The 115343-nt window shown below is 66.2% G+C and carries 105 protein-coding genes and 1 pseudogene (1 of these 106 running past the window's edge); 67 read left to right on the plus strand and 39 right to left on the minus strand.

The features are described 5' to 3' along the window. Window positions 1-271 (plus strand): annotated as a pseudogene (locus LDO54_RS28415) (xanthine dehydrogenase family protein molybdopterin-binding subunit); the annotation flags it as partial. Window positions 272-383: 112 nt separating this feature from the next. Further along, window positions 384-971, plus strand: coding sequence for a nucleotidyltransferase family protein (locus LDO54_RS28420; protein ID WP_224014293.1), 588 nt, complete (start codon window positions 384-386; stop codon window positions 969-971). A gap of 31 nt (window positions 972-1002) precedes the next feature. On the opposite strand, the gene LDO54_RS28425 is transcribed toward LDO54_RS28420, so the two are convergent. After that, window positions 1003-1398: a hypothetical protein gene (locus LDO54_RS28425; RefSeq protein ID WP_224014295.1), complete on the minus strand. Its 396-nt coding sequence runs from the start codon at window positions 1396-1398 to the stop codon at window positions 1003-1005. 241 nt (window positions 1399-1639) lie between these two features. On the opposite strand from LDO54_RS28425, the gene LDO54_RS28430 reads away from it, so the two are divergent. Both LDO54_RS28430 and LDO54_RS28435 read left to right on the plus strand, forming a co-directional pair. Continuing rightward, on the plus strand, window positions 1640-1789 hold the full coding sequence (locus LDO54_RS28430) for a hypothetical protein (protein ID WP_224014297.1): 150 nt from the start codon (window positions 1640-1642) through the stop codon (window positions 1787-1789). Between the two features lie 267 nt (window positions 1790-2056). Next, on the plus strand, window positions 2057-3277 hold the full coding sequence (locus tag LDO54_RS28435; protein ID WP_224014299.1) for a PepSY-associated TM helix domain-containing protein: 1221 nt from the start codon (window positions 2057-2059) through the stop codon (window positions 3275-3277). 110 nt (window positions 3278-3387) lie between these two features. Here the strand turns inward: LDO54_RS28435 and LDO54_RS28440 are convergent, their stop codons facing one another. The 3 genes from LDO54_RS28440 to aepX are packed head-to-tail and all read right to left on the minus strand — an operon-like array spanning window position 3388 to window position 7365. Then, on the minus strand, window positions 3388-4455 hold the full coding sequence (locus LDO54_RS28440; RefSeq protein WP_224014301.1) for a 2-aminoethylphosphonate aminotransferase: 1068 nt from the start codon (window positions 4453-4455) through the stop codon (window positions 3388-3390). Window positions 4456-4465: 10 nt separating this feature from the next. After that, a complete protein-coding gene (gene aepY, locus LDO54_RS28445) occupies window positions 4466-5674 on the minus strand; it encodes a phosphonopyruvate decarboxylase (protein WP_224014303.1) in 1209 nt (402 codons plus the stop codon). After that, window positions 5671-7365, minus strand: a complete 1695-nt coding sequence (gene aepX, locus LDO54_RS28450; RefSeq protein ID WP_224014305.1) for a phosphoenolpyruvate mutase — start codon at window positions 7363-7365, stop codon at window positions 5671-5673. Before aepX ends, aepY begins: the two co-directional genes overlap by 4 nt. Before the next feature lie 727 nt (window positions 7366-8092). On the opposite strand from aepX, the gene LDO54_RS28455 reads away from it, so the two are divergent. After that, the gene (locus LDO54_RS28455) at window positions 8093-9640 is read left to right on the plus strand and encodes a methyl-accepting chemotaxis protein (protein WP_224014307.1); all 1548 of its coding nucleotides are present in this window, start codon (window positions 8093-8095) and stop codon (window positions 9638-9640) included. A 206-nt stretch (window positions 9641-9846) separates the two neighbouring features. Here LDO54_RS28455 and LDO54_RS28460 read toward each other — a convergent pair whose 3' ends face one another. Then, a complete protein-coding gene (locus tag LDO54_RS28460) occupies window positions 9847-9990 on the minus strand; it encodes a hypothetical protein (RefSeq protein WP_224014309.1) in 144 nt (47 codons plus the stop codon). Between LDO54_RS28460 and LDO54_RS28465 the strand changes: the two genes are divergently transcribed. Next, window positions 9983-11635 carry a peptidoglycan D,D-transpeptidase FtsI family protein gene (locus LDO54_RS28465; RefSeq protein ID WP_224014310.1) on the plus strand — a complete coding sequence of 551 codons (1653 nt, stop codon included), beginning with the start codon at window positions 9983-9985 and terminating at the stop codon, window positions 11633-11635. The genes LDO54_RS28460 and LDO54_RS28465 overlap by 8 nt on opposite strands. Window positions 11636-11699: 64 nt before the next feature. On the opposite strand, the gene LDO54_RS28470 is transcribed toward LDO54_RS28465, so the two are convergent. Together LDO54_RS28470 and LDO54_RS28475 are read right to left on the minus strand one after the other, a co-directional pair. Continuing rightward, entirely contained in the window at window positions 11700-12086 is a 387-nt protein-coding gene (locus LDO54_RS28470) for a DUF4148 domain-containing protein (protein ID WP_224014312.1), read from the minus strand. Between the two features lie 147 nt (window positions 12087-12233). After that, window positions 12234-13010 (minus strand): Crp/Fnr family transcriptional regulator, encoded by a 777-nt coding sequence (locus LDO54_RS28475; RefSeq protein ID WP_436975706.1) that lies wholly within the window; start codon window positions 13008-13010, stop codon window positions 12234-12236. Window positions 13011-13186: 176 nt separating this feature from the next. Between LDO54_RS28475 and LDO54_RS28480 the strand changes: the two genes are divergently transcribed. The 4 genes from LDO54_RS28480 to LDO54_RS28495 all read left to right on the plus strand — a co-directional run bounded on the left by LDO54_RS28480 (window position 13187) and on the right by LDO54_RS28495 (window position 18253). Continuing rightward, window positions 13187-14848 (plus strand): acyl-CoA synthetase, encoded by a 1662-nt coding sequence (locus LDO54_RS28480; protein WP_224014316.1) that lies wholly within the window; start codon window positions 13187-13189, stop codon window positions 14846-14848. A 314-nt stretch (window positions 14849-15162) separates the two neighbouring features. Continuing rightward, the gene (locus tag LDO54_RS28485) at window positions 15163-15474 is read left to right on the plus strand and encodes a hypothetical protein (RefSeq protein ID WP_224014317.1); all 312 of its coding nucleotides are present in this window, start codon (window positions 15163-15165) and stop codon (window positions 15472-15474) included. Between the two features lie 703 nt (window positions 15475-16177). Beyond that, on the plus strand, window positions 16178-17098 hold the full coding sequence (locus LDO54_RS28490; RefSeq protein ID WP_224014319.1) for an ATP-dependent Clp protease proteolytic subunit: 921 nt from the start codon (window positions 16178-16180) through the stop codon (window positions 17096-17098). A gap of 561 nt (window positions 17099-17659) precedes the next feature. After that, window positions 17660-18253, plus strand: coding sequence for an IMPACT family protein (locus tag LDO54_RS28495; RefSeq protein WP_224014321.1), 594 nt, complete (start codon window positions 17660-17662; stop codon window positions 18251-18253). A 48-nt stretch (window positions 18254-18301) separates the two neighbouring features. On the opposite strand, the gene LDO54_RS28500 is transcribed toward LDO54_RS28495, so the two are convergent. Beyond that, a complete protein-coding gene (locus LDO54_RS28500; protein ID WP_224014323.1) occupies window positions 18302-19339 on the minus strand; it encodes a zinc-dependent alcohol dehydrogenase family protein in 1038 nt (345 codons plus the stop codon). Window positions 19340-19856: 517 nt separating this feature from the next. Here LDO54_RS28500 and LDO54_RS28505 point away from each other — a divergent pair. Continuing rightward, window positions 19857-20096, plus strand: a complete 240-nt coding sequence (locus LDO54_RS28505) for a DUF2964 family protein (protein WP_224014325.1) — start codon at window positions 19857-19859, stop codon at window positions 20094-20096. A gap of 56 nt (window positions 20097-20152) precedes the next feature. Here LDO54_RS28505 and LDO54_RS28510 read toward each other — a convergent pair whose 3' ends face one another. Then, complete coding sequence (locus LDO54_RS28510; protein WP_224014327.1) at window positions 20153-20551, minus strand: hypothetical protein; 399 nt, start codon at window positions 20549-20551, stop codon at window positions 20153-20155. Between the two features lie 626 nt (window positions 20552-21177). Between LDO54_RS28510 and LDO54_RS28515 the strand changes: the two genes are divergently transcribed. After that, complete coding sequence (locus LDO54_RS28515; protein ID WP_224014328.1) at window positions 21178-21582, plus strand: helix-turn-helix domain-containing protein; 405 nt, start codon at window positions 21178-21180, stop codon at window positions 21580-21582. A 156-nt stretch (window positions 21583-21738) separates the two neighbouring features. Here LDO54_RS28515 and LDO54_RS28520 read toward each other — a convergent pair whose 3' ends face one another. Continuing rightward, window positions 21739-23397, minus strand: coding sequence for a sensor domain-containing diguanylate cyclase (locus LDO54_RS28520; RefSeq protein ID WP_224014330.1), 1659 nt, complete (start codon window positions 23395-23397; stop codon window positions 21739-21741). A 208-nt stretch (window positions 23398-23605) separates the two neighbouring features. On the opposite strand from LDO54_RS28520, the gene LDO54_RS28525 reads away from it, so the two are divergent. Then, a complete protein-coding gene (locus tag LDO54_RS28525; protein WP_224014332.1) occupies window positions 23606-25204 on the plus strand; it encodes an inorganic phosphate transporter in 1599 nt (532 codons plus the stop codon). A 138-nt stretch (window positions 25205-25342) separates the two neighbouring features. Here LDO54_RS28525 and ppk2 read toward each other — a convergent pair whose 3' ends face one another. From ppk2 to LDO54_RS28540, 3 genes are all read right to left on the minus strand, one after another. Continuing rightward, a complete protein-coding gene (gene ppk2, locus LDO54_RS28530; protein WP_224014334.1) occupies window positions 25343-26281 on the minus strand; it encodes a polyphosphate kinase 2 in 939 nt (312 codons plus the stop codon). Window positions 26282-26467: 186 nt separating this feature from the next. Then, window positions 26468-26917 (minus strand): VOC family protein, encoded by a 450-nt coding sequence (locus LDO54_RS28535; protein WP_224014336.1) that lies wholly within the window; start codon window positions 26915-26917, stop codon window positions 26468-26470. Between the two features lie 104 nt (window positions 26918-27021). Further along, window positions 27022-27849: a FadR/GntR family transcriptional regulator gene (locus LDO54_RS28540; protein WP_224014338.1), complete on the minus strand. Its 828-nt coding sequence runs from the start codon at window positions 27847-27849 to the stop codon at window positions 27022-27024. Window positions 27850-28015: 166 nt separating this feature from the next. Here LDO54_RS28540 and LDO54_RS28545 point away from each other — a divergent pair, with 166 nt between their 5' ends. From LDO54_RS28545 to LDO54_RS28620, 16 genes are all read left to right on the plus strand, one after another. Beyond that, window positions 28016-28816, plus strand: coding sequence for a (Fe-S)-binding protein (locus LDO54_RS28545; RefSeq protein WP_224014340.1), 801 nt, complete (start codon window positions 28016-28018; stop codon window positions 28814-28816). After that, a complete protein-coding gene (locus LDO54_RS28550; RefSeq protein ID WP_224014342.1) occupies window positions 28813-29559 on the plus strand; it encodes a LutC/YkgG family protein in 747 nt (248 codons plus the stop codon). Before LDO54_RS28545 ends, LDO54_RS28550 begins: the two co-directional genes overlap by 4 nt. Then, window positions 29556-31016, plus strand: coding sequence for a LutB/LldF family L-lactate oxidation iron-sulfur protein (locus LDO54_RS28555; RefSeq protein ID WP_224014344.1), 1461 nt, complete (start codon window positions 29556-29558; stop codon window positions 31014-31016). The genes LDO54_RS28550 and LDO54_RS28555 overlap by 4 nt, the downstream gene beginning before the upstream one ends. A 108-nt stretch (window positions 31017-31124) precedes the next feature. Next, complete coding sequence (locus tag LDO54_RS28560; protein WP_224014346.1) at window positions 31125-32846, plus strand: lactate permease LctP family transporter; 1722 nt, start codon at window positions 31125-31127, stop codon at window positions 32844-32846. 180 nt (window positions 32847-33026) lie between these two features. Next, window positions 33027-33524 carry a carboxypeptidase regulatory-like domain-containing protein gene (locus LDO54_RS28565; RefSeq protein WP_224014348.1) on the plus strand — a complete coding sequence of 166 codons (498 nt, stop codon included), beginning with the start codon at window positions 33027-33029 and terminating at the stop codon, window positions 33522-33524. An 831-nt stretch (window positions 33525-34355) separates the two neighbouring features. Beyond that, window positions 34356-35897: an efflux transporter outer membrane subunit gene (locus LDO54_RS28570; RefSeq protein ID WP_253074431.1), complete on the plus strand. Its 1542-nt coding sequence runs from the start codon at window positions 34356-34358 to the stop codon at window positions 35895-35897. 16 nt (window positions 35898-35913) lie between these two features. Then, window positions 35914-36981, plus strand: a complete 1068-nt coding sequence (locus LDO54_RS28575) for an HlyD family secretion protein (protein WP_224014351.1) — start codon at window positions 35914-35916, stop codon at window positions 36979-36981. Beyond that, the gene (gene rbbA, locus LDO54_RS28580; protein ID WP_224014353.1) at window positions 36981-39716 is read left to right on the plus strand and encodes a ribosome-associated ATPase/putative transporter RbbA; all 2736 of its coding nucleotides are present in this window, start codon (window positions 36981-36983) and stop codon (window positions 39714-39716) included. Before LDO54_RS28575 ends, rbbA begins: the two co-directional genes overlap by 1 nt. 1 nt (window position 39717) lies before the next feature. Then, on the plus strand, window positions 39718-40845 hold the full coding sequence (locus LDO54_RS28585; protein WP_224014354.1) for an ABC transporter permease: 1128 nt from the start codon (window positions 39718-39720) through the stop codon (window positions 40843-40845). Between the two features lie 215 nt (window positions 40846-41060). Then, window positions 41061-43862: a monovalent cation/H+ antiporter subunit A gene (locus LDO54_RS28590; protein WP_224014356.1), complete on the plus strand. Its 2802-nt coding sequence runs from the start codon at window positions 41061-41063 to the stop codon at window positions 43860-43862. Then, window positions 43862-44218, plus strand: coding sequence for a Na+/H+ antiporter subunit C (locus tag LDO54_RS28595; RefSeq protein ID WP_224014358.1), 357 nt, complete (start codon window positions 43862-43864; stop codon window positions 44216-44218). The genes LDO54_RS28590 and LDO54_RS28595 overlap by 1 nt, the downstream gene beginning before the upstream one ends. Further along, on the plus strand, window positions 44215-46005 hold the full coding sequence (locus LDO54_RS28600) for a monovalent cation/H+ antiporter subunit D (protein WP_224014360.1): 1791 nt from the start codon (window positions 44215-44217) through the stop codon (window positions 46003-46005). The genes LDO54_RS28595 and LDO54_RS28600 overlap by 4 nt, the downstream gene beginning before the upstream one ends. Window positions 46006-46007: 2 nt before the next feature. Further along, window positions 46008-46502, plus strand: coding sequence for a Na+/H+ antiporter subunit E (locus tag LDO54_RS28605; RefSeq protein WP_224014362.1), 495 nt, complete (start codon window positions 46008-46010; stop codon window positions 46500-46502). Beyond that, window positions 46496-46771 carry a K+/H+ antiporter subunit F gene (locus tag LDO54_RS28610; RefSeq protein WP_065063380.1) on the plus strand — a complete coding sequence of 92 codons (276 nt, stop codon included), beginning with the start codon at window positions 46496-46498 and terminating at the stop codon, window positions 46769-46771. Before LDO54_RS28605 ends, LDO54_RS28610 begins: the two co-directional genes overlap by 7 nt. Before the next feature lie 25 nt (window positions 46772-46796). Then, entirely contained in the window at window positions 46797-47276 is a 480-nt protein-coding gene (locus LDO54_RS28615) for a Na+/H+ antiporter subunit G (RefSeq protein ID WP_436975707.1), read from the plus strand. 401 nt (window positions 47277-47677) lie between these two features. After that, a complete protein-coding gene (locus tag LDO54_RS28620) occupies window positions 47678-48463 on the plus strand; it encodes a DUF4397 domain-containing protein (protein WP_224014364.1) in 786 nt (261 codons plus the stop codon). A 50-nt stretch (window positions 48464-48513) separates the two neighbouring features. On the opposite strand, the gene LDO54_RS28625 is transcribed toward LDO54_RS28620, so the two are convergent. After that, window positions 48514-49422 (minus strand): LysR family transcriptional regulator, encoded by a 909-nt coding sequence (locus LDO54_RS28625; protein ID WP_224014366.1) that lies wholly within the window; start codon window positions 49420-49422, stop codon window positions 48514-48516. Between the two features lie 173 nt (window positions 49423-49595). Here LDO54_RS28625 and LDO54_RS28630 point away from each other — a divergent pair, with 173 nt between their 5' ends. The 9 genes from LDO54_RS28630 to LDO54_RS28670 all read left to right on the plus strand — a co-directional run bounded on the left by LDO54_RS28630 (window position 49596) and on the right by LDO54_RS28670 (window position 61865). Next, window positions 49596-51722, plus strand: a complete 2127-nt coding sequence (locus tag LDO54_RS28630) for a 3-hydroxyacyl-CoA dehydrogenase NAD-binding domain-containing protein (RefSeq protein ID WP_224014368.1) — start codon at window positions 49596-49598, stop codon at window positions 51720-51722. 140 nt (window positions 51723-51862) lie between these two features. Then, the gene (locus LDO54_RS28635) at window positions 51863-53071 is read left to right on the plus strand and encodes an acyl-CoA dehydrogenase family protein (protein ID WP_224014370.1); all 1209 of its coding nucleotides are present in this window, start codon (window positions 51863-51865) and stop codon (window positions 53069-53071) included. 11 nt (window positions 53072-53082) lie between these two features. Further along, window positions 53083-54219 (plus strand): acyl-CoA dehydrogenase family protein, encoded by a 1137-nt coding sequence (locus LDO54_RS28640; RefSeq protein WP_224014372.1) that lies wholly within the window; start codon window positions 53083-53085, stop codon window positions 54217-54219. A 103-nt stretch (window positions 54220-54322) separates the two neighbouring features. After that, entirely contained in the window at window positions 54323-55534 is a 1212-nt protein-coding gene (locus tag LDO54_RS28645; RefSeq protein ID WP_224014374.1) for a CaiB/BaiF CoA transferase family protein, read from the plus strand. A gap of 38 nt (window positions 55535-55572) precedes the next feature. Beyond that, on the plus strand, window positions 55573-56322 hold the full coding sequence (locus tag LDO54_RS28650; protein WP_224014376.1) for an electron transfer flavoprotein subunit beta/FixA family protein: 750 nt from the start codon (window positions 55573-55575) through the stop codon (window positions 56320-56322). A 14-nt stretch (window positions 56323-56336) separates the two neighbouring features. Continuing rightward, window positions 56337-57272 (plus strand): electron transfer flavoprotein subunit alpha/FixB family protein, encoded by a 936-nt coding sequence (locus LDO54_RS28655; protein ID WP_224014378.1) that lies wholly within the window; start codon window positions 56337-56339, stop codon window positions 57270-57272. A gap of 197 nt (window positions 57273-57469) precedes the next feature. Further along, window positions 57470-57793, plus strand: coding sequence for a DUF485 domain-containing protein (locus tag LDO54_RS28660; RefSeq protein ID WP_224014380.1), 324 nt, complete (start codon window positions 57470-57472; stop codon window positions 57791-57793). After that, window positions 57790-59505: a cation acetate symporter gene (locus LDO54_RS28665; RefSeq protein WP_224014381.1), complete on the plus strand. Its 1716-nt coding sequence runs from the start codon at window positions 57790-57792 to the stop codon at window positions 59503-59505. Before LDO54_RS28660 ends, LDO54_RS28665 begins: the two co-directional genes overlap by 4 nt. Window positions 59506-59813: 308 nt before the next feature. Continuing rightward, a complete protein-coding gene (locus LDO54_RS28670) occupies window positions 59814-61865 on the plus strand; it encodes a VTT domain-containing protein (RefSeq protein WP_224014383.1) in 2052 nt (683 codons plus the stop codon). Window positions 61866-61914: 49 nt separating this feature from the next. Here LDO54_RS28670 and LDO54_RS28675 read toward each other — a convergent pair whose 3' ends face one another. Continuing rightward, window positions 61915-62187 (minus strand): hypothetical protein, encoded by a 273-nt coding sequence (locus tag LDO54_RS28675; protein WP_224014385.1) that lies wholly within the window; start codon window positions 62185-62187, stop codon window positions 61915-61917. A 223-nt stretch (window positions 62188-62410) separates the two neighbouring features. Between LDO54_RS28675 and LDO54_RS28680 the strand changes: the two genes are divergently transcribed. The 3 genes from LDO54_RS28680 to LDO54_RS28690 all read left to right on the plus strand — a co-directional run bounded on the left by LDO54_RS28680 (window position 62411) and on the right by LDO54_RS28690 (window position 65526). Continuing rightward, a complete protein-coding gene (locus tag LDO54_RS28680) occupies window positions 62411-63502 on the plus strand; it encodes a Dyp-type peroxidase (RefSeq protein ID WP_224014387.1) in 1092 nt (363 codons plus the stop codon). Further along, window positions 63495-64295, plus strand: coding sequence for a family 1 encapsulin nanocompartment shell protein (locus tag LDO54_RS28685; RefSeq protein ID WP_224014389.1), 801 nt, complete (start codon window positions 63495-63497; stop codon window positions 64293-64295). The genes LDO54_RS28680 and LDO54_RS28685 overlap by 8 nt, the downstream gene beginning before the upstream one ends. Before the next feature lie 187 nt (window positions 64296-64482). Further along, window positions 64483-65526 (plus strand): STAS-like domain-containing protein, encoded by a 1044-nt coding sequence (locus LDO54_RS28690; RefSeq protein ID WP_224014390.1) that lies wholly within the window; start codon window positions 64483-64485, stop codon window positions 65524-65526. Between the two features lie 107 nt (window positions 65527-65633). Here LDO54_RS28690 and LDO54_RS28695 read toward each other — a convergent pair whose 3' ends face one another. Further along, complete coding sequence (locus LDO54_RS28695) at window positions 65634-67880, minus strand: TonB-dependent receptor (RefSeq protein WP_436975708.1); 2247 nt, start codon at window positions 67878-67880, stop codon at window positions 65634-65636. A gap of 370 nt (window positions 67881-68250) precedes the next feature. On the opposite strand from LDO54_RS28695, the gene LDO54_RS28700 reads away from it, so the two are divergent. After that, window positions 68251-68571: a pyrimidine/purine nucleoside phosphorylase gene (locus LDO54_RS28700; RefSeq protein WP_224014394.1), complete on the plus strand. Its 321-nt coding sequence runs from the start codon at window positions 68251-68253 to the stop codon at window positions 68569-68571. 95 nt (window positions 68572-68666) lie between these two features. Here LDO54_RS28700 and LDO54_RS28705 read toward each other — a convergent pair whose 3' ends face one another. The 4 genes from LDO54_RS28705 to LDO54_RS28720 form a co-directional block, all read right to left on the minus strand. Next, complete coding sequence (locus tag LDO54_RS28705) at window positions 68667-69845, minus strand: enoyl-CoA hydratase/isomerase family protein (RefSeq protein WP_224014396.1); 1179 nt, start codon at window positions 69843-69845, stop codon at window positions 68667-68669. Between the two features lie 3 nt (window positions 69846-69848). Beyond that, on the minus strand, window positions 69849-70634 hold the full coding sequence (locus tag LDO54_RS28710) for an enoyl-CoA hydratase (protein ID WP_224014398.1): 786 nt from the start codon (window positions 70632-70634) through the stop codon (window positions 69849-69851). A gap of 25 nt (window positions 70635-70659) precedes the next feature. Further along, window positions 70660-72384, minus strand: a complete 1725-nt coding sequence (locus tag LDO54_RS28715; protein WP_224014400.1) for an AMP-binding protein — start codon at window positions 72382-72384, stop codon at window positions 70660-70662. Window positions 72385-72446: 62 nt separating this feature from the next. Continuing rightward, on the minus strand, window positions 72447-73580 hold the full coding sequence (locus LDO54_RS28720; RefSeq protein WP_224014402.1) for an acyl-CoA dehydrogenase: 1134 nt from the start codon (window positions 73578-73580) through the stop codon (window positions 72447-72449). 258 nt (window positions 73581-73838) lie between these two features. Between LDO54_RS28720 and LDO54_RS28725 the strand changes: the two genes are divergently transcribed. From LDO54_RS28725 to LDO54_RS28740, 4 genes are all read left to right on the plus strand, one after another. Further along, window positions 73839-74840, plus strand: coding sequence for an AraC family transcriptional regulator (locus LDO54_RS28725; protein WP_224014516.1), 1002 nt, complete (start codon window positions 73839-73841; stop codon window positions 74838-74840). A 100-nt stretch (window positions 74841-74940) separates the two neighbouring features. Further along, window positions 74941-75204, plus strand: coding sequence for a DUF4148 domain-containing protein (locus LDO54_RS28730; RefSeq protein ID WP_224014404.1), 264 nt, complete (start codon window positions 74941-74943; stop codon window positions 75202-75204). A gap of 427 nt (window positions 75205-75631) precedes the next feature. Then, window positions 75632-76933: an NCS2 family permease gene (locus LDO54_RS28735; protein WP_224014406.1), complete on the plus strand. Its 1302-nt coding sequence runs from the start codon at window positions 75632-75634 to the stop codon at window positions 76931-76933. 216 nt (window positions 76934-77149) lie between these two features. Beyond that, on the plus strand, window positions 77150-77683 hold the full coding sequence (locus tag LDO54_RS28740) for a cytochrome b (RefSeq protein WP_224014408.1): 534 nt from the start codon (window positions 77150-77152) through the stop codon (window positions 77681-77683). 146 nt (window positions 77684-77829) lie between these two features. Here LDO54_RS28740 and LDO54_RS28745 read toward each other — a convergent pair whose 3' ends face one another. Further along, a complete protein-coding gene (locus LDO54_RS28745) occupies window positions 77830-78123 on the minus strand; it encodes a DUF1488 domain-containing protein (protein ID WP_224014410.1) in 294 nt (97 codons plus the stop codon). A gap of 421 nt (window positions 78124-78544) precedes the next feature. Then, a complete protein-coding gene (locus LDO54_RS39320; protein WP_436975709.1) occupies window positions 78545-79069 on the minus strand; it encodes a DUF2964 family protein in 525 nt (174 codons plus the stop codon). Window positions 79070-79087: 18 nt separating this feature from the next. On the opposite strand from LDO54_RS39320, the gene LDO54_RS28755 reads away from it, so the two are divergent. The 3 genes from LDO54_RS28755 (at window position 79088) to LDO54_RS28765 (ending at window position 82748) form a co-directional block, all read left to right on the plus strand. Further along, the gene (locus tag LDO54_RS28755; RefSeq protein WP_224014412.1) at window positions 79088-81118 is read left to right on the plus strand and encodes a sigma-54-dependent Fis family transcriptional regulator; all 2031 of its coding nucleotides are present in this window, start codon (window positions 79088-79090) and stop codon (window positions 81116-81118) included. Between the two features lie 95 nt (window positions 81119-81213). Next, on the plus strand, window positions 81214-82374 hold the full coding sequence (locus tag LDO54_RS28760) for a VIT1/CCC1 transporter family protein (RefSeq protein ID WP_224014414.1): 1161 nt from the start codon (window positions 81214-81216) through the stop codon (window positions 82372-82374). Between the two features lie 98 nt (window positions 82375-82472). Continuing rightward, the gene (locus tag LDO54_RS28765) at window positions 82473-82748 is read left to right on the plus strand and encodes a 2Fe-2S iron-sulfur cluster-binding protein (RefSeq protein WP_224014520.1); all 276 of its coding nucleotides are present in this window, start codon (window positions 82473-82475) and stop codon (window positions 82746-82748) included. Window positions 82749-82848: 100 nt separating this feature from the next. Here LDO54_RS28765 and LDO54_RS28770 read toward each other — a convergent pair whose 3' ends face one another. Next, window positions 82849-83136 (minus strand): DUF4148 domain-containing protein, encoded by a 288-nt coding sequence (locus tag LDO54_RS28770; RefSeq protein ID WP_224014416.1) that lies wholly within the window; start codon window positions 83134-83136, stop codon window positions 82849-82851. A gap of 351 nt (window positions 83137-83487) precedes the next feature. Here LDO54_RS28770 and LDO54_RS28775 point away from each other — a divergent pair, with 351 nt between their 5' ends. Continuing rightward, a complete protein-coding gene (locus LDO54_RS28775) occupies window positions 83488-83745 on the plus strand; it encodes a DUF4148 domain-containing protein (protein WP_224014418.1) in 258 nt (85 codons plus the stop codon). A 210-nt stretch (window positions 83746-83955) separates the two neighbouring features. Here the strand turns inward: LDO54_RS28775 and LDO54_RS28780 are convergent, their stop codons facing one another. From LDO54_RS28780 to LDO54_RS28790, 3 genes are all read right to left on the minus strand, one after another. After that, window positions 83956-84363: a hypothetical protein gene (locus tag LDO54_RS28780; RefSeq protein ID WP_224014420.1), complete on the minus strand. Its 408-nt coding sequence runs from the start codon at window positions 84361-84363 to the stop codon at window positions 83956-83958. A 150-nt stretch (window positions 84364-84513) separates the two neighbouring features. Next, window positions 84514-84708 carry a YqaE/Pmp3 family membrane protein gene (locus LDO54_RS28785; protein WP_065057694.1) on the minus strand — a complete coding sequence of 65 codons (195 nt, stop codon included), beginning with the start codon at window positions 84706-84708 and terminating at the stop codon, window positions 84514-84516. Window positions 84709-84767: 59 nt separating this feature from the next. Then, window positions 84768-84962, minus strand: coding sequence for a DUF1653 domain-containing protein (locus tag LDO54_RS28790; protein WP_373681580.1), 195 nt, complete (start codon window positions 84960-84962; stop codon window positions 84768-84770). A gap of 187 nt (window positions 84963-85149) precedes the next feature. Here LDO54_RS28790 and LDO54_RS28795 point away from each other — a divergent pair, with 187 nt between their 5' ends. Together LDO54_RS28795 and LDO54_RS28800 are read left to right on the plus strand one after the other, a co-directional pair. Then, window positions 85150-85794: a glutathione binding-like protein gene (locus LDO54_RS28795; protein ID WP_224014421.1), complete on the plus strand. Its 645-nt coding sequence runs from the start codon at window positions 85150-85152 to the stop codon at window positions 85792-85794. A gap of 140 nt (window positions 85795-85934) precedes the next feature. Further along, the gene (locus LDO54_RS28800; RefSeq protein WP_065057692.1) at window positions 85935-86150 is read left to right on the plus strand and encodes a hypothetical protein; all 216 of its coding nucleotides are present in this window, start codon (window positions 85935-85937) and stop codon (window positions 86148-86150) included. Window positions 86151-86175: 25 nt separating this feature from the next. On the opposite strand, the gene LDO54_RS28805 is transcribed toward LDO54_RS28800, so the two are convergent. Further along, window positions 86176-86910: a GntR family transcriptional regulator gene (locus LDO54_RS28805; protein WP_224014423.1), complete on the minus strand. Its 735-nt coding sequence runs from the start codon at window positions 86908-86910 to the stop codon at window positions 86176-86178. A 177-nt stretch (window positions 86911-87087) separates the two neighbouring features. Here LDO54_RS28805 and LDO54_RS28810 point away from each other — a divergent pair, with 177 nt between their 5' ends. The 10 genes from LDO54_RS28810 to LDO54_RS28855 all read left to right on the plus strand — a co-directional run bounded on the left by LDO54_RS28810 (window position 87088) and on the right by LDO54_RS28855 (window position 97372). Continuing rightward, entirely contained in the window at window positions 87088-88359 is a 1272-nt protein-coding gene (locus LDO54_RS28810; RefSeq protein WP_224014425.1) for a cyanate transporter, read from the plus strand. A 346-nt stretch (window positions 88360-88705) separates the two neighbouring features. Continuing rightward, window positions 88706-89179 carry a hypothetical protein gene (locus LDO54_RS28815; protein ID WP_224014426.1) on the plus strand — a complete coding sequence of 158 codons (474 nt, stop codon included), beginning with the start codon at window positions 88706-88708 and terminating at the stop codon, window positions 89177-89179. Window positions 89180-89604: 425 nt separating this feature from the next. Next, window positions 89605-90309 (plus strand): NADPH-dependent FMN reductase, encoded by a 705-nt coding sequence (locus tag LDO54_RS28820; protein WP_224014428.1) that lies wholly within the window; start codon window positions 89605-89607, stop codon window positions 90307-90309. Window positions 90310-90715: 406 nt separating this feature from the next. Next, window positions 90716-90943 (plus strand): transcriptional regulator, encoded by a 228-nt coding sequence (locus tag LDO54_RS28825; protein WP_205994927.1) that lies wholly within the window; start codon window positions 90716-90718, stop codon window positions 90941-90943. A gap of 136 nt (window positions 90944-91079) precedes the next feature. Next, window positions 91080-92000 (plus strand): ferritin-like domain-containing protein, encoded by a 921-nt coding sequence (locus tag LDO54_RS28830; RefSeq protein WP_224014431.1) that lies wholly within the window; start codon window positions 91080-91082, stop codon window positions 91998-92000. Between the two features lie 161 nt (window positions 92001-92161). Further along, window positions 92162-93625 (plus strand): indoleacetamide hydrolase, encoded by a 1464-nt coding sequence (gene iaaH / locus LDO54_RS28835; RefSeq protein ID WP_224014433.1) that lies wholly within the window; start codon window positions 92162-92164, stop codon window positions 93623-93625. A 268-nt stretch (window positions 93626-93893) separates the two neighbouring features. Then, complete coding sequence (locus LDO54_RS28840) at window positions 93894-94169, plus strand: FeoA family protein (RefSeq protein WP_224014435.1); 276 nt, start codon at window positions 93894-93896, stop codon at window positions 94167-94169. After that, window positions 94166-96031: a ferrous iron transporter B gene (gene feoB / locus LDO54_RS28845; RefSeq protein ID WP_224014437.1), complete on the plus strand. Its 1866-nt coding sequence runs from the start codon at window positions 94166-94168 to the stop codon at window positions 96029-96031. The genes LDO54_RS28840 and feoB overlap by 4 nt, the downstream gene beginning before the upstream one ends. Further along, complete coding sequence (locus tag LDO54_RS28850; RefSeq protein ID WP_224014439.1) at window positions 96028-96318, plus strand: DUF6587 family protein; 291 nt, start codon at window positions 96028-96030, stop codon at window positions 96316-96318. The genes feoB and LDO54_RS28850 overlap by 4 nt, the downstream gene beginning before the upstream one ends. Window positions 96319-96589: 271 nt before the next feature. Beyond that, window positions 96590-97372, plus strand: a complete 783-nt coding sequence (locus tag LDO54_RS28855) for a CDP-diacylglycerol diphosphatase (RefSeq protein WP_224014441.1) — start codon at window positions 96590-96592, stop codon at window positions 97370-97372. Between the two features lie 40 nt (window positions 97373-97412). Here LDO54_RS28855 and LDO54_RS28860 read toward each other — a convergent pair whose 3' ends face one another. Then, window positions 97413-97925: a MarR family winged helix-turn-helix transcriptional regulator gene (locus tag LDO54_RS28860; protein ID WP_224014443.1), complete on the minus strand. Its 513-nt coding sequence runs from the start codon at window positions 97923-97925 to the stop codon at window positions 97413-97415. A gap of 66 nt (window positions 97926-97991) precedes the next feature. Here LDO54_RS28860 and LDO54_RS28865 point away from each other — a divergent pair, with 66 nt between their 5' ends. Continuing rightward, the gene (locus LDO54_RS28865; protein WP_224014445.1) at window positions 97992-98477 is read left to right on the plus strand and encodes a carboxymuconolactone decarboxylase family protein; all 486 of its coding nucleotides are present in this window, start codon (window positions 97992-97994) and stop codon (window positions 98475-98477) included. Window positions 98478-98589: 112 nt separating this feature from the next. On the opposite strand, the gene LDO54_RS28870 is transcribed toward LDO54_RS28865, so the two are convergent. The 4 genes from LDO54_RS28870 to LDO54_RS28885 are packed head-to-tail and all read right to left on the minus strand — an operon-like array spanning window position 98590 to window position 104292. After that, window positions 98590-100599 carry an acetyl/propionyl/methylcrotonyl-CoA carboxylase subunit alpha gene (locus LDO54_RS28870; protein WP_224014447.1) on the minus strand — a complete coding sequence of 670 codons (2010 nt, stop codon included), beginning with the start codon at window positions 100597-100599 and terminating at the stop codon, window positions 98590-98592. A 34-nt stretch (window positions 100600-100633) separates the two neighbouring features. Further along, window positions 100634-101419: an enoyl-CoA hydratase/isomerase family protein gene (locus LDO54_RS28875; protein WP_224014522.1), complete on the minus strand. Its 786-nt coding sequence runs from the start codon at window positions 101417-101419 to the stop codon at window positions 100634-100636. A 43-nt stretch (window positions 101420-101462) separates the two neighbouring features. Further along, entirely contained in the window at window positions 101463-103070 is a 1608-nt protein-coding gene (locus LDO54_RS28880; RefSeq protein WP_224014449.1) for a carboxyl transferase domain-containing protein, read from the minus strand. Window positions 103071-103110: 40 nt separating this feature from the next. Beyond that, a complete protein-coding gene (locus tag LDO54_RS28885; protein ID WP_224014450.1) occupies window positions 103111-104292 on the minus strand; it encodes an isovaleryl-CoA dehydrogenase in 1182 nt (393 codons plus the stop codon). 223 nt (window positions 104293-104515) lie between these two features. Here LDO54_RS28885 and LDO54_RS28890 point away from each other — a divergent pair, with 223 nt between their 5' ends. Further along, complete coding sequence (locus tag LDO54_RS28890; RefSeq protein WP_224014452.1) at window positions 104516-105235, plus strand: TetR/AcrR family transcriptional regulator; 720 nt, start codon at window positions 104516-104518, stop codon at window positions 105233-105235. A 61-nt stretch (window positions 105236-105296) separates the two neighbouring features. Continuing rightward, entirely contained in the window at window positions 105297-106304 is a 1008-nt protein-coding gene (locus LDO54_RS28895; protein ID WP_224014523.1) for a DUF2891 domain-containing protein, read from the plus strand. A gap of 2 nt (window positions 106305-106306) precedes the next feature. Here the strand turns inward: LDO54_RS28895 and LDO54_RS28900 are convergent, their stop codons facing one another. The 6 genes from LDO54_RS28900 to LDO54_RS28925 form a co-directional block, all read right to left on the minus strand. Then, the gene (locus tag LDO54_RS28900; protein ID WP_224014453.1) at window positions 106307-107809 is read right to left on the minus strand and encodes a chemotaxis protein CheW; all 1503 of its coding nucleotides are present in this window, start codon (window positions 107807-107809) and stop codon (window positions 106307-106309) included. Window positions 107810-107862: 53 nt separating this feature from the next. Then, entirely contained in the window at window positions 107863-108360 is a 498-nt protein-coding gene (locus LDO54_RS28905) for a chemotaxis protein CheD (protein ID WP_224014455.1), read from the minus strand. After that, a complete protein-coding gene (locus tag LDO54_RS28910; RefSeq protein WP_224014457.1) occupies window positions 108347-109198 on the minus strand; it encodes a CheR family methyltransferase in 852 nt (283 codons plus the stop codon). The genes LDO54_RS28905 and LDO54_RS28910 overlap by 14 nt, the downstream gene beginning before the upstream one ends. 16 nt (window positions 109199-109214) lie before the next feature. Beyond that, window positions 109215-110912 carry a methyl-accepting chemotaxis protein gene (locus LDO54_RS28915; RefSeq protein WP_224014459.1) on the minus strand — a complete coding sequence of 566 codons (1698 nt, stop codon included), beginning with the start codon at window positions 110910-110912 and terminating at the stop codon, window positions 109215-109217. Window positions 110913-111325: 413 nt separating this feature from the next. Next, window positions 111326-112891 carry a DUF3443 family protein gene (locus tag LDO54_RS28920; RefSeq protein WP_224014462.1) on the minus strand — a complete coding sequence of 522 codons (1566 nt, stop codon included), beginning with the start codon at window positions 112889-112891 and terminating at the stop codon, window positions 111326-111328. 14 nt (window positions 112892-112905) lie between these two features. Further along, the gene (locus LDO54_RS28925; protein ID WP_224014464.1) at window positions 112906-113370 is read right to left on the minus strand and encodes a DUF2844 domain-containing protein; all 465 of its coding nucleotides are present in this window, start codon (window positions 113368-113370) and stop codon (window positions 112906-112908) included. A gap of 644 nt (window positions 113371-114014) precedes the next feature. On the opposite strand from LDO54_RS28925, the gene LDO54_RS28930 reads away from it, so the two are divergent. Continuing rightward, window positions 114015-114404, plus strand: coding sequence for a hypothetical protein (locus LDO54_RS28930; RefSeq protein ID WP_224014466.1), 390 nt, complete (start codon window positions 114015-114017; stop codon window positions 114402-114404). A 19-nt stretch (window positions 114405-114423) separates the two neighbouring features. Further along, on the plus strand, window positions 114424-114954 hold the full coding sequence (locus LDO54_RS28935) for a glycine zipper family protein (RefSeq protein ID WP_224014467.1): 531 nt from the start codon (window positions 114424-114426) through the stop codon (window positions 114952-114954). Between the two features lie 100 nt (window positions 114955-115054). Here LDO54_RS28935 and LDO54_RS28940 read toward each other — a convergent pair whose 3' ends face one another. Next, window positions 115055-115343: the 3' end of a transglycosylase domain-containing protein gene (locus tag LDO54_RS28940; RefSeq protein WP_224014469.1), read on the minus strand. It continues 2954 nt past the right edge of the window; 289 of the gene's 3243 nt are visible here — the last part of the coding sequence; its start codon lies beyond the right edge, outside the window; its stop codon occupies window positions 115055-115057.

A 115343-nucleotide genomic window follows, 5' to 3' on the forward strand; every position in this document is an offset into this window, starting at 1 on the left:
GCTCGACACGCGCACGGGCCGCTTCGCGAACGCGAATTTCGCGCAGTACCACGTGCCGGTGAACGCCGATATCGGCGCACTGGACGTGATGTTCGTGGGGCAGCCGGATTGGCGTTTCAATCCGGTCGGCGTGCGCGGCATCGGCGAAATCGGCATTACGGGCGTGCCCGCGGCGATCGCGAACGCCGTCTATCACGCGACGGGCGTGCGCGTGCGCGATTTGCCGATCACGCTCGACAAGCTGATGCTGCCGCAGCACGCATTCGCTTGATGCGCCGCCAGCGAGCGAACAAACGGAAACCGGCGCGTGGAGCAAGCCGCACTTGCCCCGCGCGCCATTGCGCCGCACAATCGGCCCATTCCCTTCTCGCGCGGTACACCCCATGGCCTATGCATCGCTCGCCACCGGCGTACTGCTCGCCGCCGGCACGGGATCGCGTTTCGATCCCAACGGTCTGCGCAACAAGCTGCTCGCGCCGCTGCCCGGCGGCGTCTGCGTCGCGCACGAAGCGGCGCACCGTCTGCTGCTCGTCCTGCCCAAAGTGATCGCCGTCGTGCGTCCCGGCGCGGAAACGCTCGCGCACACGCTCAACGAAGCGGGCTGCGACGTGGTGTTCGCGCCCGACGCCGTGCGCGGCATGGGCGCGAGTCTCGCGGCGGCCATCGAAGCCGATACGGAAGGCGAAAGCTGGATCGTGGCGCTCGCGGACATGCCGCGTATCGCGGTGCCGACCATCGAGGCCGTCGCGCGCGAACTGGACGCGGGCGCGTCGCTCGTCGCGCCGTTTCACGACGGCCAGCGCGGGCATCCGGTGGGATTCGGCCTCGAACATCGCGCGGCGCTGCTCGCGCTCGACGGCGATTCGGGTGCGCGCGCGCTGCTGGGCACGCATCCGCTCAAGCGGCTCGACGTCGACGATCCGGGGATTCTGCGCGACGTCGATACGCCCGCCGATCTGGACGGGCTCTAGACCGCGCGGCGCAAGAACGCCTCAAGCACGTTTAAGGACGGCTCGCGTCCGTCAATGTCTCGGCAGGATTCGCGGCCGGATTCGTGGCCGGATTCGCGGCCGAACTCACAGTCGAACTCGCTGCGGAATCGAGCGCCACGCTGCGAACGGCAGCCGTGTCCGAGGCGGCGCCGGGCGGCGTCTGCACCGCGGCGACCTGCTGCCCGGCTTTGGCGTGCGATGCATGCCCAAACAACGTCGGCACGCCGAGCAAACCCAGAACGAACACCACCGCCACTACCGCCGCACCCATGACATCACCTTGCCGAAACAGATGGAGCGCGCGTGCGCTCCCTTTTTGAGAAAGGCTGAAGTTTACGGCCCGGTAAGATTTTGTGAAATGCCGAAGACATATAAACAGTGTTGATGCGGTGACAATAATCGGCATCGAAAATGGCCTGCGCCACGCGCAATAGACGCGGTTTGATGAACAATCGCCGACCGATGTCCAGCTCGCCGCGCTCGTGCGTGCCAATCGGCTAGCGGAGACGCATGCGCGCATCCTGCGAAAGTCCGCCGTCATTCCGTCCGAATCTCCACGGCACGCATCGCCGCCATCGCCTACGCTATAAGCACGCGCCCCGCTTTCCGCCCTCCGCCTGGCCGCTCCCGCGCACGAGGTAGCCGCGATGATCTGCTCGCACACGAACCCGCTTCCCGAACCGCTCGCCGATCCGACGCGCGATCCCGAACGCGATCCGCTCACGCCCCCGCCGCCGGGCCATCACGGCGAGGAACCGCAACGCCCCGACGGGCCGCCGAACAAAGATCCTGTCTGAGCGGCGGCGCTCGCCGCGCCACCCGCCGCGCGCGATCAATCCGATCCGCGCGCGCCTCTTGATACCTCCCCCGTTATTTCCTTTCACAAAGCTTGCACCGTTGCGCGGCAGTCCCTAGAATGCAAACGATTCGTATTTGCAGTCAAATAGCGGATACTATTGAGTTTTCCGCTCCTCCCGCCGTTTAACCGAACCGCCCGACGCCATCGTGACCGCCTTCCTGACCGCGCCCGTTCCCGCCATCCGCCGGGCCAGCCGCGCCGCCGCATGAGACCGCTGCTGGTACGCCTGCACCGCTGGTTCGGCCTCGGCACGGCGGCATTCCTGTTCATCGCCGGACTGACCGGCGCGGTGATCGCGTGGGACCACGAACTGGACTCCGCGCTCAACCCGTCCTTCTATCACGCCGACACGCCGGGCACGCCGCTGCCGCCGCTCGAACTCGCGAAGCGCTTCGAGGCCGCCGAGCCGCACGCCGAAGTCACCTACATGCCGCTCTCGATCGAGCCCGGCAGCACCTTCATGGCGCGCGTGAGTCCGCGCAACGATCCGAAGACCGGCGCACCGTATCCGCTCGACTACAACCAGATCGCGCTCGATCCCGTCACTGGCGCGGAACAGGGCCGCCGCATGTGGGGCGCGCCGTCGCTCGCGCGCCAGAACCTGATTCCGTTCCTCTACCAGCTCCACTACACGCTGTTCATGCCGACGAAAATGGGCATCGACTTCGGCGTCTGGACGATGGGCGTGGTGGGCATGGTGTGGCTGCTAGACGGTTTCATCGCCATCGTGCTCGCGTTTCCGAATCTCAAGAGCTGGCGCAAGTCGCTCGCGTTCCGCCTCAAGCGCGGCGGCTACGCGCTCACGTTCGACCTGCACCGCTCGGGCGGCGTGTGGCTCTGGGGCCTGCTGATCCTGATGGCCGTCACGTCGATCTCGATGAATCTCGGCGCGCAGGTCGTGCGCCCCGTGGTCTCGGTCTTCTCGACGCTCGCGCCGGACCCGTTCAGCACGCCCTCGCCCGCCGGCGCGCTCACGCCCGCCCAGGCCGACGCCGCGCGCACGCGCATCGTCGCGGACGCTGGCGCGATCGGCCGACGCGAAGGCATTACCGCGCCGCCCGGCGGCCTGTTCGCGATGCCCGCTTTCGGCGCCTATGGCGTGGGCTACTTCGCCGCGGGCAACGATCACGGCGATGCGGGCCTCGGCAATCCGTGGCTCGTGATCGACGGCCACAACGACACGGTTCTGGGCCGCCAGATTCCCGGACGCGGCAGCGCGGGCGACATCTTCATCCAGGCGCAGTTTCCGCTGCACTCGGGCCGCATCGCCGGTTTGCCGGGACGCATCGCGATCAGCTTCACGGGCATCGTCGTGGCGATGCTCAGCGTGACCGGCGTGCTGATCTGGCTGAAGAAAGCGCGCGCGCGCCGCAAGTCGTCGAAGCAGAACGTGCCCGTGCGCACGCGCGAACGCACCGTGAGTTAGTCGTTACGTCGATTACGGCTCGCGCCAAAACAAAAAGGCCTTGCAGCGCTTTCACGCTGCAAGGCCTTTTTTTACGGGCTAAAACGAAGCGAATCGCGAAACGTAAAGCGTTATTGCGCGATCGCGTCGAACGACGCCAGCAGTCGCTCGACGTCGGCGGCATGAATGTCGCCCATCGTCGAGATGCGGAACAGTTCCTTCGACAGACCGCCCTGCCCCGCGTAGATCACGAAGCCGCGCGCCTTGAGCGCGTCGTGCAGCTTCGGATAGTCGATGCCCGCGGGCAGACGGAACGCGCGCAGCACCACCGACGATTCGTCCTTCGGCAGCACGCAGTCCATGCCGCGCGCGGCGAGACCCGCACGCACCTGCTCCGAGAGCGCCGCATAGCGCGCGTGACGCGCCTTCCAGCCGCCTTCGTCGGCCAGCTCGCGCAGCGCCTCGACCAGCGCGTAATACGCGTGCACCGACGGCGTGAACGGCGTGTTGCGCTGATCCTGCAGCGTCGCGAGACGCTTGAGGTCGAGGTAGTACGTGCGGCTCGCGGCCGTGCCGAGCGCCGCGCGGCGCACGATCACGAAGGCCGCGCCGGGCACGCCGTGCAGGCACTTGTTCGCGGTCGCGGCCACGGCGGCGATGCTCGTGTCGTCGAAGTCGATCGCTTCGGAACCGAAGCTGCTGACGCCGTCGACGAGCATCTGCACGCCGCGCGCGCGGCACGCCTCGCCCAGCGCGCGCAGATCGTTCAGACGGCCCGTGGTGGTCTCGTGATGAATGATCGCCACGTGCGTGAACGACTTGTCGGCGTCGAGCGCGGCGGTGATGCGCGCGAGATCGGGCGCCTGCATCCACTCGTGCTTCACGACTTCGTGCGCGATGCCGTACTGCGTGGCGATCGCGGTGATGCGCTCGCCGTACACGCCGTTTTCGACGATCAGCAGCTTGCCGTTCGCGGGCACGAGCGAAGCGATCATGCTCTCGACCGCGGCCGTGCCGGAACCGGTCATGAGCACCGCCTGCCACTGCGCGGGATCGAGATCGTAGACGCCGACGAGACGCGTGCGCGCCTCTTCCTGCACGTCGAAGAACTCGCTTTCGCGATGGCACAGATCTTCCTGCAGCAGGCTGCGGCGCACGCGCTCCGTGAGCGTGACCGGGCCGGGATTGAGCAACAGCATCGGCGATTCCTTATTGAGCGGCGTTGACGACAGCGGCAGCCTCGGCGCCGATATGGCGCATGAGACGCGACTTGACGTCGGGCGGCGTGATGGTCGGGCGCGGCAGGCCGTCGGGCGTGCCGCGCTTGATCGTCAGGCGTACGAAGCGTGCGCCGGCGACGCCGTTCGCACCCGTCGCACGTTCGCGCGCGGCTTGCAGCACGGCGTCGAGCGTGGCGAGATCGTCGCCTTCCACGGCGTCGGCATAACCGCACGCCGCCGCCACGTTCGCGAACGAAACCTGCTGCGCGACGGTGGCCTGGCCGCCCGTCGAGTCGTGCGCGCCGTTGTCGAGCAGCACGTGCGTGAGGTTCGACGGACCGTAGGCGCCGAGCGTCGCGAAGTTGCCCATGCGCATGAGCGCGGCGCCGTCACCGTCGAGCGCGACCACGTTCAGGTCGGGGCGCGCGAGCGCGAGACCGAGCGCGAACGAGCTGATGCAGCCCATCGAGCCGACCATGTACAACTGGTTCGAGCGGTCGTCGATGGCGTAGAGTTCGCGGCCGCAGAAGCCCGTCGAGGCGACCACCACCGTCGATTCGGCGGGCGTCGCCGCGATCACGCGTTCGAGCGCCTGCTGGCGCGTCGGCAGATCGTCGTAGCCCACGCCCGTGAACTTCGACTGCGCCACCGGCAATGCGTGCTTCGCGGGCATCGAGCCGCCGCCCTGCAATTCGAACGGCGCGACGCTGCCCTTTTGCATCACGAGCGCATACGGGCGGCCCGTTTCGTCCATGTGCTTGATGGCGCGTTCGAGCGCGGGCGCGATCTGGTCGGCTTCCGTGGGGAACAGCTCCCAGGGCACGTCCATCGTGTCGAGCATCTGCGGCGTGACCGGTCCCATCAGCGCGTGCTGCGGTTCGTCGGAGACGCCCGGCTGGCCGCGCCACGTCACGATCAGCAGTTGCGGCAGACGGAAGGTCCACGTGAGCGAGGTGAGCGGGCTCACCGCGTTGCCAAGACCCGAGTTCTGCATCATCGCGATGCCGCGCTTGCCCGCGAGCGCGACGCCCGCGATCAGCGCCACGGCGTCGCCCTCGTTGGCCGAGCTGACGTAATGCAGCGACTCGTCCTGCAGCACGTAATTGATGAACGGCGTGAGGAACGAGCACGGCACGCCCGCATACCATTCGAAGCCGCGCGCGCGCGCCGCTTCGACGAACTGTGCCGCTTCGATCATGCGTTCGCCTCCGGCTTCGAACCCGCGTCGCTGCCGATCGGCGTTTGCGCGTGCGCGAAGTCGCCGGCACGGCGGAAATCTTCGAGGTCGTTCACGCCGCGCCAGTGGCCGCGCACGTATTGCACTTCGATCTTCTCGCCGTCGGCGATCAGCGCGTTGAGCAGCGCCGGCATGTCGAGCGTGTCGAAGTCGGCTTGCGTCTGCAGTTGCGCGAGCTTGTTCTTGAGCTTTTCACGGCCTTCGCCGCGCACGTTCATCAGACCGATCCAGCGGCCCGACGGCGCGACGCCTTGCGAAGCCTGATCCGACGACACGCGCTGGAGATAGATCTTGTTGCCGAACAGGCCACGGTCGTCGCCCGACGAGCACCACGCGAAATCGCGCACGCTCGCGTTTTCCGATTCCGGCGACGAGTCGATCACCACGCTGAACTCCGCGTCGCTTTCCACGAGGTCGCGCAGGATGTAGCTGCGGAACAGCAGATCGCCGTAGGAGATCACGGTGTCGTTCTTGAGCGCGTCGACGGCGCACGCGAGCGAGGCCAGTTCGTTGGTCTGCGCGTAACGCTCGTTGCGCGCGAGCTTGATGCCCGCCGTGTCGATCGCCTCGGCCTTGTAGCCGCCCACGACCGTGATGTCGTTGACCGCTTCCTTCTTGAACGCGTCGACGAGCCAGCGCAGCAGCGGCTTGCCCGCGACCGGCAGCATGACCTTCGGCTTGTCTTCGGTGACGGCGTCGAGGCCCGATCCGCGGCTTGCCGCCAGCACGATCGCCGAACCGGCCGAGCGCGTGGTCGAGAGATAGCGGTTCTCGGCGTCCGAATATTCGTCGGCGTCCTGCAGACGGAAGATTTCGTTGACGGTCGCGATGCGGTCTTCCACGTCGACGAGCGTCTGCGTTTCGTAGATCGTCTTCGTGACGGCCTGCATCGCCGAGACGGCCGCGCGGACCTGATGGTTCGCCCAGATCACCGTGCTGATGCCCGCCTTGCGGAACACGTCGGTCGGCGTGCTGTAGTACTTGGTCGGCACGATCACCAGCGGACCGCGACCGGCCCATTCGCGCGCGAACGTGAGGATCTCGTCAGGTTTCGAGAGCTTGCTGTGGATGAGGATCGCGTCCGCGCCCGCGAGGCGATACGCTTCGGCGCGCTTGAGCGCTTCGTCCATGCCCCAGCCTGCGATCAGCGCCTCGACGCGCGCCACGATCGAGAAGTTCTCGTCGGTCTGCGAGTCCTTGCCAGCCTTGATCTTGCCGCAGAATTCGTCGATGTCGGCGAGCGGTTGCGCTTCGCCGCCGATGAAGCTGTTGGTCTTCGGGAACACCTTGTCTTCGATACAGACGCCGGCGATGCCGCGCTGTTCGAGCTTGCGCACGAGGCGGCGCACGTTGTTGAAGTTGCCGTAGCCGGTGTCGCCGTCCAGCAGGATCGGCAGATCGCTCGCGTCGGCCATGAACTCGAGGTTGTCGACCACCTGGGTCCAGCTCGCTTCGTTGTTGTCGCGCACGCCGAACTGCGCGGAGATCGAGAGGCCCGAGCCCCAGATCGCCTTGAAGCCTGCTTCGCGCGCGATGCGTGCCGACAGGCCGTTGTGCGCTTCCATCAGGAATTCAAGTTCGTTGCTGACCAGCATCTGACGCAGCCGTGCGCTGCGCGATGCCGGAACCAGTGCGGGTTCGCGTGCGTTCATCGTGTAACTCCAGTGGACGTCGCGTGGGCGCAATGTTTTGCCTGCGCCGCGCGCGTCGCATCGTTGGGAAATGACTTTTCTGGCCTGGGCGCCGCTTGCTGCGTTGCTTGTTGCGTTGCTTCTCGCGTTGCCTGGTGCGTGGCCCGTTGTCGTACTCAATCGCTTGCGGGCGACTTGCTTCTCGCTTGCGAAACACCGACGTGTTGCTTGCGAATTGCCCGCTATTTCAGAAGCGAAGCGCGAATAAGAATCGATCCTGCATTAACGAATCCGAAGCTGCATTCGAACCGCAACCGGCGCGGTAACAGATTCGGGACACGCACAGGAACGCACTCGTTCGCAGCCCCTACAACAACGGCGCGACGCCCGCATGACAAGGGCAGCCTTGAGCCGAAGCCGCGACTATAGCGGAAATGATTATTGCTTGTCGTCGAATCCCGCCAGAAGTGGCAAATCATGGAGTTGCTGTGAAATTTGTGGCTTTTAAGCGCGAAATACGGCGTTTTTTGTACTCATGTGGATGATGCGCGCGGTTCCTGTGCATATGCACGTGGCCGTGCACGCAACCGCTCGCGTCAACGCCTTGTTTTGTATGAGGAAACGGCTTGACCGAGGGTTCGTCCTGACTCGCCCGCACGCTCGCAAACGCCGTTAACACGCACAGGCGCAGCGCTCGCGGTGCCTGACTCGACGCCCTCATGCCAGCCTTCGAACCATCCGATACACGATGACGCTCAACACCAAACTCCGCTCGATGATCACGATCCTCTGGATCGGCCTGCTGCTGATCGTGGCCTTCGGCGCATGGCAAAGCCGCGACTCCATGATCCGCGAACGGCGCGCGCAACTGACCACGCTCGTCGACGAAGCCAGCAGCATCGCCAACTATTACTACAGCCTCTCGCAACGCAACGCGCTGCCCGAAGCCGAGGCGCAGAAACAGGCGCTCGCCGTGATCGGTTCGATCCGTTACGGCGGCGACGGCTATCTGAGCATCAACAATTCGCAGTCGGTCATGCTGATGCATCCGATCAAGCCCGAACTCGACGGCAAGATGCTCGCCGGTTTCACCGATCCGGCCGGCAAGCATGTGTTCACCGCGCTGTCCGAGGCCGCGAATCAGCCAGGCGGCGGTTTCGTCGATTACCTCTGGGCCAAGCCCGGCCATAGCGAGCCCGTGCCGAAGCTGAGCTTCGGCAACCGCTTCGCGCCGTGGGACTGGGTGATCGTGACCGGCATGTATATGGACGACGTGAGCGCCGCGTTCTACGGCAGCCTCGTGCGCTGGCTGCTCGTGACCTTCGTGCTCGGCGGCATCGCGACCGTGGTGATGGTGTTCGTCGTGCGCAGCGTGCGCGGCAGCATCGGCGGCGAACTCGAAGTGGCCGTCGACACGGCCAACCGCATCGCGCAGGGCGACCTGACTTCGCGCGTCGATGCGCAGGGCACCCACCCGCAGAGCCTGATGCGCGCGCTTGCGACCATGCAGGGCGCGCTCGTGCAGACCGTGGCGCGCGTGCGCAGCGGCGCGGAAAACATCAATGTGGGCGCGAACGAGATCGCCGCGGGCAACACCGATCTCTCGCAGCGCACCGAGCAACAGGCGGCCGCGCTCGTGCAGACCGCATCGAGCATGGACGAGATGACGTCCAACGTCCGCCAGAACGCCGACAGCGCGCAGCACGCCGCCACGCTTGCGAGCGAGGCCGCCGAAATCGCGACGCGCGGCAGCAGCGTCGTCGACGACGTGGTGCGCACGATGGGCGCCATCACGACGAGTTCGCAGCAGATCGGCGACATCATCGGCGTGATCGACGGCATCGCGTTCCAGACCAATATCCTCGCGCTGAACGCCGCCGTGGAAGCGGCGCGCGCGGGCGAACAGGGCCGCGGCTTCGCGGTGGTCGCGGCGGAAGTGCGTAGCCTCGCGCAGCGCTCGGCGGCGGCGGCCAAGGAGATCAAGGCGCTGATCGAGCAGTCGACGGGCACGGTCGCCGAAGGCCAGCAACTCGTGACCAACGCGGGCACGACGATGGGCGAGATCGTGCAATCGGTGCGGCGCGTGCACGAGATTCTCGAAGAGATCAGCCACGCGTCGCGCGAGCAGAGCGCGGGCATCGAGCAGGTCAACCGCGCGGTGGGCGAAATGGATCAGGTGACGCAGCAGAACGCCGCGCTGGTCGAGGAAGCCGCCGCCGCCGCGCATTCGCTCAAGGATCAGGTGACGGGGCTGCGCGAGGCGATTGCGAGTTTCCAGTTGCCGGTGGCGGCTTGAGCATCGGCGTTTTGAGCATCGCGGTCCGAATCGACTGATCGCCGATGTCCGGGCGCGCCACGCGCCACCCGGACATCGGCGCGGGCGCACCACCGCGCCCGCCGTGCGTCTCTCCACCCGTCACGCCCCCTGCACTTTCCCTGCGCCGCATCACATCACGTGCTGCCCCGCCCCGCCACGTAAATTTCAATTAAATTACACACAGTTTACAATGCCATTCGATTGACACCGCCCTCGCCCACGATGATCCGTTCGAGAAAACCGCCGCGCGACCCGCACGCCACCGCGACCCGCCATCCGCTGCTGGCGTCGAAGCTGCCCGCCTGGCGCTCGAAGCTGATCGTGTTCATCACGTTCTCCGCGTTCGCGGCGCTCGCGGGCCGCGCGCTCTGGGTGCAGGTCGTCAATCACGACTTCTACGTCAAGCAAGGGCAAAAACGCTATCAGCGCACGCTCGAACTCGACGCCATGCGCGGGCGCATCGTCGACCGCAACGGCGCGATCCTCGCGGTGAGTCTCGAAACCTTCGAGATCTGGGCGAATCCGAAAATCCTCGACGAAGCCGCATGGTCGCCGCTCGCGAAGCTGCTCGACATGCCGATCGCCGAACTGCGCCGCCGCCTCGCCGGCGACCGCTCGTTCGTGCTGCTCAAGCGTCAGGTCGACGCCGACACCGCCGCGCACATCGACGAAATGGCGACCGGCGGCATCACGCTGATCGCCGACTCGAAGCGCTATTACCCCGAAGGCGAATCGGCCGCGCACGTCGTGGGCTTCACCGACGTCGAAGACGCGGGCCAGGAAGGTGTGGAGCTCGCCGCCGAAGCGCGTCTGCGCGGCACGCCGGGCCAGCGCGAAGTGATCCGCGACCGCCTCGGGCGCGTGATCTCCGAGCCGAGCGAGCGCGTGCAGCCGAAGAACGGCGAGACCGTGCAGCTCACCGTGGACCGCCGCGTGCAGCAGCTCGCCTATACGCAGCTCAAGGCGGCCGTCGAGAAGAATCACGCGGAAGCGGGCAGCGTCGTGGTGCTCGACGCGCAGAACGGCGACATTCTCGCGCTCGCGAACTGGCCGTCGTTCGATCCGAACAACCGCGCGCGCCTGACCGGCAAGCAGTTGCGCAATCGCGCGGTGATCGACACCTTCGAGCCCGGTTCGACGATCAAGCCGGTGGTCGCCGCGCTCTCGATGGATCTGCGCAAGGTCAACGCGAACAGCATCATCGACACCTCGCCGGGCACTTACCGCATCGGGCCTGCGGTGATCCACGACACCTCGAATCACGGCCGCATGACGGTGGCCGAGGCGATCCAGAAGTCGAGCAATATCGCGCTCGCGAAGATCGCGCTGAACCTGCCCGCGCAGACCATCTGGAACAAGTATCAGGATTACGGGCTCGGCATGCGGCCCGAGGTGACGTTTCCCGGCGCGGCGGCCGGACGCGTGCGGCCGTGGGCGCGCTGGCGTCCGATCGAGCAGGCGACGATGGCGTATGGCTATGGGCTCTCGGCGTCGCTGCTGCAGATCGCGCAGGTCTACACGGCCTACGCGGGCGACGGCACGATGTATCCGGCCAGGCTGCTGCACGGCGCGCCCGTCACCACCGCCACCGCGCCGCGCGCGGTCACCACGCCGGCCACGGCGGCGGCGCTGCGCAAGATGCTCGAAATGGCGACGACGGAAGGCGGCACGGGCCGCGCCGCGAACGTCGAGGGCTATCGCGTGGGCGGCAAGACCGGCACCGCGCGCAAGCAGATCGGCGCGGGCTACGCGAAGAACCGCTATCGCGCGCTGTTCGTCGGCATGGCGCCGATGAGCGCACCGCGCGTGATCGTCGCCGTGATGATCGACGATCCGGCGGGCCGCTCGTACTACGGCGGCACCGTCGCGGGGCCGGTGTTCGCGGGTGTCACGCAGGGCACGCTGCAACTGATGGGCGTGCCGCCGGATTTGCAGACGCCGCCAGCGCGCCAGGCGCTCGCCGCCGCTCAGTGATTGCGCGGGCCGGTTGGGCCGCGTTTCGCTTTTACGGCGGTTTTACTGCGGCTTCAGCGCGGTTTTAGTGCTGCGCTTCAGCAGCGGGCTGCGCGACGCGCGTGCCTGTCTGTCCCGATTGCGCCGGTTCCGTGCCGTAGCCCGATTGCACCGCTTCAGCCGCTTGATTCGATTGCGCGACATCCTGCGCGCGCGGCTGCGCCTGTGCTTGCGCGAGCCGAGCCTCATCGGCGCGCTTCGCTTCGAGACGACGCATCGCCTCTTCGATATCGTTCGGATAATTCGCGTTGCTGGCCTGCGACGGGTTATAGCCCACCGATTCCAGATCCTTCAGCTCCTGCAGCACTTGCGCGCGCGTCACCGGACCGTTGTGGATGGACTGCGCAAACGCGATCGCCGGCGCGATCGCCATCATCGAAACCAGCGCCGTGCGTAGCATTGCGTTTTTCACCTTGCTCTCCTGTGTCAGTCGATGCGACAAGTCTACGCAGCGAGCGAGCGCGTAAAAACGCACCGCACAGGGGAGGACTGTTCCAGTCCGCGGAAGATTGCGGGGGATTGTTGGCGTGGGCGCGCGCAAACCGCCGCACGCGCGCGCTCAAATCTGATCGCGTCCGAACGCGCGCAAGGCGTCGAGATTCACCACGTCCACGCGGTTGTACGCGAGCGTGACGAGGCCTTCGCGTTCCAGCGTCTGCAAGGCCTGATTGACGCGCTGACGCGACGCGCCCGCCAGCATGCCGATCTCTTCCTGCGAGATTTCGAGCGCGCGGCCCGTCTCCGGGTAGAGATCGGGATTGAACATCTGCGCGAGCGCCTGAGCGATGCGCGCATCGACGTCGAGCAAACGGCTGTTCTGGATCAGCCCGATGAATTCGCCCATGCGGTTGTTCAACTGATGGATCACGAAGCGGTTGAACGGCAAGCTGCTATCCATCAGGCGATGAAACGTGTCGGCGGGCACCGCCATCACGAGCGAAGGCTGCAGCGCGATCACGTCGTATTTGCGCGGCTCGCGCTTGATCACGCTGCCCTCGCCGAACCAGCCGCCGTGCGGCACGCCCGAGAACGTGCAGCCGCGTCCCGACGCGTTGAAGATGGCGAGCTTCACGAGCCCGCTGCTCACGCCCAGCCAGTACGCGGACGGCGCCTCGCGCGCGGCCACCGTCGCGCCCGCCGCCCAGCTCTGCGCGTGCGATGTTTCGAGCACCCACGCGCGGTGTTCGGCGTCGAGCGAACGGAACCACGCGAAGCGCTCGAACAGCGCCGCGAGCCGCGCCGCATCGCGCGCATCGATGCGGCCCGCGAGCGCGGCGGAGGCGTTGTCCGGGGGCATAATGGGCTGCGTCATGGCGCTCACCTTGAAATAGATCATTCGGCACGGCCGCTCTGTCGCGCCAGCGACAGACTCGGGCGCGCGGTCCTGCTACGGTAGCGCGAATCATACCGATAAACCGTCAATCCGCACGGGCCGTCCGGCCGCCGCATCGCATGCACTTTCGCATCGCACGGCACGCCGCGACATCCCGCGCGCAGACAGGAGACAGCGCCATGTTGCACCCCTACGAAGACGGCCTCGCGCCGCGCGAAGCCAATTACGTGCCGCTCACGCCGATCGATTTCATCGCGCGCGCCGCCGAAGTCTATGGCGACCGACTCGCAATGGTTCACGGCAGCGTGCGGCGCAACTGGCGCGACACCTACGCGCGCACCCGCCGCCTCGCGAGCGCGCTCGAACGCGCGGGCATCGGCCGCGGCGACACCGTCGCCGTGCTGCTGCCCAATATTCCGGCGATGGTCGAAGCCCACTTCGGCGTGCCGATGATGGGCGCGGTGCTCAACACGCTGAACACGCGGCTCGATGTCGCGACGATGCTGTTCATGCTGCGTCACGGCGAAGCGAAGGCGCTCATCGTCGATACGGAATACGCCGCGCTCGCGCAACGCGCGGCGCTCGCGTTTCCCGAGCTGAAGATCATCACGGTCGCCGACGTCGCGCCCGCCGATCCCGAGCATTTTCCGCGCTCGACCGACTACGAAGCCTTCCTCGAACAGGGCGACCCCGAGTACGCATGGCAGTTGCCCGCCAACGAATGGGACGCCATCGCGCTCAACTACACCTCGGGCACGACCGGCGATCCGAAGGGCGTGGTCTATCACCATCGCGGCGCGTATCTGAACGCGGTCAGCAACATCCTCGAATGGGATCTGCCGAAGCACGCCGTCTATCTGTGGACGCTGCCGCTCTTTCACTGCAACGGCTGGTGCTTCGCGTGGACCGTCGCGGCGCGCGCGGGCGTGAATGTGTGTCTGCGCAAGTTCGACGCGAAGCTCGTCTTCGACCTCATTCGCACTGAAGGCGTCACGCATTACTGCGGCGCGCCCATCGTGCAGGGCGCGCTCGCGGATGCCCCCGCCGAATATCGCGAAGGCATCGCGCACACGGTCCGCACGATGGTCGCGGGCGCGCCGCCCGCGCCGGCCGTGATCGCGAAGATGAAGCAGATCGGCATCGAACTCACGCACGTGTACGGGCTCACGGAGGTCTATGGACCCGCTTCGGTGTGCGCCGTGCAGGAGGCGTGGCAGTCGCTGCCCGACGACGAACAGGCGCGCCTCGCCGCGCGTCAGGGCGTGCGCTATCACCTGCAGGCGGGCGTGAGCGTGCGCAACGCCACGACGATGGAACCCGTGCCCAACGACGGCGAAACGCTCGGCGAGATCATGTTCCGCGGCAACATCTGCATGAAGGGCTATCTGAAGAACGAGCGCGCCACCGAAGAAGCGTTTCGCGGCGGCTGGTTCCACACCGGCGACCTCGGCGTGATGACGCCCGACGGTTACGTGCGCATCACCGACCGCAGCAAGGACATCATCATTTCGGGCGGCGAGAACATTTCGAGCATCGAGGTCGAGGACACGCTGTATCGCCATCCGGCGGTCGCGCTTGCGGCCGTCGTCGCGATGCCCGATCCGAAGTGGGGCGAAGTGCCGTGCGCGTTCGTCGAGCTGCGTCCGGGCGCGAGCGCGAGCGCCGAAGAGATCGTCGCGCATTGCCGGCTGTTTCTCGCGCACTACAAGGTGCCGCGCGTGGTGAAGTTCGGCGAACTGCCGCGCACCGCGACCGGCAAGATTCAGAAGTACGAGTTGCGCGCGCAAGTGGGGTCGCAAAGCGCGATCGATCTCGGCAAAGCCGAAAAGCCCGCTAAATGAAGGGCTTTTGAAAGACTGGAAGGCGGCGGCCCGCGTCGAAGCGGCTTCAGCGCGACGATACGGGCGGGCGAATGTAACGCCTCTTGACAACCCGGCCCTTTAATCCGCGTCGGCAATCTTCAGAAAGATCCGGTAATCCGTTCTGCATCAAGGATCGATTGTTAAAACGGCGTTTTTCTTATGAAGATTTGAGTGAAACGAAAGCTTACAAGTGGTCACGTTTTCCCTGCCCGCCTCTCGCTAAGCTTGGTTCCGTGGTCGAACGCAACGCAACCGATGCGCGGCGTCGATGAACCCGAAGAGGAGGAAAGAACATGAACACCAAGAGCTGGAAGACCCCCGCACGCGCCCTCGCGGCTGCACTGCTGGCTGGCGGCGCGCTGATGGGCGCCTCGAGCGCCTTCGCTCAATCCGAGCCGTTCGGGCTGCATGCGAACTCGGCACCCGAATACGGTCAGCCGCACATGATGCCGGTGGGCGTGCAAGTGTCGATCGGCTGGCACGACAACCGCTACTGGGACGGCCATCGTTACTGGGAACACGACGAGTGGATGCACCATCACCCGCATGATCCGGGTCCGCGCGGCCACGACGACCATCGTCCGCCGCCCCCGCCGCGTTACTAATACCTGATGTGTCGTGACTGCGCGCATGTCGCGCCAGTCACGCACTAGCAGGTCGACCGAGGCCGGTCTCTCCGCAAAGAGAGACCGGCCTCGGCGCATTTCTGAGCGCCGTTTTTGCGGCCCGTTTTTGCGGCCCGTTTTCGAGTCACTTTCGAGCCACGTTCGCAATCGTTGACTTCGCGCCTCGCGCCCTTCGCTGGGGCGCATTCGCGCCATTTCCGGGCAGCGCGGTGCGGCGCGCATTTCACTCCCTTACCTGAATCCTGCCAACTGCGACTATCGCCGGCGCGTGCTTGATTTGGGCTCCGAATCACAATTCGCGTGAACGTAGCCAGAAACGCGCTCTGTACGCAGCCGCGCCGCGCGACGGCCATGTGCGCAAGCGCACAGAAGGTAATGGCGCGTAATGCGCGTGCGTTGATCCCGGTGCGGCAGGCGGTTAAGGTGGTCGGGCGTTTCGTTCCCCGGAGCGCACGGTGTATTCTCATTGCCCCGGCCTTCCACGGTTGGGGCTTTTTTTTTGCCTGTTCGCAGATGCTGCGGAAAGGCTCTGTTCACCCCTCACAGCCCCTCCTTCAATCCCTGGTAACCTGTACGACGGCTTTCGAAGTCGAACGGTCATTTCACACCGGGGCATGACGCGTCATTACGCTCCCCAAGACAGACTCAAGACTATGCTTCTGATATTCCGGGGGAGAAGCGTATGCGCAGCATCAAGCACCCAACAGCCAAAGACGCGGCGGCGCAAAGCTTGATCCAACGATTGCTTTCGTGGCTGTGTTTCACTGTGCTGATGATTCCCGGTACAGCGCCCGCGATGGACTTCAAGATCTATTACCAGCCACAACTCAAGCTGAAAATGGTGATCGGCGAGGGGCGGATTCAGGAAGGCGATGCGGAGAAGTTTCTGGCGTTCGCCAGAATGGCCGACCGCGATGACGAAGGACTCGTTATTCTTGTTTTAAATAGTCCAGGCGGGAATGTCGAAGCGGCTTTTCGAGTGGTCGACGCCATGGATAAAGTGCGCGTCTATACCACCGTTCCAGATAGCGCGAAGTGCGCGTCCGCCTGCGCTTCCATTCTGTTCGCATCAGGGGAACGCCGAAGCGTCATGGGTACCGGGCTGCTCGGTTTTCACAGCTGCTACCGGCGCGATGGTCGCACCTATTCCGAGGACTCGCTTTGCAACGAAATCATCGCGGCAAACGCCATGCAAAGAGGCGTCACGCATGCAGACATCAATCGTTTCGTTAAGCAATATGGCGCGACCGACATGGCATGGGTCGGGCACAAAGTCGCCTGCAATTCGCTGCAAGGACTATGCAAACCAGGGCTATTGGAGACGCGGGGCGGGACGAAGGTTGCGCTGATACACAGTCTTGAGTGCAGCAAGCTGATCTCTGTTCAGGCGCAGCTGATTTGCGGGGATGCGGAACTCACAACTATCGATAAAGCATTGGCGGAAATCTATGCCCAAAGAATGAAAGAATCGGCGAACAAGGCGCGATTGCGAGCCGATCAACGCGCATGGCTTCGTAATTCCCGTAACGCGTGTAGCGATAAAGCCTGTCTACTGCAAAGCTATCGTCTCCGAATCGACGAACTGAAGCGGATGCGGTCGTAGCGCGCGCGACATCGCAACTGCGGGCAATTGCGAGCAATCGCGCAACCGCCCACGATCTGCGACATTTTTTTGCGTTGCTGCGGATTTTTGATGGGCGTAAGGTGGAATCGCCTCTTGAGAACAGGCGAGCCTTATGCCCCCCCGGTCATCGGAGCCCATCCTGACCGGGGATTTTTTCTGCGTGCGTTCCGCACGAGGGGAAGCGTCGGGATATCGCGGCGCAAGACCTGCGGCGCCACGACGAAATCGGAATATGACGGATCACCGAATGAGGAGTTCGGATTCGCTCCAGCCAGAGCTAGACCCGCCATGGAACGCATTATCGGGCCTCGCGCCGAAAGCGTCATTAGCACAACGCGCAAGAATCCATTACGGAAATTGTCAAGATGCGATGACGCGGCCTGGCGTCGCAGTTATCGCGACGACGACGGAGCCAAAAACGCCGACGGCCGCGCCCGCAGCACGCCCGCCCCGCCGCGCTCGCCGGCACATCCGCTAACATGACGGTTTGCCTACGCCGCTTCGGCCTTCTTGTGAGCGGCCTCGCCGGCCCCGTCCGCTTTGCCCACCTATACCCTTGCCAACACCGTCGGCGCGGAACTCGAAATCCGCAAGAGCCGCTTCATCGCCCTCGCGATTCCGGTCGCCGACCGCGAAGCCGCCATGGCCGAACTGCGCCGTCTGCGCGACGAACACCCCACGGCCACGCACGTCTGCTGGGCGCTGCTGGCGGGTGGCCAGTCGGGCATGTCCGACGACGGCGAACCGTCGGGCACGGCGGGCCGCCCGATCCTCGAAGTGCTGCGCCATCACGATCTCGACGGCGTGCTGGCGGCCGTGGTGCGCTACTACGGCGGCGTGAAGCTCGGCGCGGGCGGCCTCGTGCGCGCCTATACCGATGCCATCGCGCACGCGCTCAAGGACGCGCCGCGCGTCGAGCGCATCGCGCAGGCGCGCTTCACGGTGGAAGTGGGCTATCCCGACGAAACGCGCGTGCGCCACTGGATCGAGCAGGGCCAGCACACGCTGGTGGACAGCCAGTACACGATGACCGTGCGCCTGACGATCCAGCTTCCGGCCACCGAAGTCGATGCCGCGCGCGACACGCTGCGCGATCTCACGCAGGGCCGCGCGGGCTTTCCTGAACACGTTTGAACGCGACTGAAGCCGCGCGTCTCAACGCCTCGAATCACCACCACGCGCTCAAGCCGCAATGATCACCTTGAGCGCCTGCGTGCGCGCCGCCTCGCCGAAGGTCGCGTACGCCTCCATGATCTGATCGAGCGTGAAGCGGTGCGTGACGAGCTTGCCCGGTTCGAGCCGCTTCGACTCGACGGTGGCGAGCAGCATCGGCGTGGTATAGGTATCCACCAGCCCGGTCGTGAGCGTGATGTTGTGCGCCCAGAGCTTCTCCAGATGCAGATCGACCTTGGTGCCGTGCACGCCCACGTTCGCAATCGTGCCGCCCGCGCCGACGATCGACTCGCAGATCGCGAACGTCGCCGGAATGCCCACCGCCTCGATCGCCACATCCACGCCGCGCCCGTGCGTGAGCGCCATCACGCGCTCGACGGCGTCGCCGCCCTGGCTGTTCACGACGTCGGTCGCGCCGAAGCGCTTCGCGACTTCGAGCCGGTTGTCGTCGAGATCGATCATGACGATGCGGCCCGGCGCGTAGAACTGCGCTGTCATGAGCGCGGCGAGCCCGACCGGCCCCGCGCCGACGATCGCCACCGTCTGCCCCGGCTTCACCTTGCCGTTGAGCACGCCGCATTCGAAACCGGTGGGCAGGATGTCGCTGAGCATCACGAGCGCCTCTTCGTCGGCGTCCTTCGGCAAGTGATAGAGACTCGTGTCGGCGTGCGGAATGCGCACCTTCTCCGCCTGCGTGCCGTCGATCAGATGACCGAGAATCCAGCCGCCCGTCGTGCAGTGCGAATACATCTGGCGGCGGCAATATTCGCACTTGCCGCAGGAACTGATGCAGGAGATCAGCACCGCGTCGCCGACCTTGAAATTCGAGACGCCCTCGCCCACCGCTTCCACCACGCCCACGCCTTCGTGGCCGAGCGTCGTGCCGGGCTTCACCTCGGGCACGTCGCCCTTGAGGATGTGCAGATCGGTGCCGCAGATGGTCGTCTTCGTGATGCGCACGATCGCATCGGACGGCTTCTCGAGTTTCGGCTCGGGTTTGTCTTCCAGCGCTTTCTGGCCAGGCCCCTTGAATACGAGTGCTTTCATCTCGCTCCTCCATTTCGGCGATACGAGGAAAAGAAAAGAAACCCTGCGTCGTCCGATGTCATGACCGACCCGGACTCAATCGAGCTTAGCACCTGAATAGTGCGCATCCCTGTGCAATAAGGCCGCCATAAAGAGCGCCAGCCGCGGGCGAATCGTCGCAGGTCGCGCATGAATGCAAACCGCGAACGCAAAGCGAAGAAACGGCGGAAACAGCGACAAAAGAAAACGGACAAAAAAAAGCCGCCGATGAAATCGGCGGCTAAACAGGGGACGTGAAGAACAACCGCGAATCGACTATCGAATCGACCCGACGCACCCATCATGGCGATGCAAAATTAAGGCAAACTTAAACCTGCGGGAAAGTCCGCGAAAATGTTCATGACCGCGGTTTTGTGACAGCGCATTGCAGCCGTTCAGAAAGCAGCGAATCGCACGATCGATTACTCTCGTTGCCGGGCTGCACACGCGCCGCCACGTCCGACCGGCAGGCCGCGCATCATCACGTGAAAGGGCCGATATGATCTTCGATCGTTTAAGGGCAGGCGCTGGTCCCGAGCGGCGCCATCGCGTCTGGAGCAAGCTGCGCATCTTCGTGGCCGCCATCGGCACGCTCGGCTCGGCCACGGGCATCGCCATCGCCGTGCTCGGGCTCGTGCAGTTCAATAACCAGAAGGTGATGGTCGGCGTGGCCGTCATCATCGTCTCGACGGCGGTGTACGTCACGATTCTGGCCCGCGACCGTAATCGCGTCGATTAGGTCAGTGGTCGATCGGTCGTCGCGCGCCGTGGACCCGCCACGGCCGCGCGGCGCTTTCACGCGCCCTGCCCAACCGGCAGGCAAGGCACCGCGCTGCGGTAGTGATCGTAGACACGCTCGCGCTCCTCGCTCGCGAGTCTGCGTTTTTCCGTGAGCTTGAGCATGCGATGGCGGTCCGCGCCGAGCGTCGCGTAGTAGCGCTCCGAATGCAGGCGCCGAAAGCGCGTGAAGAAGTCCGGCCCGGGCAGTCCCGAATCGGTCGCGAGCAGCGACGCATAATCGGCAACCTGCGGCTCGCACAGCGCCGCCGCCGACGCTTCGAGCTGTTCGTAACGCTCGCGCAGCGGCACCGTCTGCGCGAACAGCGCATGAAACGCTCCATACGGCACGAGACCACGCCGGCTGGCTGCGCGCCGCAGCAGGCGTCCTACCTTTTCGTCGAGTTCTCTGTTCATTGCTGTAGCCCGTAAAAGTATTCAAGGCGAGGGATGCAATGCGGATTCGCGCCGCGTCGCGCAACAGCGTGAAACCGGCCAGCCCTTTCCATCCGATCGACTCAATTCAAATCGCATTCGTCGATTCAAACGCGTCAATTCAGGCACATCGAATTTCGTAAAGCGATTCAATGCAAATCGGAAATGCATTCTGCCCAAAATTACCGGATCGCTCTCGCAATCTGCCCCCGGCAATGGCGGGAAAAAAAGATTGCAAACATTGTCGGTGACCGCTGTGCGGTCCATCATGACGCAAACGCGCAATGGCTCGACCCATTGTTCAGCGAATTGGATACGTACATTTTTTCCGATAGACCAGGAAAATCTGTAAGTCAAGCAGACTATTTTTCCGCTAGCTATACACATTCCCTACAAAAACAATTATTAATATCCGCTGCGGACTGCCCGAGCGGTCCGCACGCGTCTCAGATGAGACGTCACGTTTCGCCGTCCGCAAGAGGCCGCGCGTCATGCCGTGAATGGCGCAAGGCCGCAGCAAACGACAAGACCCGCATGCAGGAATTGGGTTGAAGGAGCGGCGCATCCGCAAGCCGCATGACCGGAATCTTTCGTCGACGAGTGATCACATGCTGACCAGAACCGAAAATTTACCGAGCGTCGCGCGCCGGATGGCCGCCGGACAGATGCTCGTGGAAGGCGCCACGGTGCATGCCGTGGCTGATTCCCTGCACCTCTCCGCCCAGACGGTGCGCCGCTACAAATCGATCGTGGAGGACGGCGGTCTCGCCGCGCTCCAGCAGATGAGCGTAGGCGGGCGTCCCTCCGTGCTCGACCAGGCCGCGCTAGGCTGGATCGCCAATGCGCTGCACGGCTCGGCGCGAGAGCACGGCTTTGCAAGCGACGCGTGGACCAACAGCCGCGTGCGCGAACTGATCGGCCGCCAGTTCGGGGTCCATTATTCGCGCGTCTACACGTGGCAGATCGTGTCGAACCTCGGCCTCGGCCATCGCCTGTCGAAATCGGCACGCTGAGTCGAGGGGGTTCACGCGAGCAGGTCCGGCGATTTCAGCAAACGTTGCACTCAGCCTGAACCCGATCGCGGGCGGCGTCGTCACGCTGCCCGCGACAGTCGTTGCGTGCCGCGCGCGTGTGCGTTGATCCGAGCGACGCCCACGCATCCAACCCCGTCAATCCGTCACGTCCGGCGCAGCCGATGCGCCGCGCGTGGCGTTTTCCTCGCCGCTCCACGCCTTCGCGCGCACCTGGTTGCGCCCTGCGTCCTTGGCTTCGTAGAGTTGCGCGTCGGCGGCCGCCAGCAGCTTCGCGGCACTGCCGCCCACGGGCGGATCGCAACTGGCGCAGCCCACGCTGACCGTCACGCAGCCGTAGCGCGAGCCCGTGAACGCGAGATTCGCCGACTCGATGCGCCGCCGGATTTTCTGCGCGATCTTCTCCGCGCCCGCGAGCGTCACGCCCGGCAGCACCACGGCGAACTCCTCGCCGCCATAGCGCGCGGCCATATCGGAGGCGCGCCGCGTGCCCGAGGCGATGCGTTCGGCGACGACCGCGAGCACCTCGTCGCCCGCGGCGTGGCCGTAGGTGTCGTTGAAGATCTTGAAGTGATCGATGTCGAGAAACAGCACGCCCAGCGGCGTGCGCTCGCGCACCGCACGCTCCCATTCGGCGTCCAGACGCTGGTCGAGCGCGCGGCGGTTCGACAGACCCGTGAGCGGATCGGTGACCGCGAGGCGCAGCAGCTCCTCTTCGGCGATCAGCTTGTCGCGCAGCGCGAACGCGAGAATCCACGAAACCGCGACCCATGCGCCGCCGAACACCGTCGTCATCACGAGCGCGATCGTGCTGCGGCGGCGCCAGCCCGCGAGAATATCGCTGACGGCGGGCGCGATGCCAATGATGATCGGCGTCGCGCCCACGCGGCTATAGGTGTAGAGGCGCTCGACGCCGTCGACTTGCGCGTGCGCCGCGAAGGTGCCCGAATCGTGGCTCATCATGATCCTGAAGTTGCGCCACTGCGCGAAATTGGCGCCGATGCCGTTCGTCAGTTGCGGCCGGCTCGCGAGCAGCGTGCCGTCGCCCATCATGATGATGACCGCGCCGCGCGGCCCCATGTCGAGGCGATCCAGCAATTGCTGAAAATATTCGAGCCGCACGACGAGCAGCGCGACGCCCGCGAACGCGCCGTCGTCCGCGTTGATGCGGCGCGAGAGCCCGACCGACAGCACGCCGTTGCGCAGCCGCGATGCGTAGGGCTTCGAAATAAACAGGCCGCGCTGCGGATCGTCCTGTTGCGCGACGAAGTAATCGCGGTCCGCCACGGAACTCGCGGGCGGAATCGTGTCGCTCTGCGAGGCCTTCACGTAGCCTTGCGCGTCGAGCACGTAAGCGCCGCCGAGATACGAGGCCGCCGTCGCGCGGTCGAACAGCACGCGCTGGCGCAGCGCGTCGGGCAGCGTCCACGTCGAGCGCTGCTGCGCGCCCGTCACCACGGCGCGCAACGAGAGATCGTAAAGCTCGACGTTGCGCGCGATGTCGCTGCTCAGGAGCCGCACGATGTTCTCTGAATTCTCGACCGCGTGCCGCAACTCCTCGGCGCGGCTTTCGTAGAACGCGGCGTAGGTGACGGCCGCCATCACCGTGGCGACGAGCGTGCCGGACAGCGCCGCGAAAAACGGATGATTGCCGATCGCGCGCGTGGCGAGCCGGCCTTGCGCGAACAGCCAGCGGCGCAGACGCTGCCCCGGCGAGAACACGCGGCGCGGCGGCACGCCCGGCGCGGCAGGCTCTCGCTCATGCTCCCGCTCAGGCTCTCGAACACGGTCGACCACGCGCTCATTCCTCCGACGATTGAGACACGAAATTCACGCCATACCCGCGCAAACCCACGCGAAGCCCCCGCCAAACGCGCGCATCCTGCCGCCTTCGCACGGCGTGCCCATGAAAATGTCATCAATCCGACACGCTGGCTCTGGATGATCGGAAACGCGACTTTCGCCGCATTTTCATCGCCCTTCCAGCTACAGGAGCCAGCACGTCATGCCGGACCTTTCCCTGTCACCGCAGCCGGGCGCCACGCCTGCACGCGGCCGCAGCGCGAGCCTGCTCGCCTTCCTGCTCGTGATCGCAGCGGGTGCCGTCTACGTCGGCATGCATCTCGCCGACGATCTGTCTCCCGTGCGCGAAAGCTCCGCGCTGCCGTGGCTGCTGCTCGGCATCGCGCTGCTGATCGCGCTGGGCTTCGAATTCGTGAACGGCTTCCACGATACCGCGAATGCCGTCGCAACCGTCATCTACACGCACTCGCTTTCGCCGAACCTCGCCGTGATCTGGTCGGGCGCGTGGAATTTCCTCGGCGTGCTCACGTCCTCGGGCGCGGTGGCGTTCGGCATCCTGCAACTGCTGCCCGTCGAGCTGATCCTGCAAGTCGGCAGCAGCGCCGGTTTCGCGATGGTGTTCGCACTCCTGATCGCCGCGATCATCTGGAATCTGGGCACGTGGTACTTCGGCCTGCCGTCGTCGAGTTCGCACACGCTGATCGGATCGATCATCGGCGTGGGCCTGATGAACCAGATGATGCACGGTTCGGGCGGCACGAGCGGCGTGGACTGGAGCCAGGCGCTCGGCGTCGGCAAGTCGCTGCTGTTCTCGCCGATCGTCGGCTTCCTGTGCGCCGCGCTGCTGCTGCTCGTGCTCAAGGCGCTCGTGCGCGTGCCCGCGCTCTACGCCGAGCCGAAGGGCAAGGAGCCGCCGCCGTTCTGGATCCGCGCGCTGCTGATCCTCACCTGCACGGGCGTGTCGTTCGCGCACGGCTCGAACGACGGCCAGAAGGGCATGGGCCTCATCATGCTGATCCTGATCGGCACGGTGCCGACCGCCTACGCGCTCAACAAGGCCGTGACGGCCGGCGAATCGCAGACCTTCGTCGCGGTCGCCGAACAAGCCTCGCGCACCTTCGACAAGTATGCGAACGGCGTGCCCGCGCCGGCCGATGCCGCCGCCGTGCGCAGCGAAATCGAACGCTACATCAGTTCGCGCACGCTCGCGCCGCAGACGATTCCGGCGCTCTCCGCGCTGTCTTCGGAAGTGGGCAAGCAGGTGGCGGGCTACGGCTCGATGGCGAACGTGCCGCAATCGGTCGTCGATAACGTGCGCAACAACATGTATGTGATTTCCGAGGCGATCCGCCTGATCGACAAGGCGAAGCAACCCGCCTTCGCCGCCGACGACGCCAAGGCGATCCTCAACTTCCGCAGCCAGATCGACCACGCGACCAAGTTCATCCCGACGTGGGTGAAAGTGGCGGTGGCGATCGCGCTGGGACTCGGCACGATGGTGGGCTGGAAGCGCATCGTGGTGACGGTGGGCGAGCGCATCGGCAAGCAGCACCTGACCTACGGCCAGGGCGCGAGCGCCGAACTCGTGGCGATGGCGACCATCGGCGCCGCCGACGCCTACGGCCTGCCGGTCTCGACCACGCACGTGCTGTCCTCGGGCGTGGCGGGCACGATGGCCGCCAACGGCTCGGGCCTGCAATGGAACACGGTGCGCAGCCTCGTGCTCGCGTGGGTGCTCACGCTGCCCGTGTCGATCGTGCTCGCGGGCGGGCTGTACTGGGTGTTCCGCCACCTGTTCTGAGCGCCGCGTCCGGTTCGGATTTTCGCTATCGGCAAGGACCGCAAGCCAGCAACACCGATGCAAAAAAAACCGCGCCCTGTGAGGGGCGCGGCTTTTTCCTTGCGCCGCCGAAGCCGCGCAGCCGACGAAACCCGACGCTCAATACACGTCGGGCACGATCATGGTTTCGGGCACCGGCTGGCGGATGTAATCGGGATGATGCACGCGCGCGGGCAGCGTCACCTGCGGATGCTCGACCTCGTGATACGGCACCTGGCTCAGCAGATGGTGAATGCAGTTCAGACGCGCGCGCTTCTTGTCCACGCCCTGCACGACCCACCACGGCGCTTCGGGAATATGCGAGCGCTGCAGCATCACTTCCTTCACGTGCGTGTACGCTTCCCAGCGGCGGCGGCTTTCGAGGTCCATCGGCGAAAGCTTCCATTGCTTGAGCGGATCGTCGATACGGCTCTGGAAGCGCACTTCCTGTTCGTCGTCGGTGATCGAGAACCAGTACTTGACGATCTGCACGCCGCTGCGCACGAGCATCTTCTCGAACTCGGGCACCGAGCGGAAGAACTCTTCGTATTCGTCGTCGGTGCAGAAGTTCATCACGCGCTCGACGCCCGCGCGGTTGTACCAGCTACGGTCGAACAGCACCATTTCGCCGCCCGCCGGCAGATGCTGCACATAACGCTGGAAATACCACTGCGTGCGCTCGCGGTTGTTCGGCGCGGGCAGCGCGGCCACGCGGCACATGCGCGGATTCAGGCGCTGCGTGATGCGCTTGATGACGCCGCCCTTGCCCGCCGCGTCGCGGCCCTCGAAGATCACGACGAGGCGATGGCCGGTGCTCACGATCCAGTCCTGCATCTTCACGAGTTCGCCTTGAAGGCGGATCAGCTCGCGGAAATAGACGCGGCGCAGCGCGCGCGCTTCGTCGCTGATCTGCAGACCGCTTTCCTGCAGGCGGTCGTCGACTTCCATTTCGAGTTCTTCGTCGTAGGCGTCGATCAGTTCTTCGTCGAGACGGCGGCGGCGATGGCGCTCCGCTTCCTCGTCTTGCTCGATGGCCGCTTCGCGGTCCAGTTCGTTCATGGCGACTCTCCTTTTTCGATCAATGGCACCCCGCGCCGGATGCGCCCCGCGCGAGCGAAGCGCCGATGGACACGGCCACACGCCACTATCGGCGCGGTGGGTGTCACGCGTATTTCATATGCATCGCGCGATGTGCCAATTCGCCAATTCGCCGATTTGCCGATTTGCCGATTTCGCCGCGCGCACTCAGGGCCGCGGCAACGGCTGCGCAAAACTGAGTTCGTGGCCGTCCGGGTCGCGCAGATGGAAATAGCGCTCGCCCCACGGCGCATCCTGCGGCGCGAACTCGGGCGAAAAGCCGGCGGCCACGGCCTGGTGGTAGAAAGCGTCGACGTCGGCGACGTAGAGAATCACGCGCCCCCAGCCCGCGACGGCGTCATGCGGCCCTTCGAGGAGGTTCAGGTAGGACTCGCCGCCGTGCGCACCACCAGCGCCGCCGCCGATAACGAACGACGCGAAACCCGCAATGCGCGGCCCCGCCTTGTGCGCAAAGCCGAGCGGCTCGTAAAAACGCAGCGAGCGCGCGAGGTCGCTCACGGTCAGGGTCACGGCGCTCAGTGACTGGATGCGGGATTCGGTGGGCGCGGCGGTGGGCACCTCGGTGGGCTTTTCGCTGGGCGCGGCGGGCGGCGTCATGGCCAGGCCTCCTTGTGTTGGGCTTCGCGGGCTGCGCACGCAGTCTGGCTGCGCGCGCACGGCCCCTATCTGCCGACTTTAGCAGCCTTTCGCCGCCGTTGGCATCACGTGCGCCCGCGCCTTGACCTGCCCTGGCCCTTCGGCGCGGTGGACTTCCGGCCTGAATCGGTGCTCGATTCGCGACCAGGCGCCTCGCCACTGGTCGGACCAGTTTCGAGCAATCCGCTCTCCTCGCCCACCCGCGCGCGCACGAAGTCGATATGCGTCTGCATGGCCGTGCGCGCCTCTTCGGGACGCCGCGCCAGAATCGCGTCGCAGAGCGTGCGGTGCTGCAACAGCAGCAGCCCGGAGGCGTCGGCGGTTTGCTCGCGCAAGCCCGTTCCGTTGATCGTGATGTGCTCGCGCAGCACGCCCAGCACGCTCGTGTGCAGATGCAGGAACATCGCGTTGTGCGAGGCCTGCGCGATCACTTCGTGCAGCTTCGCGTCGGCGTCGGCCTCGGCGGTCTTGTCGTCGGCTTCGCGCGTGCGCTCCAGCGTGGCCATCTGCGCACGGATGCGCGCGAGATCGTCGTCGCTCGCGCGCAAAGCCGCGAAATACGCGGTCGCGCCTTCCAGCACGCGGCGGAATTCGAGGATGTCGTCGCGCAAGGCCGGATGGTCGGCCACCAGTTGCCCCCAAGGCGACGCAAAACCCGTGCGCAACTGATCGGTCACGAACACGCCCGCGCCCGCGCGGCTCGCCACGAGACCGCGCGCGGCCAGCCGCTGGGTCGCCTCGCGCACCGTGTTGCGCGCCACGCCGTACTCCTGCGCGAGGTCGCGCTCGGACGGCAGCTTCGCGCCCGCGCCCCACGTGCCGTCGAGCAGCGACGTTTCCATGCGCCGCATCACCGTTTCCACGCGTCCGCGCGTGCCCGCCCTGTCCTTCATAGATCGTCCCCGAATCGCTGTCTGGCTTGTCTCTGGGCAACACGCCGATACTCACTGGTCCAACCAGTTTGTGTGCGCCGCCCGAAGCGGGAATTATGCGCCACAAACCTGCCGTTGCCGCGCACCGCCGCGCCGGACGACGCGCCACCTCATATCAAAGCGAGACATGAAGCCACGGCTCTACCCCACCGGCGCGCGTCCCACCGACGTCTATCTGTTCGCCACCTGCCTCGTCGACCTGTTCGTGCCGCAGGCCGGACTCGACGCCGTCAAACTGCTCGAACGCGAAGGCCTTACGGTCCACTTTCCGCGCGGCCAGAGCTGCTGCGGCCAGCCCGCGTACAGCAGCGGCAACCCGCGCCAGGCGCGCGAGGTGGCGCGCGCGCAGCTCGGCCTGTTCGCCGAACCGTGGCCCGTGATCGTGCCCTCGGGATCGTGCGCGGGCATGATGCGGCACCACTGGCCCGCCCTCTTCGCCGACGACGCCGATGACGAAGCCCGCGCGCTCGACCTCTCGTCGCGCGTCTACGAACTGACCGAATTCCTCGTGCGCGTGCTCGACGTCGATCTGGGCCCGGCGGGCGCCTACGCCGAGGCCGCGCGCACCCAGCCCGACGAGCGCGTGGTGCTGCACACCTCCTGCGGCGCGCGCCGCGAGATGGGCACGCGCGTGCACGGCGTCGACGCCGTCGATGCGCTGCCCGGCGTCACGCGCATCGAGCACGAACGCGAATCGGAATGCTGCGGCTTCGGCGGCACGTTCTCGCTCAAGCACCCCGACATTTCCGGCGCGATGGTCGCCGACAAGATCGCCTCGGCCTGCGCGACCGGCTGCAACCGGCTCGTGTCCGCCGACTGCGGCTGCCTGCTGAACATCGGCCACGCGGCGGAGCGCAAGGGCGCGCCGCTCGAAGTCGAACACCTCGCCAGCTTCCTGTGGCGGCGCATGGGCGGAGAAGCGGCATGACGAACGCAGTCGATACCCCGGATTCGCCCGGCGCCCGCGCGCGCATGCTCGGACGACTGCGCGCGAACGCGCCCGCGTCGGCCACGCAGATCGACGCACTCGACGCCCGCATCGACGCGCATTTCGACGCGCGCCGCGCTCACGCCAACAGCACGCCAACCGAGCGCCTCGCGCAATTCCAGCGCATGCTCGAAGCCGCGCACGCCGACGTGACGATCACGACCGCGCGCGCCTGGCCCGCCGAACTCGCGCGCCGCCTCGCGCAAGCGGGCGTGAAGCGCCTGCTGCTCGATCCGTCGAGCGCGGAAGGCGCGGCGCTCGCCGCCGCATTGCCCTCGGAGATCGCGACGAAACATTACGAAGCGCCGATCGAAACCTGGAAGTCCGAACTGTTCGACACGATCGACGCGGGCTTCACCGTCGCGCGCTCCGGCCTCGCGGCCACCGGCACGCTGATCGTCGTGCCCGACGCGAACGCGCCGCGCACGGTCTCGCTGGTGCCGCCGCTGCACGTCGCGCTGATTCACGCGAACACCTTGCACGCCGATCTGCACGCCGCCGCCAAAGCGGAACGCTGGCGCGACGGCATGCCCACCAATCTCGTGATGATCTCCGGTCCTTCGAAGACCTCGGACATCCAGCAGACCACCGCATACGGCGCGCACGGACCGCGCGCGCTGTGGGTGATCGTCGTCACCGACGAAGCCACGGGCGACACCGCCCCGCAAGGAGACGCGCAATGAGCACGGCCAGCACCGCTGAAAACACGCTGCAATTCGTGCCCACCGCCGAGTTCCGCGCCCGCGCGCGCACCGCGCTCGACGACCCGCAACTACGCAAGAGCTTTCGCGGCGCGATGGACTTTCTGCAAGGCAAACGCGCCGCGCAGTTTCCCGAAGCCGACGAACTCGAACAATTGCGCGACCTCGGCGAAGCCGTGCGCCAGCACGCACTCGCGCGTCTGCCCGATCTGCTCGAACAACTCGAAGCGAAGCTGCGCGAGAACGGCGTGCACGTGCACTGGGCCGAAACCGCCGACGACGCCAACCGCATCGTCCACGACATCGCGCAACGTCACGCCGCGACGCGCGTCATCAAAGGCAAGTCGATGGCGAGTGAGGAAATCGAGCTCAACCATTACCTCGGCGCGCGCGGCATCGACTGCATCGAGTCGGATATGGGCGAGTACATCGTCCAGCTCGCGGGCGAAAAGCCCTCGCATATCGTCATGCCCGCGATCCACAAAACGAAGGGCGACATCGGGCATCTGTTCGAGGAGCACATTCCCGATACGCCCTACACCGAAGACGTCGATACGCTGATTCAAACGGGCCGCCGCGCGCTGCGCCGCGCGTTCGTCGATGCGCAGATCGGGCTCTCAGGCGTGAACTTCGCCGCCGCCGATACCGGCACGCTCTGGCTCGTCGAAAACGAAGGCAACGGCCGTCTTTCGACCACGGTGCCCGACGTGCATATTGCGATCATGGGCATGGAAAAAGTGGTCGCGAAGCTCGAACACATCGTGCCGCTCTCCAGCCTGCTCACGCGCTCGGCGACCGGCCAGCCGATCACCACGTACTTCAATCTGATCAGCAGCCCGCGCCGCGCCGGCGAGAAAGACGGCCCGCGCGAAGTGCATCTCGTGCTGCTCGACAACGGCCGCAGCCAGGCCTACGCCGACGACCAGTTGCGCGCCACGCTGCAATGCATCCGCTGCGGCGCGTGCATGAATCATTGCCCGGTGTACACGCGCATCGGCGGCCACGCGTATGGCACGACCTATCCGGGCCCGATCGGCAAGATCATCTCGCCGCATCTGCTCGGTCTCGACGCCACCGCCGATCTGCCCACCGCGTCGAGCCTGTGCGGCGCGTGCGGCGAAGTCTGCCCCGTACGCATTCCGATTCCGCAATTGCTCGTGCGTCTGCGCACCGAAGCGAACCGCGCGCCCGACGAAACGGTGGCGCATCCGCTGCGCGGCCAAGGCGCGAATCACAGCAAGAGCGAGCAATTCGTCTGGCGCTTCTGGAGCGGCGCGTTCGCGCATCCGCGTGCGTATCGCGCGCTGCGCTGGGCCGCGACGCGTCTGCGCGCGCTCGCGCCTTCGCAGCAGATGGGCTGGACGCAGCACCGCACGCCGCTCAAGCCCGCGCCGCGCAGCCTGCACGATCTGCTCAACGATCGCGACCAGCCGAAATAGCCTTTATCACGCTGCGAACCCAAACTCGTCAGGCATCCAAACTACATTGCATAACCGCCTGACGAGCCCGCATCGCCATTTTTATCCGCATCATCGGAGGAGACCGTAGTGCAACCCTGGCATCAGATTTACACCCCGCTCGGCAGTCTGTGGCTGTCCGCGCTCGTGGCCGCCGTGCCCATCCTGTTCTTCTTCGTCGCGCTCGCGGGCCTGCGCCTGAAGGGCCACGTAGCCGCCGCGATCACGCTCGTGCTCGCGCTTGGCGTGGCGATCTTCGAATACGGCATGCCGGTCAAACAGGCGCTGGTGTCGGCGGGCTTCGGCTTCGCCTACGGCATCTGGCCGATCGCGTGGATCATCGTGACGGCCGTGTTCCTCTACAAGATCGTCGTGAAGACGGGACAGTTCGAAGTCATTCGCGCCTCCGTGCTCTCGATCACCGACGACCAGCGCCTGCAACTGCTGCTGATCGGTTTTTCGTTCGGTGCGTTCCTCGAAGGCGCGGCGGGCTTCGGCGCGCCGGTGGCAATCACCTCGGCGCTGCTCGTGGGCCTCGGCTTCGAGCCGCTCTACGCGGCGGGCCTGTGCCTGATCGCCAACACCGCGCCCGTGGCGTTCGGCGCGATGGGCATTCCGATCATCGTGGCGGGCCAGGTGACGGGCATCGATCCGTTCCTGATCGGCGCGATGGCGGGCCGTCAATTGCCGCTGCTTTCGCTGTTCGTGCCGTTCTGGCTCGTCTTCATCATGGACGGCAAGCGCGGCCTCAAGGAAACGTGGCCCGCCGCGCTGGTCGCGGGCGGCAGCTTCGCGATTACGCAGTACTTCACGTCGAATCACATCGGCCCCGAACTGCCGGACATCACCTCGGCGCTCGTGAGCCTCGTCGCGCTCGCCGCCTTCCTCAAGGTCTGGCAGCCGCGCCGCGCGATGCAATCGGCTGGCGCGAACGTGCGCGTGAGCGGCGGCGCAGCCACGCTCGGCGGCTTCGGCGGCGGACATTTCGGCGGCAACGACGGCATGAAGGCGTCGAGCCGCCAGGCGTCGCCGTATTCGATCGCGCAAACCGTGCGCGCATGGTCGCCGTTCATTCTGCTGACGGCCATCGTCACGGTCTGGAGCGTGAAGCCGTTCAAGGCGCTGTTCGCCGCGAAGGGCGCGCTCGCGGGCACGGTGCTGAGCTTCCACGTGCCCGGCCTCGACCAGCTCGTCGTACGCACCGCGCCCATCGTCGCCTCGCCCAAGCCCTACGACGCCGTGTTCAAGCTCGACTGGCTCTCGGCCGTCGGCACGGCGATCATGATCACGGCCATCATCTCCGTGATCGTGCTGAACATGAAGCCGCGCGCCGCCGTGGCCGCGTTCTTCGAAACGCTCGGCGAACTGCGCCGCCCGGTGCTCTCGATCGGCCTCGTGCTCGCCTTCGCGTTCGTGGCGAACTACTCGGGCATGTCGTCGACGCTGGCGCTCGCGCTCGCCGGCACGGGCGCGGCCTTCCCGTTCTTCTCGCCGTTCCTCGGCTGGCTCGGCGTGTTCCTGACCGGTTCGGACACCTCGTCAAACGCGCTGTTCTGCTCGCTCCAGCACACCACCGCGCACCAGATCGGTGTGTCGGACACGCTGCTCGTGGCGGCCAACACCTCGGGCGGCGTGAGCGGCAAGATGATCTCGCCGCAATCGATCGCGGTCGCGTGCGCGGCCACCGGCCTCGTCGGCAAGGAAGCGTCGCTGTTCCGCTTCACGTTGCGCCATAGCCTATTTTTCGCGGCCATCGTCGGCATCGTCACGCTGATTCAGGCGTATGTGCTCACGGGCATGATTCCGCAGTAAGCTGGCTGTTCGACACCACCGAAGCCGCCGTCCGCCTCGCGCGCACGGCGGCTTCGTTTTTTTCAAACGGCTTGCATTGCAATGCAGACACGGAAAACGCAAATTGTCCCTGTTTTAAGGGACTTTTAAGTACGGCGGCCTACGCTCGATACACCTCGAACCCATCGATGGAGGTCGATCATGAAGGCACGCACTTTTCCGCGGATGGCGCTGTCAACGGCCGCGTCGCTCGCGCTCACTTTCGGTGCATTCGGCGCACCGGGCGCGTATGCGGCGGCGCTCGCGAACCACGCCAACGCCACGACAGCCGCTGAAACAAGCCCCCTCGCCGCGCTACCGCCGACGCAACACGCGGGCGATATCGCGTATCGCTCGGGCGGCATCGGCAGCGACCAGTCGGCGGCGTTCAAGGCCGCGATGGCGCGCTATCCGCTCTCGCTCGAATTCGCACGGCAAAGCGCGGACGGCAACGAATATCTCGCCAACGTGCCGGTGCAGATCGCCGACGCGCACGGCCAGACACTGCTCGCCACGCGCGCGAACGGTCCGTTCATGCTCGTCACGCTGCCCGACGGCCATTACATCGTGACCGCGAGCCACGACGGCAAGACCGTGCGCCGCGCCGTCGATATCGGCAAGACCGCGCACGCGCACGAGGCCTTCGTCTGGCCGATGTAAACGCGGGAAAGGCCGCGTAAGCGGCATCGCACGCGCGAATCACGCGAATCACACGGTTCGCGCGGTCGCGCGCGCCGCCGTTCGATTGGCGCGCGCAGCGTCGGAACGGACAACGTGATCGCACCACCGCTCGCCGCTGCACACCTGGCCGTCACGGCTTTTTTCTTTGTGTCACGATCGTTCGCGAATCGGGACGCACGTGAACCGCGCGCGCCCCGAACGCGATGCGCACCGCATCCCGCGAGTCGCCATCGTCCGCCACACGCGCACCCAGATGATGACCACGCAACCATCGAATCGCCTCGACCCGAGGCGAAAGCCGGCGCTCGCGCTTCGCGCGCCACGCACGGCGGCTCACGGCGCACGCCGCAGCGGCACTGCGCCGCACCGCGCGGCTCTTGTTACGCGGCGCGCCGTCACCCATATCCAAAAGCCGGACGCCGGATTTCCTCGGCCTTTGCCCCACGGCTCGCCCTGATGCGCGCCGCACCGCTTTGCCCCTCAAACGACGCCCGCAGTCAGCCCGACGCAGGCCGCGCGTATCTCGCGCGCGCGGCGGCGTCGTTTGTGAACCGCAGTGAGCCGCAGCGCACGCGCCCGCACGCGCTTCGACGCGGCTAACCGCAGCACGCGCGAGAGGAGAAGTCACCGATGATCCGCCGCCCCACCGCTTTCGGCTCAGCTTTCGGCCGGTCTGGACGAGCCAACGCTCCATCCGGCACGCCGCGCCCCTCGCGTCCCTCGCGCCCCTCGCGCGCATTCAGCCAGCCGGCGCGGCGCTGGCCGCACGCACTCGCGTTCGCCGTCGTCACGGCGGCGCTGTCCGGCTGCATGTCGCTCGCGCCCGAGTACCAGCAGCCGCCCTTGCCGGTTCCGCCAACCTTCCCCGAAAGCGGCGCGCAGCAGAACGGCGATGCGAGCAGCGCCGCCGCGCTGCGCGCCGTAGAAGTGGGCTGGAAGGATTACTTCACCGACCCCGTGCTGCAAGGCCTGATCGCCGACGCGCTCGACCACAACAAGGATCTGCAACTCGCGATCCAGCGTGTCGAAGAAGCGCGCGCGATGTACGGCATTCGCCGCGCGGACCAGTTTCCGACCCTCGGCGTCGAAGCCGATCTCGCCCGCGCCCGCGTGCCCGCGCAACTATCGGGCTACGGTGTGCCGATGACCGCGACGCAGTATCAGGTCGGCATCGGCATGGCGAGCTGGGAACTCGACTTCTGGGGCCGCGTGGCGAATCTCAAGGAAGCGGCGCTGCAAAACTATCTCGCCACCGACGCCGCGCGCCAGGCCGTCACGCTCGCCGTCGTCGAGCAGGTCGCCAACAGCTATCTGAGCCTGCGCGAACTCGACGAGCGCCTCATGCTCACGCAGCAGACCATCGCGAGCCGCAAGGAGTCGTATCGCATTTTCAAGCGGCGTCACGAAGTGGGCTCGATTTCGCGGCTCGATCTCAAGCAGGTCGAAACACTCTGGCGTCAGGCCGAAGCGCTCGGCGCGCAGCTTCAGCAGGAGCGCGCGACGCGTCTGAACGCGCTGCAACTGCTCGTCGGCAAGCCCATCGACCTGCCGCACGAAGACGTCAAGCTCGACGACAACGCCGTGATGCGCGGCCTGCCCGCGGGCCTGCCGTCCGATCTGCTGACGAACCGTCCCGACATCGTCGCCGCCGAATATCAGTTGCGCGGCGCGAACGCGAACATCGGCGCCGCGCGCGCCGAATTCTTCCCGAAGATCACGCTCACCGGCGCGTTCGGCACCGCGAGCACGCAGCTTTCCGATCTGTTCACCGGCCCGAGCCGCGCGTGGAATTTCGGCCCGAGCGTGTCGTTGCCGATCTTCGATGCGGGCCGCCGCGAGGCGAATCTCGACATCGCGAAGTCGCAGCGCGATCAGGCCGTGACCTCGTACGAACGCGCGGTGCAGTCGGCATTCCGCGATGTGGCCGATGCGCTCGCCGCGCGCGAATGGCTCGCCGAGCAGGTCACGGCGCTGCGCGCGACCGAGGCGGCGCAGGCCGAACGCGCGCGTCTCGCGCAACTGCGTTACGACCACGGCGCCTCGCCCTTCCTCGAAGTGCTCGATGCCCAGCGCGATCTGCTCACCATGCAGCAGCAGCTCGTGCAGACGCGCCGCGCGTATCTGTCGAGTCTCGTCTCGCTCTATGCAGCGCTCGGCGGCGGCGCGCTCGCCACCAGCGTGCCCGGCGCAATTAGTTCGGATGCCGATCTATCCGGCAAGGCCGAGGCCACCGCCGCATCGAACGCGATCTCGCCCGAAATCGCCGCGCCCGGCACCGGCACGCCGAGCGCGATGCCCGTGCCGAATGCCCAACGCGCGCCGCACGCGCCCGCCGCGCCCCACACTCCCTGATTCAGAGGTTCCCGTCATGCCAATATCAGCCCGCAAATGGATTCCCGCCGTCGTCGTGATCGTGGTCGCGGCGGGCGGTTATTTCGGCTGGCGCCATTACGCGGATCGCGGTCTGGGCGCCGATTTCGTGAACGGCAACGGCCGCATCGAGGCCACCGAGATCGACGTCGCCACCAAGCTCGCGGGCCGCGTGCAGGACGTGCTGGTCAAGGAAGGCGACTTCGTCGAGGCGGGCCAGACGCTCGCACACATGCAGGTCGACACGCTTCAGGCGCAGCGCAGCGAAGCGGTCGCGCAGCATCAGCAGGCCGTCAACAAGGATGCAAGCGCGAAAGCGCAAGTCGCCTTGCGCGAGAGCGATCAGCGCGCCGCCGAGGCCACCGTGACGCAGCGCGAAAGCGAACTCGACGCGGCGCGCCGCCGTCTCGCGCGCTCGGAAAAGCTCTCGAAGGAAGGCGCCTCGTCGATGCAGGAACTCGACGACGACCGCGCGCGCGTACGCAGTTCGCAAGCCGCCGTGGCCGCCGCCAAGGCCCAGGTCACCGCCGCCGCCGCGGCCGTCGCGGCGGCGAAGGCGCAGCAGACCGGCGCGGAATCGGCGATTGCGGCGGCGCAGGCGACCATCGACCGCGTGCAGGCCGACATTCAGGACAGCGATCTGAAAGCGCCGCGCGCGGGCCGCGTGCAGTACCGCGTCGCGCAGCCCGGCGAAGTGCTCGGCTCGGGCGGCAAGGTGCTCAACATGATCGACCTCGCCGACGTCTACATGACCTTCTTCCTGCCGACCAATGCGGCGGGCCGCGTCTCGCTCGGCCAGGACGTGCGCATCATTCTCGACGCCGCGCCGCAGTGGGTGATTCCCGCCAAGGTCACGTTCGTTTCCTCGACCGCGCAGTTCACGCCGAAGACCGTGGAAACGCAAAGCGAGCGCGAAAAGCTGATGTTCCGCGTGAAGGCGCAGATCGATCCCGTGCTGCTCCAGGCGCATCTCAAGTACGTGAAAACCGGCCTGCCCGGCGTCGCGTGGGTCAAGCTGGACCCCAACGAAGACTGGCCCGGCAAACTTGAGGTCAAGGTGCCCTGATGAGTGAACCCGCCGTTCGCCTCGAGCATGTCGGCCTGCACTATGGCAAGACCGTCGCGCTGCGCGACGTCACGCAGGACATTCCGGCCGGACTGATGGTCGGCATGATCGGCCCGGACGGCGTGGGCAAGTCGAGCCTGCTCTCGCTGATCGCGGGCGCGCGCAAGGTGCAGGAAGGTCTCGTGTGGGTGCTCGGCGGCGACATGTCGAGCAAGAAGCATCGCGACGACGTCTGCCCGCGCATCGCCTACATGCCGCAAGGGCTCGGCAAGAATCTCTATCCCACGCTCTCGGTCGAGGAGAATCTGCAATTCTTCGGCCGCCTGTTCGGCCACGACGCCGGCGAGCGCCGCCGCCGCATCGACGCGCTCACGCGCAGCACCGGCCTCGATCCGTTTCTCGCGCGGCCCGCGGGCAAGCTCTCGGGCGGCATGAAGCAGAAAGTCGGCCTCTGTTGCGCGCTGATCCACGACCCCGATCTGCTGATTCTCGACGAACCCACCACGGGCGTCGATCCGCTCGCGCGCGCGCAGTTCTGGGACCTCATCAACGGCATCCGCAAGGAGCGCCCGTCGATGAGCGTGATCGTCGCGACCGCATACATGGACGAGGCGCAGCGCTTCGACTGGCTGATCGCGATGGACGACGGCGCGGTGCTCGCGACCGGCACGCCCGCCGAACTGCTCGCACGCACGCACACGGCCTCGCTCGAAGATGCGTTTATCGCGCTGCTGCCCGAGGCGAAAAAGCGCGGCCACGAGCCGGTCGAAATCGTGCCGCTGAACGTGGACGAGCACACTGAAATCGCCATCGAAGCGAAAGACCTGACGATGCGTTTCGGCGACTTCGTGGCCGTCGATCACGTGAGCTTTCGCATTCAGCGCGGCGAGATCTTCGGCTTTCTCGGCTCGAACGGCTGCGGCAAATCGACGACGATGAAGATGCTCACGGGCCTCTTGCCTGCGAGCGAAGGCAAGGCGTGGTTGTTCGGCCATGAAGTCGATCCGCGCGATCTCGACACGCGCCGACGCGTCGGCTACATGTCGCAGGCGTTCTCGCTCTACGGCGAACTCACGGTGCGCCAGAATCTCGTGCTGCATGCGCGTCTCTTTCACGTGCCCGAAGCCGAGATTCCCGCGCGCGTCGACGAAATGGTCGAACGCTTCGCGCTCGCCGAGGCGCTCGACACGCTGCCCGAGAGCCTGCCGCTCGGCGTGCGCCAGCGGCTCTCGCTCGCGGTGGCGATGGTGCACAAGCCCGAGTTGCTGATCCTCGACGAACCGACCTCGGGCGTCGATCCGGTCGCGCGCGACAACTTCTGGCGCCTGCTGATCGCGCTCGCGCGCGAGGATCAGGTGACGATCTTCATCTCCACGCACTTCATGAACGAGGCCGGGCGCTGCGACCGCATTTCGCTGATGCACGCGGGCCGCGTGCTCGTGAGCGACACGCCCACGAACATCACACGCGATCGCGGCGCGGCCACGCTCGAAGAAGCCTTCATCGCGTATCTGGTGGACGCGGGCGCGGGCACCGAGGAAAGCACCACCGACGAACTCTCCGCGCTCGCCGAAAACCCCGATGCCGCCGCGCATCCCGAACAGCATCGCGGCTTCAGCCTGCAACGCGCCTGGAGCTATATGTGGCGCGAGGCGCTCGAACTGCGCCGCGATCCCGTGCGCGCGACGCTCGCGCTCGCGGGCTCGCTGCTGCTCCTGTTCGTGATGGGCTTCGGCATCAGCATGGACGTGGAGGACTTGCGCTTCGCCGTGCTCGATCACGACCAGACCGCGCTCTCGCACAACTACGAGCTGAATATTGCGGGCTCGCGCTACTTCGTCGAGCGCCCGCCCATCGCGAGTTACGCGGAAATGGACAAGCGCATGCGCAGCGGCGAACTCGCGCTCGCGATCGAGATTCCGCCCGGTTTCGCGCGCGACGTGGGGCGCGGCAAGGCCGTGCAGATCGGCGTCTGGGTAGACGGCGCGATGCCGCAGCGTGCGGAAACCGTGCGCGGCTACGTGCTCGGCATGCACCAGGGCTGGCTGCTCGAACAGGCGAAGCTGCGCCTGGGCGTCACCGCGCATTCGGCGGTCTCCGTCGAAACGCGCTTTCGCTACAACCCAGACGTGCGCAGCCTGCCCGCGATGGTGCCCGCCGTGATCCCCGTGCTGCTGCTGATGATGCCCGCAATGCTCACCGCGCTCGCCGTGGTGCGTGAGAAGGAACTGGGCTCGATCATCAATCTCTACGTCACGCCGGTCACGCGGCTCGAATTCCTGCTGGGCAAGCAGGCGCCTTACGTGCTGCTCGCGATGCTCAATTTCCTGCTGATGGTGCTGCTCGCCATTACATTATTCGGGGTGCCAATCAAAGGCAGTTTCTCCACGCTGTTCTGCGCGGCCATTCTCTACTGCCTTTGCGCGACCGCGATCGGCCTGCTCGCCTCGACGTTCACGAAAAGCCAGATCGCCGCGCTGTTCTTCACGATGATCGGCACGATGGTGCCTTCGGTTCAGTTCGCGGGCCTCATCACGCCGGTGTCGTCGCTCGAAGGTACGGGCCGCCTGATCGGGCAGATCTATCCGGCGAGCCATATGCTCACGATCAGCCGCGGCGTCTTCAACAAGGCGCTCAATTTCGGCGACCTCTGGCATTCGTTCTGGCCGCTCGCGATCGCCACGCCCATCGTGCTCGGCCTGACCGTCGCGCTGCTCAAGAAGCAGGAGAGCTGAGATGCGCCGCCACCTCGCCAACATCTACCGTCTCGGCGTGAAGGAACTCTGGAGCCTCGCGCGCGACCCCATGCTGCTGATCCTCATCGTGTTCTCGTTCACGGCGATGATCTATTCGTCGGCGACCTCGCGACCCGAGTCGCTGCACATGGCGCCCATCGCCGTGATCGACAACGATGTTTCGCCGCTCTCGCAGCGTCTCATTCAGGCGTTCTTTCCGCCGCATTTTCTCGCGCCGGTCATGGTCACGCCCGCTCAGGCCGACCGTGGCATGGACGCGGGCAACTACACCTTCGTGCTGAACATTCCGCCGAACCTGCAACGCGACGTGCTCGCGGGACGCGCGGCGCAAGTGCAGCTCAACGTGGACGCCACGCGCATGAGCCAGGCGTTCACGGGCAGCAGCTACATCCAGCAGATGATCAACGACGAAGCCACGGAATTCGTGAACCGCTACCGCGCGCCCACCGAACTGCCCGTCGATCTCGCCGTGCGCGCGCGCTTCAATCCGAATCTCACGCAGGCGTGGTTCGGCTCGCTGATGGAAATCATCAACAACGTGACGATGCTGTCGATCATCCTCACGGGCGCGGCGCTGATACGCGAGCGCGAGCACGGCACCATCGAGCACTTGCTGGTGATGCCCGTCACGCCCACCGAAATCATGCTCGCGAAAGTCTGGTCGATGGGGCTCGTGGTGCTCGTGGCCGCCGCGCTTTCGCTCACGTTCATCGTGCGCGGCGCGCTGCACGTGCCGATCGAAGGCTCGGTCGCGCTGTTTCTCACGGGCGCGGCGCTGCATCTGTTCGCGACCACGTCGATGGGCATTTTCATGGCGACGCTCGCGCGCAGCATGCCGCAGTTCGGCATGCTGCTCGTGCTCGTGCTGCTGCCGCTGCAAATGCTCTCGGGCGGCAGCACGCCGCGCGAAAGCATGCCGGAATTCGTGCAGCACATCATGCTCGCCGCGCCCACCACGCACTTCGTCGAACTGGGGCAGGCGATCCTGTTCCGCGGCGCGGGCATCTCGGTCGTCTGGCAGCCGTTTCTCTGGCTCGCCGTGATCGGCACCGTGCTGTTCGTGTTCTCGCTCGCGCGTTTTCGCAAGACGCTCAGCCAGATGGCCTGAGCATGGCGCAGCGCGCGCGGATCGCCGCCACGCAAGCGCCGCGCAAGCACCGCGCAGACGCGAGCGCCGCGTCAATGCGCCCTCAATGCAGCCCCAAGGCAGCCCCAATGCCAATCGCATGAACTCCGACCCCGTTTGCGGCTATGATCGTAGCTGCGGCCCGGCGGGCCCGCACCGTTCAAACCGCGTGCAGCGGGATTCCCGGAGAGCATCGAATGGTATTGGGGTGGCTCGTCGTACTTCCGTTCGTGGCTGCGGCGCTGGTGGCGCTCACGGCGCGGCGCGCCAGCGCGCTCTCCACCTGGATCGCCTTCGCGGCGGCGCTGTTCGGCCTCGGCCTGCTGCTCAGCGAACGCGTGGGCATGTCGAGCCACGGCGTGCTGCAATGGCGCCGCGAGTGGGTGCCCGACATCGGCCTCGCGCTGTCGCTGCGTCTCGACGGCCTGTCGTTCATGTTCGCGCTGCTGGTGCTCGCGATCGGCCTGCTGGTGTTCATCTACGCGCGCTACTACCTCGCGGGCAGCGAGGCGCTGCCGCGTCTCTATCTGCTGCTCCTGCTGTTCATGGGCGCGATGCTCGGCGTCGTGCTCGCGAACAATCTGCTGCTGCTCGTGATCTTCTGGGAGCTGACGAGCCTCGTCTCCTTCCTGCTGATCGGCTTCTGGCCGTCGCGGCCCGACGCGCGGCGCGGCGCGCGCATGGCGCTCACCATCACGGGCGCGGGCGGACTCGCGCTGCTCGCCGCCGTGCTGCTGCTCGGCCACGTCTGCGGCAGCTATGAACTCAACGACGTGCTCGCGCAAGTCGACAAGATCCAGCACGATCCGCTCTATCCGGCCATTCTGCTGCTCGCGCTGTTCGCGGCGTTCACGAAGTCGGCGCAGTTCCCGTTCCAGTTCTGGCTGCCGCACGCGATGTCGGCGCCCACGCCGGTGTCCGCGTACCTGCATTCGGCGACGATGGTGAAGGCCGGCGTGTTCCTGCTCGCGCGTCTCTACCCCGTGTTCGAAGGCACGCACTGGTGGGCCTATACGGCGACGCTCGCGGGCCTCGTCACGCTCGTGGGCGGCGCGTCGATGGCGCTGTTCCAGCGCGATCTCAAGGGCCTGCTCGCCTACTCCACGATCAGCCATCTCGGCCTGATCGTGCTGCTGTTCGGTCTCGACACGCAGCTCTCCACCGTCGCCGCGCTTTTTCACACCGTCAACCACGCGGTGTTCAAGGCCTCGCTGTTCATGGCGGCGGGCATCATCGATCACGAAAGCGGCACGCGCGATCTCGGCCGTCTGCGCGGCCTGCGCAAGTTCATGCCGCACACGGCCGTGCTGGCGAGCGTGGCGTCGCTCGCGATGGCGGGCGTGCCGCTGCTCAACGGCTTTCTCTCGAAGGAAATGTTCTTCGGCGAGACGCTCGCGCAAGGCATGTTCGGCCCGCTGAACTGGGCGATTCCGGTCGTCGCCATCGTGGCCGCCGCGCTCTCGGTGGCGTACTCGCTGCGCTTCGTCTGGGGCGTGTTCTTCGACGGCGAAACGCCGCGCGACCTGCCTCACTATCCGCCGCACGAACCGCCGCGCTTCATGAAGCTGCCGGTGGAAATCCTCGTGGTGATCTGTCTGCTGATCGGCCTCTTTCCGCAGCAGTCGATCGGCCGTCTGCTCGAATCGGCGGCATGGTTCACACTCGGCGGCAAGCTGCCCGAATACAGCCTGAGCCTGTGGCACGGCATCAACACGCCGCTCGTCATGAGCGTGGTGTCGTTCGTGGCGGGCGGCGTGCTGTTCTTCGCGCGCCGCGACGCGTTCCGCCATCATCGCTCGCTGCTCACGGAGATGAACGCGAGCGAGGACTTCGACCGCCTCGTGCAGCGCCTCGAAAAAGGCGCGGGCGCGATCGTGCGCGTGTTCGAAACGCGCTCGCTGCCGCACTATCTTTCGTGGATGATCGCCGCGATGCTGATCGTGCCGGGCGCCTCGTTCGTCGCGCTGGGCGCGTTCGGCGGCACGTATGCGAGCATGCCGCTCGATCCCGTCACGCTCTGCGGCCTCGGGCTGATGGCGCTGTTCGCGCTCGGCGTGGTGCTCGCACGCGCACACACGCTCTACGCGCTCGTCATGCTGAGCACCTGCGGGCTGCTCGTGACGCTCGCGTTCGCGCGCTTCTCCGCGCCTGATCTCGCGCTCACGCAGATCTCCGTCGAAGTCGTCACGATCCTGCTGCTGGTGCTGGCGATCTATTTCCTGCCGCAACTGCAAACCGCCGCCGAGCCGATTCCCACGCGCCTGCGCAACGGCCTGCTCGCGCTCGCGGGCGGCGGCCTGCTCGGCAGCGTGGCCTACGAAGTGATGACGCGCACGCCCGAGCACGGCATCGCGCCATACTTCCTCGCCAACGCGCTGCCCGGCAGCGGCGGTCACAACGTCGTGAACGTGATCCTCGTCGACTTTCGCGGCTTCGACACGATGGTCGAAATCAGCGTGCTCGTGGTGGCCGGTCTCGCGGTCAAGGCGCTCTTGCGCGGCCTGCGCCTGAAAGCGCCCGACACGGGTCCGGGCGGGCTGCCGTGGTCGTCGCAATCGCATCCGCTGCTGCTCGCGATCCTCGCGCGGCTGATGCTGCCGCTCACCGTGCTGGTGGCCGTGTTCGTGTTCCTGCGCGGCCACAATCTGCCGGGCGGCGGCTTCATCGCCGCGCTGATCGTCTCCGTCGCGCTGCTGCTGCAATACGTGGCGAGCGGCGTGCTCTGGACCGAGTCGCGCATCCGCCTCAACTATCGCGCGCTCGCGGGGCTCGGGCTGCTCGTCGCGGCGGCCACGGGGCTGGGCAGTCTCGCCTTCGGCCATCCGTTCCTGACGAGCGCGTTCGGGCACTTCCATCTGCCGCTGATCGGCGAGATCGAACTGAGCACGGCGATGCTGTTCGATCTCGGCGTGGTGGGTGCCGTGGTGGGCACGACGCTGACGATCGTCTCGCACCTCGGCGTGCGCGACAAGGACATGCAATCCGTGGAGAAAAGCTGATGGAAGCCGCCTTCGCCGCCGCAATCGGCGTGCTCTGCACCTGCGGCATCTACCTGCTGCTGTGCGCGCGCGTGCTGCCCGTGATTCTCGGCATCACGCTGTTCTCGTATGCGATCAACCTGTTCCTGCTCGGCATGGGCCGGCTCTCGACCGGCAAGCCGCCCGTGATCGCGGCGGGCGCCGAATACGCCGACCCCGTGCCTCAAGCGCTCGTACTCACGGCCATCGTGATCGGCTTCGCGATGACGGCCTTCACAGTCGTGCTCGCGCTGCGCTCGCTCGCGATCACGGGCAACGATCACGTCGACGGCCTCGCCGACGACCGCATCTCCAGCGAGGCGGCGCGCGACGAATGAATCACGCCCTTCTGCTCCCCATCCTGATTCCGCTGTTCGCGGCGGCGGCCATCGTCGCGCTGCCGCCGCGCGCGAAGCGCCTGCAACGCGCGCTCAACGCGCTCGCCATCGTCGCGCTGCTGCCGGTCGCCGCCCTGCTGATGGCGCACGCGGCGCAAGGCGATATCGCCACTTACGCGCTCGGCGCCTGGCCCGCGCCGTTCGGCATCGTGCTGCAACTCGACCGGCTCGGCGCGCTGATGCTGCTGCTGACCGCCGTGCTCGCGGTGTGCTGCCTGATCGGCACTTCGAGCGCCGACGCGCGGCGCGGACGCTATTTCCGCGCGCTGTTCCAGTTCGAGCTGATGGGCCTGAACGGCGCGTTCCTCGCGGGCGACCTGTTCAACCTGTTCGTATTCTTCGAACTCCTGCTGATCGCTTCGTATGCGCTGCTGCTGCACGGCGGCGGCGCGCGGCGCGTGCGCAACGGGCTGCATTATCTGCTGATGAACCTCGTCGGTTCGTCGTTCTTCCTGATCGCGCTGGGCGTGCTGTACGGCATCACCGGCACGCTCAACATGGCCGACATGGGCGAGCGTCTCGCGCTGCTGCCCACGGGCACGCTGCCGCTCGCGCAGTTCGCGGGCATCACGCTGATGCTCGTGTTCGGCCTGAAGGCCGCCGTGTTCCCGATGTCGATGTGGCTGCCGCAGGCGTACCGCAGCGCCATCGGCCCGGTCGCGGCGCTGTTCGCGATCATGACCAAGGTCGGCATCTACGCGATGCTGCGTTGCGATGCGCTCGTGTTCGGCGCGGCGGGCGGCGTGCTCGATGCGTTCATGCATCACTGGGCGTGGTGGCTCGCGATCGCGACCATCGTGTTCGGCGCGCTGGGCGCGCTCGCGGTGTCGAGCCTCAAGACCACGACGGGCTATCTCGTGCTCGTCTCGGTCGGCCTGCTGATCGCGGCGGCCACGCAGCAGACGCCGCTCGCGTGGAGCGCGCTGCTCTACTACCTGATCAGCACGACGTTGTGCACGGGCGCGCTGTTCCTGCTCGCCGACACGCTCGAACCCGAAGCCGCCGCGGCCCCGCACGCCGCCGATACCGAGCACATCGAACCCGGTTCGCTCGAAGCGCTCGACGACGCCAACGTGGCCGCCATCTCGCCTGAATCCGATGCGGCGGCGGTTGCGAGGCTCGCGCGCCAGCGCGCCGCGCAGGCGGTGGCATCGGTGGCATCGGTGCAAGCAGAGCAAACGGTGCAAGCGGCTGACACCGCGCAGCCCGCCCCCACCGCGCGCGCCTACGCCCCGTGGCCCTCGAACGTCGCCGGGCTGCTCTATCTGATCGCGGCGGTGGGCGCAGCGGGCCTGCCGCCGCTCTCGGGCTTCCTCGGCAAGGCGATGGTGCTCTCCGCCACGCCAATCGGCGCCGCCGCCGTGCTGTGGCCCGCCGTGCTGCTGTCGAGCCTGTTGTCGATCGTCGCGCTGAGCCGCACCGGCACGCGCCTGCTGTGGGCCGAACCCGCCGCGCGCGCGCAGGCCCATGCCACGACGTCCGCGCCGCGCGGCAGCAACGCGAAGCTCGCGGCCTGTGCGCTGCTGCTGGGCTGCGTGGCGGCGATCACGCTGGACGCGGGCGCGCTGCGTCACTATCTCAACGCCACGGCCACGCAACTGCTCGACCGCGAAGCCTACGTGCACGCGATCCTGCCCGCACCGTCGGCCGTGCCCGGACCTGCGCCTGAGCTTGCGCCGCCATCCGCGCCGTCATCCGCACCCGCATCCGCGGCCCAAGGGAGCTGACCATGTTCAAACGGCTCTTTCCGCACCCGTGGCTCACATTCGTGCTGCTCGTCTGCTGGGTGCTGCTGATGAACGACATCTCGCCCGGCAATCTGCTACTCGGCGCGGTGCTCGGCTGCGTGATTTCGTTCTGCGTCGGCGAAGGCCTGTGGCTACAGCCAGTGCGCTTCGGCAAGCCGTGGCGGCTCGCGCTTCTCGCGCTGCACGTGCTGATCGACATCGTCGTGGCGAATGTGGAAGTGGCGCTGCTCGTGCTCGGCCCGACGAAGCGCCTGCGGCCCGCGTTCATCGAAGTGCCGCTCGACAGCACGCACGAGATCGCGCTCACGGCGCTCATCAGCATCGTCTCGCTGAGCCCCGGCACGCTCTGCGCCGAACTCAGCGACGACCGCACGCGCCTCGTCGTGCACGTGCTCGACCTCGCGGACGAAGCCGCGCTCGTCGCGCTCATCAAGTCCCGTTACGAAGCCCCGTTGATGGAGATCTTCACATGCTAGCCATCGCCATTCCGGTTTCGCTCGCGATCCTCGGCCTCGCCTTTCTGCTCACGCTCGTGCGGCTCGTGCGCGGCCCGTCGCTGCCCGACCGCATCGTCGCGCTCGACACGCTCAACATCAACGCCATCGCGCTGATCGTGGTGTACGGCATCAGCCTGCGCTCGACCGTCTTCTTCGAAGTCGCGCTGCTGATCGCGGTGATGGGCTTCGTGGGCACCGTCGCGCTGACGAAGTATCTGCAGCGCGGCGACATCATCGAACTCAACTGAATGCTCAACTAAACGAGGCCCGCCGATGCAAACCGTCGTCGAAGCGATCGTCTGCGTGCTGCTGCTGATCGGCAGCCTGTTTACGCTGATCGGCGCCATCGGGCTCGCGCGTCTGCCCGATTTTTTCATGCGCCTGCACGGCCCCACCAAATCGACCACGCTCGGCGTGGGCGGCATCGTGCTCGCCTCGGTGATCTATTTCAGCGCTCACAGCAACTACGCGAGTCTGCATGAATTGCTGATTCCCGCGTTCCTGTTTCTGACCGCGCCGATCAGCGCGCATATGCTCGCGAAGGCCGGCATTCAACAGCGCGTGCCGCTCGCGGCGGCCACGCGCGGACGTCCGCCCGCCACTGGCGCGTGCGCCGATCACGGCGATACGCGCGACGCACACGATCGCGACAATGCGCATGATCCGCTCGACGCCGACAAGGGCCGATCGAGGGACGCACATTCGAAGGCGCAAAACACGGACCCGGAAGGCAAGCCCGCTCAGGATGCCTGAGTACCGGTTCGCACGTAAAAGCTTCACCGTGTCGCTGTTTTCGTTGTAAAGGCAACGCAAGGCGCGCCTCGCGCGCGTGCCTGCGTGCCTCGCTGCCGCCGCGCTCATCACGCCCCTCATTGCGCTTCTTATCGCGCTTCTTATCGCGCTTCTCCTCATCCTCGCACCGGGTTTCGCCCCACGCAGCGTTTCCGCGTGTGCGCTTACGCCTTGTTACGACTTCCCGCCCCACGCGCCACTCGCACGGCACAGCGATTGCTGACCATGCTCGCCCACCCGCGCACGACGAAACACCGCGCGCGGACGGGCCATAACGGAAGCCATAACGGAAACCATAACAACAGCGCACACATACACCGTGCCTTCTACAGCCTGTAACGAAACCCGATGAGGTGGATGAGATGAAGACGATTCGCACCCTGGCCGTGCTCGCGAGCGCGGCAGCCCTGCTGAGCGCATGCGGCGGCGGCGGCAACGACGTAGGCAAGGAACTCGGCCTGCAAAACCCCGAGGTCCATTTCGTGCACGCACTGCCCGGCGGCGGCAACGTGGACTTCCTCGTGAACGGCTCGCCATTGCAGACCAACATCGCGTACAAGCAGGTCACCAACTTCGCGAACATCAACACGGGCAACACGACGGTGGCTTACGCCAACACCGGCACGACCACGGCGATCGCCAGCGGCAACTTCCCCGACGTCACCAAGGGCCACGAATACACGGTGCTCGCGCTGCCCGCGCTTACGGGCGGCGACATCGGCCTGATCGACGATCCGTTCGACAAGGGCCTGCTCTCCAGCAGCGCACGCGTGCGCGCGTTCAACGCAACGGTCAACGCGCAGAACCTCGACGTCTATATCGTCGCGCCCGGCACCGATATCAGCACCGTCTCGCCGACCATGGCGGGCGTGGCGTACAAGAACGCCGTGCCCGCGAGCGGCCAGGATTCGAACTATCTGAACGGCGGCACCTATATCGCCGTCGCGACGGTCGCCGGATCGAAGACGCCGATCTTCCAGTCGGCCAGCTTCCAGCTTGGCAATAACGCCGACTGGCTGATCACCTCGGTGCCGATCTCGGGCACGCTCTCGCAACTCGCGGTCGGCCAGATCCATCTGCTGATCGCGCAAGGCGGCAACACCTCGCAGCCCGCCGTCGAGCTGACGAACCAGCTTACCGGTGAATAAACGCCCTCACGCGGCACCCAAACCCGCGCCCAAGCCGCCGCGAAGCAGACTCACGCGGCGGCGCCGCGCCCCGTCTTGTGCGCTTCTTCGAGCACGAAGTCGATGAAGGTGGCGGCGGCGCGCGTGTGGTGGCGGTTCGGCATGTAGAGCATGTACATGTGCGTCCCGAAGATGCTCAGACGCCACGCGTCGAGCGAGGTCACGACGGAGCCGTTGCGGATGTCGTCATGCACCACATAGTCGGGCACGATGCCCACGCCGAGCCCGGACAGAATCGACTGGCGCAGAAATAGAAAGTTCTCCGAAATGATCGCCGGCTCCAGCAGCACCTCGTGCCGTTCGTCGTCGAGATAGCCCGCGAGACGCAGTTGCCGCCCCACCACCGTGGCGGTGATCACGGGCGCGCTCGCGAGATCCTCCAGCGTCTGCGGCATGCCATGCTCGGCCGCCCATTGCGACGACGCGCAGATGATGTACTTGACCGCGCCCATGTCGCGCGCGACGAGATTCTGCGGCGGTTCGTGCATCACGCGCACGGCGATATCGACTTCGTCGCGCAGCAGATCTTCCACGCGGTTTTCGAACATCACGTCGAGCACGATGCCGGGATAGAGCCGCTTGAAGCGGATCAGCCAGTCCGACATCACGAGTTGCCCATAGCCGCTGGGCACCGAGAGCCGCACGCGCCCCTGCAGGCTCTGGCCGAGCGTGGACACCGACTCGCGCGCGGCCAGCAGCGCATTCTGGATCGAGCGGCCGTGCTCGTAGAGCTTCAGCCCGATCTCGGTCGGCTCGACGCGCCGCGTGGTGCGCCGCACGAGTTGCAGGCCGACCGACTTTTCGAGGTGATTGAGGTGGTAACTCACGTTCGCGCGGCTCATCTTGAGCCGGCGCGCGGCCTCGCTCAGATTGCCTGCGTCGAGAATTTCGACCAGCATGGTCAGCGCATTGACATCCACGTTTTGGTCCCGGCGATTTCCTGATGACTGACGATTGTCAAAGGATCCTTGACAGTCTGTCAACGAACCATGGGATTGTCAATTAACCTTGGCGTACACACAATAAAACGAATATCAGAGAACCGCCTTCCGGGCCCGCAGCCTGTCAGGCCCTCAATTCGGAGACACCCTTCATGGCAATCGATACGGCCGTTCCCGCTTCCCCCGTCACCCACGAACTGCGCGGCAAGGTGCTGCTCGTCACCGTCGACAACCCGCCCGTGAACGCGCTCGGCGTGGACGTGCGGCGCGGCCTCGCGGCCGCCATCGAGCACGCCGAATCGAACGACGCCGTGCAGGCCGTGCTGATCGTCGGCGCGGGCCGCAACTTCATCGCGGGCGCCGACATCCGCGAATTCGGCAAGCCGCCGCAGCCGCCCGCGCTGCCTGACGTCTGCGCGCGCATGGAGTCCTGCCACAAGCTGGTGATCGCGGCCATTCACGGCGCGGCGCTCGGCGGCGGTCTCGAAGTGGCGCTCGCCGCACACTATCGCCTCGCCGTCGCGGGCGCGAAGCTCGGCCTGCCCGAAGTCAATCTCGGCCTGCTGCCCGGTGCGGGCGGCACGCAGCGCACGCCGCGTCTGATCGGCGCCGAAGCCGCGCTCTCGCTGATGCTCAGCGGCCGCCACGCGAGCGCGCAGGAAGCGCTCAAGATCGGTCTCGTCGACCGCGTGGGTGCGAGCGAAGACATTCTTGCGGAAGGTCTCGCCTACGCGCAGGAACTGCTCGCCGCGCACGCGCAGCCGCGCCGCACGCGCGAAGCGCACGCGCTCGCCGACCGCGCCGCCTCGCAAGCCGCCATCGACGCCGCGCGCGCCGAAACCAGCAAAAAATCGCGCGGTCTGTTTTCGCCGCTGAAGATCGTCGACTGCGTGCAGGCCGCGCTCGACCAGCCGTTCGAAGAAGGCATGCGCACCGAGCGCAAGCTGTTCCTCGAATGCCTCGAAAGCCCGCAGCGCGCGGGCCTCGTCCACGCGTTCTTCGCCGAGCGCGAAGTGCAGAAGTCGCCCGAAACGAAAAGCGCGAAGCCGCGCGCGATCGAGAGCGTCGGCGTGGTGGGCGGCGGCACGATGGGCGCGGGCATCGCCGTAGCCGTGCTCGATTCGGGCCTGCCCGTGACGATGATCGAGCGCGACGACGCCTCGCTCGCACGCGGCCGCGCGCACGTCGAAAAGGTCTACGACGGCCTGATCGCGAAAGGCCGCATGAAGCCCGAAGCGAAAGCGCAGGTGCTCGCGCGCTTCAGCGGCAGCACCTCGTACGACGCGCTCGCGAACGTCGACCTCGTGATCGAGGCCGTGTTCGAGGAAATGGGCGTCAAGCAGGCCGTGTTCGCGGAACTCGACCGCGTCTGCAAGCCGGGCGCGGTGCTCGCCACCAACACCTCGTATCTCGACATCGACGCCATCGCGGCCAGCGTGAAGCGCCCGCAGGACGTGATCGGCCTGCACTTCTTCTCGCCCGCGAACATCATGAAACTGCTCGAAGTCGTGGTGCCGAAGGCCGTGAGCGCCGACGTCGTCGCCACCGCATTCGAGCTCGCGAAGAAGCTGCGCAAGGTGCCGGTGCGCGCGGGCGTCTGCGACGGCTTTATCGGCAACCGCATTCTCGCCGTGTATCGCACGGCGGCCGATCATCTGATGGAAGACGGCGCGTCGCCGTATCAGATCGACAAGGCCGTGCGCGAATTCGGCTTCCCGATGGGCCCGTATCAGGTGGTCGATCTCGCGGGCGGCGACATCGGCTGGGCCACGCGCAAGCGCCGCGCGGCCACGCGCGATCCGAAAGCGCGTTACGTGCAGATCGCCGACCGCCTCTGCGAGCGCGGCTGGTTTGGCCAGAAGACGGGCCGCGGCTTCTACCTCTATCCCGAAGGCGCGCGCGTGGGCACGCCCGACCCGGAAGTGGAGTCGATCATCCGCACCGAGCGCGAACGCGCGGGCATCTCACCGCGCAGCTTCAGCGACGAAGCGATCCTGCGCCGCTACATGGCCGCGATGGTCAACGAAGGCGCGAACGTCGTGCATGAAAAGATCGCGCTGCGCCCGCTCGACGTGGATGTGACGCTGATCTACGGTTACGGTTTCCCGCGCTATCGCGGCGGCCCGATGCAGTATGCCGATACGGTCGGCCTCGCGAACGTGCTCGCCGATATCCGCGAATACGCGAAGGAAGATCCGCTGTTCTGGAAGCCCTCGCCGCTGCTGGTCGACCTCGTGGAACGCGGCGCGAACTTCGCGAGCCTGAATCAGATCGCCTGATTTCAGCGAGTTAATCCGGCGATTTAATTCCGCGATTTAACGCAATAGCCGAATGCAGCGGCTAAAAAACTGCATCGCCTGATCATCCGCCCGCGCCCGGCACCCTTTGCCGCGCGCGGGCCGCAAGGAGCAACACCACCATGGACCTGAAATTCACCGCCGAGGAAGAAGCCTTCCGCAGCGAAGTGCTCGGCTTTCTGCGCGAGCATCTGCCGCAGCGTCTCGCCGATATCGTGCGCACCGGCCGCCATCTCACGCGCGACGACATGGCGCAATGGCACGCGATCCTCAACGAAAAAGGCTGGCTCGCGAATCACTGGCCGCAGGAATACGGCGGCCCCGGCTGGACGCCGGTGCAGAAGTTCATCTTCGAAAACGAATGCGCGATTGCGGGCGCGCCGCGCATCGTGCCGTTCGGCGTGAACATGCTCGGCCCCGTGCTCATCAAGTACGGCAACGAAGCGCAAAAGCGCTACTGGCTGCCGCGCATCCTGAACGGCGCGGACTGGTGGTGCCAGGGGTATTCGGAACCGGGCGCGGGCTCCGACCTCGCCGCGGTGCGCACGAGCGCCGTGCGCAAGTCCGACGCGAACGGCGATTACTACCTCGTGAACGGCCAGAAGACGTGGACCACGCTCGGCCATTACGCGAACATGATCTTCTGCCTCGTGCGCACCGCCACCGACGTGCGCAAGCAGGAAGGCATCAGCTTTCTGCTGATCGACATGAACACGCCGGGCATTGAGGTTCGCCCCATCGTCACGCTCGACGGCGAGCACGAAGTGAACGAAGTGTTCTTCACCGATGTGCGCGTGCCGGTCGAGAATCTCGTCGGCGAAGAGAACAAGGGCTGGACCTACGCGAAATATCTGCTGACCTACGAGCGCACCAATATCGCGGGCGTGGGCTTTTCGGTGGCCGCGCTCGCGCGCCTGAAGCACGCCGCGCAGCAGGTCAAGCGCAATGGCAAGCCGCTCGCCGACGATCCGCAATTCGCCGCGCGTCTCGCGAAAGTCGAGATCGATCTGGAGAACATGAAGACCACCAATCTGCGCGTGATCGCAGCGGTGGCCGGCGGCGGCGTGCCGGGCGCGGAAAGCTCGATGCTCAAGATTCGCGGCACCGAAATCCGTCAGGAGATTTCCTCGCTGCTGCGCCGCGCGATGGGTCCGTACGCGGCGCCCTTTGTCGAAGAAGCGCTGCACGAAGGCTACGAAGGCGCGCCGATCGGCCCCGACGAAGCCGCCGGCGCCGCGTCGCAGTATTTCAACAATCGCAAGCTGTCGATCTTCGGCGGCTCCAACGAAATCCAGAAGAACATCATCTCCAAGATGATTCTCGGTCTTTAAGAGGTCCTGCTATGAACTTCCAGCACACCGAAGACCGCCGCATGCTTGCGGATACGCTCAATCGCTTCATCGCGGAGCAATACGGTTTCGAGAGCCGCGATAAAATCGCGCGCTCGCCAGAAGGTTTCAGCGCGCCGATGTGGCAGCGCTTCGCCGAACTCGGCGTGATCGGCGCGCTGTTCGACGAAGCGGATGGCGGTTTCGGCGGCCAGGGTTTCGACGTTGCCGTGGTGTTCGAATCGCTCGGGCGCGGCCTCGTGGTCGAGCCGTTCCTCGATACGCTGATCGTGGGCCGCGCGCTCGCGCACGCGGGCAACGAGGCGCAGCGCGCGCGCATCGCGTCGTTGATCGACGGCTCGCAGATCGCGGCCTTCGCGCACGACGAGCCGGGCTCGCATTACGAAGCGGCGCGCGTGAGCACGCGGGCGGAAAGGAGCGGCGACGGCTGGCTGCTGCAAGGCGCGAAAGGCGTCGTGCAGCACGCGGAACACGCCGACATGCTGCTCGTCTCGGCGCGCACGTCGGGCGCGGAATTCGACGAAGCGGGCATTGCGCTGTTTCTCGTGCCGCGCGACGCGCAAGGCGTGAGCGTGCGCGGCTATCGCAAGATCGACGGCGGACGCGCGGCCGAAGTCACGCTCGACCATGTGCAAGTGGGCGCGGACGCGCTCGTCGGCACGGCGGGCACGGGCTTCGCGACGCTCGAACACGCATGCGGCTACGGCCTCGTCGCGCTGACTTCGGAAGCGGTGGGCGCGATGGACGTGGCACGCGATCACACGCTTGAGTATCTGCGCACGCGCAAGCAGTTCGGCGTGCCGCTCGGCAGCTTCCAGGCGCTACAGCATCGCATGGCCGACCTGCTGCTCGAAATCGAGCAGGCGCGTTCGTCGGTGATCAACGCGGCGGCGGCCATCGGCGCGCCGCGCGTCGAACGCGAGCGCGCGCTCTCGGCGGCCAAGGTCACGATCGGGCGCATCGGCGCGCGCGTGGCCGAAGAAGCGATCCAGTTGCACGGCGGCATCGGCATGACGTGGGAGTTGCCGCTCGCACATTACGCCAAGCGTCTCGTGATGATCGATCATCAACTCGGCGACGAGGATCATCATCTCGCGCGCTATATCGCGCTGTCGCGCGCAGCGGCCTGAGCGTCGCGTCTTCGCTCGAACCCGGCGACGGGAAGGCGGCGGCGCAAGCCGATCAAGCGATGCGCGCGGCCTTCCCTCTACAACGAACCAGGAGTGCCTGCTGATGCAGACTCACAACACCGGCCTGCCGCTCTCGGGCGTGCGCGTCCTCGATCTGTCGCGCGTGCTCGCGGGTCCGTGGAGCGCGATGGTGCTCGGCGACCTCGGCGCGGAAGTCATCAAGATCGAACACCCTGATCGCGGCGACGACACGCGCGACTGGGGCGTGCGCATCGGCAAGACCGAGACCGCGTACTTCAACAGCGTGAACCGCAACAAGCGTTCGCTCACGCTCGATCTGCAAACGCCCGAAGCGCAGGAGATCGTGCGCGAACTCGCGAAGACCAGCGACGTCTTTATCCAGAACTTCAAGTTCGGCGGCGCGGAAAAACTCGGGCTCGGCTACGAGCAATTGAGCGCGATTAATCCGCGCCTCATCTATTGCTCGATTTCCGGCTACGACCGCACCGGTCCCGAAGCGAAGCGTCCCGGCTACGACCTCGTCGTGCAGGGCGAGGCGGGTCTGATGGCGCTGAACGGCGAAGCCGGTCAACCGCCGCTGAAGTTCGGCGTCGCGGCCGTCGATCTGTTCACCGGCATGTATTCGGCGCAGGCGATGCTCGCCGCGCTCTACGAACGCGAGCGCAGCGGGCGCGGCCGCCACATCGAAATGGCGCTGTTCGATTGCGGCCTGATGATCACCGCGTACTACGGTCTCGAAGCGCTCGTGATGGGCGAAGATCCGCCGCGCTACGGCAACGCGCATCCGTCGATCGTGCCGTATGGCGTGTTCGACGCCGCCGATGGTCCGCTCGTCATCACGGTCGGCAATAACGCGCAATTCGAACGCTTCGCGCGCGAAGTGATCGAGCGCCCCGATATCGCCGACGACGCGCGCTACAAGACCAACATCCTGCGCTCGCAGAATCGCGCGACGCTCGTGCCGGAACTCGAACGCGAACTGGCGAGCCGTGGGCGCAAGCTGCTGCTCGAACGGCTCGCGGGCGCGGGCATTCCGTGCGGCGAAGTCGCGGGCCTGCGCGAAGCGCTGCTCTCGAAACGCGCAACCGATGCGGGACTCGTGACGCAGCAGCCGCATCCCGATACCGAAAGCGGCACGACGCCGGTGCTCGCGCCGCCGTGGCGCTTCGACGGCGAACGCATGCCCGTGCGCCGCGCGCCGCCGCAACTCGGCGAAGGTACGCGCGACGTACTCGCGTCGCTCGGCTATAGCGACGAACAACTCGCACGATTGAAAGACAAGGGCGTGATTTAAGCCCGCTTGAATAAACCCGTTGGAACAGGAGACATGCTGTGAAGATTCTTGTACCCGTCAAACGCGTGGTCGATTACAACGTGAAGGTTCGTGTGAAATCGGACGGCACGGGCGTGGATATCGCGAACGTGAAAATGTCGATGAATCCGTTCGATGAAATTGCGGTTGAGGAAGCGGTGCGCTTGAAGGAAGCGGGGATCGCTACCGAGGTAATTGCGGTTTCCGCTGGCGTTTCGCAAGCACAGGAAACGTTGCGCACCGCGCTGGCAATTGGCGCGGATCGCGCGGTGCTGATCGAATCGAATGAGGATTTGCAGCCGCTAGCGGTGGCGAAATTGCTAAAAGCGCTCGTCGATAAAGAACAGCCTTCGCTGGTGATTCTCGGCAAGCAAGCTATCGACGACGATTCGAATCAGACCGGCCAGATGCTCGCGGCATTGGCGGATCTGCCGCAAGCGACGTTCGCTTCGAAAGTCACGGTTGCGGATGGTAAAGCCACGGTCGCGCGTGAAGTCGATGGCGGCGCGGAAACTTTGTCGCTCTCGCTGCCCGCAGTGGTCACCACCGATCTGCGACTGAACGAGCCGCGCTACGTCACGCTGCCGAATATCATGAAGGCGAAGAAGAAGCCGCTCGAAACGATCACGCCCGCCGATCTCGGCGTGGATGTCGCTCCGCGTTTGAAGACGCTGAAGGTTTCGGAGCCGCCCAAGCGCAGCGCAGGCGTGAAGGTGCCTGACGTGAAAACGCTGGTCGAGAAGCTGAAGACCGAAGCCAAGGTGCTGTGAGGAGCGAATTGAAAATGACGAATCTGGTAATTGCAGAACACGACAATCAGTCGATCAAAGCCGCGACGCTGAATACGGTTGCAGCGGCGCAGAAAATGGGCGGCGATGTGCATGTGCTGATCGCGGGTTATAACGCGCAAGCGGCGGCGGATGCGGCGGCGAAAATCGTCGGTGTTTCCAAAGTACTGCTCGCCGATGCGCCCCAACTCGAACAAGGTCTCGCGGAAAACATCGAAGCGACGGTTCTTTCCATCGCGAAGCAGTATTCGCATATTCTCGCGCCCGCTACTGCGAGCGGCAAAAACGTCACGCCGCGTATCGCCGCGAAACTCGACGTCGCGCAGATCAGCGACATCACGGCGGTCGAGAATGCCGATACCTTCGAGCGTCCGATCTACGCCGGTAACGCCATCGCGACCGTGCAATCGCAAGACGCGATCAAGGTGATCACGGTTCGCACCACGGCGTTCGATGCGGTCGCGTCGGAAGGCGGCAACGCGCCGGTAGAAAAAATCGAAGCAGCAGCAGACAACGGCAAATCGCAATTCGTCAACCGCGAAGTCACGAAGCTCGACCGCCCCGAACTCACGAGCGCGAAGATCATCGTCTCGGGCGGTCGCGGTCTGGGCAGCGGCGAGAACTACACCAAGGTGCTCGAACCGCTCGCCGACAAACTCAACGCCGCGCTCGGCGCATCGCGCGCCGCCGTCGACGCGGGCTATGTGCCGAACGATTATCAGGTCGGTCAAACCGGCAAGATCGTCGCGCCGCAGTTGTACGTGGCCGTCGGCATTTCCGGCGCGATTCAACATCTGGCAGGCATGAAAGACTCTAAGGTGATCGTCGCGATCAACAAGGACGAAGAAGCGCCGATCTTCACGGTGGCCGATTACGGTCTCGTCGGCGATCTGTTCACGGCTGTGCCGGAACTCGTGAGCACGCTCGACTAAAACCTGAAACCCGCAGCACGCAGCACCCAATAAAAACAACGCGCATCAACACCAGCGCGCGCCGCCCCGCTCCATCGCGGCGCGGCGCACTCATAAAAACACAGCGTTCCCGTCGGAGAAAGTGTCAGGCAACCCCGTAAAGGTGGCCCGGCCCCGTTCGTCCGTCGCCATCTGGCGGCACTGGCAAGGAGACACCTATGGCCTCATCCTCGATCGACACGATCAAGGCGCATCCCGAGTACCGGCAGCTCGCCGCGGCACGCCGCCGCTTCAGCTTCTCGCTCACCGCGCTCATGATCGCCCTGTATTACGGCTTCATCCTGATCGTCGCGCTCGCGCCGCATCAGCTTGCGCATCCGCTCTATGCGGGTGCTACGACGAGCATCGGCATCATCGTCGGCGTGGGCATCATTCTCGGCGCCATCGCGCTGACCGGTCTTTACGTGCTGCGCGCGAATCGCCGCTTCGACCCGGCCATGCGCGCGCTGATCGCCCGGCTGCAACACGAGGTGACGGCATGATGCGCTCGCTTCATTCGCTTCGCTCCTTCACCGCGCTCGCCCTCGGCGGCACGCTCGCCACGGCCGCCGCGCTCGCGCACGCCAACGTGCCCGCAGGCCCGGCCGCGCCGATGCCGCCGCATCAGCACAATCCCGTCGCCATCGGCATGTTCCTGCTGTTCGTGCTCGTCACGCTCGGCATCACGCAATGGGCCGCGCGCCGCACGCGCACCACGCGCGACTTCTACACGGGCGGCGGCGGCATCACCGGCTTCCAGAACGGCCTCGCCATCGCGGGCGATTACATGTCGGCGGCCTCGTTCCTCGGGCTCTCGGGCATGGTGTTCATCTTCGGCTTCGACGGCCTGATCTACTCGATCGGCTTTCTCGTCGGCTGGCCGTTCGTGATGTTCCTGATCGCTGAACCGCTGCGCAATCTCGGCAAGTTCACCTTCGCCGACGTGGTCGCCTACCGCTTCGCGCAAGGCCCGATCCGCATGATGACCTCGGCCAATTCGCTCGTCGTGGTGATCTTCTATCTGGTCGTGCAGATGGTGGGCGCGGGCAAGCTGATCGAGCTGCTGTTCGGCCTCGACTACTGGATCGCCGAAATCGTGGTGGGCGCGCTGATGGTGATCTACGTGTTCTTCGGCGGCATGACCGCGACCACGTGGGTGCAGCTCATCAAGGCCGCGCTGCTGCTGTGCGGCGCGACCTTCATGGCGATTCTCGCGCTCGCGCATTTCGGCTTCAGCCCGAACGAGATGTTCCGCCAGGCCGTGAACGTGCATCCGGGCGCGCTCAGCATCATGGCGCCGGGCAAGCTGATCCGCGACCCGCTCAACGCGCTCTCGCTCGGCATTGCGCTGATGTTCGGCACGGCGGGCTTCCCGCACATTCTGATGCGCTTTTTCACGGTGCCGAACGCGAAGGAAGCGCGCAAGTCGGTGTTCTACGCGACCGGTTTCATCGGCTATTTTTATCTGCTGACCTTCGTGATCGGCTTTTCGGCGATCGCGCTGCTCGCGCAGCATCCCGAGTTCTTCCGCCTCGACGCCGACGGCCACTTCAACCTGACCAGCGATCTGCTCGGCGGCTCGAACATGGTGGCCGTGAAGCTCGCGCAGGCAGTGGGCGGCAACCTGTTCTACGGCTTCATCGCGGCGGTCACGTTCGCGACGATCCTCGCCGTGGTGGCGGGTCTCACGCTCTCGGGCGCGACCACCGTTTCGCACGACCTCTACGCAAGCTGGCTCGCGCGCGGACGCAAGGACGAACGCCGCGAAATGCGCATCTCGCGCGTGGCGACGCTCACGCTCAGCGTGATCGCCATCGGCCTCGGCATTTTGTTCGAGCATGCGAACGTGGCGTTTCTCGTCGGTCTCGTCGCGGCCGTGGCGGCCAGCGCCAACTTCCCGGTGCTCGTGATGTCGATCTTCTGGCGCGGCATGACCACGCGCGGCGCGGTGGCGGGCGGCGCGCTCGGCCTCTCGGCTTCGGTGCTGCTCACGCTGTTCTCGAAGTCGGTGTGGGTCGACGTGCTGCATCACGCGCACGCGCTCGTCATGCTCGACAACCCGGCGCTCATTTCGGTGCCGCTCGCGTTCATCGGCATCTGGGCGGTCTCGCGCCTCGACACCAGCGCGCGCGCCCGTAAGGAACGCGAGGCGTTCGCGGCCCAGGAGTTCTACGGCCAGACCGGCCTGCTGCCGATGGAGGCCGTCAAGCACTGAGACGCCGATGCCGCCGCCGCGCGCGGCGGCCGCTCTCGCGCCCCGCAGCGCGTGCCTCGCGCACGCCGCGGGGCGTTTTTCATGGGCGCGGCGGGGTCGATGCGGATGCGGCGGGCGCAACCCGCCGCCCGTCCATGGCGCGCCCGGAGCGCCACCGCGCGCGCAAATCCGACCCCGGTTATATTGCGGATGGGACGCCGCGCGTTTCGCTCCCAGCGCAACGACGTCGATGACGTCGATGACGCTACGCGCCGCGCCCCACGCCAACCCACCGCCGCGCCGCCCGCGCGGCTCCCAGCCGAGCGTCGATGGAGCACGCCTACGTCCACCTGCTGCACCTGCTCGCCGAGTATCCCGGCTGGACGCTCGCGTTCGTGCTGTTCGCGGCGTTCGTCGAATCGCTCGCGCTCGTCGGCACGTTCTTTCCGGGCAGCACGGCGATGTTCATCGCGGGCGCCTTCGCGGGCACGGGCGCGCTCAATCTCGGCTGGCTGTTCGTCTGCGCGATCGTGGGCGCGGTGGGCGGCGACGCACTGAGCTTCTGGCTCGGCCGCCGCTACTGCGACTCCATCGTCAAGATCTGGCCGTTCAGCCGCCACCCCGAAATCCTCGAAAAAGCCGAAGCCTACTTCGCGCGCCACGGCACGCGCAGCGTGATCCTCGCGCGCTTCGTCGGGCCGCTGCGCGCCGTGGTGCCGATCGTCGCGGGCATGGCGGGCATGACGCCGATGCGCTTTTTCGTCATGAACGTGATCTCCGCGCTGGTCTGGGCGCCCGCGCATATCGTGCCGGGCGTGGTGTTCGGCGCGTCGCTGCAACTGGCGGGCGCGGTGTCGTTCCGGCTCGTGGTCGCGCTCGCGATGATCGCGCTCGCGCTCTGGCTGATCTGGCGCTTCACGCACGTGCTGCTCGTGCATCTGGACCAATGGGCGAGCGCTTCGCGGCTCGGCGCGGCGCACTGGGCCTCGCGCCACGGCCAAAGCGCGGCGGCGCGGCGCATCGCGCGCCTGCTCGATCCGAAGCAGCCCGCGCTCGGCGCCGTGCTGGTGGTGACGGCGCTGGTGCCGCTGTGCGCGGCCGTGTTCTCGTACGTGCTGAGCAATCTGCTGCGCGGCGATCCGCTCGTGCAGGTCGACCAGTCGGTGCGCCTCTTCCTGCATTCGATCCACACCACCTGGGCCGACGACGTGCTCGCGCGCGTCGAAACGCTCGGCAGCAATCTCACGCTCGCGATGCTGGTCGTGACCGTGACGGCCTGGATGGCGCTCGAGCGGCGCTGGCGCACCATCGCGTACTGGATGCTGGCCGCGGGCGTCTCGCAGGTGCTGATCCTGCTGCTGCGCATCCTGATCCATCACGACGTGGGCGCGGCGGCGCACGTGGGCGCGTATGTGTTTCCGAGCGACCGCGTGGCGTCGATGGTGATCGTCTACGGCTTCATGATGTTCCTGCTGGTGCGGCGCGCGAACATGCCGCAGGCCGCCATCGTGGCGACGCTCGGCAACGCGATCGTGGTGTCGGTGACCTTCGCGGGCCTCTACTTCGACCGCTTCCTGTTCTCCGATGCGATCGGCGGCGCGGCCTTCGCCTCGATCTGGGTCGCGGCGGTCGTGCTGCTGTCGCTGTGGCGCTATCCGCAGCGTCCGCCCGAGCGCAACGTCATGCCGTCGATCGTGCTCGCGGTGCTGGTGCTGGCGTTCGTGCTGCAGGGCGGCGCGGCCGAGCGCGAGGCCGCCGTCGAGTCGCGCGAGCAGGAACCGCCCGTGATCGTGAGCCAGATGGCGTGGACCGACACGCTCTGGCGCACCTTCGCGTGCTACCGCGTGGACATGAAAGGCGAGCGCCGCGAGCCGATGACGCTCCAGTGGGCCGCCAGCGCCGCCGACCTGCGCCGCGCGCTGCGCGACGCGGGCTGGAGCGAGGGGGCGCGGTTCACGGTGAAAAGCGTGCTCTCGCTGGTCGCGCCGAACGTCGACGCACTCTCGCTGCCGCTGCTGCCGAAGCTGAACAACGGCCAGCCGTCGCCGCTGATGTTCGCGCGCCTGCATCTGCCCGACGATCCGCAGCGGCCCGGCAGCCGCCGCGACGTGCTGCGCTTCTGGCCGACCGGCTATGCGCTCGCGCCCGGCGACACACCGATCTGGGTCGGCTCGCTCGTCCACGAGCGGCTGCGGCGCGCGTCCTGGCCGTTCAACGTGCTGACCACCTACGTGGACCGCGACAACGACGGCAGCGACCGCGTGCGCCGCCCCGACCTCGCCGCGCCCGGCGAGCCGCCCGGCTGGCACGTGCTGACGATGCCCGGCAGCGAAGGCTGCGAGGGCCGTCCGGTGATGCTGATCATTTCCGGCAGCCGCTGAATTCGCGCGGCGCGCCGCCCGGCGGCTACGGCATTGGGCATGCGCCCCGCTAAGCGTGCGACTCGGCCCAGCTGCCGGTGGCGTGAAAGCGGTCGATGCGCGAGCGAGCGTCGGCGTAAGCGGCGTCGAGCGCCGCGTCCGGCCCGATGTAATTGCGCATCAGATCGTGAAAGCGCACGCTGCGCCCGTCCAGATGCGCATCCGCGCCGTGCCGGCAGATATAGCCGCTGTAGTGGAACAGCGGCTCGGGCGAGCGTGGCCCGAATGCCGGAATCGGCAGCACCCAGATTTCGAAGCCTTCATGTTCGGTGTGATCCCACATGGCTGCTCTCTCCGCTGACAGGACAGGGCTATCGTCGCACGCGCGCCTTTTACCTGCAAACCGCCCGTTTCCGCGAGTTTGATTACACTATGCGGCACTGGCCCCCACGCTCCCCGCGCGCGCCCGGCAGGGAACCGAAAGCTTCCCGCCGCGCGCGTCGCACGCTGCGTGCGCGGCACCGAATCCGCATCCGACTCCGACTCCACGAGCGAAACCCCACACCATGACGCCGGCCTCACTCACGCAGGAACCGCAGTCCGTCTCCAGCGCCGTCACCCGCAGCGCCTTCTTCATCGTCCTGTCCGTCAACGAGGATGCCGCCAGCCGCGCCGCCGTGCGCGCCTGGTGCGCGGACGTCGCCAATCTCGTGCGCGCCGTGGGCAAGCGCGTGCCCGCCGGCAACCTCTCGTGCGTGGTCGGCTTTTCGTCCGACGCATGGGACAAGCTGTTCGGCGAGCCGCGTCCCGCCGAGCTGCACCCGTTCCGCGAGTTCGGCAAGGGCGAGCGCGTGGCCGTCGCCACGCCGGGCGACATCCTGCTGCACATTCGCGCCGACGAAACCGACCTCTGCTTCGAGCTCGCCACGCAGCTCATGAAGAAGCTCGACGGCGCGGTCACGACCGAGGACGAAGTGCACGGCTTCCGCAACTTCGACATGCGCGCGATGATCGGCTTCGTCGACGGCACCGAGAATCCGACCGGCAACGAAGCGGTCCATTTCACCGTGATCGGCGAAAACGAGGACCCGGACTTCTGCGGCGGCAGCTACGTGCTGGTGCAGAAGTACCTGCACGACATGAAGGGCTGGAACGCGCTGCCCGTGGAAGCGCAGGAACACATCATCGGGCGCACCAAGCTGCAGGACATCGAACTCGACGAAGACGTGAAGCCGAGCTGGTCGCATAGCTCGCTGACCACGCTCGACGACGCCGACGGCAACGAGATCAAGATCCTGCGCGACAACATGCCGTTCGGCCGGCCGGGCTCGGGCGAATTCGGCACGTATTTCATCGGCTATGCGCGCACGCCCGCGCCCATCGAGCAGATGCTGGAAAACATGTTCGTCGGAGTGCCGCCGGGCAATTACGACCGCCTGCTCGACTTCAGCCGCGCCGTCACCGGTGGGCTGTTCTTCGTGCCGTCGCAGCCGCTGCTCGAAGCGCTCGCGGACCACGAGCCGGGCACGGCCGCCACGATCGACACCATCGACACGCCGGACGCCTCCGCGCCGGACACGGAAACCGAGACGGCCGCCGCGAACGCGGACGGCTCGCTCACCATCGGATCACTCAAAGGAGCACCCCGGTATGAATAACCTGCATCGCGAGCTGGCGCCCATTTCCACGGCCGCGTGGTCGCAGATCGAAGAAGAAGTCGCGCGCACCTTCAAGCGCTCGCTCGCGGGCCGCCGCGTCGTGGACGTGAACGGCCCCGGCGGCGCGGCGCTCGCCGCGGTCGGCACCGGTCACCAGAACGGCATCGAAGCGCCGTTCGATGGCATTCGCGCGCGCCAGCGCGAAGTGAAGGCGATCGTCGAACTGCGCGTGCCGTTCGAACTCTCGCGCGACGCCATCGACGACGTCGAGCGCGTCGCGGACGACTCCGACTGGCAACCCGCGAAGGACGCGGCCACGCGCCTCGCGTTCGCCGAAGACCGCGCGATCTTCGACGGCTACAAGGCCGCGCAGATCACGGGCATTCGCGAAGGCACGTCGAACCCGCTGCTGCCGCTGCCCGCCGATATCGCCGAGTACCCGACGGTCATCGCCAAGGCGCTCGAACAGCTGCGCCTGCAAGGCGTGGACGGCCCGTACGCGGTGCTGCTGGGCTCGGACGCTTACACGGCCGTGAGCGAGGCGAGCGATCAGGGCTATCCGATTCTCGAACACATCCGCCGCCTCGTGAACGGCGAGATCATCTGGGCGCCGGCGATCGAAGGCGGCAGCATCCTCACCACGCGCGGCGGCGACTTCGCGCTGCATCTGGGCCAGGACGTGTCGATCGGCTATGCCTCGCACGACGACAAGAGCGTGAAGCTCTATCTGCAGGAAAGCTTCACGTTCATGATGCTGACGTCCGAGGCGTCGGTGACGGTGACGGCGGAGTAAGGGCGCGCTGGCGCAGCGCTCCATGCGGATAGCCGTAGCGGTTTGGGCATGCTGGTCATGCCTCGCCGCCACGGCTTCCGCAAGCCACTCGACCTCGATCAAGAAGCCTTACCGCTCCGAACGCAAGGTTGACGAAAAATCGCGTAAGGTTGACGATCTTTTCACATAAGGTTGTCATAGGTGACTTATGATCAGCACGGTCCGGGAGAAGGGCGAAATAGTGCGCCGGTTCATACTGGAGCACGTCGAAGACCATAACGGCGACATCGCCTCACTGGCAGCCGAAAAGTTCGGAATCACCCGGCAAGCGGTCAACAAACACCTGACACGACTGCGCGAGCAAGGCACGATCACCATGGAAGGTACGGGCCGTGCGGCGCGCTACAAGCTCGTTCCGCTTTCCCAGCAGACCTTCGCCTATGAGATCAGCGACGCTCTCGCAGAAGATATCGCCTGGCGTCTGGACATCCACGACACCATTTCGCCCTTACCCGACAACGTATTGAATATCTGGCATCACGGTTTCACCGAGATGTTCAACAACGCCATCGATCACTCAGGCGGCGAAACTATTGCGGTTCGGGTCACCAAAACGGCGATCTCGACTGAAATCATCGTTTCCGATGACGGCGTGGGGATCTTCAAGAAGATTCAGGGCGAACTTGGCCTGCTCGACGAACGCCACGCCATCTTCGAGCTTGCGAAAGGCAAACTGACGACCGATCCTCGCAATCACTCCGGCGAAGGTATCTTCTTCGCGTCGCGCATGTTCGATAAGTTCGAGATACTTTCCGGCGGTCTGTATTTCAGTCACGAACGCGACAAGCCAGAAGACTGGTTACTCGAACGATCGCGGGCGCACTCCGGGACCGCGGTGTTCATGGAATTGAATAACCATACGGCACGGACCACCAGGAAAGTCTTCGACGAGTTCACCGAGAGCGACGACTACACGTTCAACAAGACGATCGTGCCCGTCAACCTCGCGAGATATGGCGCGGACGAACTTACTTCGCGCTCGCAGGCGAAACGATTGCTGGCGCGAGTCGAACTTTTCAAACACGTCATTTTCGACTTCGATGAAGTCGACGCCATTGGCCAGGCATTCGCCGATCAAATTTTCCGGGTCTTCGCCAATGAACACCCGGAGATCAAACTTGTACCGATCAACACGAATGCCTACGTCAAAAGCATGATCACGCGCGCGCTTGCGGCGAAGATCGAAGATTAATGCGCGCGGCGGCAACTTGTTGCAATTCGGGCGTGACGTGACAGCACACCAACAAAAAAGGGGCGCCCGCAAGCGCCCCTTTTTCATTTACACCACTCAATCCCGCATCACTGATAGAAGTTCATCGTGACCATCGCCGAGCGGCCCGGCGCCCAGGTTGCGTAGATCGGATACGCGCTCTGGTAATACTTCTTGTCGAAGATATTGTTCACGTTGAGCTGCAAATCGATCTTCTTCGACACGCGCCACGTCGCCGAGGCGTCGAAGCGTGCGTAGCCCGGCGTCCACTTGCGCGAAGTCGCCGACACCGATGCATACGTCAGACTCGACACCGTCGCGCCCGCGCCGATGTTCAGCTTCGGCAGCACGTCATAGCTCGTCCACAGCGTGAAGTTGTGCTTGGGCACCATCACCATCGGCAGGCCGGAGAGCGCAGGGCTCGTCGGGCCCGCGTTGGTCGTGATCGCATCGAGATACGAGTAACCGCCGAACACGGCCCACTTCTCCGTCACGTTACCCGCGAAACCGAACTCGAAGCCGCGCACGCGCTGCGAGCCTGCGTTGATCGTGCCGCCCAGGCCGTCGCTGACGCGCGCGTTGGTCTTGTCGGTCTGGAACAGCGCCGTGGTCAGCGACAGACGGCGATCGAGCACGTCCCACTTCGCGCCCACTTCGATGTTGCGCGAGCGCTCGGGCGCGAGGTCCTGGTTGGTCGCCGTGATCTGGTCGGTGCCGCCGCCCAGACCCGAGTTCGCGCCCGGCGGATTCGCCGAGGTGCCATACGACGCGTACAGGCTCACCGTGTTGATCGGCTTGAACACGAGGCCGAACTGATAGCTGAACAGGTTCGACGTGTTGTTCAGATTCGCCACGCCCGCCTGCTCGGCGGTCACGTCGTAGCGGTCGAAGCGCATGCCCGCGTTGAAGATCCAGCGCTCGGAAAGCTGCACGCTGTCGAACAGATACGCGGAGGCGATATTGGTCTGCGTGTGCGTCGCCGGGCCGGGGAAGCTCTTGTCGCCGTTCAGCAGGATGCTACCGGTCCAGGGATTGTCCGGGTTCCAGCTGCCGAGCGGCGTGCAGTTGTACGCCACCGAGCACGGCCCGCCCGAGCGGATGTTGTTGCCCTTCGAATCGGTGACCAGATAGCCCTCGTAGAGGTCCTGCTCGTGGCTGAACTCCACGCCCGCGGTGAGCGTGTGGCGCATGCCGTAGAGATCGAACTTGCCGTTCGCCTCGGTCTGGTTCGACACGCTATTGGTCGCGTACTTGCCGCTCTTGGCCTGCAGGCTGAGGATGTTCGAGGTCGCGCTCGTGAGCTGCGGATTGGTCGCCACGTAGTCGAGCGTCGAACGGCCGAACATCGTCGTGTTCTTGATCTTCCACGCGTCGTTGATGCGGTGCTCGACCTTCACTTCACCCGTGTCGGTCTGGCCGTAGCGATAGTCGCGCGAGTTCAGGCCGTAGAACTGGCTGCGGTCGCTCTGCACCGGCGTGCCGCCCGTCGAGCGGAACGGCACGCTGAAGTCCGGCATGTCGTAGGTGTTCAGGTGGTAGTAGCTCAGCGTGACCGTGGTCGGCGAGTTCAGGCCGAACGCGATCGAGGGCGCCACGCCCCAGCGCTTGCTGTAGACGTTGGTGCGGCCCGCCTGGTCGGCGTCGTGGCCCATCACGTTGAGGCGGAACGCCGTGGTGTCGTTGAACTTCTGGTTCCAGTCGATGGTCGCGCGGCGATAGCTGTCCGTGCCCAGCCCGATGCTGCCGTTGATGAAGTTATCGGCCTGCGGCGTCTTGGTCGTGATGTCGATGCTGCCGCCCACCGAGCCGCGTCCCGCGTACACCGAATCCGGGCCCTTCACGACGCTGATGTTCTCGACGTCGAAGGTCTCGCGGTTCTGCACGCCCGAGTCGCGCATGCCGTCGACGAAGATCGAGTTGCGCGATTCGAAGCCGCGAATCACCGGACGGTCCGCCGACGGATTCGCGGCCGCGTCGCCGCCGAGGAAGGTGATGCCCGGCACCGTGCGCAGCGCGTCCTGGAACGTCGACACGTTCTTCTGCTTGAGCACCTCCTCCGGGATCACCGTGATCGAACGCGGCGTGTCGATGAGCGGCGACGTGAACTTGTACGACGAAAGCGTCTTCGTCTGCATGTCCGAAGGCGCCGACGAACTCACCTTGACGGCGGGCAGCATGGCGTCGGCGGCGTTCGGCGTGGGCGTCGTGGTGGCCGTGCTGGCCGCGGCTGCGGCGCTGGCGGAAGCGGGCTCGGCAGGTGCGGCTTGCGCATGCGCGGCGGTCGCGGCGAAGAATCCAGAGCAATAGAGGGCTGCGACGGACGCGACTGTGCGCATCCGACTCGGGATGTGAGCGGACATGGTGAGCGGCTTGATCGAAGGCGGAAACGGGATAGAGCCGAGCGTCACGCGCCACGCAACCCTTCCGGAATCCTGTGATTTATGTTATTTGCAAATGAGGATGATTCTCATTCGCTGTCGCAATTGTAATTACATGTTAATTTTCTGTAAACACTGATTACGAAATATGTCGGCGCGGACGCGCCGCGCGTGTCGCCATTCGTTGCCGGCGTGAGCGATCGGCGAATACGTTTCGGACGCGCCGCGCGCACCGGGAGCCGGTATGATGGCGGGCCGCGCTTTGCGCGCCGCCCCGCGCGGCGAAGCGCCCACGCATTCATTCACGACGACTCAGAGGAAGACCGCCATGACGGCAGCAACGCAATTCGACCAGGTTTCCGTAATCCGCAAAGCGAACGTGTACTTCGACGGCAAGTGCGTCTCGCACACGGTGCTGTTCGCGGACGGCACGCGCAAGACGCTCGGCGTGATCCTGCCTGGCCAGCTGAATTTCGGCACCGACGCGCCCGAGCTGATGGAAGTGCAAGCCGGCAAGTGCCGCATCCGTCTCGACGGCAGCGAAGAATGGAAGACCTACGCAGCGGGCGAGTCGTTCTCGGTGCCGGGCAAGAGCCGCTTCGACATCGACGTGATCGAAACGCTCGACTACTGCTGCAGCTATCTGTGAACGCAGTGAGCGCCATGAACGTGTAGGCGCTCCGCGCAGATGCAACAACGCCCGCCGTGCCTCGTGCACGGCGGGCGTTTTTCATGGCTTCGACATCACGCGCCGAGGTCGGCCAGCGGATGGTCCTCCACGCGCCACGGCGACGCGAGAAATTGCTGCACGCGTTGCTCGCGCAATTCGGCGAGCGTCGCGGGCGCCCAGCGCGGCGCGCGGTCCTTGTCGACGAGATGCGCGCGCACGCCCTCGCAGAAGTCGCCCGCCTCGATCGCGTGCACGACGATACCCAGCTCCATGCGGAAGCTTTCCGCGAGCGTCGCATGACGGCCGCGCAGCAGCGCCTCGCGCGTGACTTCGAGCATCGTCGGCGAATAATGCGTGAGCGCGTCGAGCGTGGCTTCGAGCCACTGGCGCTCATCGTCGGCCAGGTCGGCGGGCTCGCGTTCGAGATCGGCGCGCAGCGAGGCGACGATCTGCTCGACGCGCGCGCGCCGGTCGAAGTGACGCGCGATCAGCGGCTCGCGCGCGGCCAGCGGACTCGCGTTCGCGTCGTCGCCAGGCGTCTCGAACACCCGCCGCAGCGCGTCGTACACGCCGTCGTCGAACGACACCTGCGCGAGCCGCGCCTCGTAGCCGTCGAGCCAGTCGCCCGGCACGCAGGCGTCGGCGAGATGCACGTGCAGCGCGTCCGCGCCGTTGAGCATCGCGCCGGTCAGCCCGACGTAAAGCTCGAAGTGCGCGGGCATTCGCGCGAGAAAATGTGTGGCGCCCACATCGGGCAACAGGCCGATGCGCGTCTCGGGCATCGCGATCTTCGTGCGCGAGGTCGCCACGCGCAGCGACGCCGCCTGGCCGAGCCCCATGCCGCCGCCCATCGTCACGCCGTCGAGCAGCGCGACGACCGGTTTGTCGAAGGTATGCAGCGCGTAATCGAGCCGGTATTCGTCGACGAAAAACTGCTGCCAGCCGTCTTCGCCGAACCGCTCGCCCGCGCGCGCGAGCCGGTCGATCGCGCGCACGTCGCCGCCCGCGCAAAAGCCCTTCGGCCCCGCGCCTTCGAGCACGAGCGCGACGACATCGCGGTCGTGACGCGCGCGTTCGAGCAGCACGGCCAGCTCGCGCACCATCGCGTGCGAGAGCGCGTTGAGCGCGGCGGGACGATTGAGCGTGACGATCGCGACGCGATTGACCACGCGGTACAGCACTTCGCCGTCCGCTGGCGTTTGCGCCTCCGTTTCCCCAACGGCCAGCCGCGTGGCTTCCGGCCGTGCATTCATTACTTAGCTCTCCGTTTCAATATGCCAGCGCGGTTTGCGTTTTTCCAGAAAGGCGTTGACGCCCTCGCGCTGGTTGGGCGAATCGAACAAATCGACGAAACGCTCGCGCTCGACCGCGAGCGCCGCGCCGCGCGGCACGCCGTTGCGCGCCTGATGAATCAGCGATTTGCTGAACGTGACCGCTTGCGGACTCAGCCCCGCGACGCGCGCGGCCATCGCAAGCGCGGCCTCGCGCGCGCCGCCTTGCGGCACCACTTCCTCGACGAGACCGATGCGCAGCGCCGTGGCCGCATCCACGCGCTCGCCCGTGAGAATGATGCGCTTGGCCCAGCCTTCGCCGACGAGCCAGGGCAGCGTCTGCGTGCCGCATCCGCACGGCAGCAAACCCACGGCGGGCTCGGGCAGCGCCATCTGCGCGTGTTCTTCGGCCACGCGGATATCGCAGGCGAGCGCACATTCGAGACCGCCGCCCATCGCATAGCCGTTGATGGCCGCGAAGGTCACCGCGCGCGCGCTTTGCAGCGTCTCGAACGCCGCGCCGAACGCCGTGGCCGCCGTGCGCGCGGCTTCGCGGTCGCCGTCGGCGAAGGCGTTCAGATCGGCGCCTGCGCTAAAAAACTTCGGCCCATTGCCCGTGACGACAATGGCGCGCACCTGCGCCTCGCGGTCGAACGCTTCGACGACCTGCTGAAACTGCCGCAAGCCGTCCACGGTAAAGGCGTTCGCGGGCGGCCGCGCAAGCGTGATGAGCGCGACCGCGCCTTCATGCAGATACTCGAATTCGATCATGGCGTGACTCCATGCGCGCGCGGGCTCAGCCGCGCAGTTCGGGGAAATCCTCTTCCCAGTATTCGTCGGGCTGGCGCGCGGTGTCGGGCGTGCGGTCCATCTCGCGCCGGCGCAGTTCGACGCGGCGGATCTTGCCCGAAATCGTCTTCGGCAAATCGCTGAATTGCAGGCGGCGAATGCGCTTGTACGGCGCGAGTTTCTCGCGCGAAAAGCGGAACACTTCGCGCGCGAGATCGGGGCCGATCTCATAGCCCTGACGCACGATCACGAACGCCTTCGGCACCGAGAGGCGCAGTTCGTCGGGACTCGGCACCACCGCCGCTTCGGCAATCGCCTCGTGCTCGATCAGCACGCTTTCGAGTTCGAACGGACTGAGCCGGTAATCGGACGACTTGAACACATCGTCGGCGCGGCCCACGTAGACGTAGTAGCCGTCCTCGCCGCGCATCGCCACATCGGACGTGTGGTAGTAGCCGTTGCGCATGGCGTACTCGGTCGCCTTCGCGTTGTTCGCGTAGCCGGTCATCAGGCCGAGCGGACGCAGCGTCGAATCCGGCCCGAGCGGCAGCGCGATTTCGCCTTCGCTCACGGGCTGATCGTCGGGATCGACGAGTTCGACGCGATAGCCCGGCAACGGCCGCCCCATCGATCCGGCCACCACGGGCTGGCCCGGCGAATTGCCGATCTGACAGGTGGTTTCGGTCTGGCCGTAACCGTCGCGGATCGTGATGTTCCAGGCGTGGCGCACGCGCTCGATGATCTCGGGATTGAGCGGCTCGCCCGCGCCGACGATCTCGCGCAGCTTCACCGGATAGCTCGCGAGCGGCTCCTGCACGAGCATGCGCCACACGGTCGGCGGCGCGCACAGCGTGGTCACGCCGCATTGCACGATCGCGTTCAGCGTGTCTTTCGGCACGAAGCGCGCGTAGTTGTAGACGAACACGCAGGCCTGCGCATTCCAAGGCGCGAAGAAGCAGCTCCACGCGTGCTTGGCCCAGCCCGGCGAGCTGATGTTCCAGTGCACGTCGCCGGGCACGAGGCCGATCCAGTACATCGTCGACAGATGGCCGACCGGATAGCTCTGATGCGTGTGCTCAACGAGCTTGGGCTTCGAAGTCGTGCCCGAGGTGAAGTAGAGCAGCATCGGATCGCTGGCGCGCGTGGGGCCGTCGGGCGCGAACGCGGCGCTCGCCTCATAGGCGCGCGACAGATCGATCCACGGCGCGCCGACGTTCGGCGCGCCCACCGCGATACGCTTCACGTTCGCATCCAGCGTGTCGAATTTCGCGAGTTCGGCTGCATCCACCACGACGTATTGCGCGCCGCCCGCTTCCACGCGCTCGCGCACGTCGTCGGGCGAAAGCTGCGTGGTGGCGGGCAGCACCACGGCGCCGAGCTTCATCGCCGCGAGCATCACGTCCCAGAGTTCGACGCGGTTCGGCAGCATCAGCAACAGCCGGTCGCCGCGCCCCACGCCCTGCTCGCGCAGGAAATTCGCCACGCGCGCCGAGCGCTCGGCCATTTGCGCATAGGAATATTGCGTGCCGCCGTTCGCGAGATCGTCGACGATCCAGAGCGCCGGATTCGCATTGCCGCGCGCGATCACGTCGAAGTAGTCGAGCGCCCAGTTGAACGTATCGAGCGTCGGCCACGCGAATTCCGCGTAAGCGCGCGCGTAGTCGGTGCGGTGACGCTGCAGCAGATCGCGTGCGTCGATGAAGGCCTGCGCGGAAGGGGTGAACCCGGTCATCGTCGTCTCCAGTCTCTATCGTTTATTTATTTAGCCATCCTTTTCAACTTCATCGCGCTTCGTCAAAGCTGACGCGCGATCACCATGCGCTGCACTTCGCTCGTGCCCTCGTAAATCTGCGTGATGCGTGCGTCGCGGTAATGGCGCTCGACCGGATAGTCGTTGAGGAAGCCATAGCCGCCGTGAATCTGGATCGCGTGCGAACACACTTCCTCGGCCATTTCCGACGCGTAGAGCTTGGCCTGCGAAGCCTCCGACAAACACGGCTTGCCGAGCGTGCGCAGGCGCGCCGCGTGATGCACGAGATGGCGCGCGGCGTTGATGCGCGTGTGCATGTCCGCCAGCATGTTCGCGACGCTTTGATGCTTGATGAGCGGCTCGCCGAACTGCACGCGCTCGTGCGCGTAGGTGCGCGCCGCGTCGAAGGCCGCGCGCGCGATGCCCAGCGCCTGCGCCGCGATGCCGATGCGCCCGCCTTCGAGATTCGAGAGCGCGATTTTCAGGCCCTCGCCGCGCTGGCCGAGCAGATTCGCTTCGGGAATCGCGCAATCGACGAAGGCAATCGGACAGGTGTCCGAGGCGCGAATGCCCATTTTCTTTTCGGGCGGCCCGACATTGAAGCCCGGCGTATCGGTCGGCACCACGAACGCGGAAATGCCGCGCTTGCCCGCGTCCGGGTCGGTGACCGCGAACACGATCGCGAGGCTCGCACGCGCGCCATTGGTCACGAACTGCTTGTTGCCGTTGAGCACCCACTGGCCGTCGCGCAACTCGGCGCGCGTGCGCAGATTGTTCGCCTCGGAGCCCGCCTGCGGCTCGGTCAGGCAGAACGCGCCGATCATCTCGCCGCTCGCGAGCTTCGCGAGCCAGCGGTCCTTCTGCGCGTCGGTGCCGTATTGCAGGATCGGGCCGCAGCCGACCGAGTTGTGCACGCTCATGAGCGTCGCGCACGAGGCGCAGCCCGCCGCGATCTCCTCCATCGCGAGCGCATAGGCCACGTAGTCGGTGTACGAACCGCCCTGCTCCTGCGGCACGATCATGCCGAGCAGGCCCAGTTCGCCCAGTTGCGCGACCACCTCGTCGGGCAGCCTGGCGTCGCGGTCCCATTGCGCCGCGTGGGGCGCGAGGCGCTCCGTGGCGAAATCGCGCGCCGCGTCGCGGATCATGCGCTGGTCTTCGGTATAGAACTCGTCCATGTTTGTCCCCTTCGTGTCTCGTGCCGCGCGGCGCGTGTCGTGGATCGGCGTCGTCCACAGCCTTGCTGCCACTGTGGCCCCGGCCGCGCACCGCTGCAAGGCTCGCGAAAAGTTTAGGCATCGGCGCACTGGCGTTCGATGCCCGCCACGATCAAACTGACTGAGCGGATTTACCATATCGTCTGCGACAACCCCACCGGAGGCCAGTCCTTGCAGTCAGGGAAAACCAGCAGAGTGAGCGAAAAAGGCACGATTGCGATGAGTCTCGTCAACGAGACGCTGGCGCTCGCGCGTGCCCAGGGACTCGATGTATCGCCGGTTCTCGATGCCGCGGGCATCGGCGCCGACCAGCTCGACGCGCCGCGCGCGCGCATCAGCGCGGCGCAATACGGCGCGCTGTGGTCGGGCATCGCGCGCGCACTCGATGACGAATTCTTCGGCCAGGATTCGCACGCCATGAAAAGCGGCAGCTTCGTCGCGATGACGCACGCGGCGCTCGGCGCGCGCACGGGCCGCCAGGCGTTGCAGCGCACCGTCCACTTCATGCGCCTCGTGCTCGACGACCTCGCGGGCGAGATCGACATCGACGCCACGCGCGTGCGCGTCACGCTCGTGCATCGCGCGGGCGTGCGCGCGCCCGCGATGTTCGCCTACGCGACGTGGTTCATCCTCGTCTACGGCTTGCTGAGCTGGCTGGTCGGGCGGCGCATTCCGGTGGCGGCGGCGCGCTTTCGCTGCGCGCCGCCCGCCGACGCGCACGAATACCAGTCGATGATCTGCGACGACATCGGCTTCGATCAGCCCGAATCGTGGTTCGACCTCGCGCCCGCATTTCTCGATCTGCCCGTGATCCAGACGGCTAGCTCGGCGCGCGCGTTTCTGCGCAATGCGCCCGGCAATTTCGTCGTGAAGTACCGCAATCCGGGCGCGTTCGCGGCGCGTGTGCGCCGCGCGCTGCGCGCCCTGCCCGTGAGCGCGTGGCCGGACGCCGACGCCATCGCGCGCCTGCTCAACGTCGCGCCCGCGACGCTGCGGCGGCGGCTGCATCAGGAAGGCCAGCGCTGCCAGACGATCAAGGACGAGTTGCGCCGCGACCTCGCGCTGGCCGCGCTGCAAGACCCCACGCGCGCGGTCGCCGATGTGGCGGCCGCCGTCGGCTTCGCGGAACCGAGCGCCTTTCACCGGGCTTTCCGCAAGTGGACCGGCATGCGCCCCGGCGAATACCGCCAATCCCGTGAACGCGGCGCGGGGCGGGGCTGACGACATTCACGCGGCATAACGAAAGGCTCAATCATCCCTTTCGATTATCGGGATAGCACCTATACTTTTAAGGGTTATCCCTAAGACGAAAGGACGTATCATGACTTCCCTTTCACGTGCCGCGCTTGGCGTGTTCGCCGCCGCGTGCTGTTTCGCCTCGCTGCCGGCCTCCGCGCAGCCCTACGACCCCTCGCAGCCGATGACGCGCGCGCAAGTCCGCGCCGATCTCGTCGAGTGGCGCGCGGCAGGCTACGATCCGCTCGACTGGATCGATTACCCCGAAAACGCGCAGCGCGCGGGCGCCATCGTCGCGCAACGCCGCGCGGCACACGCAACGGGTGTCATGCCGCAATCGGTGCAGTAAGCGCTCACGTGCAGGCGCGCCACGGCATTCGCCCGCGCGCCAGACCCGCCGAAAGCGGGAATGACGGTCCGCTCCTCGCAGACGGCCCGGCGTGTGAGTGTTGTGCTGTTCGCGCGCCCTGATCGATCGCGATTTTCGTCTCGGTTCACCCCACGTTTTTTTCCAACGCTTTTGCCCCTTTTTTCGCCGGGCTTCCCGCCGCAGGGAAGTTGCGCGCGCATCCCTTTCTATCCTTACAGCACGCACTGTTGCAGCGCTTCCACGCGATTCGCGTCGGCATTTCGGCGCGGCGCGGACAATTGTTTACAATCCCGCCCGTAACCGCTTCAACCACACGATCCGCGCGACCCGGATGCGCTCCGCCGCCCGTCCGCCGACGCCGATCCCAACAACAAATCCACTGCTCGAATCTCAAGGCCCAACCTTCATGGACGCCATCAAACGCTATTTCGGCTTCGAAGAGGCAGGCACGAACCTGCGCACCGAAGTGCTCGCCGGCTTCACCACCTTCCTCACGATGGCCTACATCATCTTCGTGAACCCGGCGATCCTCGGCGACGCCGGCATGCCGAAGGAATCGGTGTTCGTCGCCACCTGCCTCGTCGCGGCGCTGGCGTCGATCATCATGGGCCTGTACGCGAACTATCCGATCGCGCTCGCGCCCGGCATGGGCCTGAACGCGTACTTCGCGTACGCGGTGGTCAAGGGCATGGGCTTCACGTGGCAAGCCGCGCTCGGCGCCGTGTTCATCTCGGGCTGCCTGTTCTTCATCGTCACGCTGCTGCGCGTGCGCGAGGCGATCATCAACGGGATTCCGCACTCGCTGCGGGTGGCGATCACCTCGGGTATCGGCCTCTTTCTCGCGATCATCTCGCTCAAGACCTCGGGCGTGATCGTCGGCAATCCGGCCACGCTGGTCGCGCTCGGCAACCTGCACGATCCGCACACGATCCTCGCGATCATCGGCTTCTTCGTGATCGTGACGCTCGACGTGCTCAAGGTGCGCGGCGCGATCCTGATCGGCATCGTGGGTGTGACGGTTCTGTCGTTCTTCTTCGGCGGCAACCAGTTCCACGGCATCTTCTCGGCGCCGCCCTCGATCGCGCCGACCTTCGCGCAACTCGACATCAAGGGCGCGCTCTCGACCGGCATCCTGAACGTGGTGCTGGTGTTCTTCCTCGTCGAACTGTTCGACGCGACCGGCACGCTGATGGGCGTCGCGAACCGCGCGGGCCTGCTCGTGCACGGCAAGATGCACCGACTGAACCGCGCGCTGCTCGCGGACAGCACCGCGATTCTCGCGGGTTCGGTGCTCGGCACCTCGTCGACGACGGCGTATATCGAAAGCGCCTCGGGCGTGCAAGCGGGCGGCCGCACGGGCGTCACCGCGCTGACCGTGGCCGTGCTGTTCCTCGCCTGCCTGTTCGTCGCGCCGCTCGCGGGCGTCGTGCCCGCCTACGCGACCGCGCCGGCGCTGCTCTACGTTTCGTGCCTGATGCTGCGCGAACTGGCCGACCTGCCCTGGGACGACGCCACCGAAGTCGTGCCCGCCGCGCTGACCGCGCTGGCGATGCCGTTCACGTACTCGATCGCCAACGGCGTCGCGTTCGGCTTCATCTCGTACGCGGGCCTGAAGCTGCTGACGGGCCGTCTGCGCGACGTGCGCCTGATCGTCTGGATCATCGCGGCGGTGTTCCTGTTCCGTTACTTCTATCTCGGCGGCGAGTGATGCCGGCGCGATAGAGGCGATAGACGCGATAGAGACAGCGTCTCGAATGAAACGGGCGGCCTGTGGGCCGCCCGTTTTGCGTTTACGTCACGGGGCTTCGCGGCAAATCTTCGGTAGCCACGTCAAGCTAAACGGTCATGCAGCCGCACGCCGCCGCGCGGGCTACTTATCATACGGAATTCACACCAGAACGATCCCCGCACAAAGGAGCCGTCCGTGGCCAGTTATCCCGCCGCCGCAGAACGCTATTCGAAGCCCGCCATCTTCTTTCACTGGATCATTTTCCTGCTCGTCGCGCTGGCCTATCTCGCGATCGAAATACGCGGGCCGAAAGGTTCGGACAGCCGCGCATTCTGGAGCAACGTGCATTTCTGGTGCGGCACGCTCGTGCTGGCGCTCGCGGTGCTGCGGCTCCTGTGGCGGCTCTGGCACGGCGCGCCGCAGGACATCGACTCGAACCGCGTGCTCACGTTTCTCTCGCGGCTCGTGCATCTGGCGCTCTATCTGTTTATCTTCGTGCAGCCGCTGCTCGGCATCCTGATGATCAACACCGCCGGGCGTCCGGTCACGCTCGCGGGCATCGACCTGCAGATCGTGCTGGTGGGCGCTGATCCCGTCGCGCGCCAGTTCATCAAGGAGGCGCACGAACTGATCGGCAATGCGTTCTACTGGGTGATCGGCGTGCATGCGCTCGCGGCCATCGGGCACCATCTGGTGTTCCGCGACAACACGCTGCGGCGCATGATTTAACGACGGTTCAAAAAACGACGGCTCAAAACGGCCACGCGCCCGCAAGAGGGGCGCGTGGCGTGATGAAGCGCCGGCGCAAGGCGTCCGGCGTGCAGAGGCGATGGGTGGGTTTCAGCGCATCGCGCGCTCAGACAAGCTCACTCAACTCAAGATCGTGCGCCGTGCGCCTGCACGAAACGCACGTAACCGCTGCGCAGCGTCAGGCACTGCGCGCGGGTTTCGGAAAGCAGCCTGCGCGCGACCGCCTCGATGCTCTCGCGATGATGATCGAACGCGTCGAGCATGTCCTCGGCACGCGGAGAAGCCGCGCCGAAGTGATCTTCCAGCGCCGCCGCCGTGATCGTACATTCCACCCTTTCCCCATCGATCATCGCCGGAAACGCCAACGTCAGTGCGCGTCCCGAATACTCAGGGACTTCATTCGGAAACTGGATCTGCATGGGAATGCCTCAGGTTGAGAGGTTCAGCGGGCCGCGCATTCAATGACTGCTCGTCACGACTTGTTGCTCCTCCTCGGCTTGCGCGCGGGACAACACATCAACCGCCGCGGATGCCGTCTTGCGCGACACGTTTGCGGCGGTTGATTGGATTCACTTTAGGACACTTCCTGCGGCCCGCAAGGACGACTTTGTCACACGGGCGAAACCTTCGTCGCGGCCCGATTTTCGCCGCGTGCGCAGCAGGCCGATGCGTGCGTGGGACCGAAAGCGCTGCAACAAAACCCCGCAAACGCGATTGCAGGCCGATAGACGCGCCGTTGCGCGCACAATCGGCACACAAACGTCCACTCCCGCACCCGCATCACGCGGGCGCATGCTGCATCGCAACGACGAGCGTGCGCGAACGCGGCCGCTCCAGACGTTACGACTCGCGATGCTGGCGATGCTCGATTTCGAGATCCTTCGGATGCACGGTCAGCATGACGACGAACGCGGCGATGCCGCCCGCCACCGTCGCCAGTCCGTAGACCACGACATCGTGCTTGTCGAAAAGCAGGCCGTGAATGGCTGCCGCGAGACCCGCCAGCGCGACGAAGACGGCGAGCGCCGCCACCAGGATCCTCAATTCGCCATGAACCATGACGCACTCCCCAAGGGAGCCGCGACGGCGCGAAATCATTTCTGCCCGACCTGCCCGCTGCGCCGCCGCCGGAACGCGCTCGACGCGCGTCCCTTCCTTCATCCTGGCACTCGCGTGCGCAAAGGCAAGCCGCACGTGCGCAGCGCCTGCCTGACCTGTCGGCGATGTGTCCGCGATGTGCCCGCCATCGTCCGCGATCGCCCAGGTTTGCCCGGATTCGCCCCGATGTGGCGCACGCGGCCCTTCCTGTACCATGAGGCGAGGCATCACGGCGCGCGCCGGCTTGTTGCGGCGCAGCGCGGCCACACAAGATTGGAGACACGAGTGACCCGACGCCCCTCCGTCACCGTCAAGCCGCCCGAGGCGGCGCGCGCGGACACGATCGCCCAGGCGCACGCGCGCTCGCTCGCGCTCGGCCTGCGCGCGGGCGAGGCGCCCGACTTTCAGCCGCTCGGCGGCGCGGACCTGCGCGACCTGCTCGACGCGAATCACACGCTCTATCACCAGGCGCGGCCCGTGATGGACGCGCTGCACGCGCAGATCGTCGATACCGAAAGCATGGTGCTGCTCACCGACCGCAACGGCGTGATCCTGCACAGTCTCGGCGACACCGATTTCGTCGAGAAGGCGCGGCGCGTGGCGCTGCGTCCCGGCGTCTCGTGGTCGGAGCGCGACCGCGGCACCAATGCGATCGGCACCGCGCTCGTCGACGCCCAGCCCACCATCGTCCATGCGGGCGAGCACTTCCTGCGCGCGAATCATATCCTCACCTGCTCGTGTGCGCCGATCGCCGATCCGTGGGGCCGCACGCTCGGCGCGCTCGACGTGAGCGGCGAATCGCGCGGCTTTCACAAGCACACGCTCGCGCTCGTGCGCATGTCGGCGCAGATGATCGAGAACCATCTGTTCAACATCGAATTCGCCGCGTCCGTGCGGCTGCAGTTTCACGCGCGCGCGGAATTCATCGGCACGCTCTACGAAGGACTCGCCGCGTTCGCCGCCGACGGCACGCTGCTCTGCGCGAACCGCAGCGCGCTGTTCCAGTTCGGCTCGCCGCTTGCCACCTTGCAGTCGAGCGGCTTCGACGCGCTGTTCGGCCAGCCCTTCGCGGCCTTCATGCAGCAGCTCGCCAGCGCGCGCGGCGAACCCGTCACGCTGACGCTGCCGAGCGGCGTGCGCGTGGTGGCGCGCGGCACGCCGGGCGCATCGGGGTTCGGCGCGCCGTCGTCCGCCGCGAACGCCACATACACGGCGCGAGCCGCGCAGGCGGCTCAAGCGGCTCAAGCGGCTCAGGCGGCTCAAGCCGCACGCGATGCCGCGCGGCCCGCACCGTCGAGCGCACGCGCCACGGAAACCGCCGCCGAAATTGCATGGCAGCCCACGTTCGCCGACCTCGACACCGGCGACGCGCGCATGTCCGCCGTGCTCGAACGCGTCGCGCGCGTGCGTGGCCGCGACATCCCCGTGCTCGTGCTCGGCCGCACGGGCACCGGCAAGGAATGGCTCGCGCGGGCGCTGCATCAGGATTCGCCGCGACGCGGTGCGCCCTTCGTCGCGCTCAATTGCGCGGCGCTGCCCGACTCGCTGATCGAAGCCGAACTGTTCGGTTACGAGGATGGCGCGTTCACCGGCGCGCGGCGGCGCGGCAGTCCCGGCAAGATCGTGCAGGCGCACGGCGGCACGCTGTTTCTCGACGAAATCGGCGACATGCCGCTCGCCCAGCAAGTGCGCCTGATGCGCGTATTGCAGGAGCGCGCCGTGGTGCCGCTCGGCGGCGCGCGCGCGATCCCGGTCGATCTGCGCATCGTCTGCGCGACGCACCGCGATCTGCGCGCGATGATCGCCGAGGGCAGCTTCCGCGAGGATCTCTACTACCGCATCAACGGGCTCGCCGTGACGCTGCCGCCGCTCGCGGAACGCAGCGATCTCGACGTGCTGATCGCCCGCGTGCTCGCGCGCGTGCGCGCCGAAGTGCCCGACGCGCCCACGCGTCTGACGCCCGCCGTGCGCGCGTGTTTCGCGCGCTGCCGCTGGCCGGGCAATCTGCGTCAGCTGGCGAACGTGCTGCGCACCGCCGCGATTCTCGCCGAGGGCGAGGCCGCCATCGACATCGCGCATCTGCCCGAGGATCTGCTCGCCGACTGCGCGTTCGACCCGGCCGATCCGCCGACCCCGCACGACGCGAGCGCCGAGGATCACGACGATAACCCCGATACGCGCCCCGAACGTCTGGCCGACTGGCAGGCGCATCTGATCGACGACGCCCTCACGCGCCACAGCGGCAACGTGTCCGCCGCCGCGCGCGAACTCGGGCTCGCGCGCAACACGGTGTACCGGCATCTGCGGCGGCGCTAGCCGCGCGGCGTCCGGCGCGCCTGTCGATACCGTGAACGCCGGCACGCGCGCGCCGCCAGGGTAAGCTTCGCGACAACGCTTTTCCCCCGCGCGACATGGCCTCCGCCCAGGAACTCAAACGCTACCGGCGCAATCTCGCCGACGAACTCGACAGCGCCGCCGTCTACGACACGCTCAGCGCCTGCGAGCAGGACGCGCGCCGCCGCGCGATCTACGCGGAACTCGCCGCCTCCGAACGCGAGCACGCCGCGATCTGGCGCGACAAGCTCGCGGCCAACGGCGTGCCGGTGCGCACGCATCGGCGCAGCGCGAAAACGCGCCTCCTGCAAACGCTCACGCGCACGTTCGGGCCATCGCTCGTGCTGCCGACCGTCGCCGCCGCCGAATACGCGGACCGCGACCGCTACGCGCGCGAACCCGGCGCGGAAACGCTCTCCGCACAGGAACAGGAACACGCGGCCATCGTGCAATCGATGGTCGCGAGCAAGCGCCAGAGCGGCACGCGTGATACAGACGGCACACGCGGCGGCCGCACGAAAGGCGAACAGATCGCGGCGGCCGAGTCATGGCACAAGGGCGCGACCTCGGGCAACGACCTGCGCGCGGCGGTGCTCGGCGCGAACGACGGGCTCGTCTCGAACTTCTGCCTGATCATGGGCGTCGCGGGTGCGGGCAGCGCGAGCCGCACGATCCTGCTGACGGGACTCGCGGGCCTCGTGGCGGGCGCGTGCTCGATGGCGCTCGGCGAATGGCTCTCGGTGACCAACGCGCGCGAACTTGCGCGCACGCAGCTCGCCAAGGAAGCCGACGAGCTCGAACACACGCCCGACGCCGAGCGCCACGAACTCGCGCTGATCTACCAAGCCAAGGGCGTGGACGCCGACGAGGCGCGCCGCGTCGCCGCCCAGATCATGCGCGACAAGGACGAGGCGCTCGACACGCTCGCGCGCGAGGAACTCGGCATCGATCCGAAGGAACTGGGCGGCAATCCGTGGTCGGCGGCGGCGGTGTCGTTCTGCCTGTTTTCGCTCGGCGCGGCGTTTCCGACGGCGGCGTTTCTGTGGGCGCACGGCACGGCGGCGATCGTGCAGAGCGTGCTGTTGAGCGCGTTCGGGCTCGCGGCGGTCGGCGTGTTCACGTCGTTGTTCAACGGACGCAGCGCGGCATTTTCGGCGGCGCGGCAAATCGCGATCGGCCTCGTCGCCGCCGCGTTCACGGCGGGCGCGGGGCGCCTGCTCGGGGTATCGATATCATGAGCGCCGACGAGCACGACGATCGCTTCGCGCAGGACAGCGAAGCGCGCATTCTCCCCTCATCCGCGCCTGCTTCCGCACACGTCGCGACGCCCGTGCCGATGGTCCGCGTGGAGCCGCTCGGCGCGAGCTTCGAGGCGCCGCCCGAGCTAACGTTGCTCGAAGCGGCGTCGTTCGCGGGCGTCCGCCTGCCGCGACTGTGCCGCAACGGCACCTGCCGCACCTGCCTGTGCCGCGTCGTCAGCGGCGAAATCCGCTACACGATCGAATGGCCGGGCCTCTCGCGCGAGGAAAAAGCCCAGGGCGACGTGCTGACCTGCGTGGCCGTCGCGCTCACCGACCTCGTGCTCGACGTGCCCGACGCCGAAATGGCGTGACTTCGGCGCCGATTATTCCGATCCATGAAAAAAACCGGCCCGCGATGATCGATCGCGGGCCGGTTTTGCTGTACGGGGCGAAAGCGCTTCGCCCGGCGCGTCATTGACCGCCGAAGTACACCGATTGCGGGCCTTTGCGCGCGGCTTCGGAGACGTAGCCCGCACCGGCCATCGACGTGCTGCTCACGCCGCCGTAGGCGCTGTTGCCTTGCGTGACGGGCGCGGCCGCGACGCCGGCACCGGCGTTCTGGTTGCGGCTGGCTTGCTGGAATTCGACGAGCTGGGCGCGCACCTGATCGCGCGTGAGACCTTGGTCCGACTGCGCGAACGCGGCCAGCGGGGCGGCACAGACAGTGGCGATGACAACGGCTTGAACAAGCGACTTCATGATGACCTCCAGATTGTTGGAATCGCCCGGCTGTCGCGGCTTGCGTGCCGGCATCGAGCGTTGAGTGGATTCTAGGCAAGCGCCCGTTCTGGATATATGGCGAATCAGGCGATTTCCAGTTGCGGATTTCGCAATAATCCACACCGCGATCCGCAATGATCTGACACCTAAATAAAATTTTTATTAAGCGCCTGTGGAAATAATCAGAGGAATGTTCGGCGCCATTGTTGTCGCCAGGACAACACTGAATTCGTTTTGTAGGTATTTACCCTAGCCCTCCGAGCGCCTACATTGTCGGCATGGGTCAAGGCGTCACGCCGGCCCGCTAAAAAGAACCCGGAGGTCAACGTTATGAAATCGCTTCTCAAGGCTGTAGCCATCGCCGCCATCGTCGCCGCCCCGGCGGTTTCGTTCGCCCAGTCGCAACAACCCGTCACGCGCGCTGAAGTCCGCGCCGAACTCGCGCAACTGCGCGCCGCCGGCTACGATCCGAGCGACTGGATGCACTACCCGGAAAACATTCAGGCTGCCGAAGCCAAGATCGCGGCCGAAAAGGCCAACACGGCTTACGGTCCGTCGACCACCGGCACGTCGCAGTCGGGTCAATAAGTTTCGACGCGGGCGCTGACAGGTCAGACAGCGTCCACGTGCCGATGTGAATCAGGCCCGCCGCTCTTTCGAGCGGCGGGCCTGATTGTTTTTGGGCTGCTTGTTGGGTCGGGGTCGCGCGTTGGGCCACGACTGCCGCGAAGGCGACACGCGGCGGTGATCGATCGAGGCTTTCCTCTAGCGATCACGACCGCTCAACCGCGCAGCGGCTTAGCGATGCCCGCCGCCTCCGCCGCCGTGACCGCCGCCACCGCCGTGGCCACCTCCACCACCGCCGTGACCGCCACCTCCGCCGCCGGGCGGGCCCCACGTTCCGCCGTGTCCACCAGGACCACCCGGCCCGCCGGGACCACGTCCGCCGCCAGGACCGCCATGCCAGCCGCCCGGAGGCGGTCCGCCATGACCGCCGTGCCAGCCGCCGCCGCCGCGGTAGTAATCACCACCGCCGCCCCAGATGCCGATATTCACGGCGCCGTAAGCCGGCGCGGCATAGCCCGGCGCATAACCATAGTCGTAGTAACCGGGCTGGCCGTAGCCATATCCATAGCCGTAACCTGGCGCCACGGCACACCCCGCGAGCAGGGCGATGGCGCCCACCATCAGCGCATATTTGAGCATTGCCGAATCTCCTTTCCTTTATGTAAGAAAGTCGATTCAGTCTTAAGTTCTCGCTGAATTGTGAGCGTGCATTACGGATGTAACTGCGCGGATGTCACCACGCGGATGCAACCGCGCGACGCGTCGAATCAGCCTCGACTCGACGGCGCCTTAATTACGGCGGCCGAACGCGTCGTTGATCTTGCGATCGGTTTGATACTGGCTCAGCGAATAGACAGCCCAGATGGCCGCCGGAATCCAGCCGATCAGCGTGATCTGCAGGATCAGACAGATGATGCCCGCGAGCGGACGGCCAATCGTGAAGAACAGCAACCAGGGCAAGACCAGAGCAATCAGTAGACGCATATTCTGCGAACCTCGTGAGTGGTGATGAGCAGCGAAAAATTGCGCGTTGAGTTGACCGTTCAGTTGACGGGCGCGAAGCGCGGCACGAGCGCGCCGTCGACTTCGACGAGCTCGAAAAACACGGACTCGGGCCGCGTCCAGATCGTACCGTTCGCGGCGCGATAGACGATCATCGTGACCGACGGATCGGACTCGAGCGTCGCTTCGCAAACCAGTTCGTAGATGCCGCCTTTGTAGTGCCGGTAACGCACCATCGTCATATCCTCTTTCGTAGATAGCGCCGCCACGTTCGCGGCGCGATCGGCGTAGTGTATCAACGGAATACGCGTGAGATGGACTTGATACGCCAATCGGCGCGCGAGGCTCAGCGTCGCGGCACGCGTGATGCGCTCGTTTTCGCGAACGCAAGACCTTCACGAAGAACCACCACGGAGGACGACGATGGATCTCTACTTCTCCCCGCTGGCCTGCTCGCTCGCCACGCGCATCGCGCTCTATGAGGCCAACGCGTCCGCGAACTTCATTCAGGTCGATACGCAGTCCAAACAAATAGTGGACGACAAGGCGGACGACCGCGACTTCTTCGCGGTGAATGCGCTCGGCCAGGTGCCGGTGCTGCGCGAGGACGACGGCTGGACGCTGACCGAAAATTCCGCCGTGCTCCAGTGGGTCGCCGACCGCTTTCCGCAGGCGCAACTCGCGCCGCCCGCCGGCACGCGCGAGCGCGCCCGCCTGCAACAATGGCTCGGTTTTATCGGCACCGAACTGCACAAGGCCGTGTTCGTGCCGCTGCTCGCCACGGATACGGCGGAGGCCGTGAAGCACTACGCGCTCAGCAAGGTCGAACTGCGTTTCGGCCGGCTGGAGCGGCATCTGTCGACGCACGCGTATTTGCTCGATGCGTTCAGCGTCGCCGATGCGTATCTCGTCACCGTGCTGAACTGGGCGCCGTACGCAGGCATCGATCTCGCGCGCTGGCCCGCCGTCGCGGACTACGCGAAACGCATGCGCGCGCGTCCCGCCGTCGCGCGCGCGATCGCCGAGGAACTGGAAATTTTCAAACGCGAACGCGAACAGAAAAAATGACCGGAGCAACGATCTGCGCGAAGGCCGCAAATCGGCGAATCACCATTGCAAACATCTCACGAGACTTTTTTGGCGTGCTGGCATCCGACTTTTTGTCGTGCGATAACCGCTTAATCGCCACACACGCTGGAACCATCGCGATGGCCACGCTCGAAGCTTTCCGCACCGTACTCGACGATCCGCATACGCCCGAGATCATCCGCAATCACATCATCGATTCGCTGCAATACGCGCTGCGCAATCACGGCCAGATTTTCGCTTCGAAAGAAGTCGAATGGCTCGCGACCTGGGACGACGCGCGCATTCCGCTCGCGGCGACCAAGGAGCTGAACCGGCGCGTGGCCGAAACGCGCTGAGCACAATCGGCGCGCGTTCGCGCCTTTACTCCGCCAGCCCGGCGAACACCGCCTTCAGGTCGCGGCCCGCGCGCGCACGCGCCTGGTTCACCACGCGCGTCTCGATCTCCGCCAGATGCTCGCGCATGGTCGCGAGCGCGGCGTCCTGCTCGCCCGCTTCGAGCGCGGCGATGATCTGCGCGTGCTCGTCGGGCGCGCAAGTCGTGCCCTTGCTCGGATCGAACAGCGCCTTGTAAAGCTCCGTCTTCGCGACGAGCTGCGCGAGCGCAGCCACCAGCGCCGCGCCGCCCGCGATCTCCGTCAGCACCAGATGAAACTGGCCCGCGAGGCGCACCGCCTCGTCGATACGGCCATCGCGCAGTGCCTTCTTTTCGCTGCGCACGTGCGCCGCGAGCGTGCGGCGCGCGCCCGCATCGAGCGCCCCGCACAAGCTGATCACCACGCCCGCCTCCACCACCTGCCGCGCGCGGAACGCCGCGCGAATGTCGTCCTCGGACGGCGACGGCACGAACGCCCCGCGATTCGGTTCCAGCACGAGCTTGCCCTCGTAGCCGAGCCGCGCGAGCACCTTGCGCAGCGCGCCGCGCGTGCAGCCGAACGCGGCCGCGAGCTCACGCTCGACGAGCTGCTGGCCCGGCGCGAGCTTGCCTTGCAGCAGCGCCGAATTGATCGAGGCGTAGACGAGCGCTTCGACGTCGTCGGCGTCGTCGTCGGGTGGAGATGGGAGGGCCGGCTCGGCCGTGCGGGTTCGGGATGCCATGTGTGCGTGCGGATCGGGTGACGTGCGGGACCAGGCGGCATTGTAGCGACGCGCGCTAACGGGCGAAACAACGCCGTGCGCGGCGGCTGCGTGATACCGGGTATCACGTGACCCGCCAGATTGTTGACAATCGTTCTGTATAATGGTCAACCAAATATCGCCGATAAGGTTGACCGCATGACGCTTCGCTCCGCCCCTTCACGTTCCTCGCCGTCGCAGCCGGACGGCGCCGCCGCGCTCGTCTGGTACGCGACCATCGTCGCGATCGGCCTGAATCTGCGGCCGCTGCTCACGTCGATCAGTCCCCTCATGGCGACCATCCGCCACGACACCGGACTGTCGTTCTCGGGCGCGTCGCTGCTCACGAGCCTGCCCGTGGTCGCGATGGGACTCGGCGCATTCGGCACCGGCTGGCTCGCGCGCCGGCTCGGCGACACGCGCGGCGTCGCGCTCGGCCTCGTGGCGATTGCGGCGGCGGTCGGTGCGCGTGCGTTCGCGGCGTCGGGCGGCGCGCTGATGTTCACCGCCGTCGCGGCGGGCGCGGGCGTCGCGGCCATCCAGGCGCTGCTGCCCGCCGTCATGAAGCAGCGCTTCGCCCACCGCGTGCCGCTCGCGATGGGCCTCTTTTCGGCGTCGATCATGGGTGGCGGCGGGCTCGGCGCGAGCCTGAGCCCGCTCGTCGCGCGTGCGGGAAATTCATGGCACGGCGCGCTCGCGGTCTGGGCGCTGCCCGCCGTGGCCGCGCTCGGCCTGTGGCTCTGGCTGAATCGGGGAAATCGGCGCGGTCGTGACGCGGGCACGGCTCCGGCCAGCACGGCGGCGCAATCCGCCGCCCCCGTGCCGGTCTGGCGCAAGCGCCGCGCATGGACGCTCGGGCTGCATTTCGGCCTCGTGAACGGCGGCTATACGAGCCTCGTCGCGTGGCTGCCCGCGTATTACCAGCAGCACGGCGCGAGCGTCGAAGCGAGCGGTTCGCTGCTCGCCGCCATGACGGTGTTCCAGGCCGCCAGCGCGCTGCTGCTGCCGCTCGCGGCCGCGCGCTTCGCCGACCGCCGTCCGTGGCTGATCGCCGGGCTCTGCGCGCAGTGGATCGGCGTGGTCGGCCTTGCGGCCTGGCCCGAAGCCGCGCCGCTGCTGTGGGTCGCGGCGGCGGGCGCGGGCCTCGGCGGCACCTTCTCGGTCACGCTCGTCACCGCGCTCGATCATTCGGGCGATCACCGTATCGCGGCGCGGCTCGTCGCGTTCGTGCAGGGGCTGGGCTTCGTAATCGCCGCGCTCGCGCCGCTCGTGGCCGGACGCGTACGCGACCTGACCGGCGGCTTCACCGCCGCGTGGATCATGCTCGCCGTCTCCATCACCGCGATGATCGTGCTCACGCTCGCGTTCTCGCCGCGCAGCTATGGACGCTGGCTCGGCATTCACGGTTCGGCGTCGCTCGACGCCGTCTGAGGCTGCGCGACACGGCCAAGCCGAGCCAGGCGGATTCGATACCTGATCGATCCCCGCTCGATCCCGCCAGGCGCGCCCTGGCGGCTATCCGGCGCACAAAAAAATTCGAAAAAAAACCATCCCGCCGCCGTGCCCGCATACACGGCGCTTCCACGCAACAGCGACGCGCGCTTTTCCCTCAAACGTTTGCATTCACCGCTGTACGAATGTACAGTGCGTGCAGCCGGCCATCCGTGCCGCCCGGTTGCCGTACCGGGCACCGCCGCCTTCGGGCGTGCCCGCCAGCCCGCGCTTTGCGGGGCCGGTGCGGTCAGGCGGGGCAGTTCATCAAAACGGAGATCACGACGTGCGATTCATCTTGACGGGGAGCTTGCTGTGCGCCCTCGCATCCACCGCGCTCGCTGGGGAACACTACATCGAGATCTGGAATCCGCCCGAGGCGAGAACGCCCGGCGCGCATCCCGCGAGGACCGACAAGAAAGCGCACGCGCATCACGGCGCGAAGCACAAGCTCGCCAATAACGACCGCCTCGGCACCCGCAAGATCGCCGAACCGGCGTTGCGCGACCCGGCACCCACCGTGCCGGTCATGCCGGGCTCCACACCCATGCTCACGAAGCCGGAACCGGGCACGCTGCCCGCCATTCCGCCGCAGATCGGCCCCGACGGCAACGTGCTGCAAGTCAACTACGCCGTGCCCGCTCGCCGCGCGCAAAGTCCGCTGATGGCGCTGCCGACCGTGCCTGTCGCGCGTGCTTCGATGCAGCCTGCCACGCAGTCCACGACGCTTCAATCCGCCGCTTCGCGCGCGCCGCAGTAAGCAGCGCAGTAAGCACCGCAATCAGCCGCGCAGTCGATCCGCATCCGTCGCGCATTCCTCGCCTGGCCCTCTCCCGAGACACAAAAAAAGCGGCCCCGCCACCTTGCGGTGCGGGGCCGAATCCCATGTCAAGGAGATGTCATGGAGGAGACGGTTTCATCGTACCGATGACCCGCACGCGCCCCAACCAATGCTTTCGCATATGCATATCGCGCGCGCGCCGCAGGTGCGAACCCGCCGCGACGGCATATGGTTAGAACAAAAAGTCGTTTCGCGACGCGCCGCGCGCTCACTAAGATGACTGTTCCGGCCTGATTTAAGCCGCCCCAGCATCGGGCGCCAGGCGAGCGATCCGCCATGACCCGCGTTGCCGCGCGCCGTCATGTTTCGCACGCCGGGCCCATCGCCATTTCGAGGAGCACCCCTTGAGCACTTCCGATTCCAGACACCGTCCGCTCGTGGTCGGCATTGGCGGCACGACGCGCGCCGCGTCGTCGACCGAGCGCGCGCTGGCCTTCGCGCTGCGCGGCGCGGAAGCCGCCGGCGCACGCACGCAGCTGTTCGACGGCACCTTCCTGCACAGCCTGCCGCACTACGCGCCCGAAAGCCCCACGCGCACCGACGCCCAGCTTCAATTGATCGAAGCCGTGCGCGCCGCCGACGCCGTGATCATCGCGACGCCCGGCTATCACGGCGGCGTCTCGGGCCTCGTGAAGAACGCGCTCGATACGCTCGAAGAACTGCGCGGCGACGCGCGTCCGTATCTCGATGGCCGCGCGGTCGGCTGCATCGTGACCGCCTACGGCTGGCAGGCCGCCGGTTCGGTGCTGACCTCGCTGCGCTCGATCGTGCACGCGCTGCGCGGCTGGCCGACGCCGTTCGGCGCGGGCATCAACACGCTGGAGACGCGCTTCGAGAGCGCGCACGAGTGCTCGGATCCGAAGGTCGTCGATCAGCTCGCGACGGTCGGCCAGCAGGCCGCGCAATTCGCGCTCGCGTTCAACGCGCGCCATACCGCATCGCAGACCGGCGCGGCGCTTGCTGCCGCCGGCGCATCGACGTCGTCGACGTCATCGAGTTCGGCGGCCCAGCCCGCGCGCAACGAAGACCGCCTGAGCGTCGCCGTTTGAGCGTCGCTTTGAGTGGCTCCGTTTGAGCGGATGAACGTTCCGCTCATCGCCTGAAAACGTCCGCGCCGCGCGCGCGGACGAGCGCGCCTTTCACACGTCCTGTTTGTCCCCTTCGTCTGATTCGTCTGATTCGTCTGATTCATCGGATTGGTCCCGCACGCCGCTGTGCGCGCCAGCGCACGCACGCGCGCGCGTTGCGTCGGTCAGCCCACAGACGGCGCATTGTGGCGGCGCCACATTGAAGCCGCCCACACGAACCCGCCTCATGCGAAACCTCATGCAGACCAAGCTGCTGATCGTTGCAGGCCGGACGTGATTAGCTTGCGACGAATGATTGGTTCCGCCCGCGCGATGGTGTCACTACGCTGGGGCCTGTTTACGCAAGCATCGACAGGATTCAGTGGCCATGCACGCAACCCTCCGCTACAAAGGCTACGAAGTCGCGCCCAGCGCGCAGCGGCTTCCGAACGGCCTGTACGCCGCCAATCTGACGATCGGCACGCTGCCGAGCACACGCCCGCATGCGCACCGATCGTTCGACGCGCTCGATTACTTCTTCGAGGAGCGCCACGCGCTCGCCTACGCGTGCCGCTGGGCGCGCATGTGGATCGACGAGCAGCGCCGCTGCGCCTGATCCGGCCCGCTCTAGCCGACGACTTGCGGCGATCTCCGACGATCGGGCGTGCGGCCCCTTCGTGCGCGCGGCAAGGCAAGATTTCTTACGAATGTGACAGAATAGGAGTCATATCACCGTCATTTTTACCGTATCCATGTCCGACACCCTGATGCATCGAGAGGTAGGCAGCGATCGCCTCACCGACCAGGACGCCGCGCTGCGTCGCTGGACTCACGACACGCCAGGGCCCATCAAGATCGGATCGGACGAGCACCGCAAGATGTTCTGCCGGATGTTGCTCGATACCCACGATCCGTACCGTCCCGCCGTGCTCGACTGGCCGAAGCTCGAACCCGACGCGCTCGGGCGCCTCACGTCGCTGCCGATCTGGGATATCGCCGTGCAGACCGAAGGCCGCGCGTCGATTCGTGTGAAGACTTACGCCGCGACCGTGACCGAACCGCTGCTGCGCGAAGCCATCGAAATGGACGGCGACGAGGAAGCGCGCCACAAGGTCGTGCTCTCGCATCTGGTGCAGGCCTACGGCATCGAACTCGCGCCCGAACCGCATTACGCGCCGCCGAAAGACGCCGAATGGGCGTGGATGTTCACGGGCTACAGCGAGTGCATCGACAGCTTCTTCGCCTTCGGCCTGTTCCGCTCGGCGCAGCGGTCGGGCTTTTTTCCGGCGGAACTGGTCGAGACTTTCGAGCCCGTGATTCAGGAAGAAGCGCGCCACATCCTGCTCTTCGTGAACTGGGTCGCGTGGTATCGCAAGACCATGCCGTGGTGGCGCCGTCCGTGGCACTCGCTGCGCGTGGGCGCAATCTGGATCAAACTGATATGGGACCGCGTGGCGATCGCGCGCGGCATCGACGCCGACGGCGTGGCGCACGACTCGAACTTCCTGCCCGCGAACCGCGAGGTGCTCGGCGATTCGCTCAAGCCGCGCGACATGATCGAGCTGTGCCTGAAGGAAGACACCGATCGCATGCGCGGCTACGATCCGCGCCTGCTGCGCCCGACGCTCGTGCCCGCGCTCGCGCGGCTCGCGCTGCGCTTCATGAAGAAGTGAGCGAAGCCCTATAACAACGCGCGCGATTTCGCTGGCTTGCGCATGATTGTTGCGCGTGAGTTGAGTGCGTAACAGCGGCGCGAAATTGCGGCGCATGAACCATGACGATTGCGCATGATCGCGCGCCGCGCCGCACGACGGCCGCACGAGGAGGAGACTGCATGACCTGGACTGTCGACCAGTTGCTCGAACTGACCGCGACGCAAGCCGTCGACGCGATCCGCGCGGGCCGCCTCAAGGCCGCCGACTACGTCGCCACGCTGATCGCCCGCGCGCAGGCGCTCGAAAACCTCAACGCGCTCACCGCGCTCGATGTCGAAGGCGCGCTCGCGGCGGCGCAGCGCATCGACGCGCTCGGCGCGTCCGAGCGCGCGCATCTGCCGCTCGCGGGACTGCCCGTGGTCGTGAAGGACAACATCAACACGCGCGGCCTGCCAACCTCGGCGGGCACGCCCGCGCTCGAAGGCTTCGTGCCCGCGCGCCACGCGCCCTCGGTGCAGCGTCTCGTCGATGCGGGCGCCATCGTGCTCGGCAAGGCCAACATGCACGAACTGGCGTTCGGCATCACCAGCACGAATCTCGCGCCGCACGCGGGCCCGGTGCGCAATCCCTGGGATCCCGAACGAATTCCGGGCGGCTCGTCGGGCGGCACCTCCGCCGCCATCGCGGCGCGCATCGTGCCCGCGGGACTCGGCACCGATACCGGCGGCTCCACGCGCATTCCGGCCGCGCTCTGCGGCATCGTCGGCTTGCGTCCGAGCGTCGGCGACGGCGGCACGCAGCGTCGCTATCACGATCCGCAAGCCGTCGTGCCGATCAGCCACACGCGCGACACCGTAGGCCCGATGGCGCGCACGGTCGCCGACGTGGCGCTGCTCGACGGCGTGATCACGGGCCACGGCCCGCTCGCGCAGGCGGCCGTCGCGAATCTGCGCATCGGCCTGCCCGCGCCGTTCTGGGAAGGCCTCGAAGCGGCCACCGAAGACGTCTCGCGCGCCGCGCTCGCGAAGCTCGCGGCGGCGGGCGTGACGCTCGTGCCGATCGAGATGGGCGACATCTTCGCGCTCAACGACCGCGTGAGCCTGGCCATCGCGCTGCACGAACCCATCGACGATCTGCAAGCGTGGCTCACCGCCAATCACGCGCCGGCGCGCAGCGTGGCCGACGTGGCGGCGCGCATCGCGAGTCCCGACGTGCGCGAAGCCTACGACGCGATCCTCGCCGACGTGCGCGGCAGCGACTATCAGACGGCGATGACCGTCTGGCGTCCTCGCCTGCAACAGCTTTACGCGCAGACGTTTTCGGCGAACGGACTCGACGCGCTGCTGTTCCCGACCACGCGTCTTGCCGCCGTGCCGCTCGACGAAGTGAACGGCTCGTCGAGCGTGTCGATCGACGGCGGGCCGCCCATCGACGAGATGGAGGCGTATCTGCGCAACACCGATCCCGCCAGCAACGCGGGCATTCCGGGACTCGCGCTGCCGTGCGGTCTCGTCGAAGGCGAAAACGGGCCGCTGCCGGTCGGCCTGGAACTCGATGGACCCGCAGGCAGCGACCGTCGTCTGCTCGCCATCGGTCTCGCGTTCGAGCAGATTCTCGGCAGCTTGCCCGCGCCCGCCATCTGAGCCAGACTTTCCGGCTTTCTTTCGCTCCACTTCCGCCGCGCTTACGACGTTTCGGCCATGCGCCGTCAGTCGTAAGCGGCGTCGGCGCGACGTGCGCCGACCATTCATGTGACAAATTGGCGCACTCAATCGGCCAAACCTTCGCCGAGCCCTTGCAGGGCGTCGCAACCTCGCCGCGTGACGCGCGGATCGGATGCACTCCGCCGCACGCAAAGCACATCGCCGCTACAATGAGAACAGTTCTCATTTCAAAACAGAAAGCTTCCCCATGCGTCTGACCGACCTTTCAAAAGGCGTAAGCGCCTTTGTCGAGCGCGTAGAAGACGCCTCCGCGCCCGACCCCATCGCCCAGCGCCTGCGCGACCTGGGCTTCGTTCCCGGCGAGCCCGTGCGCGTGGTCGCACGCGCGCCGTGGAGCGCCGACCCGCTGCTCGTGCAGATCGGCTCGACGCGCTTCGCGCTGCGCCGCGCCGAAGCCGAGCGCGTGACCATCCAGCTCGACGCCATCGACATCACGAACACCCAGGCAGGAACCGCCGCATGAGCACGCCGAACGCCAAGCCGCTGCGCATCGCGCTCGTCGGCAACCCGAATTGCGGCAAGACCGCGCTGTTCAATCTGCTCACCGGCGCGCGCCAGAAAGTCGCGAACTACGCGGGCGTGACGGTCGAGCGCAAGGAAGGCCGTTTCGTCACGCCGTCGGGCCGCAAGGTGCAGCTGCTCGATCTGCCCGGCGCGTACAGCTTCGATTCCGCGAGCCCCGACGAGCGCGTCACGCACGACGTGCTGATGGGCCGCTATCCGGGCGAGGCGATTCCCCAACTGGTCGTCTGCGTAGCGGACGCGACCAATCTGCGCCTACATCTGCGCTTCGTGCTCGAAGTGAAGCGCATGGGCCGCCCGGTCGTGCTCGCGCTCAACATGATGGATGCCGCGAAGCGCCGCGGCATCGTCGTGGACGTGGCGAAGCTCTCGCAGGCGCTCGGCATGCCCGTGGTCGAAACAGTGGCCGTGCAGCGCAACGGCGCGCAGTCGCTCGTCGCGCTGCTCGACCGCGTGAACACGGAAGACGCCGCGCCTTCGCAGGATGCAGCGGAAGACGCCGCAGCACAGGACGGCGATCTCCACGCCGCCGTGCGCCGCATTCTCGCCGACGCCGTGACGATGCCGCGCGCCACCGACGCACGCGACGACGCCATCGACAGCGTCGCGCTGCATCCGGTGCTCGGCCCGCTGATTCTCGCGGTGGTGATGTTCCTCGTGTTCCAGGCGGTCTATTCGCTCGGCAAGCCGCTGACCGATTCGATCGGCGACGGCTTCGACTGGCTCGGCGGCATCGCGGGCGCGTGGCTGCCCGACGGCCCGCTGCGCAGCCTGCTGACCGACGGCCTGCTGACCGGCCTCGGCACCGTGCTCGGCTTCCTGCCCGAAATTCTCGTGCTGTTCTTCTTCATCCTCGTGCTGGAGGAATCGGGCTATCTGCCGCGCGCGGCCTTTCTGCTCGACCGCATGATGGTGTCGGTCGGCCTCACGGGGCGCTCGTTCATTCCGCTGCTTTCGAGTTTCGCGTGCGCGATTCCGGGCGTGATGGGCACGCGCAGCATCTCCGATCCGCGCGACCGGCTCGCGACCATTCTCGTCGCGCCGCTCATGACGTGTTCCGCGCGCCTGCCCGTCTACGCGCTGCTGATCAGCGCATTCATCCCGCACCGCATGGTGTTCAGCGTGTTCAACCTGCAGGGGCTCGTCCTGTTCGCGCTCTACGTGCTGGGCATCGTGGGCGCGATGGCGGTGGGCTGGGTGATGAAGCATCTGCGCCGCGACCGCACCGAACACGCGCTGCTGATGGAGCTGCCGTCGTATCGCATCCCGCGCGCGCGCGACGTGGCGATCGGCCTGTGGGAGCGCTGCACGATCTTCCTGAAGCGCCTGACCGGCATCATCCTCGCGCTGACCGTGATCATGTGGTTCGTCTCGACGTTCCCCTCGCCGCCCGATGGCGCGACCGGTCCCGCCATCGACTACACGATCGCGGGCTATCTCGGCCGCGCACTGCAATGGCCGTTCGCGCCGCTCGGCTTCAACTGGCAGATGAGCCTCGCGCTCATTCCGGCCTTCGCCGCGCGCGAAACCGCCGTGGCCGCGCTCGCGACGGTCTATGCCGTGGCGGGCGGCGACAGCGACGTGGCCGCGCTCGGCCACACGCTCGCGCAGAACTTCTCGGTGGCGAGCGCGCTGTCGCTGATGGTGTGGTTCGCGTTCGCGCCGCAATGCATGTCGACGCTCGCCGTGATCCGCCGCGAGACGCGTTCGTGGCGCGCGGTAGTGGTGTCGTTCAGTTATATGTTCGCGGTCGCGTATGCGGCTTCGTTCGTCACCTATCAAGCCGCGAGGTATTTCCTGTGAGCGCGAACCTGCTGTTTCAATACGCCGTGATTGCGCTGCTCGTCGCGGCGAGCCTCTGGCAAGCGCTGCGCAAGCTCGCGCCGAAAACCGCTTCGCGCGTGCAGGCGGGCGCGGCCGCGCCGCTGCTGCGGCCGCAGCGCGGCGCGTTCGCGCAACGCGTCGGACGCTGGCTGCAACCGAAAGGCGCTACGGGCGATTGCGGCGACGGCTGCGGCACGTGCGGCACCTGCGGGCCGTCCGACGCGCCCGCCGAACAGACGGTGACGTTTCATCCGCCGCGTAAATAAGCGCAGCGAATGTCGATGAGTATGTCGATGAAATAGCGGCCCGCCGGAGCGATTCGGCGGGCCGCTTTTTTTACGGCGTTTTGCATCGCGGCTCGACGCGAAGTCCGCGCCTGCACACACGCCAGACACATCGTTCCGCTACACTCCCCGCAGCAAGGCCAGCCCGCGCGCTTCGGATCGAATCAAATCGGATCGAAGCCATCGACACAGCCAACCGCGCGGCCCGTTCACGATCGATATCGAATCGATCCACTTCGCTCCTTTCGCGCCGATGCGTCACCTTCCCGCTCTCGCCACTCTTCGCCGCTCGCCCATCGCAGCCCTGTCCGCCGCGCTGATCGCCGCCTTCGCCGTGACCGGCTGCGTGCGGCTGTCGACCTTCGACCCGAACGGACTCTGGAAAGTGGTGGGCGGCCAATGCGTGCCGAACGCGCGCGACAAGGGCGATCCCGGCCCGTGCACAACGGTCGATTTCCAGAAGCGCTATGCGGTGCTCAAGGACATCAACGGCCGCGCGCAATATCTGCTGATTCCGACCGACCGCGTTTCCGGCATCGAAAGCCCGGAGATTCTCTACGGCGGCTCGCCCGAATACTGGGTGGGCGCATGGGACGCGACGCGCTACGTCAACGCGAAGCTCAAGACCACGCTCGCACCGACGCAACTCGGCCTCGAAATCAACGCCACGGAACGGCGCTCGCAGAATCAACTGCATATCCACGTCGATTGCATGCGCGCCGATATCGCCGACGCGCTCGCGCCTTATCGCCATGACGCGACCGACGCGTGGCGCTGGGCCACGCTCGACGGCAAGCGCTATCGCATCATGCGTGTGACGACTCTCGCCGACCGCAGCAATCCGTTCCGCGTGGTCGAGCGCGATCTGGACGCGAAGCAGAGCATGGGCGCGCAGACGATTCTCGTGACCGGCGCGGGCGCGGATACGGCACGCGACGGCTGGCTGATCGTCAACAGCGGGCTCGACGTGGAGAACGGTTCAGGCACCGCCGAAGGCCTGCTCGATCACGCGTGCAACGTCGCGCACGCGCAATAAGCGCAATGAGCGCAATAAGGCCGCTCGGGAAATCCGCTCACTAAGCCTCGCCGTCACGCGCGAGGCTCGCGAGCCAGCGGCGGATCACCTGCTCCTCGCCGGGTGTGAAGCCGTCGATCATCTGCGCTTCGAGCTTCTTCACGCGCGCGCGGCATTGCTTGAGCAACGCGAGCCCCGCTACGGTCGCGTCGATCTGCTGAATGCGCCCGTGCACCGGATGCGGACGCCGCTCGATCGCGCCATCGCGTTCGAGATTGCCGACGATCACACTCACGGTCTGCGGCGTGAGCGCGGCGAGCCGCGCGAGGTCCGCGCCCGAAATGCCGGGATAGGCCACGAGCATCGTCAACACCACGAATTGCGGCGGCGTGATACCGAGATCGGCCAGCGCGCGCTCCATGCGCAAGCGATGCGCCGCGCCGGCCTGACGCAGCAGATAACCCAGATACCCGGTCTCGCCGCGCTTGCCTTCGCCTGGCGCGGGAATCGCGGGTGTGCCAGGCGGCGTGCTTTCCGTCCCGATTTTGGCCGACCGCTTCGTCGTGTTGCGCATGATGTCAGAGTTCGAATATGATGTTCGTGCTCTGATATTAACCGCCAACCCGCGCGAGGTCCAGTCATGTCCGGCACGTCTACCCGCATCAGCTATGAAACGTTCGCCCACGAAGCGCAGTCCGTGGTGGCCGGCCTCGTCACGATGAGCAAGGCCGTCGACGCCTCCGGCCTCGAAAAGCCGCTCACCGAATTGCTGAAGATTCGCGCCTCGCAAATCAACGGCTGCGCGTTCTGCATTCAGTACCACCTGAATATCGCGCGCGACCTGCCGGGCGAAGCGCTCACGCGCACGAAGCTCGATCTGCTCCCGGCCTGGCACGAAGCGCCCGAGCATTACACGGCGCGCGAACGCGCGGCGCTCGCCTATACGGAAGCGCTGGTTTCGCATCTGCACGAAGGCGTGAGCGACGCCCTCTACGCAGAAGTGGCGCAGCAGTTTCCCGGCATGCAGATGGCGTTTCTGACGTCGGCCATCGCGAACATCAACGCATGGAATCGCATTGCGGTCGCGCTGCGATTCGCGCCGCCGGTGCCGATGAACACGGCCTGAAACAACACCGCAAAAAAAGAAGGCGTTCCGCTCTCGCGAAACGCCCCAGGGTCATACGCTCTCACGCGTCAAAACATCCGCCGCGACAGTCGCGGTAATCGCGCCAATCGCCTCATTCGGTTTCGAGCATCAGCAGTTGCGCGCCGTCCGCGACCTGATCGCCCACGCCGTAGAGCACTTCAGTCACCTTGCCCGCTGCCGGTGCGCCGATGGTGTGCTCCATCTTCATCGCCTCCATGACGATGAGCGGCGCGCCCTTTTCGACCACCGCGCCGGGCTCGACCAGCACCGCGATGACCTTGCCCGGCATCGGCGCCGTGAGACGCCCTTCGCCGTGCTCGGTGTCCGCCGCATGTGCCAGCAGGTTCTGCCATTCGAACGACAGCGCCGCGCCCAGACAGAACACATGAAACACGTCACCTTCGATGAACACGCGCCCCGTCACGCGCGTATCGCCGACCGTTGCGCCGTATTCGTTCGCACCCTCGCCGCGCCACCACGTAAAGCGCTCGTCGCTTCCGGCGCACGCAATCGTCTGCGCGCCGCCGTCGTGCGCGAACGCCACGTCGATCGACGCATCGTTTTCCGTATCGCGCCACGTGAAGGTCTGCGTGAAGCCGCTGTTGAGCCGCCAGTGCGCGAGCGCCTGCCACGGCGACGCCGTGTTCGACGCGCCGCCCTCCCGCCCGAGTAGCGCCGCGCACGCCAGCGCCAGCGCCTCGCGCAACGGCTTCCGCTGCGGCGCGAACAGCGCGTCGTGATGACGCTCGATCAGGCCCGTATCGAGATCGGCGTTCGCAAACGGTTCGCTCGTCACAAGCCGATGCAGGAACTCGACGTTCGTGCTCGGCCCCACCACTTCGCAGGCTTCCAGCGCGCGCTGCATGCGCGCGAGCGCATCGGCGCGCGTGGCGCCATGCACGATCAGCTTCGCGATCATCGGATCGTAGAACGGCGTGATCGTGTCGCCTTCGCGCACGCCGCTGTCGATGCGCACATGCGCGCGCTGCCCCGCGTCGCCGAGCCGGAACTCCACGCCCTCCGGCATGCGCAGATGCTTGAGCGTGCCCGTCGACGGCAGGAAGCCGCGCGCCGGATTCTCCGCATAAATTCGGGCTTCGAGCGCGTGCCCCGTCACCGCGAGCTGCGTCTGATCGAGCGGCAGCGGTTCGCCCGCCGCCACGCGCAACTGCCATTCGACAAGATCGAGTCCCGTGACCATTTCCGTCACCGGATGCTCAACCTGCAAGCGCGTGTTCATCTCCATGAAGTAGAAGCTCGCGCCCGTCATGATGAATTCGACGGTGCCCGCGCCCACGTAATTCACCGCGCGCGCGGCGGCCACCGCGGCTTCGCCCATCGCGCGGCGCACGTCGTCGGCGAGGCCCGGCGCAGGCGCTTCTTCGAGCACCTTCTGGTGACGGCGCTGCACTGAACAATCGCGATCGAACAGATAAACCGCGCCGCCATGCCGGTCGGCGAACACCTGCACTTCCACGTGACGCGGGCGCTGCAAATACTTTTCGATCAGCACGCGGTCGTTGCCGAAACTGCTCGCGGCTTCACGCTTGCACGACGCGAGCGCCGCGCCAAAATCCTCGCTGCGCTCGACCACGCGCATGCCCTTGCCGCCGCCGCCCGCGCTCGCCTTGAGCAGCACGGGATAACCCATCGCATCGGCTTCGCGCTGGAGCAGCGCGGGATCTTGATCGTCGCCGTGATAACCGGGCACGAGCGGCACCGCCGCCGCGTGCATCAACGCCTTGGCGGCGGCCTTCGAACCCATCGCCGCAATCGCGTCCACCGGCGGCCCGATGAAGACGATGCCCGCTTCCTCGCAGGCGCGGCCAAAGTCTTCGTTCTCCGAAAGAAATCCGTAGCCCGGATGAATCGCCTGCGCGCCGGTCGCCTTCGCGGCGGCGATGATGCGCTCGATACGCAAATAGCTTTGCGCCGCGCTCGCCTCGCCGATATGCACGGCTTCGTCGCAGGCGGCCACGTGCTTCGCGTTCGCGTCCGCATCCGAATACACGGCCACGCTTTTCACGCCGAGACGGCGGCACGTAGCCGCGACGCGGCAGGCAATCTCGCCCCGGTTGGCGATCAGAATCTTGTTGAACATGAATGGTCTCGCGATATCTGGGCTTGCACAGCAATCAGGCGCGCCAGCGCGGCGTGCGCTTTTCCAGGAACGACGACACGCCGTCGCGGCCTTCGTCGCTCGCGCGGATGCGGGCGATGCGCGCGGCCGTATCGGCGATCAGCGCATCGTCGATGGGCGCGCTCGCGACGTCCTGCACGAGCTGCTTGCACTCGCGCACCGCGTTCGGGCTGTTCGCGCAGAGCGTCTGCGCGAGGCGCTGCACGGTGGCGTCGAGATCGGCGGCGCTCACCGCCTCGCTCACGAGGCCGAGGCGCAGCGCGGTCGCGCAATCGAAGGCCTCCGCCGTAACGAAATAGCGGCGCGATGCCTGCTCGCCGAGCGCGCGAATCACATACGGCGCGATGGTCGCGGGCATCAGACCGAGGCGCGCTTCGGAGAGGCAGAAGTTCACCGTGTCCGCCGCCACGACGATGTCCGCCGTGCAGACGAGGCCCATGCCGCCCGCGTAGGCGTCGCCCTGCACGCGCGCGATCACCGGCTTCGGGCAGCGATACACGGCCGCGAGCATCTGCGCGAGGCCCATCGCGTCGGCGCGATTTTCCGCGTCGGAATAGCCCGCCATCTTGCGCATCCAGTTCAGGTCCGCGCCCGCGCAGAAGGCCTTGCCGTTGCCCGCGAGCACGATCGCACGCACGTCGTCGCGCGCGCCGAGCGCCGTGAATGCGGCGCTCAATTCGGCGATCATGGTTTCGTTGAACGCGTTGCGCACGTCGGGGCGATTCAGCGTGACCGTCGCGATGTGCTCCGCGACGTCGACGAGCAACGTTTCATATTGCACGTTCGGCATGTTTTGCATCGGCATGTCTTCTCCGTGGCTGCGCTCACATGCGGAACACGCCGAAGCGCGTTTCCTCGATGGGCGCATTCATCGTTGCCGAGAGCCCGAGACCGAGCACATCGCGCGTTTGCGCGGGATCGATCACGCCGTCGTCCCAGAGGCGCGCGCTCGCGTAATACGGGTGCCCCTGGCGTTCGTATTGATCGCGGATCGGCTGCTTGAACGCCTCTTCTTCCTCCGCGCTCCACGCACCGCCCTTCGCTTCGATCCCGTCGCGGCGCACCGTCGCGAGCACCGACGCGGCCTGCTCGCCGCCCATCACCGAAATGCGCGCGTTGGGCCACATCCACAGGAAACGCGGTGAATACGCGCGCCCGCACATGCCGTAGTTGCCCGCGCCGAACGAGCCGCCGATGATCACCGTGAACTTCGGCACCTTCGCCGTGGCGACCGCCGTCACCATCTTCGCGCCGTTGCGCGCGATGCCTTCGTTCTCGTACTTGCGGCCCACCATGAAGCCCGTGATGTTCTGCAAAAACACGAGCGGAATCTTGCGCTGGCAGCACAGTTCGATGAAGTGCGTGCCCTTGAGCGCCGACTCCGAAAACAGAATGCCGTTGTTCGCGACGATGCCGACCGGATGCCCCCAGATATGCGCGAAGCCCGTGACGAGCGTCGTGCCGTAACGCGCCTTGAATTCGTCGAAGGCCGAGTCGTCGACGATACGCGCGATCACTTCGCGCACGTCGAAGGGCTTGCGCGTATCGACGGGAATCACGCCGTAGAGACTTTGCGCGTCGTAGCGCGGCGGCAGCGGCTCCTTCAACGCGAGCGAAGGCGTCTTGACGCGATTCAGATTGCCGACGATCGAACGCGCGATCGCGAGCGCATGCGCGTCATTCTGCGCCAGATGATCGGCCACGCCCGACAGGCGCGTATGCACGTCGCCGCCGCCGAGATCTTCGGCGCTCACTTCCTCGCCGGTCGCCGCCTTCACGAGCGGCGGGCCGCCGAGAAAAATCGTGCCCTGATTCTTCACGATGATCGATTCGTCGCTCATGGCGGGCACATACGCGCCGCCCGCCGTACACGAACCCATCACCACGGCGATCTGCGGAATGCCCTGCGCGGACAGATTCGCCTGGTTGTAGAAGATGCGGCCGAAGTGATCGCGATCGGGAAAGACCTCGTCCTGATTCGGCAGATTCGCGCCGCCCGAATCGACGAGATAGACGCACGGCAAGCGGTTTTCCTGCGCGATTTCCTGCGCGCGCACGTGCTTCTTCACCGTGACGGGATAGTACGTGCCGCCCTTCACCGTGGCGTCGTTGCAGACGATCACGCACTCCTGGCCCGCGATGCGCCCAATGCCGGTGATGACGCCCGCACCCGGCGCGTCGTCGTTATACATGCCGTAGGCGGCGAGCTGCGAGAGTTCGAGAAACGGCGTGCCCGGATCGAGCAGTTGCGCGATGCGCTCGCGCGGCAGCAGCTTGCCGCGCGAGACGTGCTTGTCGCGCGCCGCCGCGCCACCGCCCAGCGAGAGCTTCTGGATCTTCTCGCGCAGGTCGGCGACGAGCGCATCGAGCGCGGCGGCGTTGGCCTTGAAATCGTCCGAGCGCGGATTGAGCTTCGATTCGATGATCGGCATCGGGGCTTCCTGTCTGAATCGTTCTGGGCGATAGTTAGGATTACATCGTTTCCGCAAACAGTTCGCGGCCGATCAACATGCGGCGAATCTCGCTCGTGCCCGCGCCGATTTCGTAGAGCTTCGCGTCGCGCCAGAGACGTCCGACCGGATACTCGTTGATGTAACCATTGCCGCCGAGAATCTGAATGGCTTCGCCCGCCATCCACGTGGCCTTTTCGGCGGTGTAGAGAATCACGCCCGCGCAGTCCTTGCGCACCTGGCGCACGTGCTCCTTGCCGATCGTATCGAGTTGACGGCCCACGGCGTAGAGATACGCGCGGCACGCCTGATACGTGGTGTAGAGGTCGGCGACCTTGCCCTGAATGAGCTGGAATTCGCCGATGGCCTGGCCGAACTGCTTGCGCTCGTGAATGTACGGCACGACCGAATCCATGACCGCAGCCATGATGCCGGTGGGGCCGCCCGCGAGCACGGCGCGTTCGTAGTCGAGCCCGCTCATCAGCACCTTCACACCGCCGTTGAGCTGACCGAGGATGTTTTCCTCGGGCACGTCCACGTCCTGAAACACGAGTTCGCCGGTGTGCGAGCCGCGCATGCCGAGCTTGTCGAGCTTCTGCGCGACCGAAAAGCCCTTCATGCCCTTTTCGACGATAAAGGCCGTGATGCCCTTCGCGCCTGCCTGCGGATCGGTCTTCGCATAGACCACGAGCGTGTCGCAATCCGGGCCGTTGGTGATCCACATCTTGGTGCCGTTGAGCACGTAGCGATCGCCCTTTTTCTCGGCGCGCAGCTTCATGCTGACCACGTCCGAGCCTGCGTTCGGCTCGCTCATCGCGAGCGCGCCCACGTGTTCGCCGGACAGGAGCTTCGGCAGATATTTGCGCTTTTGCGCTTCGGTGCCGTTGCGGTGAATCTGGTTCACGCAGAGGTTCGAATGCGCGCCATACGACAGACCCACCGACGCCGACGCGCGCGAGATCTCCTCCATCGCCACCATGTGCGCCGTGTAGCCCATGTTCGCGCCGCCGTACTCCTCCGCGACGGTCATGCCGAGCACGCCCAGGTCGCCGAACTTGCGCCACAGGTCCATCGGGAATTGGTCGGTGTGGTCGATTTCGCCCGCGCGCGGGGCGATCTCCCTGGCCGCGAAGTTCGTGATGCTGTCGCGCAGCATCTCGATTTCTTCGCCGAGCGGGAACTGCAAACCGGGTACGTTGCTCATCTGTCTGTCTCCTGTGTGCGGGCGCGGGCCTGGCCGCGTGGGGCGCATGCTGTCCTCTTCGTCACACATTTCACGCCACATTTACGTTAACGTCAATAGGGGATTTTGAGCATCACTCAGATTTCCGATTTAGCGCGCGGCGCGCCGCCATAAACGCCTTGAATCGCCGACGGAATCGTGCATAATCGGCGGCAAATCCGCACGGAAGTGAATCTGACTCAGAATGACCGCCACCGCCCATCCCGTCCTGCCCGCGTCGCGCCGCCAGCCGGCCGGGCGCAAGTCCCAGCAGCGCGTCAAGGAGATCCTCGAAGCGGGGCGCGCGGTGTTCTCCGAAAAAGGCTACGCGCGCGCCACCACGGCCGAGATCGCGCAGCGCCTGGGCATTTCGGAAGCCACCGTGTTCAGCTATTTCCGCGGCAAGCGCGAACTGTGCGCGCGCGTGATCGGCGACTGGTACGACGAATCGATCGAGGCGATCGAAGCCGGGCTGCCGCGCGACGGCACGGTGCATCAGCAGTTCACCTTCATCGTGCGCATGCATCTGCAACTGATGCTGGAGAGCGGCACCGGTATCTGCGAACTCGTGCTGTCCGAGGGGCGCACGCGCCATCACGATCTGAGCGAAGCGCTCGTGGAAATGCAGCGCCGCTACACGGCGCCGCTCATGCGCGTGCTCGCGCGCGGTCAGGAATGCGGGCAGATTCGCAACGACATGCCGCTGCGTCTGCTGCGCTCGCTGGTATTCGGGCCGATGGAACACGTGCTCTGGGACGCGACGCTCGCCAATCGCCGCACCGATATCGCGGCCACCGCCGAACAGCTCGCCAACGTGTTGTGGAGCGCGCTGCAGCCGCCCAATATCGAACTGGCGGCGCTCGCGCAATTCAGTCAGGACGTGGGTGAAGCGATGCGGCGGCTGGAGCGCGAACGCACATCGTGAAGCGCTGAGCGAATCACGCTAAGCTGGCGCTCTCGCGACATCGCCCATGCACGCCACGCTCATGTCCACGCTCTCCGCTTCGCTCGCCTCGCGCTTCGCCTCGCTCGCACTCGCGCATCTCACGCGCGAATATCCGAACAAGCTCACCCACGCACTCGCGGGTCCGCAGGACGTGCAGACGCCGCGCGCGCTGCATCCGGTGTTCTACGGCAGCTACGACTGGCATTCGTGCGTGCACGGCTACTGGCTCATTGCGCATCTGCTCGACCGCTTCCCCGATCTGCCGGAAGCGCCGCGCATCGTCGCCGTCATCGACGAACATTTCACCGATGCAAACATGGCCGCCGAGCGCGCCTATCTCGACCTGCCGCATAACCGTGGCTTCGAGCGTCCGTATGGCTGGGCGTGGTTGCTCGCGCTCGCCGCGCAACTGCACGCGATGACGACGCCCGAGGCCGCGCGCTGGTCGCGCGCGCTTGCGCCGCTCACGGAGACCTTCGTCGAGCGCTTCGAGGAATTTCTGCCGATATCGACTTATCCGCTGCGCGTGGGCACGCATTTCAACACGGCGTTCGCGCTCACGCTCGCGCTGGATTTCGCGCGCCAAACGCAGCGCGATTCGCTGGCAACACGGATCGAGCAAACCGCGCGACGCTGGCATGAAAACGATGCGGACTGCCAGGCATGGGAGCCATCGGGCGACGAGTTTCTGTCGCCGTCATTGATGGAAGCGGTGTTGATGAGCCGCGTGTTGCGCGCCGATGAATTCGCGCCGTGGTTCGCGCGCTTTCTGCCCGCGCTGGCGAATCGCGAACCCGCCACGCTCTTTATTCCCGCCACGGTCAGCGACCGCAGCGACGGCAAGATCGCGCATCTCGACGGACTGAACCTGAGCCGCGCGTGGTGCCAGCGCACGCTCGCGCGCGCCTTGCCCGCGAACGATCCGCGCGCCGACGCGCTGCGCGAAGCGGCGCAGACGCATCTGGACGCGGCGCTCGAACACGTCGCGGGCGACTACATGGGCGAGCACTGGCTCGCCACTTTCGCCACGCTCGCGCTCGACGCCTGAATTCAAGCCGTCGCGGCTTCCTGCGCCACGCGCTCGCACAACGACGCGGGATCGAGCAGCATCAGCGTGCCCTGGCCGGGCAATTCGACGGCCTCGCGCATGTCGCTGCGCACATTCGCGCCCGCCGCGCGCGTGAGCATGGCGGGCATCGCGAGTTGCGATCCGCTCTTGAGCGTCACGATATCCTCGACGGAATCCACAAGGAGTCCGTATTTGTCGCCGTGATGCTCGACGATCAGGATCTTCGCGCGCGACAGATCCTCGTACGGCGGCATCGCGTACATCGCACGCACGTCGATCACCGTCACGAGCACGCCGCGCAGGTTCAGCACGCCGCGCACGAACGCAGGCAAGCCCGGCGTCTTCACCGTATCGTGGCGATAGTCGATCACCTCGCGCAACTCGGTAATCCGCACGCCGAGCAACTGGCCGATGCGGAACGTCACGAGCGTCTGACGCGTGCCCGTACCGCGTTTTTGCGCGACGCTGGCCGTCTCCGTGGCCTTGCGATAGAGATCGCGATGCCCCGCCGCGAGCGACGACACGCGCGCGTTCGAGTAGAGCGCATCGGCGTTGACGAGCAGGACGCCGCTCGCGCCCTCCGCGCCTTCCGCCGCCAGATAGCCCGCGAACAACGAACGATGCGCAGCGCCGTAAGACGGCATCGGCAACAACTCGTCCTCGCGATAGGCGACGATGCTCGCCACTTCGTCGACGAGCAAGCCGAAATACAGGTCCTCGCGATGCAGGATGACGATGCGCCGGTCATCGGCCGACGTCGTGCCTTCCGGCGCGCGCGCAAAGCCTAGGAAGCGGCCGAAATCGAGCACCGGCACAGTTGCGCCGCGCAGATTGAGCATGCCGATACACACGTCGTCGGCGAGCGGCGACTGCTGGAGCGCGGGCACGCGAATGATTTCCTGGATCGCGCCCATCGGCAGTGCGAGCGCGGTGCCGCCCACCTTGAACGAAACGTTCTGCCGCCGCTGCCCTTGCTGCGCGCGGCGCTCGATCGAGCGCGCGGCGGGCTCGGCCAGATGCGGCACGTCGCGCAGACGCAGCAGCGCGTCGGCGGACAGCACCTGCAAAATGCGCTCGCCGCCATCGAGCTTGAGCACCGCTCCGATCGCCGAAGGCGCGCTGCCCTCGGCCATCTCGATCGCGATGACCTGCTCCTTCGGCACGCGCAGGATTTCGCCGGTCGCGTCGAATTGCAGACCCACACGGCCGCCCGCCGCTTCGACTATTGCGATCTTGCGCACGCCCGTCACGCCTTCGTCGCGCAGATTCAGCAACTGGCGCAGATCGACCACGGGAATCAGCGTGCCGCGCAGGTTGAACAGGCCGAGCAGATATGTCGGCGCGAGCGGCACCGGCGTGAGCGTGCCCGGATGATTGACGACTTCCTGGAGCGACGCCACGGGCAACGCCAGCTCGGTGCCCGCGAGGTGAAACGACCCGTATAGCTCTAGCTTGCCGCTCGCGGCCAGCGCACGATGATTCATCGTGAAGCTCCTTGATTCGTTATGCGAACGACTTGTCAGTACTCACGCCGCGTTCACGCCGGACGTGTGAAATGGCGCACGGCGTAATGATGCTGTTCGCAGTCGATGGTCAATTGACGCCCGCACTCGCCGCCCACGTCGACATGCACCACGCGCACGCGCGCGCCCGCCAGCAGATTCTGGGCCATGCGCACGTTGAGATCGCCGATCGGCTCGTGAAGCGTGGTGCGGTGATGCATCATGTTCGCGCCGCCCGCGAGTACCGCTTCGATTTCGCCGTCCTGCGCGGCGTCGGCGCCCATCATCGCAATCAGCGCGGGCAGCGCCTCGACCACGTATTTCGCGCCGTTTCCGGTCTGCGCCGCACCCGGCGCGCGCGTGCTGCCCACGGGCTGCGGCAGCAGGCAATGCGCGAGCCCATACGTGCCGCGCGCGCGCCACAACAGGCCGATGCCCACGCACGAGCCGAGCGTCGCGCGCAGGATCTTCGCGTCGTCCGCACTGCTCACCGCGATCTCGCACATCCGCACTTGCACGTCACGCGTGCTCATGGTCGCGTTCCTCGTTGTGGTTTCCGTTGCGATAGATGAGCGGCTGCTCGAAGGTAAAATCCGTCGCCATGCGGCTCAACGATTCCGACTCGCCGACGATCAGCACGGCGTCGGGCCGCATCGCGCGGCGCACGTTCGCGAGCACCGCCTGTTGCCCTTCCTGATCGAAATAGATCAGCACGTTGCGCAACAGCACCAGATCGAACAGGCCGAGATCGCGTGGCAGCGCGTAGAGGTTGTGCTGCCGGAACGCGACGTTCGCACGCAGCGCATCGGTCACGCTCGCGCATTCGCCGTCGCTGCGCAGATACTTCTGCGCGAGCGCCGGATGATGCAGGCGCAAGCCTTCGAGACTGCGGCCCTGGTAGCGGCCCGCGCGCGCGGTCGCGAGAATGCCGTCCGAGATATCGGTGCCGACGATCGCGTAGCGAAACGACGGCTGGCGCGCGCGAAATTCCTCGCAGAGCATGGCCGTGGACCACGCTTCCTCGCCGCTCGACGCCGCCGCCGACCAGATGCGCAACGGCGCGCCCGTCTGCTGCGAATACCAGTACGGCAAGAACGCTTCGGACAGATACTCCCAGATGCGTGGCGTGCGGAAGAACGAAGTCTCGTTGGTCGTCACGAGGTCGATGAAATCGCGCACTTCGTCCACGTTGCTGTCGAGCACCTGAAGATAGTCGCGATAGTCGGGCAGGCCCAGCGCCATCACGCGCCGGCGCAAACGGCCCTTGAGCATGGTCCACTTGCGCTCGTTCATGGCGATGCCGGTGTGCCGCCTCACCTGCTCGAACAATGCGCGCTGCACCGACGCTTCGGCATCCTTATCGATATCCACTGCTGCCTCCTGCCCGTCAAACGACGAAGCGCGCAACCGTCGTGTCGAGTCCTTCCGCGCCGCCCTTGAGCGATGCCGCTGCGCGCGCGATGGTGTCGCACGCGCCCGCCGACTTCTCGGTCTCCTCGGCCACCTGCTGGATCGCGGCGGCCACTTCGCGCGCGGCGATCAACTGCTCGTCCGCGCCGCAGGAAATTTCGGAAATGGCTTGCGTCGTGCGGCTCACGCCCGAGAGAATGCGCTCGAACGCTTCGCCCGCCTGCTTCGAAATCTCGCTGCCTTGCGCGACGCGCTTGACCGACTCGTTGATGAGCTTGGAGATTTCCTTGGTCGCCTGCGAGGAGCGTTCGGCGAGCTTGCGCACTTCGTCGGCGACCACCGAGAAGCCGAGGCCGTGCTCGCCCGCACGCGCCGCCTCGATTGCTGCATTGAAGGCGAGCAGATTGGTCTGGCTCGCGATCTCGCCGATCACCTTGACGATCTCGCCGATATCTTCCGACGAGCGGTTGATCAGCTCCATCGATTCGATCGAGCGGCCCACCGCTTTCGCGCCGCGCTCCGCTTCCTGCTGCGTGTCCTTGGCGAGCTGGTCGGCGCCGCGCGAGTTGTCGGCGATCGAGTTGATCGATGCGGTCAGCTCCTCGATCGAGGCGTTCATTTCCTCGACCGTCGCGCCGAGCAGTTGCGCGCCGCCCGCAACGGTGTCCGCGCGCGCCGCGATGTCCTGCGACGAATCCTTGAACGTGCCCGCCGACTCCACCACCTTGCCGATCACGCTCGAAAGGTCGCTCATCATGCTCTTGATGCCCGCCGCGAGCTGGTCGATGGGATCGTCGCCGGCCACGTCCACCTTGCCCGTCAGGTCGCCCGCCGCCGCATTGCGCACCACATCGAGCAGCGTCGCCACCTTGCGCTGGTCGCTTTCTGCGCGGCGCTTCACGCTTTCTTCGAGTTCGACTTGCGCGCTCACGTCGTTGGCGAGCTTCACGACCTTGTAGAGGCGGCCGTTCACGTCGAAGATCGGGTTATAGGTCGCCTGGATCCACACCACGCGGCCGCCCTTGCCGACGCGCTTGTAACGCCCCGCATCGAATTCGCCGCGATTGAGCTTGGCCCAGAATTCGGCGTAGTCGGGACTGCACGCATACGTCTCCTCGCAGAACATGCGGTGATGCTTGCCCTGAATTTCGTCGAGCCGATAACCGAGCGTGTCGAGAAAATTCTGGTTCGCCTGCAGCACGATGCCCTGCGTGTCGAATTCGATCACGGCCTGTGCCTTGTCGATCGCGCGCAGACGGCCTTCGTACTCGGCATGTTGCTGCTTGATTGCCGTGATGTCGGTGGCGAACTTGATGACCTTGTACGGTCGGCCGTCCTCGCCGAATACCGGGTTGTACGATGCGTTGATCCAGATTTCGCGGCCGTCGCGGCCCAGACGCCGGTATTCGCCGCGATCGAATTCGCCGCGGGCGAGGCGCTCCCAGAACAGGCGATACGCTTCGCCGCGCGCATAGTCAGGATCACAGAACATTCGATGGTGCTTGCCGCGCACTTCTTCCAGCGTATAGCCAACGGTCGCGAGAAAGTTCTCGTTGGCGTGCAGGATGATGCCGTGCAGATCGAATTCGATCACGGCCTGCACGCGATTGAGCGCAGCGGTGACCGCGCTCAGCTCGATGAGTTCGAGCTGACGCTCGGGCGTCGAATGTTCCATCGTTATTTCCCTCGTGGTCGTGGCGCGCAATTCACATCAAGCGTGCAAATCGCACGCTGCTCTCAGTAATTTTTTCTGCCCTTAAAAATTCGCATTTTCTAATCGGGCAAAAGGACCGGCTTCTGGCGGCTAGTCCTACCAGCGCTATAACGGCCCACAATCTGGAGACCTTGACTAAGGGTTTCCTCTGACGCAAACGTTTGGTTTCGTCGATTTTTTAGGGCTATATCGGAGAAGGATATCCGGCTTACAAATACATGATTGAACTTTGCACACTGTGCGAATAATCACCGGAATAAATCATGCTTTGCAAATACGTTTTACATTTTTAATGAAAACCTTTTCAGCGTAATTTGAATAAAAAAGGCGCACCAGATGAGTGCGCCATTTATGCGAATTAATTCAGAGCGGATTTAACGGGCTGCGAAACTCACATAAGGCCCCGTGACGCTCCCACCCGAGCGCGTGCCCTCGATGCCGTACCAGACGCGCCGGCCATAGAGGAACGGCATGCCGAGATCGAGCGTTTGCGCGAGGAACGAGCCGATCGTGCTGAACGCCATGAATTTCGTCGACAGCAGCGTGCGCGCGTTGTCGATGCCCATGCTGGCCGTTGTCGCCGCGCCCGTGACGTCGGACAGTGCGAGCGAGCGCTGGATCACCGAAACGGGCGCATAGAAGCCTTGATATTGCGGCAGCGCCCAGTCCTCGAAACTCAGCGTGTTCGAGCCCGAATCGATGAAGGCGGCCACGGTGGCGCCGCCCGCGACGCTGCCGAGGAAGTTGCCCCAGCGGTCGGTCGTGAGGATCGTGGCGGCCGTGCCCGGCAGCGCGTTGTTCGACTGGGTGCCGACACCGAAGATGACCGTGCCCGACGCCGTGAGCGCGCCGCTCGCGTCGATCGCGGGCATATCGACGATCAGGCCGTTGTTGTCGACCGGGAACAGCGCGACGGGGTTGGTCACCTGGCTCGCGAGCGGCATGGCGATGGGCGTGGCCGGCGCGGCGTCCGCGTAGTAATAACCGGCCTGCGCCGTGTTCACGCAAGCCGCGCCGCAGTCCTGGCGCGCGACGCCCACGCCGAGAATGCCGTTCGCGCCGAGCGCCCTCACCGTATTGAGCGACGAGTTATAGACGCACGACGACGGCGCGCTCGACGCGATGGCCGGGTCGCCGATCACCTGGATCGGCACCGAGGCGGCGACTTCGCGCGAGAGTTTCACGTCGGCGCTACGCAGGCTGCCCCACGTGTAGCCCGAGCCGAACACGCCGCACGCGGCGACGTTGTTGCCGCTCGCGGCGTCGCGCTGGATCGGCAGCGCGGCCAGCGTGTCGGACGGGATCGTCGACGCGTAGAGGCGCAAGCCGAACGAGCCGGTATCGAGCAGCACGTTGTCGATCGTCGCGCACTTCGTCTGGGCGCTGCTGCCGGGCTGGCAGATCGTCACGCTCACGAGCGGGAAATTGAGCACGCTACTCGCCGACGACACGCGCACTGCGATCGTGTTGCCGATGTCGGCGCCAGAGCCGCTGTCCGAGGTGCCGCCGCTCGACGAACCGCTGCCGGAGGTGTCGCCGCCCGAAGTGCCGCTGCCGGAGGAGCCGCTGCCGGACGTATCGCCACCCGAAGTGCCTGAGCCCGAAGAACCTGAGGAACCCGACGAGCCCGAACTTCCCGACGATGTGCTCGATCCCGAGCCCGAATTGCCGCTCGTCGAATTGCTGTTGCCGGAGCCGCTGCTGCCACCGCTACCGCTATTGCCGCTGTTGCCACTGCTCGCGGAACTGCCGGAGCCGGACGTTCCCGAGTTCGCGCCCGAGTTCGTCCCCGAACCCGAAGCGCCGCTGCCCGACGACGTGCTGCCATTGGACACCGCCGCATTGCCCGACGCGTTATCGCCGTCACCGCCTCCACCGCCGCCGCAGGCCGCGAGTGCAACGCTCAGCGCGAGCGCCGACGCCATAAGAATCTTGTTCATCGTCTCGCTCCCGCTCATTGAATTTGATCTGCGTTCATGCCTTGCGGCAGCGCTTTCGGCAGCCACGCGCGGCCCGTCAGCGCACCCATGTGGCCGCCCGCTTCGACGGCCAGATCCGCGCCATGCATCGAGACGGGACCATGACCGCCGCCGCGCGCGGCGCGGGCGTCGGCGAGACCTTTTTGCCACGCCGGAAAGTAGCTGCCGAGCAGGCTCTCCAGCGAACCGACGCGCGGGCCGCGCCACGACACGGCGAACACCGTGCCCGCGCTGTCGAGATATTCGTGAATCACGGTGCCGTTATCGAGCGTGGCCGTGGTCACCGTGTAGGACGCGGCGACGCCGTTCGCGGCCGCCATCGTGCGCACGGCAGGCGCACGCTGTGCCGACGGATAAGCGGGCGCGCCGCCCAATCCGGCCCACACAGGCGCAGCGCTCATGACGGAACAAGCCATCACGCCCATCAGAAAATTCTTCACGTTTGTAGTCCTTATTAATTTTCACGAAGAGGGTCACGCCGATCACGCGGCGGTCGGTCAGTCTAAGTGGCGCATTCGCGTCTGCCTTGCGTAGCGAATCGAAATGACTATTCGATTTTTTCGCGAGCGCGCGCGACATCCGCAGCGCACACCCTGCAAGCCCGGCCACGCGGGCAAGGGCAGCACATCAACGAGGGAAAAAGAAGGTCGACTCGGACCGAGATCGAAGCATGCGCACACACCTTGAGGCGCGCACCTTGACCCGTCGATACGGTGTGGATTTCAGATCAATCGTGGAGACTTCGGCGATTTTTTCGGTTTGACGCAGACCCTGGGCGGATCCACCATCGGCAAAAACCCCGCATCTGAAATATCCAAATGTTACCGACAGACACCTTACGGCGCGAAAGCCGGCCGCGCACGAACCGGACGGGACGCGGCCGATGCGTGCCGATACGCCCATGAAGCCGGAGCTTGTCCGCCGAAGGGCGTACGACCGGCGCCTGCGCGACACCTTTCGTCACCCGGTTGTAACAACTCGAAAAAACCGTACAACTCGCGTAATTGCATTGAACCCCGCGTTGTCATAGCGTCTCACCATGCGCGGGCTGACCGGCCCGGGACCATCCGTACTGGAGATCGTTGTGAGAAGGTCGAAATTGATTCTCGGGGCTGCCGTGACCGCCATCGCCTGCGTGAGCGGCGCGGCGAACGCGGCGCACGTCGGCGTGTTCATCGGCGGCGGCGTGCCGTACTACTACCCCGTCGCACCCGTGCCCTATTACTACGGCCCGCCGCCCGTCATCGTCACGCCGCCGCCTCCGCCGCCGCCCGACTACGTCGAGCAAGGCCAACCAGGCGACCCGGACGCGGTCTACCAGCAAGGTCCCGCCGACGGCCCGAACGGGGTCGCCGCCGGCCAGAACGGCGACACGTGGTACTACTGCGACGCCTCCAAGACCTACTACCCGTACGTGAAGCAATGCGCGTCGGGCTGGCGCTCGGTGCCCGCCCAGGTGGCCCCTTCGAACTAACTCACCCAACGAGCTGCACATGAAATCGACTTATCTCGCGGTGCTTGCCGCGGCGGGGCTCCTGAGCGCGTGCGCCGTGGTGCCGACCGGCCCGAGCGTGATGGCGCTGCCCGGCACCGGCAAGACCTTCGACCAGTTCCGCAACGACGACTACAACTGCCGCCAGTTCGCCTTCCAGCAGGTCGGCGGCGGCGCGACCAATCAGGCCGCGACGAATGCGGGCGTGGGCAGCGCCGTGGTCGGCACCGCGCTCGGCGCGGCAGCGGGCGCGGCGTTCGGCGGCGGCCAGGGCGCGGCCATCGGCGCGGGCGCGGGCCTGCTCGCGGGCAGCGCCGTCGGCATGGGCAACGTGCAAGGCTCGGCCTACGACGTGCAGCGCCGCTACGACTACGCGTATCTCCAGTGCATGTACGGCAACGGCAACCGCATTCCGGTCGCGGGCCGCATGCAGACGCAGCAGCCGTATCAGACGCAGGCGCAACCGCAGCAGCGTTATCTGCCGCCGCCTCCGCCGGGCTCCCCGCCGCCCCCGGCGGATGGTGCGTACTGACGTTATCGCGCTCGCAAGCGCATCGACGGCACCAAGAAAAACGCGCCCGTATGGGCGCGTTTTTTATCGAAGAACACTCACGAAAGCACGCAGCGCGAACTCACTTCCCGGCGACCTTCGCCGCGATTGATTCGGCATCCGAATAAACTCCCGGCATCGTGCTCGTCCAGCCCGGATTCGCAGCCGAATCCAGCCCCGCCTTCAACAACGACAGACTCACGTGCTGCATCGCGCCCGTTTGCGGATCGATCAGCGTCATGTCCTGCGATCCCGTCGCGGCCTTGAGCTTGCCGTCGGGCGCGTCCTGATCTTCGAGCAAGGGTTGCAGCACCGGCGCGAGCGACTTGAGCAGCTGCACCGAAAGCGCGCTCGTGAACGTATAGCGCGCC

It is taken from the genome of Paraburkholderia tropica (genome assembly GCF_914484835.1).
In the GTDB taxonomy this organism is placed as follows: Bacteria; Pseudomonadota; Gammaproteobacteria; order Burkholderiales; family Burkholderiaceae; genus Paraburkholderia; species Paraburkholderia tropica_A.

Coding starts and splice junctions, on each gene's coding strand:
- LDO54_RS28420 (WP_224014293.1), top strand. CDS start 384: ATGGCCTATGCATCGCTCGCCACCGGCGTACTGCTCGCCGCCGGCACG.
- LDO54_RS28425 (WP_224014295.1), bottom strand. CDS start 1,398: ATGCCGATTATTGTCACCGCATCAACACTGTTTATATGTCTTCGGCAT.
- LDO54_RS28430 (WP_224014297.1), top strand. CDS start 1,640: ATGATCTGCTCGCACACGAACCCGCTTCCCGAACCGCTCGCCGATCCG.
- LDO54_RS28435 (WP_224014299.1), top strand. CDS start 2,057: ATGAGACCGCTGCTGGTACGCCTGCACCGCTGGTTCGGCCTCGGCACG.
- LDO54_RS28440 (WP_224014301.1), bottom strand. CDS start 4,455: ATGCTGTTGCTCAATCCCGGCCCGGTCACGCTCACGGAGCGCGTGCGC.
- aepY (WP_224014303.1), bottom strand. CDS start 5,674: ATGATCGAAGCGGCACAGTTCGTCGAAGCGGCGCGCGCGCGCGGCTTC.
- aepX (WP_224014305.1), bottom strand. CDS start 7,365: ATGAACGCACGCGAACCCGCACTGGTTCCGGCATCGCGCAGCGCACGG.
- LDO54_RS28455 (WP_224014307.1), top strand. CDS start 8,093: ATGACGCTCAACACCAAACTCCGCTCGATGATCACGATCCTCTGGATC.
- LDO54_RS28460 (WP_224014309.1), bottom strand. CDS start 9,990: ATGAACACGATCAGCTTCGAGCGCCAGGCGGGCAGCTTCGACGCCAGC.
- LDO54_RS28475 (WP_436975706.1), bottom strand. CDS start 13,010: ATGATCTATTTCAAGGTGAGCGCCATGACGCAGCCCATTATGCCCCCG.
- LDO54_RS28480 (WP_224014316.1), top strand. CDS start 13,187: ATGTTGCACCCCTACGAAGACGGCCTCGCGCCGCGCGAAGCCAATTAC.
- LDO54_RS28485 (WP_224014317.1), top strand. CDS start 15,163: ATGAACACCAAGAGCTGGAAGACCCCCGCACGCGCCCTCGCGGCTGCA.
- LDO54_RS28490 (WP_224014319.1), top strand. CDS start 16,178: ATGCGCAGCATCAAGCACCCAACAGCCAAAGACGCGGCGGCGCAAAGC.
- LDO54_RS28500 (WP_224014323.1), bottom strand. CDS start 19,339: ATGAAAGCACTCGTATTCAAGGGGCCTGGCCAGAAAGCGCTGGAAGAC.
- LDO54_RS28505 (WP_224014325.1), top strand. CDS start 19,857: ATGATCTTCGATCGTTTAAGGGCAGGCGCTGGTCCCGAGCGGCGCCAT.
- LDO54_RS28510 (WP_224014327.1), bottom strand. CDS start 20,551: ATGAACAGAGAACTCGACGAAAAGGTAGGACGCCTGCTGCGGCGCGCA.
- LDO54_RS28515 (WP_224014328.1), top strand. CDS start 21,178: ATGCTGACCAGAACCGAAAATTTACCGAGCGTCGCGCGCCGGATGGCC.
- LDO54_RS28525 (WP_224014332.1), top strand. CDS start 23,606: ATGCCGGACCTTTCCCTGTCACCGCAGCCGGGCGCCACGCCTGCACGC.
- ppk2 (WP_224014334.1), bottom strand. CDS start 26,281: ATGAACGAACTGGACCGCGAAGCGGCCATCGAGCAAGACGAGGAAGCG.
- LDO54_RS28535 (WP_224014336.1), bottom strand. CDS start 26,917: ATGACGCCGCCCGCCGCGCCCAGCGAAAAGCCCACCGAGGTGCCCACC.
- LDO54_RS28540 (WP_224014338.1), bottom strand. CDS start 27,849: ATGAAGGACAGGGCGGGCACGCGCGGACGCGTGGAAACGGTGATGCGG.
- LDO54_RS28545 (WP_224014340.1), top strand. CDS start 28,016: ATGAAGCCACGGCTCTACCCCACCGGCGCGCGTCCCACCGACGTCTAT.
- LDO54_RS28550 (WP_224014342.1), top strand. CDS start 28,813: ATGACGAACGCAGTCGATACCCCGGATTCGCCCGGCGCCCGCGCGCGC.
- LDO54_RS28555 (WP_224014344.1), top strand. CDS start 29,556: ATGAGCACGGCCAGCACCGCTGAAAACACGCTGCAATTCGTGCCCACC.
- LDO54_RS28565 (WP_224014348.1), top strand. CDS start 33,027: ATGAAGGCACGCACTTTTCCGCGGATGGCGCTGTCAACGGCCGCGTCG.
- LDO54_RS28570 (WP_253074431.1), top strand. CDS start 34,356: ATGTCGCTCGCGCCCGAGTACCAGCAGCCGCCCTTGCCGGTTCCGCCA.
- LDO54_RS28575 (WP_224014351.1), top strand. CDS start 35,914: ATGCCAATATCAGCCCGCAAATGGATTCCCGCCGTCGTCGTGATCGTG.
- rbbA (WP_224014353.1), top strand. CDS start 36,981: ATGAGTGAACCCGCCGTTCGCCTCGAGCATGTCGGCCTGCACTATGGC.
- LDO54_RS28585 (WP_224014354.1), top strand. CDS start 39,718: ATGCGCCGCCACCTCGCCAACATCTACCGTCTCGGCGTGAAGGAACTC.
- LDO54_RS28590 (WP_224014356.1), top strand. CDS start 41,061: ATGGTATTGGGGTGGCTCGTCGTACTTCCGTTCGTGGCTGCGGCGCTG.
- LDO54_RS28595 (WP_224014358.1), top strand. CDS start 43,862: ATGGAAGCCGCCTTCGCCGCCGCAATCGGCGTGCTCTGCACCTGCGGC.
- LDO54_RS28600 (WP_224014360.1), top strand. CDS start 44,215: ATGAATCACGCCCTTCTGCTCCCCATCCTGATTCCGCTGTTCGCGGCG.
- LDO54_RS28605 (WP_224014362.1), top strand. CDS start 46,008: ATGTTCAAACGGCTCTTTCCGCACCCGTGGCTCACATTCGTGCTGCTC.
- LDO54_RS28610 (WP_065063380.1), top strand. CDS start 46,496: ATGCTAGCCATCGCCATTCCGGTTTCGCTCGCGATCCTCGGCCTCGCC.
- LDO54_RS28615 (WP_436975707.1), top strand. CDS start 46,797: ATGCAAACCGTCGTCGAAGCGATCGTCTGCGTGCTGCTGCTGATCGGC.
- LDO54_RS28620 (WP_224014364.1), top strand. CDS start 47,678: ATGAAGACGATTCGCACCCTGGCCGTGCTCGCGAGCGCGGCAGCCCTG.
- LDO54_RS28630 (WP_224014368.1), top strand. CDS start 49,596: ATGGCAATCGATACGGCCGTTCCCGCTTCCCCCGTCACCCACGAACTG.
- LDO54_RS28635 (WP_224014370.1), top strand. CDS start 51,863: ATGGACCTGAAATTCACCGCCGAGGAAGAAGCCTTCCGCAGCGAAGTG.
- LDO54_RS28640 (WP_224014372.1), top strand. CDS start 53,083: ATGAACTTCCAGCACACCGAAGACCGCCGCATGCTTGCGGATACGCTC.
- LDO54_RS28645 (WP_224014374.1), top strand. CDS start 54,323: ATGCAGACTCACAACACCGGCCTGCCGCTCTCGGGCGTGCGCGTCCTC.
- LDO54_RS28655 (WP_224014378.1), top strand. CDS start 56,337: ATGACGAATCTGGTAATTGCAGAACACGACAATCAGTCGATCAAAGCC.
- LDO54_RS28660 (WP_224014380.1), top strand. CDS start 57,470: ATGGCCTCATCCTCGATCGACACGATCAAGGCGCATCCCGAGTACCGG.
- LDO54_RS28665 (WP_224014381.1), top strand. CDS start 57,790: ATGATGCGCTCGCTTCATTCGCTTCGCTCCTTCACCGCGCTCGCCCTC.
- LDO54_RS28670 (WP_224014383.1), top strand. CDS start 59,814: ATGGAGCACGCCTACGTCCACCTGCTGCACCTGCTCGCCGAGTATCCC.
- LDO54_RS28675 (WP_224014385.1), bottom strand. CDS start 62,187: ATGTGGGATCACACCGAACATGAAGGCTTCGAAATCTGGGTGCTGCCG.
- LDO54_RS28680 (WP_224014387.1), top strand. CDS start 62,411: ATGACGCCGGCCTCACTCACGCAGGAACCGCAGTCCGTCTCCAGCGCC.
- LDO54_RS28685 (WP_224014389.1), top strand. CDS start 63,495: ATGAATAACCTGCATCGCGAGCTGGCGCCCATTTCCACGGCCGCGTGG.
- LDO54_RS28690 (WP_224014390.1), top strand. CDS start 64,483: ATGATCAGCACGGTCCGGGAGAAGGGCGAAATAGTGCGCCGGTTCATA.
- LDO54_RS28695 (WP_436975708.1), bottom strand. CDS start 67,880: ATGCGCACAGTCGCGTCCGTCGCAGCCCTCTATTGCTCTGGATTCTTC.
- LDO54_RS28700 (WP_224014394.1), top strand. CDS start 68,251: ATGACGGCAGCAACGCAATTCGACCAGGTTTCCGTAATCCGCAAAGCG.
- LDO54_RS28705 (WP_224014396.1), bottom strand. CDS start 69,845: ATGAATGCACGGCCGGAAGCCACGCGGCTGGCCGTTGGGGAAACGGAG.
- LDO54_RS28710 (WP_224014398.1), bottom strand. CDS start 70,634: ATGATCGAATTCGAGTATCTGCATGAAGGCGCGGTCGCGCTCATCACG.
- LDO54_RS28715 (WP_224014400.1), bottom strand. CDS start 72,384: ATGACCGGGTTCACCCCTTCCGCGCAGGCCTTCATCGACGCACGCGAT.
- LDO54_RS28720 (WP_224014402.1), bottom strand. CDS start 73,580: ATGGACGAGTTCTATACCGAAGACCAGCGCATGATCCGCGACGCGGCG.
- LDO54_RS28725 (WP_224014516.1), top strand. CDS start 73,839: ATGAGTCTCGTCAACGAGACGCTGGCGCTCGCGCGTGCCCAGGGACTC.
- LDO54_RS28730 (WP_224014404.1), top strand. CDS start 74,941: ATGACTTCCCTTTCACGTGCCGCGCTTGGCGTGTTCGCCGCCGCGTGC.
- LDO54_RS28735 (WP_224014406.1), top strand. CDS start 75,632: ATGGACGCCATCAAACGCTATTTCGGCTTCGAAGAGGCAGGCACGAAC.
- LDO54_RS28745 (WP_224014410.1), bottom strand. CDS start 78,123: ATGCAGATCCAGTTTCCGAATGAAGTCCCTGAGTATTCGGGACGCGCA.
- LDO54_RS28760 (WP_224014414.1), top strand. CDS start 81,214: ATGGCCTCCGCCCAGGAACTCAAACGCTACCGGCGCAATCTCGCCGAC.
- LDO54_RS28765 (WP_224014520.1), top strand. CDS start 82,473: ATGGTCCGCGTGGAGCCGCTCGGCGCGAGCTTCGAGGCGCCGCCCGAG.
- LDO54_RS28770 (WP_224014416.1), bottom strand. CDS start 83,136: ATGAAGTCGCTTGTTCAAGCCGTTGTCATCGCCACTGTCTGTGCCGCC.
- LDO54_RS28775 (WP_224014418.1), top strand. CDS start 83,488: ATGAAATCGCTTCTCAAGGCTGTAGCCATCGCCGCCATCGTCGCCGCC.
- LDO54_RS28780 (WP_224014420.1), bottom strand. CDS start 84,363: ATGCTCAAATATGCGCTGATGGTGGGCGCCATCGCCCTGCTCGCGGGG.
- LDO54_RS28785 (WP_065057694.1), bottom strand. CDS start 84,708: ATGCGTCTACTGATTGCTCTGGTCTTGCCCTGGTTGCTGTTCTTCACG.
- LDO54_RS28790 (WP_373681580.1), bottom strand. CDS start 84,962: ATGGTGCGTTACCGGCACTACAAAGGCGGCATCTACGAACTGGTTTGC.
- LDO54_RS28795 (WP_224014421.1), top strand. CDS start 85,150: ATGGATCTCTACTTCTCCCCGCTGGCCTGCTCGCTCGCCACGCGCATC.
- LDO54_RS28800 (WP_065057692.1), top strand. CDS start 85,935: ATGGCCACGCTCGAAGCTTTCCGCACCGTACTCGACGATCCGCATACG.
- LDO54_RS28805 (WP_224014423.1), bottom strand. CDS start 86,910: ATGGCATCCCGAACCCGCACGGCCGAGCCGGCCCTCCCATCTCCACCC.
- LDO54_RS28810 (WP_224014425.1), top strand. CDS start 87,088: ATGACGCTTCGCTCCGCCCCTTCACGTTCCTCGCCGTCGCAGCCGGAC.
- LDO54_RS28825 (WP_205994927.1), top strand. CDS start 90,716: ATGCACGCAACCCTCCGCTACAAAGGCTACGAAGTCGCGCCCAGCGCG.
- LDO54_RS28830 (WP_224014431.1), top strand. CDS start 91,080: ATGTCCGACACCCTGATGCATCGAGAGGTAGGCAGCGATCGCCTCACC.
- iaaH (WP_224014433.1), top strand. CDS start 92,162: ATGACCTGGACTGTCGACCAGTTGCTCGAACTGACCGCGACGCAAGCC.
- LDO54_RS28840 (WP_224014435.1), top strand. CDS start 93,894: ATGCGTCTGACCGACCTTTCAAAAGGCGTAAGCGCCTTTGTCGAGCGC.
- feoB (WP_224014437.1), top strand. CDS start 94,166: ATGAGCACGCCGAACGCCAAGCCGCTGCGCATCGCGCTCGTCGGCAAC.
- LDO54_RS28855 (WP_224014441.1), top strand. CDS start 96,590: ATGCGTCACCTTCCCGCTCTCGCCACTCTTCGCCGCTCGCCCATCGCA.
- LDO54_RS28860 (WP_224014443.1), bottom strand. CDS start 97,925: ATGCGCAACACGACGAAGCGGTCGGCCAAAATCGGGACGGAAAGCACG.
- LDO54_RS28865 (WP_224014445.1), top strand. CDS start 97,992: ATGTCCGGCACGTCTACCCGCATCAGCTATGAAACGTTCGCCCACGAA.
- LDO54_RS28870 (WP_224014447.1), bottom strand. CDS start 100,599: ATGTTCAACAAGATTCTGATCGCCAACCGGGGCGAGATTGCCTGCCGC.
- LDO54_RS28880 (WP_224014449.1), bottom strand. CDS start 103,070: ATGCCGATCATCGAATCGAAGCTCAATCCGCGCTCGGACGATTTCAAG.
- LDO54_RS28885 (WP_224014450.1), bottom strand. CDS start 104,292: ATGAGCAACGTACCCGGTTTGCAGTTCCCGCTCGGCGAAGAAATCGAG.
- LDO54_RS28890 (WP_224014452.1), top strand. CDS start 104,516: ATGACCGCCACCGCCCATCCCGTCCTGCCCGCGTCGCGCCGCCAGCCG.
- LDO54_RS28895 (WP_224014523.1), top strand. CDS start 105,297: ATGTCCACGCTCTCCGCTTCGCTCGCCTCGCGCTTCGCCTCGCTCGCA.
- LDO54_RS28900 (WP_224014453.1), bottom strand. CDS start 107,809: ATGAATCATCGTGCGCTGGCCGCGAGCGGCAAGCTAGAGCTATACGGG.
- LDO54_RS28905 (WP_224014455.1), bottom strand. CDS start 108,360: ATGAGCACGCGTGACGTGCAAGTGCGGATGTGCGAGATCGCGGTGAGC.
- LDO54_RS28915 (WP_224014459.1), bottom strand. CDS start 110,912: ATGGAACATTCGACGCCCGAGCGTCAGCTCGAACTCATCGAGCTGAGC.
- LDO54_RS28920 (WP_224014462.1), bottom strand. CDS start 112,891: ATGAACAAGATTCTTATGGCGTCGGCGCTCGCGCTGAGCGTTGCACTC.
- LDO54_RS28935 (WP_224014467.1), top strand. CDS start 114,424: ATGAAATCGACTTATCTCGCGGTGCTTGCCGCGGCGGGGCTCCTGAGC.